Raw genomic sequence first — 115,343 nt, forward strand, 5'->3', positions numbered from 1 at the left:
TCACTCTAATCCGCATACCCAGAAAAACTAACTGACCATGCTAAAACCGCAGGGATGACTGTTCGCTCAGAAGTAACTAAGCACTTAAACATTCTTTGTTACGGATACAATGCGGGCCAAAAGAAGCTAGATAAGGCTCGCACCCAAGGCGCGATCATCATCAATGAGCCTGACTTCCTAACTCTTCTTGAAACAGGCGAAATACCTGAAGACAGTCACCATGCCTAAACATCAATGTTTTTGATACAAAAAAGCCTCGCTTTTAACGAGGCTTTTGCTTTCACCCTATGATGAAGTCTTAGTGCATCTTTGCTGTCATCAGCAAGAGCAGGAACAAAAACAAAATAAACTTAATCAGTGTTTAACTCAAATTTATTGTGCAGCTTATGCGGGAATAGTTGGGTGTACACCTGCCAAAGAATGTTTAAGTTTCTATGGCCTGTAACTTGGGCCACTTCTTCTATCGAATACCCTTTCTCAAACAAACGGCTTGCGCCTTCTCTTCGCAAATCGTGGTACCGCAAATCCTGAATCCCTAAATCATTGCGCACGCGCTGAAACCCTGCGGTTACGCTTCGGCTGTTATAGGGGAAGATGAGATCACCCTGCCTCTCTTGGCGCATGGCAATATCAAACGAACCTGCAAGAAGCGGGACAATCATGTGGTTGCCTTCTTTCTTGCGCGGGTCTTTTCTGTCTCGCACCACAATGGTTTTATGGTTTTCGTTCAGGTCTTCCCAGCGTAGGGCGCACACTTCACCGATTCGCATACACGTTAGAATGCTGAAATCAAGAATGTCAGTGAACGGAATGCGGGTAGGGCCGTTGGGGCGGAAGTTCTCTCTTTCGATCAATCCCGCTTTGAGCTTTTCGATTTCGTTCTCGGTTGGCCGTCGCGTTCGCTTCTGGCTTTTGCCTACCAGTTTCATGTCAATCAAGATCGGCACGGCTTCATCGAACACGGCGTAATTTGCGTCAATGTTCCAAACGGGCTTGGCCTTTTTCATGACGGCGCGAAGGTAAGCAACATCATGGTAAATGGTGGCAGGGCCAGCACCCGCGCTGCGGCGTGTTTTGCAGTGGGCGATCAGGTCACTGGTTTTCAGTTCGTCACTTTTTACGAGTGCGATATCGCAATCACGCAGCATTTGAATGACGTAACGTTTGGTGCGGCCTGTGTTGTTCCACAAATCCGCCTCTAACATGTACCTGTCGAGCAGTTCCCCGAGGGAAACCGCTTTGCTACTGTTTACGCCATTTTCTTCCAATTCATTCACGCGCTTTTTGCCGAAGGTGTGCGCCAGCGCTTTTTTTCTGAATGTTTTGGATTCTCGGTGTATAATTTTTCCGCTTTTTTTTACGATAACTGTTGCTTTGAACCGCAGTTCACCACTCGTTAATTTACGAGTTTCGACCGAAAAAGACGCCATTTGTCCTACCCGCTTGAGGGAAACTATAGGGGTACTCTATAGCGAAATTAGCGGCATTTCAAAGCAATTACAGGCAATTTGAATTTATGACTAAACCACTGTACACGCAGGCCACGCCTGACTTAGCCCCGAATTTCCCTACCGCACGCTTTTCAATCGCGCCGATGCTGGATTGGACCGACCGCCATTGCCGCTATTTCCACCGTATTTTGTCGAAGAACGCATTGCTGTATACCGAGATGGTGACAACCGGCGCGATCATTCATGGCAAAGGCGATTTTCTTCAGTTCAATGAAGAAGAACACCCCGTTTCACTCCAGTTGGGTGGCTCTAACCCCGTTGATTTGGCGACGTGTGCCAAGTTGGCGGTTGAGCGTGGTTATGATGAGATTAACCTGAATGTAGGTTGCCCATCTGACCGTGTTCAAAATGGCCGTTTTGGTGCGTGCTTAATGGGTGAAGCTGAGTTGGTGGCGCAATGCGTGTCAGCAATGAAAGACGTGGTTGATATTCCTGTCACGGTGAAAACCCGCATAGGTATCGATGACCAAGACAGCTACGAGTTCTTGGTGGACTTCGTACGTACAGTTAACGAGAAATCGGGTTGTGACAACTTCACCATTCATGCGCGTAAAGCATGGCTGTCAGGTTTGAGCCCGAAAGAGAACCGTGAAATTCCGCCGTTGGATTACCCACGCGTTTATCAATTGAAGAAAGATTTCCCACACCTGACCATGGCAATTAACGGTGGCATCAAATCCCTTGAAGAAGCGGAAGAGCACCTAAAGTTTATGGACGGCGTGATGATTGGCCGTGAAGCTTACCAAAGCCCGTATATGCTGGCTGAAGTCGATAACCGTTTGTTTGGCGGCAATGCACCGATCATCAAGCGCAGCGACGCGGTGAAAGCGATGTTCCCGTATATCGAAGCGCAGTTGAGTAACGGTTCTTACCTCAACCACATCAGCCGTCACATGCTGGGCATGTTCCAGAACATGCCGGGTGCGCGCCAATGGCGTCGCTACATCAGCGAGAATGCACACAAGCCAGGTTCTGGTATTGAAGTGCTTGAAGCTGCACTCGCGAAAATTCCTGCGGAATTGGATGTATAACAGCATCAACACAGACTTAACCTGATGTGGTTAAAAATGCCGCGTTAGTTGGTGTGATTTACCATGTTTTTGAAGGCGTTATCCGTTATGGGTAACGCCTTTTGTTTATGTTATTGATAGTAAACAAATAAAAAAGTTGGCAAGGTTCGTGCAATCTATTCACCAAAGGAAAAGTCACTGAGTACCTTAGGAGGGTCTGATGATTGAGTTTCTATTCTTGGTTGGTTTTGCGGTTGCTTTGTTAGCAACAGGGTTGAGCTTCATTGGTATCATTGCTGCGGTGGCAGTGGGATTCATCGTGATGGCGCTGGCTGGCATGATTGGACTGATGTTCAAAATGCTGCCTTGGATTATCTTGATTGCCGTTGTTGTATGGTTACTGAAAGGTCGAGATAAGCATGCAACCCAGTACCGCGAATATTGTTCAAAACGCACGCGTCGTTACCAACGTGCCCGCCGATACTAGTCTATTATCTACTGATAATTAGGCGATAAATATGAATCATTCCGCATAAAAACTGGGCAGTTTTGTGCGGAATGTTTGCCTCGTTTTTGCTATAGTGCTCGCAAACATAATCCAATAGAAAGTTAGGCGGAGCCCTTTCAATGAAAAAACTGAACCTTTCTCTTGCTGCGTTAGCAGTGGCTGGTGCATTTGCAATGCCTGCGCAAGCAGCGGTGCTTCTAGGGGCCAAAGTGGGTGCAGACGCGTGGTATGCGGATGCGAAAATCAACGATGTGCGCGCAGATGATGCCAACATCCAAGGTTCTTACTACGCGGCGTTTGAGCATTTCATTCCTTTGGTTCCTAACGCAAAAATTCGTTACACCGGCGTGGAATCAAATAAGTTCGATACTGATTTCACTCAGTACGACTTCATTGCGTACTACGAAATTTTGGATAACGACCTGATCTCTTTCGACATCGGTCTGAACCTGCAAAAATTCGAAGGTCGCTTCCAGAGCCAAAACTTCGATGAGTGGCAGCCAAACGTATACAGTGACGTTCGCCTAGGCATTCCTGCAACCCCTGTGTCTTTGTTCGGTAGCTTCAGCTTTGGTAGCTACGATGAAACCAGCACCGTTGATGGTGAAGCGGGGATTCTATTCACGCTGGGCTTGGTTGCAGCAGACTTGAACTTTAAAGCGGGTTACCGCGTTCAAGATTACGACTTCAACTACTTTGGTGCTAACCAAGGTAAATTCATGAACGATGGCTTCTTTGGCGGCGTTGAATTCAACTTCTAATTGCCCGTTCTGAATAGTGAAAACCGCGCTTTGGCGCGGTTTTTTTGTTTCTGGCGGTGAGAAGTGAGTATTAAGGCGGCCCACCTTTGTTTTTTTCTCGCGTGGGCTGAAAGCCTGCTACTGCGAGTATCACGAAAAGTAACGTACACCCGCCAACGACCAACAATGCCGTGATATTCAATTGCTGGTAGAGGGCAAAACGAATCAACTCAACGCCAAAGGTGAACGGGTTATAGCGGCAAACTTCATATAACCAAACACTGGCTTCTTGCATCTTCCACAATGGATAGAGCGCAGACGAAAGAAAGAACATGGGGAAGATGACAAAATTCATCACGCCTGCGAAATTTTCTAATTGGCGAATGCGCGATGCGATCACGATGCCGAGCGCGCTTAACATCAACGCGGTTAAAAACAGCGCGGGGATAACCATCACATAGCCCATTGGCTCGAGTGGTCTGTCATACAGCGCCGCAATCACCAAAAATGCCCCCACTTGTAAGACGCTCACAATGGCACTGGCGATCTGTTTTGATAGTAAAAGAAACGGACGTGGGAGCGGGCTGGTGAGCAACACTTTAATGCTGCCCATTTCTCGGTCATAGACAATGGATAACGAACTTTGCATACCGTTGAACAGCAATATCATGGCGCAAAGGCCGGGCAGAATGTATTCCTCGTAATTGATGTAGGTGGCGTAAGGCTCCATGATCGCAATGCCAAGAGCGGCACGAAAGCCCGCAGCAAAGACCACCAGCCAGAGCAACGGCCTCACGAGGCTGGCTGCGAAGCGTGCGCGTTGCGAGAAAAAGCGCAGCCATTCACGATAACAAATCCCAACGAAGGCATACCAATACCTCATTGCACGTCCTCATCAGTGAGTTGAGAAAACACCTCAGACAAGCATTCAGCCTGATAAAAAGCGATGAGGTTTCTCGCAGAGTCATGGGCTTTAAGCTGACCTTTGTTTAACACCAACACATCATCCGTTGGGGCAACCTCTTCGATGAGGTGTGTCGCCCATAACACGCATAATGGTTTCTGTTCGCACAAAGATCGCACGGCATCCGACAAGGATGCGCGTGCTTTGGGATCAAGGCCGCTGGTGGGTTCATCCAACAGCAATATGGAGGGGGAATGCATCAAGGCGCGAACCAATTCTGTGCGCCGGCGATGGCCGCCGTTCAAGGTGCGCACTTTGTCTTTGAGCCGATCACTCAGTGAAAAATGGGCGAGTAAAGGGGCGGCATGCTGCTGGGTTTGTGTCGCGCTAAAGCCATGTAATGCGCCGTAGTAGTTGAGGTTTTGTGCGACGGTTAAATCGAGGTCGAGGGTGCTTTGTTGAAACACCACACCTAATTTCGCCATGGTCTGACGATTGGGGGGCTCGCCGAGCAAATGCACATAGCCCGACTGAACGGGCAACAAGCGAGTGAGCAGGGAAAATAAGGTGCTTTTCCCTGCGCCGTTAGGGCCGAGCAACATGTGTAACCCATCGCCCAGCGACAGGTTGATGTCATTCAGCGCTTGTCGCCCCCCGTGAGGCTTCGAAGCGCTTGGTTGGCCGTAAGTATGGCTAAGGGCATAGATGTCGAGCATACGGACTCAGTTGACCTGACGCACCGCGACCCCCCAAGGGTAGCGACCCACTTTAATGGTTTTGATGACCTTGCGGTTGGTGACATCAATCACGGACACATCGCCGCTCACGCCATTGGTGGTCAGCAATCTGTCTTGTGCGGCGTTAAACGCCATTTGCCAGACGCGACGCCCCACCAGCAGGTAATCTTCCACTTCCAGCGTTTTGGCATTCACCACGGCGACGTGGTTGGCAGGACCCAAAGCCACAAAGGCGGTGTTGCCATCTTGGCTGAGCCTCACGCCGACAGGTTGCACTTTGTCTTTGTGCACGCCTTTAGGTGCAAAGCTGATTTTCTTGATGATGGCCTTGCTGTCGGTATCAATCACAGACACGGTGCCGCCAATTTCTGCACTTACCCAGAGTTGTTTTCCATCTGGGCTGAATTCCGCGTAGCGCGGGCGGGCATCGACCAAGGTGTTGTGCACCATGGCATTGGTTTCGGTGTCAATCCAGTGCGCCATGTTGGACGTTTCAGAGGTGATGATGGCCAGCTTTCCGTCTGGGCTAACGGCCACACCTTCGGGTTCAACCCCAACTTCCACTTGCGTGATGACACTGGCATCAGGAATGTTGACGACCGTCATGAGCGCATCGTCTTCATTGGCGATGTACAGGCGTTTTCCATCAGGATGAAGAGCGAACAACTCAGGATCTTCCCCCGACGGAAGCTCGCCCGCTATCTGACCGGAATCGAGATCGAAGACCTGCACCGTGTCTGATTCACTCGCGCAAATATACAGCTGAGTTTGATCTTTACTGATCTCGATGCCGCGAGGGCGATCGCCAACGTCAAAGGTGTTTATCACTGTCAGCGAGTCCATATCAATCACACTGACGGTGTCATCTTTCTCATTGGCGACGTAAGCCAATTCTTTGGCTGACACGTTGGCACTGATCAGTGACAGGCTAAGCAGCGATGCGCCGAACAAGGTGGTAACGGAGAGGGGGATGAAATGAGTGAAACGATTCATGATCCTATGTCCTTAAAAAGTGGGGTAAAGGCGGCACTGACTTTGGGCTTGGTCGACGCCGAGCGTATCGAGCTCGTTACGCGGATGAAGAAAACCCTCGAAGGGCGCGGTGGCGACAAGTGCCTGCGAATAAAACAGGGGAACAGGCTGGCGAAGTTGCCCGTTCCACGTGCGGTAAGTGAGCTTGCGCCCCTTGTAAGCGGCTAATTGGAAACGATCGCTGAGGACAAAGCGTTGAACGTCTTTTACCTCTGCCGTGTTAAGTGCGGTGACGGCTTCATTGAGGGTACGTACCGCCACCCAAGCCGCAAAATCTTTGGCAGTCATGGGGCGTTCGAAGTCTTTTTTGAAGCGATTTTGCAGCTGAATGGCACCCCATTGCTCGATCGCGTAATGCCAGCCGTCGCTTCGCATGCCGTGAGAGCCTATGACGGGGCGGGGGAGCCATGTATTAAAAGGCAGGTGCTGACCGAAAAAATTGCTTTCATCCACCACCCACACCACGTCGTAGTTTTTGGCTTGTGTAAAAAGCGGCAATTCTTGAGAGGCCGTGCGTCGAAGATCGGTGTCAAAATCCCAGACCTTTTCATCGACCACGCGATGATTGAATTTCTTGAGCGTGGCTTTAACCGCAGCAAGAGAAGCTTGGTCAGCCGCGTTAGGCCCCGCGACTAAAAAAACGGTATTGAGCCGGCGTAATCGGAGCCATTGCCCAATGGCATCAGCACGCATCGCATAGCTGACGCCCGTGTGCAGTGTGTTCGGTAAGCAAAGGGATTCGCGAAGCGCATCGTCCGCGTTGCCGTAATTGAGCAGAACAGCATCGTCAGGTAGCGATTGACGAAGCCTCGTTAACTCTGCGGTATTGAGATCGGTGATATAAAAGCGTGTGCCGTGTTGATACCACGATGTCGCCGTAGCAATGAGCGTGTTGATGTCATCGCTGGTTTGGCTGTTAAGCGTATATTTTTGACCGAGAAACTTACCTGTTCCGTTAGCGTCCCCAATGGCGCTCATAGCACCGGCCTCGCCGTCATTGTCTGCGGCGCGTAGGTATTCAGGAACGGCGGTGGTGACCGTGGAAGGCTGACGAAGTAAGCCAATGTTCATCTCGACCTCGGCGTTCACGGACGATGACAATCCCAGCACGATAAACATGCTGAAAAAGACGAAGAGGCTTTTGATAATCAATGTATTGCTGCAATTTTTGTCTTCTGCCATGCGACACACTCCAACGTTATCAACGCCTTCACTGTATGCAGTGGCTCCTTCTTTTTCCAACGACAAGCCGTCGATTTGTTAAAAATCCTCCTAAAGAATGAGGGATTTCCCCGCCTTTGTAGCATGTCGTCAAATCCGGCTCGCCCCTACACTTTTCCAAGCATCGAAAAACGAAGGAGTCTGAGTGACATGGAAAACGTTGAACGCAATATTTGTATTATTACCGCCCTCGCGCTGGTCGCCGTATTGTCATCTCACACCGTGTTCGCACACGGAGATGTCACACCACAATCAATCGACACATCAAGCATTCCTACCCTAGGTGCGGAGTGGACAGAAACGAACCCCTACCGTGATGAGGAAGGGGAGGTGAAAACTGAAATCGAACGCATCGGCGCATCTGCCTACAACCAAAACTGCGCCCGCTGCCACGGCCTTGAAGGGATCTCTGGTGGTATCGCCCCTGATCTTCGCATCCTTTCTCCCGACTACGACGGCGATGAGTGGTACATCTACCGTGTACAAAACGGTGCTGTACGTAATGGCGCGGTCTACATGCCAAAGATGACCGAGCACCTTAATCAAGAAGCGCTGTGGGCAATCCGAACCTGGCTTGAGTCTGTCGCGCCTGAGAACGGCTAGTCAGCATTGTGATAAAAGGAGGTGAGGACATGGCATTGTTTACCCGAACATTCTCCGTGTTTGCCAGACTTTGGCTGATGATCAACGTGACCTGGTTATTGCTCCTCATGGCGTGGTTAGCATGGAGTTCGCCAGTAAGTGCGCGTTCTTATGATGACATTCAGGCCAGTGGCAGCATCAGCATTGCGGTGTACAAAGATTTCCCTCCCTATTCGTTCATCAATGCGCAGGGCGACGCGTCTGGCATCGACGTGGCATTGGCACAGGCCCTTGCTGACGGTTTAGGTGTGTCACTGGATTTACGGTGGATGACACCGGATGAAACCGTCGACGATGACATGCGAAATTACCTGTGGAAAGGCATGAACTTAACCAGTGAAGACGGACGACGGGTGAAAGCCGATGTCATGCTGCGCGTGCCTTACGACCGGGAGTTTGCCTTGCAACGAGACGATTTAGGGTTGCCCGCCCATGAGCTTGTACACATGTTTGCGCCTTACCAAAGAGAGCGCTGGCTGCTGGCGTATGACATGGCAAAACTTGAACGTCCTCAGACCGCAGCGCGGTTTATGTATCACCTTGTTGGCGTGGAAGTCGACACCGTGCCGCAGTTCTTTTTGACCACGGCCTACGGTGGGCGTTTTCGCCAAAATGCCCGCACGTATGCCTCCATAAATGACGCATTTGATGCGTTGAACCTTGGTGACGTTGCCATGGTGATGGGAATGAGTTCGCAGTTGGAATGGCTGAATTCCCCGTCGCACCAAGGTACGTCACAAGACAATCAAACATCACAAGGCAGTCAACACTCCAAGCCTGTGCTCACTGAATTGGCGTTCCCTTTATTGGGGCGCGCGGATTGGGAATTGGGCATGGCGGTACACAACAATTATCGCCAATTGGCGTATGCCCTCGAAGACATCGTGCTTGCACATATTCGCTCTGGCGACTTTTCCCGCTGGGCGACGCAATATGGCGTTGATTTTAAGTTGCCGACAAGGTTTGCAGATATCACGCCGAGCACGGCGTCTGCACGGGATAACAATGAAAAAGGGAAGAAGGTCGAGCCTGTTGCGACGCTCGCACAATCCCCTTGAACATACGTCACGGTTGGTTCTAACCAAAACATCTCAACAAGCGATCGACATATCGCCTTTCAGTAAAACAACACGGTTTGTTCCTCTCTCGCCTGATTCTTCTCGTGGATGCATTTTTTGCCAACCACAGAAAAAGAGGCTAGGCAGCGCTCGGCCTGAATTCAACGAAAAGGGACATCGTGGTTTTACTACCCACAGGATTTATTGATTCTCAATGGACACCTAGTTGCTGAAAAGCAGTTAGCTAACGAAGAGGTATTCCCATGACAGTAACGTCATTTAAACGCGGTGCGCTATTTGCCGCACTCTCGCTCGCGCTGGCATCATCGCCACTTTATGCGGGCGTCACGGATGAAGATATCCTCGCCGATCAGGCCACCACGGACGATGTGGTGAGCTACGGCCTCGGCCTTAGAGGACAGCGTTTTAGTCCACTGGACGCGATAAACAGAGAGACAGTGGAAGAGATCCGCCCCGTGTGGGCGTTCTCCCTCGGCGGTGAGAAACAGCGTGGCCAAGAAAGCCAGCCGATGATCAAAGATGGCGTGATGTATGTGACCGGTTCTTACTCGCGGGTGTACGCCATTGATGCCAGAACCGGCGATGAATTATGGCAATACGATGCACGTTTGCCTGATGGCATCATGCCGTGCTGTGACGTGATCAACCGTGGGGTCGCACTGTATGGCGACTTGGTGATATTTGGCACCTTGGATGCCAAGCTCGTCGCGCTTGATGCGAAAACGGGCAAGGTACGTTGGAAAAAGACCGTCGATAATTACCAAGACGGTTATTCCATTACCGCTGCACCGATCATTGTGAAAGGCAACGTCATCACAGGGGTATCGGGCGGTGAATTTGGGATTGTCGGGAGAGTGCGCGCGTATGATGCGAAGACAGGTAAGCTGGTGTGGGAGCGCCCAACCGTTGAAGGCCACATGGGCTACGTCTACAAAGATGGCAAGAAAATCGAAAACGGCATCTCAGGTGGCGCACCAGGAAAAACATGGCCAGCCGACCTCTGGAAAAGTGGCGGTGCCGCGCCGTGGTTAGGCGGGACGTATGACCCCGATACTGACTTATTGTTCTTTGGTACGGGTAACCCTGCCCCGTGGAATTCACACATGCGTCCGGGCGATAATCTTTTCTCTTCATCACGCCTTGCGATCGACCCTGATGACGGAAAAATTGTGTGGCACTTCCAAACCACGCCGCACGATGGTTGGGACTTCGATGGTGTAAACGAGCTGATTTCATTTGATTACCAAGAAGACGGTAAAACGGTGAAAGCGGCAGCAACGGCGGACAGAAATGGCTTTTTCTACGTCTTAAACCGCACCAATGGTGACTTCATTCGTGGCTTCCCGTTTGTCGACAGAATCAGCTGGGCGAAAGGCCTCGATGACAAAGGGCGTCCTTTGTATGTTGATGAAAACCGCCCTGGCGATCCAAGTGAAGTGAAAGACGGCAAGCAGGGTAAAACCGTGATTGCCGCCCCTTCTTTCCTCGGCGGTAAAAACTGGATGCCGATGGCCTACAGCCAAAACTCGGGGTTGTTTTATGTGCCTGCAAATGAATGGCACATGGATATCTGGAACGAGCCTGTGTCCTACAAACGCGGTGCAGCCTACTTAGGGGCAGGCTTTACTATTCGCTCGAACAACGATGATTACATCGGTGTGCTCCGGGCGTATGACCCGAAAACCGGTGAGAAGGTGTGGGAGTTCAAAAACTATGCGCCACTGTGGGGCGGTGTGCTTACCACTGCAGGCGGTTTGGCGTTCACCGGTAACCCTGAGGGCTACTTGATGGCCTTTGACGACAAAACGGGCGAGCTGCTTTATAAGTTCAATACCGGTTCTGGCATCGTGGGCAGCCCTGTGACATGGAAAATGGACGGCGAGCAATATGTCTCAGTCTTATCCGGCTGGGGTGGTGCAGTACCGCTATGGGGCGGAGACGTCGCCAAGCGTGTGAAGAACTTTAACCAAGGTGGCACGGTATGGACCTTTAAGCTGCCGAAAAGCTAACAGGTTTTAAGATCTGCACCTCAATGCCGAGCCCTGTGCTCGGCATTGTTCTCTTTTCTCTTTTCTCTTTTCTCTTTTCTCTTTTATCTCTTCTTGTTCTGGCTCTTTCTCGTATCTCGTATCTCGTATCTCGTATCTCCTATCTCACCCCTCATATCTCCTCTCGCCCCCCGCTTTCCCCCATTATTGAAATCGGGACATGCACCTTATGTCACAGCGTAAATACTCACTACTGACGATTCCGCAGTGCGCCGAGGCCGTAAAAAGTCGCTGGAACGTCTCATCCAACGAGCGCCAAACACGTTCGTGCGTGATGAAACACACAGGTAAATCATGGTGGGTCATGATGTACTTTCTGACGTGGGTTAGCGCGAAAAAACAAAAAGAAAATGGCGATACACACAAGCGTGTTCTCCTCCTTCTTTCCGCCTACCCGTCGAAAGTATGAGATTTTGCCAACCAAGGGGTGATGGTGAGATCCCACCTCCTTTCCATACTCTAAGTACAACGCCTGACATGACCTCCAAAGGGAGCGTCAGGGAAGACGAAGGCGATATCGCCAACGAATTATGATGAGGTGGACAATGATTTACGCAAAACCAAATACCGACGGAGCCGTCGTTAATTTTAAGGCGCGTTATGGCAACTACATTGGCGGTAACTGGGTTGAGCCGGTTAAAGGACAATACTTCACTGATACATCGCCTTGCTCAGGCGAGTCGATCGCAGAAATTCCTCGCTCCAGTGCAGAAGACATTGAATTGGCACTCGACGCCGCGCATCAAGCGAAAGCTGCGTGGGGAGCAGCATCCGCCACCGAGCGCTCTAACATCCTCCTCAAGATCGCTGATCGCATCGAAGCCAACATCGAATATTTGGCCGTTGCAGAAACGTGGGAAAATGGCAAAGCCGTGCGCGAAACCCTCGCCGCTGACCTCCCGCTTTGTGTCGATCACTTCCGCTACTTCGCCGGGGCGATTAGGTCCCAAGAGGGGTCTGCGGCTGAGATCGATGCCAATACCGTGGCCTACCATATTCACGAACCTTTAGGGGTTGTCGGACAGATCATTCCTTGGAACTTCCCACTGCTGATGGCGGCATGGAAAATTGCGCCTGCGCTTGCTGCGGGGAACTGCATCGTTTTAAAACCTGCCGAGCAAACGCCAACGACCATCCTATTGTTGATGGAGCTGGTGGGTGACTTACTGCCACCGGGCGTGTTGAACGTGGTTAATGGCATGGGGCCAGAAGCTGGCCAAGCGCTCGCGACATCTAACCGTATCGCCAAGATTGCTTTCACAGGTTCTACCGCGATTGGTAATCATGTGCTTCGCTGCGCGGCAGATAACTTGATCCCATCAACTGTTGAATTGGGTGGTAAATCGCCAAATATCTACTTTGAAGATGTGATGCAGCAGGAAGACGAGTTCATCAGCAAAGCCGTTGAAGGGTGCGTGTTGGCCTTCTTCAACCAAGGCGAAGTGTGTACGTGTCCATCGCGTGTGTTGGTACAAGAGAGCATCTTCGATGCGTTCATGGCGAAAGTGGTTGAACGCACCAAAGCGATCAAGCACGGCAACCCGCTCGACACCGAAACACAAGTGGGCGCACAAGCCTCTAATGAGCAATACGAGAAGATTTTGAGCTACATGGACATTGGTCGTGAAGAAGGCGCTGAGCTGCTGATGGGCGGCGAGTCGGCAGACTTCGGCGGCGGTTACTACGTGAAACCGACCATTTTCAAAGGCGACAACACCATGCGTGTGTTCCAAGAAGAGATCTTCGGCCCTGTTATTGCGGTCACGACCTTCAAAGATGAAGCCGAAGCGTTGGCGATTGCTAATGACACGGAATATGGCCTAGGTGCAGGGCTTTGGACGCGAGATGTTAATCGTGCGTACCGCATGGGACGTGCCATTCAAGCAGGCCGTGTATGGACGAACTGTTACCACCTTTACCCTGCGCACGCAGCATTTGGTGGCTACAAAAAATCCGGTATTGGCCGTGAAACCCACAAGATGATGCTGAATCACTACCAGCAAACCAAAAACCTGCTGGTGAGTTACGACATCAACCCGCTCGGTTTCTTCTAACCCCTTTCAGCAACCTGACGGCAGCGTTCCCAGTGCTGCCTGACGGATACGCGATGCGGAGTTCGTACTCCGCTTTTTTAACGGGTATTTCCATGCCAGAGCAGTGTATGTATTGGCGTCGTTGGCTTTGCCTCAGCTTCTTTTTGATTCTCTTTACACCGTCACTTTTTGCCCAAGATTGGCTTGAAGTGAGTGATGAAGCGCAAGCCCTCTTTCCCAGCGCCACCCGCATGAAAGCATCGCAAGATGCCATGCCTATCACCGATATTTATCAACTCGATCAAACCATCGGCTATCTGTTTGAAACCGATGATTTAACCGATTTTCCGGGCTTTTCAGGCGACAGCATTAATTTGCGTGTTGGGCTCGATGTGCAAGGGCGCATCGTTGGTTTGGTGTTGGTACGCCACCATGAGCCGATTTTCCTGCACGGGCTGGGTGAAGCGCCCTTGTATGAATTCATTGCCCAATACCAAGGGTTATCGTTGAAACAGCAGGTGTTGGTGGGGAGTGACCAAGCGCGGATTGCCAGTGATGATTTGGCGTATTTTGATGGCGTTACCAAGGCGACAGTTTCGGTGATGGTGGTGCATGACACCATTTTGGCGGCGGCGCGAAAAGTCGCGCAGGCGAGGCTCAGTGGATTTAGTTCTTCCGCCAAAGCAACGCTGAACATGCAACAGTTCACACCGCGATCCTTTGACGTATTACGCAATGAACGGGCGCTTTTCCGATGGCAACTTAGCGACGATGAGGCCGCGGAACAATTGTCGGTGAATACGGGGAGGTTGCTTGCCGCAAGGGATACCGGAGACGAAAACACGCCTTTTATCGATCTCTCGATCGCGCTACTGAACCCGCCAAGCGTGGGGAAAAACCTGCTGGGTGACGCGGAATATCAACGCATCATGCAATCTCTTGCGCCTGGGGAAGTTGCACTCCTTGTTGGCTCTCGTGGTGGCTATTCGTTTGTGGCGGACGACTTTGTCGCTGGCACAACGCCTGCGAGGTTTTCTCTTCGCCAACAAGGTAGCCCTCTGGCGCTTCGGGATGCCGATTTGTATCACGCACAATCGCCCGTGTTTGCAGAGCAGATTGCCGTGTTAATGCCTGCATTTGATGACGTGAAAATTCTCACGTTCTCCGATCAAAGTGGGTTTGATCCGTCGTTGCCCTTGTCGTTTGGTATGACAGTCCAGTTGAAGAAAAACTTCCTGGAATCAGAGCATGTGCTGATCGACACCGAATATCGTCTGCCCGACAACGTGTTGATCCCTGTTGAACCACCCAAGCCGCCTATCCCTTTGTGGCAGCGAATCTGGAATGATCGGCTTGTCGAGATCGCGATCCTTTCTGTGTATCTCGCCCTACTGACCGGCGTGTTTGTGTTTCAGCATCGCTTGGCTCGATTTGGCCGCTATTTAACGCCAGTGCGACTCACTGCTTTGTTATTCGTGATCGGGTTTATCGGTTTTTATGCCCAAGGGCAGCTCTCTGTCGTCAACATCTACACCTTGCTTTTGTCGCTTTGGAAGGGCTTCGATATCACGGTCTTTTTGCTCGATCCCATTTTGTTTGTGCTGTGGAGTTATGTCTTCATTAGCCTGTTCTTGTGGGGAAGAGGCCTGTATTGCGGCTGGCTGTGTCCGTTTGGCGCCATGCAGGAGTTGGTGGCTGCCGTGGCGGAAAAGTATCGTTTACGGCAATGGAAAATCAGTGACGGTCTGCATCAAACACTCATCACCGTCAAATATGGTGTGCTGATGGTGTTGGTGAGCATGGCGTTCTATCAACTCTCTCTCGCGGAAACCCTCGCTGAAATCGAGCCGTTCAAAACGGCGGTGACCTTAGTGTTCGACAGGGCATGGCCTTTCGTGTTGTACGCTGTGTTGCTACTGGCGCTGAGTGCTCGCGTTCACAAAGCCTATTGTCGGTATATGTGCCCCTTGGGTGCGGGCTTGGCTGTGTTAGGGCGACTGCGGCGTTTTAGTTGGCTCACGCGGCGTGAAGAATGTGGTCAGCCCTGTCGGTTGTGTGAAAAACATTGCGGTATTAATGCCATTCAAAAAACCGGGCAGATTGATTACAACGAGTGTGTGCAGTGCTTGGCGTGTTTGGCCATTGTGAGTGATGAGCACCGCTGTGTGGCGAACAAATACGGCAAGAAACGAAAATCGAGACGTGCAACAAACACACTTGATGACGGCGTGGTAGTCACTGTTTCACCTCGTGATTTTTCGAAAACATAACCTTGGATTCAGGGTTATGTCAGTTTTAGCAAAACTCATTTGCGTCTCGGACGAGAGAAATCATCACAAAGTAGGATTGGTAGTTTCTCGCCTTGTATTTAGGCTAGTAACGGTGGCGATAATTTTGTCACATTCGTATCAGGCACAAGGAGCAATCACGATGTGGAAAAAACCTAGCTTTACGGAACTGCGACTCGGATTTGAAGTTACCCTTTACATCAGCAATCGTTGAGAGAGTCGTGATGGGATGCCGCCTTCGGGATGCATCCCTTTTTTTATTCTTTTTCCCCAAGCTCAGCCCTGACTTTTCATTTATCCCTGATGTTTAGATGACGTGAAAGGGCTCGCTGATATCTCAGCGACAGCGGAATGAATGGCCAAGGAGCGCGCGAATGCAGATTGTGGTGTTAGGCTCTGCCGCAGGTGGCGGGTTCCCGCAATGGAACTGTCATTGCCGTATGTGTTCTTCAGTTCGAAATGGCACCAGCCGTGCTGAACCAAGAACACAGTCTTCGATTGCTGTCAGTGATGACGGTGAACATTGGGTGATCATTAACGCCTCACCTGACATTCGCCAGCAAATCAATGCGTCGCCTCAGCTTGCTCACGCCAATGGTGCTCGCGGATCAGGCGTTCGATCTGTGATTGTCACGGACGCGCAAATCGATCACACCACCGGGTTGCTGATCCTCCGTGAAGGCTTACCGCTCGATTTATATTGCACAGCAGAAGTCGCGGAAGAGCTGTCCACCAGCTATCCCATTCTTTCCATGATGAAACATTGGGAAGGGGGGTATCGCACACACACTGTCGATCCAACGTCTGACGAGGGCTGGCAAATTCCTTCAGTGCCTGCACTGCGCTTTCACCCCATCGTGTTGGCATCCAATGCGCCGCCGTTTTCTCCTTATCGCAATAAACCTCGCCCTGGCGACAACATTGGTCTGCGTATTGTGGATACGCGCTCGGGCGCCACCTTGTTTTACGCGCCAGGTTTAGGTGCACCAGACGGTGCCGTTCTGTCTGCCATGGCAAGCGCGGATTGCGTGATGATGGATGGCACCTTGTGGACAGACGATGAAATGATCCGCGAAGGGCTAGGCACACGTTTAGGCTGCGAAATGGGGCACCTTTCTGTGTCGGGTGATGACGGCATGTTGGCCTTGTTGGATCAGTTCGACAAGCCGAGAAAAGTGCTGATCCACATTAATAACACCAACCCGATACTCGATCCCGATGCGTCTGAGCACAAGGCTGTGCTGGATGCGGGCGTTGAGATTGCGTTTGATGGCATGAACATTGAGATCTAGGAGGGATGATGAAAGACGCGATGAGCCGAGAGACGTTTCAAGCTGCTTTGCTTGCGAAAGGGCAGTATTACCACATCCATCATCCTTTCCATAAAGCGATGTACAGCGGCAAATGTACCAAGGCGCAAATTCGTGGCTGGGTCGCTAACCGCTTTTATTATCAAACCGCTATCCCCATCAAAGATGCTGCCATCATGGCCAATTGTCGCGACCAAAAGGTACGTCAGCAATGGGTGCAACGCATTCTTGATCATGATGGCCATGAAAGCTTGGATTGTGAATGGGGCGGCATTGAGGCGTGGCTTCGTTTGGCGGAATCCGTGGGGTTAGATCGCCAAGAGGTGCTCGATGAAAAATGGGTGCTGCCGGGCGTGCGTTTCGCGGTGGATGCGTATGTGAATTTTGCCCGTAGAGCCACATGGCAAGAGGCCGCGTGTTCTTCATTAACCGAGTTGTTTGCCCCTGAAATTCACCAATCTCGCCTCGATAGCTGGCCGACCCATTACCCCTGGATTGATCAAAGCGGCTTAACGTATTTTCGCCAGCGCTTGAGCCAAGCCCGTCGTGATGTCGAGCAAGGCATAGCGATCACCCTCGATCATTTTCAAACTGCGGATCAACAGGAAAGGGCGCTCAATATCCTGCAATTTAAGCTCGATATTTTGTGGTCCTTGTTGGATGCGCTCAGCATGGCGTATGAGTTTGATCGTCCGCCGTTTGTTGGGGTGACGGATGCGCCGGTTTGGCATCATGCGATTGATCGGTAATAGAGACGGACAGCGTCGAGTGGAGAAATTTGAGTAACGAGATCAGCGCCTAGAAAAGCAAAAGCAAACGGTAGGGAGTGGGCATGAGTGATGAAGTGGTTTACCAACGCAATGCGATGTTTCGAATGCAGTTCGAAAAGGCCCAAGAGAGCTACGTGTTGCTGTTCCCTGAAGGCATGGTGAAACTCAGCGAAAGTGCGGCTGAAATCTTGCTGCAATTTGAACAGCCGAGCCCTGTGTCGGCGGTGATTTCTCGGTTGGAAACCAAATTTCCCGGTGTGGATTTGGCACAAGATGTCGCGGAATTTGTGGAGGTAGCGTGTGATAAGAAATGGCTCGAAAGCTGTTAGCCCGCCGCTGTGGTTGCTGGCTGAACTGACATATCGCTGTCCGCTGCATTGTGCGTACTGTTCAAACCCGATCAATCTGGGCGATCCGGCAGATGAATTGACGACGGAAGAATGGTGTCGCGCACTAGAGCAAGGGCGTGAGTTGGGTGCTGTGCAGCTCGGCTTCTCGGGGGGCGAACCGTTACTTCGCCAAGATCTCGAAGAGATTGTGGCCCATGCTCACCAATTGGGTTACTACACCAATTTGATCACCTCTGCGGTTGGGCTAACAGAAAAGCGGATCATCAAACTGAAAGCGGCTGGCTTGGATCATATTCAGATCAGTTTCCAATCTGCCGATCCGGATCTTAACGACGCGATCGCGGGAAAACGCCACGCGTTCTCGCACAAAAAGGCCATGTTCAACGCCGTTAAGGCCAATGGGTTTCCCATGGTGATGAACGTGGTGATCACACGGCAAAACATTGAATCCATCGAAGCCATCATGGCGTTGGCGATTGAACTTGATGCGGATTATGTCGAACTGGCCACCTCTCAATACTACGGATGGGCGCTGCACAACCGAGATGCTTTGTTGCCGTCCCATGAGCAAATCGAGCGTGCTGAAGCGCGCGTGAATGCACTGCGGAATAAGCAGGAAGGCAAAGGGCCTAAGTTTTTGTTCGTCACGCCGGATTATCACGAACAGCGCCCGAAGCCTTGCATGAGTGGCTGGGGAAACATTTTCCTCAATATCGCACCGGATGGAAAAGCCCTGCCGTGCCACAGTGCTGCCTTGCTCGATCTGCCTCACCCAAACGTGAAAGATCAGGCACTTTCAGACATTTGGTACCACTCTGAAAGCTTTAATCGCTTCCGCGGATTTGACTGGATGCCCGAACCTTGCCGAAGCTGTAATGAGAAGGAAACGGATTTTGGTGGTTGTCGGTGTCAGGCATTGTTGCTGACAGGCGATGCCGCCAATGCGGATCCTGTTTGCAGTAAATCCCCGCATCACAAGGTGATCGAGGAGGCGGTGGCGAAGGCCAATCAAGGCTGTCATAGCGAAGCATTGGCAAGGAACGTGAAAAATAGCCACCTGATCATGTCCACAAAACCATGATGTATTTCATGAGGAGAGGCTATGGCGACACCACATCCTGCCGCGCCAGATTGGTTTTTACTTCCTCCTGCTGAGCAGCAGTTGGCGTCAGGATGGGTGGGATACCGCCACGTCACGGGCGTGATGCATTGGCACCATGCCGCCTCAGACGAAGACAGACTCAGCGTTGCCCTTGTGATACCCACACCCTCAGACGATGACAGTGGCATTGCGCATGCGCTGGAGCACATGGTGCTTCGCGGCTCAACACGTTACCCCGAACCTGAAACCTTTCTGGCCCTTCGCGCCGAACTGACCCTGCTTGAATTTAATGCCACCACCCAAAAAGAGAGCACCCGCTTTCACCTTTCAGGTTACGACCCAGCCTCGGTGCTTCGTGGTATCGGATTTATGTCTGATTGCGTGTTTTCCCCCTTACTGAACAGCGATGACTTTGACGAGGAAATTATTCGTCATACGGTGCGCGCGGATGGCTTAGGGTTGGATGGCACCTTATATCGAGAATTGACGGAATATCAGCGTAACGCACGATTCAATGAATCGGTCGACATGGCGGTGAACAGTGAGCCGAGAGCGCCACTTTACGGCGGCATGACAGACACATTGCAAGCCTTGGATATCGTCAAGCTGCGTCGTTACCACAATACGTATTATCGGCCGGAGAACGCGGTACTTATATCGTCGGGATCATGGCCGATGATTGGGTTGTGGCGTCAAGTGTCGAAAGCGTTATCCCATGTCGGTAAGGCACTTTCAACACCGGATGACGATGACAAGGTACGTCATGAACGCCCTGTTTCCTCGCCGGCCGCATTGCCCGAGCTACGCATCGAAACCCTACACTTTTCGCCGTACTGGGCGAGCGTGCTGCACCCTGCTTTGCGGGCACTGCGTTGCCAGAAGAAGCTTGCCGAAATGGGGGCGATCTTGCTGCCGTTAAATTCGGATTTTCAGCCTAAACCCACCTTGCGGTTTCGCGTGACGCAACATACTGATATCGCGGCACTGTCGCGATGGCTTGAGCATGTTCAACATGATTTATCAGCACGTCGTATCGCGTGGCACTCACAGTATTTTGCGCTGGAACAAGGGCGGCTCATGGCGAATCGCTGGGGCGATGGCTTGCAGCGTTTGTTTCATGATTTCGCCATTTCACCGTTCGCGTCGCCTTATCTAAAAGCCATGCCAAACACGGAAACGTTACCCCATGAATCCGAGAGGTTACTTGCTGAACCTCAAGGCGAATGGCTATCACCTTGCCAACCACTGAGACGTTTATCCATTTTGTGCCGCTGCCAGGCGCGCGATCAGGCAACCCGTGCAGCCATTGAACGATGGTTAGCCTTGTGTCAGCAACGTACGTTGCGATGGGCGTGGATGAAAGGAAGCCCGATACTTTGCGATATTCGTCAGTGGGACTGTGCGAACGCCGTCATCATCGGGTATACCGTTGATTTGCCCGTCAGTGAGGTTGAAGCCCTGCGCCAGTTTTGGCATCACACGTTGCGAATGAATGAGATTGAGGCGATACCGGGAACGTGGCAGCGCACTGAAGATGGCATGGTGTTCCTGGGTAGAGGCAGTGCGCCTGTGTATCGCACGGGAAGTGTCATGGCGAGCCATAAAGATGAAGACTCGGCCATGCATGTTACCTTGTCATTTCCACACACGGTGGAAGCAGGAGACATTGCCTTATTGGGGCAAGCCGTGATGGCCACGAGTATGATCCAAAAGCGCCGCCTTGGTGGGCGTTGCTATGCCGTGAGTGTCGGGATCGACCTCATGCATTATGAATTAACCTTCGATACCGTTGCCGATGGCGACCCAAGCGTGAGCTTTATTGCCTTGCTCAACGCATTTGAGGTGCTCAGTAAGCCCTTGGATGACCCGATGTTCGAAAAAGCCTGTCATGGCGGTTTGGGGCTGGTGTCGGCGAAGTACAATAAATCGCAGGGACGTTTTCATCGCGCTTTATTGGGGATGGTGGGGCAGACCTCGGCCATTGATGTTTCAAAAACCACGCCGGATTCATTGGTAAATTTGGTGACGCGAGTATTAGCCGCCTTGAAGCAGCCTACCCTGCATTGATGGCACGCAGATCAGCGCTTGAGGTAACGGTCGAAATCGATATTGGTGACGCCAACCACGGCTTGAATACGATTGTGAACCCCAAGCTTTTTCAAGATGGCAGACACGTGTGACTTGACGGTGGTTTCTGAAATGTTCAGGTCGTACGCGATCTGCTTGTTTGCCGCCCCTTGCGCCATGGATTCCAGCACCAACAGTTGTCTTCGCGTGAGTGTATGCAACATTTCTGGCGAAAAATGGGGCTCATCTTGGCGGCGATGCGACGAATCTGGATCCCCTTCTGCGCGGATAATATCGGCAGGCAAATACACATGCCCATCAAGGATCTGCTCGAAGGCTTCACGCATCTTTTCTCTCGGCGCACTTTTCGCAATAAACCCTACGGCACCATAAGCGATGGTTTGAAGAATGATTTGTTTGTTGGTTTCTGCGGAAATGATCGCCACCGGAATGGTTGGGCTTTGGTTTCTTAGTTCTAACAAGCCTTTTAAGCCGGCCATGCCGGGCATATTGAGATCCAGCAAAATTAAATCAAGGTCGGTGTGTGTGGCGGCAAGGTCTAACGCATGTGTAATGTCTTCTGATTGCAGGATTTCACACTCTTCATAGCGGGACCGAATGACGGCGATCAGTGCATCTCGAAACAGTGGATGATCATCGGCAACAAGAAATTTGTACATGGCTTAGTCCCTTTCACTACGTAAGTTAAACGCCCGCCATCGTCCTGATGACCCCTGATATTGCTGTGATTTTACGGGTGGAAATACACCTAAATGGTGCCCAAAACATTGCGTTCTTCATTCTTTTCAGTGTAGTGACCCTGATTCCATTTGCGGCCCTTGAGGTGTCCCAATCTTGAAACTTTCATCATGAGGGGTTTGCAAAAACATAAAAATCATCCTTTAGGAGGAAGCGCGAAGAATTGTGCACTGCTTACACTTACGTCATATGAGTACCGATTAGTGAAACGCCGAAAAGTTTCAGGAGACAGGGCATGACAGCACAGCAATCGTCGTTGCAGCGGCAAGCCGTTTACAGCGCAGCAACCTACCAACTCGACGTGGTGAAAGCCGCGCGAGAACTGGCGTTACAGCTTGATAGCGATGACATTGGCTTCGTGTTGTTTTTCTGCTCATCAGCCTATGATTTACACGCCCTGAGCAAAGAAATGTCGTCGGCATTTTTGCATTGTGAGGTCATGGGCTGCACATCTGCCGGGGAAGTAACGCCTTATGGTTACTCGAAAAGTAGCATCAGTGCTCTGGGGTTTTCCCATAAAGATTTTAAGGTTTCTGGCATGCGTGTGCCGTTGGAAGATTTTACACTTCAGTCGGCACAGCTTTGTGTCAGTACGTTAATTGAAGCCTGCCAAACGGATCTTAAAGCGCCAATCAACGGCAATACCTTTGTGCTTACCTTGATTGATGGGTTGTCGCCCATTGAAGAACGTTTTCTGGTGACCTTAGATACCGCGTTAGGACGCTTACCACACTTTGGTGGTTCCGCTGGGGATGACATCAATCTTGCCAATACCCATGTGTATTGTGACGGCGAGTTTTACACCAATTCCGCGATCGTGGTGATGTTCAATACCCATTGTCCGTTTGAAGTGTTTACGACGCATCACATAGAGAGCCTTGATAGCAAGCTGGTGGTGACGCAAGCCGATTGCACGTCGCGCAAAGTGTATGAGTTCAACGCAGAGCCTGCGGCACAAGTGTATGCGCGGGAAGTGGGTATTCATCTCAATGATCTTCGCCCGGAGATCTACGCGCTTCACCCTTTGGCGGTGTTGATTGGTGATCAGTATTACGTCCGTTCGATCCAAAAAGTGAATGAAGATCTGAGCTTGGATTTTTACTGTGCGGTGGACGATGGGATCGTCGTGACAGCGATGCGACCTGGGGATCTCTTTGCTAATACTAAGGAAACGCTCTCGGCGATGGAGGCGCGCATTGGGGAACTGGAAGTGACCTTGGCGTGTGATTGCTTCTTGAGGCGTTTGGAAGTGGAGCAAACCATGAAACAAGACCAAGCGAAAGCCATGATTTCCCGCTTTCGTTTGGTGGGGTTCAACACCTATGGTGAGCAGCTTAATGGTATCCATATGAACCAAACGCTCACCGGTGTGATGATTGGAAAGCCTCCTAGGGATGGCGCAGTGCCAAGGGATGCTAACACGGCGCAAGAAGCCACAGAGATGTCGCCGTATTTGGCGCAAAAGGCAGGGTGAATTGAGTCAAAACGAGAAGGAACTCAAACAACGTATTGCCGCGTTAGAAGAAGAAAATGCGCGTCAGAAAAAGATGATTGAAGCCTTAGTGCATCGCGTTGAGCAAGGGGGAAGCCCACAAGTGGATGCATGGGGCGCTTTCCAGCATTCCGTGGTGCTGGCCGATCAAGTGCGCGATAAAACCGAAGAACTCAACCATGCACTTCAATCGCTCGAATCCACCAACCGTCAGCTGTCTCAAGCCAAATCGCAAGCAGAACAAGCCCATCAGCGTTTTATCGATGCCATTGAGTCCATTTCTGATGGCTTTGCGCTCTACGATCCGAACCGTGAACTGGTGTACTCCAACAGCCGCTTTCAGCGTTACTGGAAAGATAACGCGGTCTCGTTAGATACCACGTCGCTGACACCAGAGAAGATCCGCGAACTCGCTCATGAGCGTGGGTTGATCGTGAGTGAGCCAGAAACCACCAACAACGGCCACACTTTAAAACTGAATGACAATCGCTGGCTTCAAATCAAAGAGCGTCTTACCAGTGATGGCGGCATGGTGATGGTGTATTCCGACATCACCCAGCTTAAACAAGCAGAAACGGCACGCTTTGAAGCGGCCATGGCGGAAAAAAGCCGTTTGCTTCAAGACATGGTAGACAACCTTTCTCAAGGGGTGCTGTTGGTCAGCAAAGAAGGAAATATTCAGGTTTTCAATCAACGCTTTGTGGTGATTTCAGGGCTGACACAGGAACACCTTTCAGGCGCAGGATTGGATGATATCCGTGAAGGATGCCCTATCACCTTAGAGCGTATCGGGCGCGGTGGTGCGCATCCGCCAGAAGGTATTCGGGTTCAGACGTTACCGGACGGTCGCGTGATTGAAGTGCGCAGCCATGCCATGGAAGAAGAAGGCTACGTCAACACGTACACCGACATCACGCAGCGTTATTTGGATGCAAAAGAACTGAGAGAAACAGAACAATGGCTGCGTTTGATCACTGATAATGTGCCCGCCTTGATCGCCTATGTGGGTGATGATCTTCACTATCAATTCACGAACCGTGCTTACGATGAATGGTATGGCTATCCGCGTGGTGAGTTGATCGGTAAACACATCTCGATCATGCGCAGCCAATCGAAATTCTCGGCACTGAAACCCTACCTCGATCGCGCCTTATCGGGTGAGTCGGTGATGTTCGAAATCGAAGAGAACAATGCCAGCGGCAACACACGATATGTGGTGAAAAGCTATGTACCGAATCTCTCTTCCGCCGGCAATATCACCGGGCTTTTCGTGCTCAATTGGGACATCACTGAGCGCAGGCGCAGTGCTGAGGCGTTAGAACAAGCCTATCAAACCATGGAGCTGAGGGTGCAAGAGCGCACGGCACAGCTGCAAACCTTGAACGATCAACTGCAAGGCGAAGTGGAAGAAAGGCGCGTCATGCAAGAACGGCTACTTGAAACCAAAAAAGACGCCGAGTATGCCAATTTATCCAAAACTAAATTCCTCGCAGCGATCAGTCACGATCTTTTGCAGCCGCTCAATGCCGCGCAGCTTTACTTAGGGTCGTTACTCAGCCATCGCATGTCCCCAGCGGCGAGAAAGCTGGTGGATTCTCTCACCCATTCGCTTCAAGACGTGGAGTCATTGATCACGACCTTGGTCGAGATATCCAAGCTGGATGCTGGCGTGGTCAGGGCCGACAAGCAGTCTTTCCCCATCAGCGACTTGCTCGACAACATTGCCGATGATTTCTCCCACGCCGCAGAAGGCAGCATTGTTGAAGTGCGATACGTGCCTTGCTCCGCGTACGTGTATACCGACTCACAATTGCTGGCTCGGATCATTCGTAACCTGATGACGAACGCCCTGCGCTACACGGTATCGGGGAAGATCTTGCTGGGCTGCCGTCGCTGCACAGATGGACTTCGCATTGAAGTGCTCGACACCGGCGTTGGGATCCCGGAAGACAAAAAGAAAGAGATCTTCCAAGAGTTCAAACGCCTCACTGCGGATCAAGAACTTCACCATACACAACTGGGTTTGGGGCTTGCGATCGTTGATAAGATCGCGGGTGTGCTAGGGCATGGTGTGTCGGTGGATTCTATCCCTAGCCGTGGATCGCGTTTTTCCGTGTTTGTGCCGTATGGAAACCGAAGTACTTACAGCCCTCGTAGCATTGAAGCTTTGGTCCCTGATGCGGGTGTCGTACTGCAGGGGGCAAGGGTGTGGGTGATTGATAACGATCCCAATATTTGTCATGCCATGGAAGAACTGCTGCAACGCTGGGGTTGCGAGGTGATGACGGCGTGCTCGTTGCAGGAGCTTCAAATCAGTTGCGATACGGTGCAGGCTCCCGTGGAACTCTTGATTGTGGACTACCACCTCGATACTGAAATGACGGGCTTGTCCTTGGCACAATACATTAATGCGCAGCGATTACAGCCCGTACCAACCGTGATAGTGACAGCCAACCGCAGTGAAGCGTTGCAGCAACAAGCGCGGGATTTTGGGTATTTGGTGCAGCACAAACCGGTGTCGCCAATGCGCTTAAAAATCACCTTGGTGCATTTGCTCAATGGCGAAAAAGGCGAGGGCACAGGACAATTGCATCCCCCGTTTCTGTCTCACAAACGATAGTGCTCGCCGTGGCACATCGCCGTGCTGACGACTATGCTTTTACCAGACGATGCATGTGGTTAATCGCGTAACCCTAAGCATTGAAAAAAGCAGGAAGAGCCAATGACAAAATCAGAACTACGTTCCCTCTACAGTCAAGAAATGCTGGTGGAAGCCATGATCGAACCGTCGCTGTCGAGCGATGGCTGGATTGTCGAATTTCGCCATGCCCGCGGTGGGCTTGTGCCATTAACCGATGGAAATGGCGTAGAACAATGCTTCGGCGACGTTGATATGGCGACAGAAAATGCCTTGGAAGTGGGCTTTCATCAGGTACGTATCGTCGACATGTGATCCGGTCTATGCCAGTTGGTCAGCCTCTTTTGTCTTTCCGTTTTGAACGCTGAAACACTGCCTTAGACCTTCAATGTAACCATAACTGCAGTCTTTACTCTGGCTGTGGTTTTTCTCACCTTAAAACCTCACGCGTTTCTCTCAAGCGCCATCCTTTTTAGGTCGGTTCACATACTCTATGTCACAGTTTCTGACCGAATTTGCAGGATATTCAAACCCAAAGTTATAAAACATGCATTTCTATTATTTTTAGTTATTACGGCGAATGGCTAATCTATGCTCACGAAATAAAAAAGGAATGTCGTGACATGTTACTCAAGGAACTTTCTGCACTGGCAAGCCCGCTTAATGACCAACAGATCGGTCAGCTTCAGCAGGCCGTGGCAGAGCTATCGCCACAACAGATGGCGTGGATCAGCGGTTACTTCTGGGGTTTGAGCCAGACACCAGCCGCTGCGGCAAGCAACCCTCAACCTCTTGCACAAGCGGTAGCGACTGCAGCGAAACCTGCGGGTAAGCTAACGATCATTTATGCCTCTCAAACAGGTAACGCCAAAGGCGTTGCTGAAGCGTTGGAAACGCAAGCGAAAGCAGACGGTGTGACGGTTTCTCTTTTCTCGGCGGACGACTACAAGCCGCGTGATATCGCAAAAGAAACCCACTTGATCATTGTCGCGTCGACCAATGGTGAAGGCGAGCCGCCTGATAATGCCATTTCGCTGCATGAATTCCTTCAGTCTAAGAAAGCCCCGAAGCTGGATAACCTGCAATACGCGGTGCTTGGTTTGGGTGACTCAAGCTACGAGTTTTTCTGCCAAACCGGTAAAGACTTTGATGCTTTCCTGTCTAAGCAGGGCGCGAAAGCGATCGTTCCTCGCCTTGATTGTGATGTGGATTACGATGCCGAAGCGGCAAGCTGGAGCACTGACATCCTGGGCAAGGTAAAAGAAGCACTGAGCAGCGATGCTCACGAAGTGGTTGTGCCTATCCACGGTGTTGAATCTGCAGCCGCTGTGTCTGCTTACAACAAGCAAAACCCGTATGCTGCGGAAGTTGTGGCAAACCAAAAAATCACGGGCCGTGATTCAGGCAAAGACGTTCGCCACATCGAGATTGACTTGGGCGAATCCGGTCTGACATACCAGCCGGGTGACGCGTTGGGCGTTTACTACAGCAACGGTGCAGAGCTTGTTGATGAGATCTTGGCGAAAGTCGCTCTGACGGGTGATGAAGCGGTGGATGTTGCTGGTGAGTCATTGTCGCTTCGTAAAGCTTTGACAGATAAGTTTGAAATTACGTCAGCGAACCCACAACAAGTGGCAGCATACGCTGAGCTTTCTGGCAGCAAGAAGCTTCAAAAACTGGCAGAAGACAAAGACAAGCTTCGCCAGTATGCCAACAACACCCAAGTGGTTGATGTGTTTGGCGAGAAAAAAACCAAGCTGACTGCTGAGCAGTTAGTCGGTCTGCTGCGTAAGCTGACGCCGCGTTTGTATTCTATTGCATCAAGCCAAGAAGATGTGGGTGAAGAAGTTCACTTGACGGTCGGTTTGGTGGAATTCCAAAACGGTGATAACACCCGCTTTGGCGGTGCATCAAGCTTCCTTGCACACCGTGCGGAAGAAGCAGAATCGGTAAAAGTGTTCATCGAGCACAACAATAACTTCAAGTTGCCAGCCGATGACAATGCGCCACTTATCATGGTTGGCCCAGGCACGGGTATCGCACCATTCCGTGCTTTCATGCAAGAGCGTGATGCGCGTGGCGCGGAAGGGAAAAACTGGTTGTTCTTTGGCGACCGTACCTTCACGCAAGATTTCCTCTACCAAGTAGAGTGGCAGAAATTCCTAAAAGACGGTTTGTTGACCAATATCGACCTTGCCTTTAGCCGAGATCAAGCTGAGAAAGAGTACGTTCAGCATAAAATCCTTGAGCAAGCTTCAGCGGTTTGGCAGTGGCTACAAGAAGGTGCATACCTTTACATCTGTGGCGACGCGACCCACATGGCGAAGGATGTCCATGAAGCATTGATTACGGTTGTTGAGCAACAAGGCGGCAAAAGCCGAGAAGACGCAGAAAGCTACTTGAATGAACTGCGTAAGGCCAAGCGCTATCAAAAGGATGTGTATTAATGAGTGACAAGAAAGTTGAGTTGGGTACAGAGCTTGGCCCACTAGCGGACAATGAGCGCCTTAAAAGAGAAAGTAATTTCCTGCGCGGTACGATTGAGAAAGATCTGAAAGACCGTGTGACGGGTGGATTCACAGCAGACAATTTCCAGCTGATCCGTTTCCATGGCATGTACCAGCAAGATGATCGTGATATTCGTGCTGAGCGTCAAAAGCAAAAGCTTGAGCCGCTGCAAAACGTCATGCTGCGTGCACGTATGCCCGGTGGCATCATCTCGCCAGAGCAATGGTTGGCGATTGATAAGTTTGCGACTGACCACACCATGTACGGCAGTATTCGTCTGACGACGCGCCAAACATTTCAGTTCCACGGCGTGTTGAAGCCGAACATCAAATTGATGCACCAAACGTTGAACAAAATTGGTATTGATTCGATTGCAACCGCTGGTGACGTGAACCGTAACGTGTTGTGTACCACTAACCCGGTTGAGTCTGAATTGCACCAAGAAGCCTACGAGTGGGCGAAGAAAATCAGTGAACACCTGCTACCAAAAACACGTGCTTATGCGGAAATTTGGTTAGACGGTGAGAAGGTAGAAGGTCATCAAGACGAAGAGCCGATTCTGGGTTCTAACTACCTGCCACGTAAATTTAAAACCACGGTGGTTATTCCGCCGCAAAACGACGTTGATGTTCACGCGAACGATTTGAACTTCGTCGCGATTGCCGATAACGGCAAGCTGGTAGGCTTTAACGTATTGGTCGGTGGTGGCCTCGCAATGACCCACGGCGATACGGCAACCTACCCGCGTAAAGCCGATGATTTGGGCTTTGTTGCACTCGATAAAACCTTGGACGTTGCTGCAGCGGTTGTGACCACACAACGCGATTGGGGTAATCGTTCAAACCGTAAGAATGCGAAGACCAAGTACACCCTTGATCGCGTCGGCACTGACGTGTTCAAAGCGGAAGTGGAAAAACGCGCAGGCATTACGTTTGAAGCGGTTCGCCCATATGAATTTACTGACCGTGGCGATCGCATCGGTTGGGTGGAAGGCATTGATGGCAAGCACCACTTGGCGCTGTTCATCGAAAACGGTCGTCTTTTGGACTACCCTGGTAAGCCTCTGAAAAGCGGTGTGGCTGAAATTGCGAAGATCCACAAAGGTGACTTCCGCATGACAGCAAACCAAAACTTGATCGTCGCTGGCGTATCGAAATCCAACAAAGCGAAGATCGAAAAGATCGCACGCGAGTACGGATTGATTGACGATGGCGTGAGTGAGCAACGCAAAAACTCTATGGCGTGTGTGGCTTTCCCAACGTGTCCTCTGGCCATGGCGGAAGCTGAGCGTTTCTTGCCACAGTTTGTGACAGACGTTGAAGACATTTTGGAAAAACACGACTTGGAAGATGAGCACATCATCTTGCGTGTTACGGGCTGTCCGAATGGCTGTGGCCGCGCGATGCTGGCGGAAATCGGTTTGGTGGGTAAAGCCCCAGGTCGCTATAACTTACACTTAGGTGGCAACCGTGAAGGAACGCGCGTGCCTAAGATGTTTAAAGAGAACATCACCGATGCGCAAATCCTCGAAGAGATCGACACATTAGTCGGTCGTTGGGCGACAGAGCGTAACGACGGTGAGGGCTTCGGTGATTTCGTCATTCGTGTTGGCGTGATTGCAGAAGTGATTGTCTCCAAGAGGGATTTCTATGCCTAAATTTCAATTGTCCGATTTGCTAGGCCTGAACAAGGCGCAGCAAATCCTAGAGCTAGCACCCATCAACGCTGAACTGGAAAGCCTGTCAGCACAGGAGCGAGTTCAGTGGGCATTGGAGAATTTGGAGGGCGAATTCGCCCTCTCATCTAGCTTTGGTATTCAGGCAGCCGTCATGCTGCATTTGGTGACTCAAGCGAAACCCGACACTCCCATTATTCTGACGGACACGGGTTACTTGTTTCCTGAAACCTATCAATTTATTGATGATTTGACGAAGCAGTTGTCATTGGATTTACGTGTGTACCGTGCAGAGCAGAGCTCGGCATGGCAGGAAGCACAATATGGCAAATTGTGGGAGCAAGGTGTTGAAGGCATTCAACAATATAACCGTCTAAACAAAGTTGAGCCGATGCGTCGCGCATTGGATGAATTGAACGTGAGCACGTGGTTCTCTGGCCTGCGCCGAGACCAAGCAAGCTCTCGCCAAACCTTGCCAATTCTTGGTATTCAAAATGGTGTGTTCAAGTTCTTACCAGTGATCGACTGGACCAACAAAGACGTGCATTACTACCTGAAAGAGCATGGCTTGCCATACCACCCATTGTGGGATCAAGGCTATGTGTCGGTGGGCGATGTCCACACCACGCGTAAACTTGAAGAAGGCATGACAGAAGAAGAAACGCGTTTCTTCGGCCTCAAGCGTGAATGTGGCTTGCACGAAGATGTGAGTGACGGCGGCGGTATCTAATATCAGTTAGTCCCGCTTCATTGAATACAAGAATGACACCTTCGGGTGTCATTTTTTATGTCTGATGGCACATGAAATGGCCTGCTTTTAATAGTTCTCAAACGTTTTTTCGACGTCTCGATAGCACTGGTCTCGATCTGCGTTATTGCGAATTTTACTGCAATCTTGCTCTGCCATTTCACGGCCAATATCCGCGCTACAAGCCATTAAACTCATGGCGGCAAACAAACCGATAAATAGTGTGCGTATGATTTTTTTCATGAAAAAGCCAACCCGTGTTGAGATCCTTGTTATTCACTCTATCAACTAATCGTATGGAGATCTTGCCGCGTTGCTGTTTGTTTTGTGTTTACCTTGTCAGATTCATCTGTGATTGGATGCGCTGAGCCAGCTTGTTAATTCCCCGCTGACTAATGCGATCTTGCTGGCCTTTGATCTCAATAATGATCTCTGGCATTGGCTCCGCCGTCGGAACATGAACAACGCGACTAATAAGATACGCAAACAGGTGGCTTGGTTTGTGAAGGCGGCTTACGATGATCCATTCCGCGTTAAGTTTCTTCCCTAACTTTGCGGCCGCCTGTGGGCGTTCAAAAAGATAGCCAATCCCTTTTTGTGCTTCGAGATACAAATGTGGCGAAACAGGCGTGATCATAGGGTTGTCGCTTTGCGCGAGTGCGTCTTTCAGCAAAGGAGCAAGCGTGGCTGTTCGGTTGATTTCTTTGATGTTAATAGGGGAGTCGCTTGAGCGTGATGTCTGATTTTGTGGTGGGGAAAGCGTCATGTCTTTCAGTTCAAAATCCAATACTGCAACTTGCGCAAAACCAATGGGGATCCAGCCCAATAATAGTGCAATGAGCGCCATGATGAGGAAAGGTTTGATGCCACTTACCGTCTTTTTCACGACAAATGGCATCTCATTGTGCTTATTTCTACGCACGTTTAATCATCATCATCGCCACCTAGAGGGGCTGACGATGCTTCAACAACAGGGACGCCATAATCGTTGAGGATCATCGCGATTTCTGGGGCGTTGGCTTCCATGGCCATTTCGACCGTTTTCTTCCAAGGCCGCTCGCCGTATCTCACGCCCATAGAAATAGGGAAATCAAAGACATTGCCGCCTTCTGATGTCATGGAGATCACCGCAAGATCGGGGTTGGATTTAGCAAAGTACCCTGCAATCGGCCCCCAGATCACTAACATGTCAAATTCACCGTCTGCAACACGGTTTACCATCTTCCCTGGGTAATCTTCTGCATCGCCGTTCATGATGCGGAAAAATGATGTGTTTCCTTTAAAGCCGTTGTCTCTGAGCCAGGTGACGGCGGGAGAAGGTGCGAAAGCCGCGACATTCAGCGACTGCTTCACGCTATCAGGCAATGTGGCAACATCGTGTTGTGTTGCCGCCGCGCCCAGTGGGCCGTCTTTTTTAAAGATGATCGAATAGGAGGATCGATAATACGGTTTGGTTGTGGCTGCGATATCGAATTGTGTTGGTACGCCAATCACAAGATCGCAAGCGAAACGCCCCGATTCATCGGAGTAATTCTTCAACGTATTGCGAATGAACCCCATCCGTTGTGGAAACCAGACATATTCCACATCGAGGTGAAAATACTGCGCAAGTTGCTCTGCGATTTTATTCTCAAACCCTTGTTGATCTTTGTTGGAGTAGGGTAGGTTGTTGGGATCGGCGCAGACCCTCAACTTATCGGGAAGGGGGGAAGGGAAGGCGGGTTCGCCAGCCCATGATACCGAAGATACCAGCAGCATAATCGCGGAAAAAAGAGACAATAAACGTGTCATGCGAGCCCCCTACTGGTTCAAGGTGATTTGCTGTGTCACGAAGCATTGCTGCATCGCGTCATCGCGTAATGTGGTGAGTTCTTTTCTGGCGGAACGGCTGTCTTTCGAGGAGCGAAAATACCCGCCACGTTCTCCTCGCATGTTACGTAAACGTGCAAATGCATCAGCATGAACGAAGTCGTCGTAACTCATTTGTGCGGCGATTTTGTCGAGTACGCAACTGCATCCGTACATGTTGACGTAAGTCGGTCCGCCATTGAGTGACATGCATTCCTGCACATATTTCACACGCTCAAGCGTTGGGAAATCATTGGCGCTGGCTGACGGCGATAAGCCGAAAAGCGCGAGAATGAACATAATGCTGATTGATGGAGTAAAACGTGTCATATGTTGCCTCCTGATCGTCTTGGCGTTATATGACTCCCTGCTTTTGGAGATGCTTTTTGAATTTCTTCAGCAGTCCTTTTGCAGGCAGTAGAGACTTATCTTTTTGAATTTCTGCGAGGTAAGCATCGATCGTTCCTTCGATATCGCTTGGATTACCGACCAGCATGACGCCACCCATGCGTGCTCCCCAATGCGGTGTGCACTTGTAAACGTAAATTCCTTCAAGATCGAACGTGAAATTCACATCAACGCCCAACTCCGTCATGATTTTTTCCGTGCCCTCAGGCACCATCGCATCAATGGTCTCAATCATATGAGCAGGCATGTTGACCCAGGAAACGTTGTCGCCGGGCTCGATAATGATGAACATGGGAGCGAATTTCACACCCACTGCGCGAACTTCATGTTCTGCGGCTTGACTGACGGAGACGAATCCCCAAAACAAAATTACCCAAAAAAGTCGTTTAGCCATGCGGATTCCTTTTGGTTATGCCTTAGTCGCGGGTTGTGGACGCTTTTTCGAATCTCGAGACGAAAAGTGAAAAGCGAAAAGCGAAAAGCGAAAAGGGGAGTATTCACTCCCCTTTTTCTTTTTAGCTTTCAGGTAAAGCAAAGACAGTTAATACGCCACCTAACTGGGTGTAGTCAGACAATTGGCGATATGCGCCTACTGCACCGAGCCCATCGGTGTCGCCTTCAAGACCTGCAGCCATACCAATACCGGCCCAACCCCCTACGCCTGAGAGTACGGCGAGGTATTGTTTACCGTTGTGCATGTAGGTATTGACGTTGCCGATGATGCCGGACGGCGTTTTAAAGCGGTAAAGCTCTTTGCCTGTCTTTTCATCGACGGCTTTGAGGTAGCCTTCCAGTGTGCCGTAGAACACGACGCCGCCACCCGTTGCAAGCGCCCCACTCCATACAGAAAATCGCTCAGGGATAGACCAGACAATTTCACCTTTTTCAGCGTCCCATGCGATGAAGTTACCCAAACCGCCATGGCTGTTTGGTGCAGGGAACATGGAAAGGGTGGCCCCCACATAAGGCTGACCGGCGGTGTAGGAAACTTCGAACGGTTCATAGTTCATGCAAACGTGGTTGGTTGGCACGTAGAACAAGCCCGTGCGTTCACTGTAGGTAGCAGGCTGTTGGTCTTTTGAACCCAATGCGGCAGGACAAATCCCTTCAGTATCGACATCTTCACCGTTTTGACCCGTAGAGTATTTGGCGACAACTTGAGGGCGTCCGGTTTCCATGTCCACATGGGTTGCCCAGTTCACGGCAGGGTCAAACTTCTCTGCCACCAATAGCTCACCTGTCACACGATCGAGCGTGTAACCAAAGCCATTTCGGTCAAAGTGAACGAGGAGTTTTCGGTCTTTGCCTTTGAATTTTTTATCAACAAGGATCATCTCGTTGACGCCGTCATAATCCCACTCATCGTGCGGTGTCATTTGGTATAGCCATTTCGCCATACCCGTGTCGGCATCACGCGCCATGATGGTCATGGAGTACTTGTTGTCACCGGGCCGTTGAGAAGGGTTCCACGTACTTGGGTTACCCGTTCCGTAGTAAATCAGATTGAGCTCTGGATCGTAAGTAAACCAGCCCCATGTGGTACCGCCACCAATTTTCCATTGGTCGCCTTCCCATGATTCTAGGCTTGAGTCTTTGCCTATGGGTTTGAGCATGGCGGTGGTTTTTTCAGGGTCGACCAGCATTTCGTCGTCAGGGCCTGTGCTGTATGCACGCCACGCCACGCTGCCATCTTTCACCTTGTAGGCGGTGAGATACCCGCGCACACCAAATTCACCACCACTGATCCCTGTGATGATGGTGTCTTTCACAATCAATGGTGCATTGGTATTGGTCGCACCCAGCTTTGGATCGCCATTCACGACTTTCCAAACCACGTCGCCTGTTTTTTCATCTAACGCGACCAGGGTGGTATCTGCTTGTTGCAGGAAAATTTTTCCGTCTGAATAAGCGAGACCGCGGTTAACCGTGTCACAACACATGACGGCGATAACGGATGAGTCTTGCTTCGGTTCATACGACCAACGAAGCGCTTGCTTATCCATGTCAATCGCAAACACTTTGTTCGGGAATGGCGTGTGGATATACATGGTGTTACCAATCACCAATGGGCCACCTTCATGCCCCCGCAGAACCCCTGTTGAAAAGGTCCATGCTACCTGTAGGTCTTTGGCATTTTTTGCGTTGATTTGATCGAGCGAGCTGTAACGTGTACCTGCGTAATTCGCACCCCACATCACCCATTGGTTGGGATCATCTTGAAGCTTGAGTAGCTCATCATTTGCCTGCGATGTTGCTGAAAACAGCATGGGCAGGGAGAGTGCCGCTATCGCTAACCCGCGACTAAACGACCGTTGTGCACCTTTCATAGTAACTTCCTCCGCGACAGCGTGTGAGTTCAACGCACCAAATCTTTGGATGTCTTTTCACTTGTCGGCCTTGTTTTGAATGTAGGGACATCGCAATCCGCGGGTTGTGGGGCGCTCTTTTTTGACTTGCCGCGTCTTCTATTTGCTTCAAGGGGAAAGCGTTGAAAGAAGCGTTAGGCGGTCTACAACGATGCGGGTTCGCGTTTCAGCATTGCACCTTAATGCCATTCGGTTCCGACTAAACAGACAGGCGAGTGTTGAAACGCCCTGCTTCATTTGCGTCGGTGATTAGAGTTTATGGCAGCATTTGAGGTTGTGTGAGGGGCAAAGATGCACAACACTTTTGTTCTCGAGCAACAATGTCCGCATGACGAGAAAGGGTATTTAACCATCAGATAAATAGCGGTATTTTTCTTTGTCACTGTGTGTTGCCAATTGAGAGGGTGCGCAACTTTCAAGACCCAAAGACCACCTTCACGGACGATCCTTGTGTAATGAAAATTGCGCGGTGGTGCGGATGTCAGTAACGCCGCTAAATATCCCACTCACTCGAAAACGATCGCCCTGTTGAGTCTTTTACGTCAGCTTTCAGTTTGCCCTTCTTTCCTTCGTCGACATGAAAGGTAAAGGTTGGATTCTCGCTAATGGAAATACCGCCGTTGAAGCGCAATACAGGCTCGCCCTCTAACGTGATGTTCACGTCGCTGACATAATCTGATGGGATCCAGTGCCGCGTGAGTTGGTCCATTTGCAACCCGCTGTAGTTTGGGTGACTGATCAACAATTGCAGTGCCCGTGAACCGTCCTGCCCTAAGTCTTTCAGTTTCATTTTGCCCATACGTTGGCGGGCCAACATGTCATCAGCCCCCGCAGGCGCGGAGCATCCCCCAGACGCTTTTACAAAGTTTGCTGCCATGTGTAGCGAACCATCCGCGGTTCGCGCAATGACTCTGACAGGGCTGTAAGCATTGACGCGAACACGCGTCGACAAATTGGCAATGCCGCTGTTGGGGGTCATGTCAAAGATGCCCACAATCGGCGATGGGTTGTTATCGACCACAAGAAAGATCTTCTCAATCGGGTTGGGGTCATCTTGCTGAACGTTCACTTTGATGCTCAATGGCACGATAGCGGCATCTTGCGCGCGAGCGGGGGTTTCGAGCGTGATTAAGGCATCTTGTGCAATCGCAGTGTCGGGGAACAGGCTGTCACGAATGGTGAGCCAATTGGGGCTATCTTCCACGCTTTTGGCTGTTGCGTTGACCGTGAATGGCAGCAAGGCCAACAAACCTGCTATCGCAATGTATTTGAAATTTACACGTTGCTTCGACGTGTTAGGTTGGCGTGCGATGATTGATTTCATGGTGTGCTTCTCCTGTTACTCCCATTCCAACTCCTTGTAGGCTTGAATGACGTTTCTCGGATGGAAAGCATCGAACAACGCCCATTGCTTCGCGTGATCTTTCATTAAGGTGTTGCTGGCAGTATTGATATCAATGTGTTGATGAATGGCGCCTCGAACCGACGCGGTGAGAGATTCAAGGTAGTGACGTTGATGAGCAAAGGCACTTCGCTCTGAAAAGGTGGTTCTTAGTTGTACTGCGCCATGGCCGGGAACGACGCGTTGATAGGGCAGTTGATCGAGTTCATCCATCACTTTCAGCCACCCGATCAGGTTGCCGTCTAACGTTGGAATGTGCTCAACAAATAGCAGATCGCCGGCGATCAATGTTTGTGTTTGTTCGTCGAACACGGAGAGATCGTGGCGTGTATGGGCGCGATCGTGTGGCGTGAGTGTGATGCGTCGATTACCAAGATCGAATTGCGTGCTTGTGTCGATCAACAAGGTTGCCGCAACGGGCGTTGTGCCTTCAAACCACGGTGTGTTGAGGCGTTGAAGGTAATAAGCTGTTTTTGCTGCGAAATCGCCGGGGTAACGGAAATGGGCGACAAATTCGGGTTTCTCAGACAGAAAGGCCTGATTGCCGAAGTTGTGATCGGGGTGAACATGGGTATTGATGACATAACGAATAGGTAGCGACGTCACGGCTCGGATCGCCGTATATATCATCTCTCCTGCACGTCGGCTTCCGCCTGAATCAATCAGGGCGACGGACGTTTCTCCCACAATAAATGTCACGTTGGCGACAGGGCCAAATGGCGTCGTGAAAAGGTCGTCGATTCTTCCTTGATGCACATGCACGCCCGGTGCGATTTCGTCAAAAACCAGTGTTGTCGGCGCATTGGCCAGTACGCCAAAAGGAAAGCTTAGCAGGGCGAGCAGAGCGGTGATGCGCGTGAACGTGTTCATTCGTGATGTGTTCATGGATGACGCATTGACGGACGAATGGGTTCAATGGTTTCTAGCGGATAGCCCGCATCTTTCCAACCTTTGACGCCTGCGCGATACCAATAGACATGGATTGCTCCCAATTCAAGCGCGCGTTTACTGGCATTCCACGAGTGCCAGCAGCTTGGTTCGCAGAAAATCACAATGGGCGTGTCGTCTATTGGTAGGTGGGCTTTTAGCAGCGCCACCAGATCATCCGGGACGATACCGTGACCGACATTCGCCAACCAGTAGGTGTTGGGTAAGGTGTCGCGGGTGGGCTCAATCCACAGGGTGTTTTTGACCAATCCTTCGGGTTTATTTGGCGCGGGGTAGACATCAATCAGGCGCGGCGTTTTTCGTTCGATAAAGGCATGAAGTTCATCGGGCGCATTAATGACCGATGCGCCGAGCAAAGTGGTCGGCACGGGGGCGCGATAGTGCTCGGTTCGGTAATCATTGGGTTCTATGACGGGCGATGAGTTTGTCTCTGCACTGATATTCATGGCGCAAAAACAAAGCAATATCGCGCAGTCGGAGCAAAATGCTCGACACTTTCCACGATGCTTCATACTACTTTCATCCAATAAGTCTCCTACCTTAGTAGGAACGTGGCAGAGAGCTATCCAATTTGGATTAACATTAGGATAACAATCAGACCGTCACTGGGCGGACTTTATTGTTGCAGCCACAAGTAAACTTTTTTTCAGTGGGGCAAAGATGAACCGTTGGAGCGGTGTTGAAGAATTTGTTGAGGTCGTCAACAGTGGTAGTTTTACAGCCGCAGCGCGCAAGTTGGGTGTGTCCACGTCGCACGTCAGTCGTCGAATTGATGCGTTGGAAAGCCGGCTAAGCACGCGATTGCTTTATCGCACTACCCGTCAAATCACCTTAACCGAGGTAGGCAAAGTCTACTTCGAGCATTGTAATTCCTTGATCGAGGAGTTTTGCGATGCAGAAGCCTTGGTGACGCAAATGCAGACCGAGCCACTTGGCTTGCTCAAAATCACGGCACCTTCTATTTTCGGCGAAAAGTACATAGCGCCGCTGGCGAACGAGTTTATCCAAGCGCACCCTAAGCTCAGTGTCGAATTGCATTTTTCCAATGACATTGTCGACATGGTGCATGACGGTTATGACCTCGCGATTCGTACTGGCATGCTCAAAGACAGCACCTTAATGGCAAGGCGATTAGCGCCGCGACAACTGTATGTGTGCGCGTCACCGGATTACATCAAGGAGTTTGGTGAGCCTAAAGTGTTGGCGGATTTGGCCAATCATAATTGCTTGGTTGGGTCTGCAGAGGCGTGGAGTTTTCAGGATAAGGGTGAAGCAACCCAATTGAAGGTGAAAGGGCGCTGGCATGGCAACAGTGGCAGTGCGGTGTTGGATGCCGCTTTACGCGGGATGGGGTTGGCACAGTTGCCTGATTATTATGTGCGACCGAAAATCCAACTGGGCGAGTTGGTAGAAGTGCTGGCGGATTACAAAGGCCCTGATTCCGCGGTATGGGCTGTGTATCCGTTTAACCGAAACCTGTCGGCCAAGGTGAGACTGTTTGTGGATTTCTTGTCCGATCACTTCTCCGATCATCTGCCGTGGGACGATGAAATCATGCTTGAAGAATTGAATCGCAGACAGGCATCGAATGATCTCTAGCGTTGATTTGGCCTAAACAAAAAAAGCCAGCGAGAGCGCTGGCTTTTTGTCTTCTACACACCTGTGAATTACAGGATGTCTAGTAGCTCTACTTCGAATACTAGAGCAGCAAACGGAGGGATAGCAGCACCTGCGCCGCGCTCGCCGTATGCTAGGTCTTGTGGAATAGACAGTTTCCACTTAGAACCAACAGGCATCATTTGAAGTGCTTCAACCCAACCTTGGATTACGCCAGTCACTGGGAATTCAGCTGGTTGACCGCGCTCTACAGAGCTGTCGAACACAGTGCCGTCAGTCAGCATACCGTGGTAGTGAACACGTACTTGCTTGTCGCTGGTAGGGATTTCGCCAGTACCTTCAACAAGCACTTCGAACTGAAGACCTGAATCAGTCACAGTCACTTCGTCACGCTTCGCGTTTTCTGCTAGGAAAGCTTCGCCGTCTGCCGCTGCTGCTTTCGACGCTTCTAGGCGTACCGCTTCTGCTTGAGTGTGCAGTTCACGCAGTGCGTTGTTGATGTCGTCGATTTCGATTTCTGGCATGTCACCCGCTAGAGCGGTTGCGATACCTTTCGCGATTGCGTCAACGTTTAGACCTTCAAGGCCGCTACCTGCTAGTTGTTGACCCATTTGTAGGCCGATGCCGTAGCTTGCTTTTTGCTCTACGGTCTCCAATTTTACATCAGACATGTCATTTCTCTTTCGTTTGTGGGTTTATACCCAAACTACATCTGAATGTAGTTTGGGTATAAAGTGTTGGAAGGATACAGGAGCAGGTTGGATCGGACAAATTTAGCTTTAGGTTGATTCCTCATTAAAGATGCTGGAAAGTACAAATGTTAGCCAATCGACACGGATGATGCGCGAAGCTTTTAGCGGCTGACATTTCGCTGACATACCCACGCTAGTTTATGCGGCTCGGGTAAGACGCATTCATAATGAATCATTGATAGATAAACAGATTCCTTCATTACCCGATGGGAAGATTGGGAGAGGTTATGACCCTGAAAGGAAAACGCGAAAAGGGACAAGCAGCAACACCGCCTATGGGTGACGCTGTCAAGGCGGCCATTGAAAAAGCAATGGCGACAATTAAACCTTATTTTGCCCGTGTAACGCCCTATTGGGATGCGTTGCCAAAACCACACCGCATTGGCGTGTCTGCGCTTGCAGGGCTCCTTGTGGTGCTTTTACTGTGGCCATCCAGTGATGATACCGCTGTGGTGCCAGAAACCACGGCGAATGGTGAGCGTGTTGCGTTACCGCTGACGTTTGAAAACCAAGACCCTGCTGAAGATGACGGGTTTAACCAAAATGGTTCAGAGGTGGTGTCAACCCAAACGGTGTCACAGCGAAATGCCAATACACCACAAAACGTGAATACGGATTGGGTGAATTACGAAGTGGCGCGGGGTGATACCTTGTCGAATATATTCAGACAGCAAGACCTGCCTTTGCCTGACCTCTACGCAATCTCTTCGATTGAAGGGGATGACAAACCGTTGAGCCGCATTCAGCCTGGGCAGTTGCTGCGCTTTAAGCGTGATAGCCAAGGTGAATTAGACATGATCCAGATTGAGGTCTCGAAAGACACGTCGGTGATCTTCTTTCGATTGTCTGATGGTAGTTTTGCGCGTCGTAAATAGCGGGCAAGTCGCAACAGCTCACATGGGACGCGAAGAAAATCAGGGCATGAAAATCTTCATGCCCTGATGTTTGTCGGTGAATGCGTTGCGTTCAAGCGCTAAGGGCTGCGCGGCTGATCTTATGCTGGGGTGGTAATGCCTACTCTGCGCATATCAATGTGTGGAATGCCGTCTTCCAAATACTCTTCCGAAATTTCTTCAAAGCCGTGTTGACGGTAAAACTTACGTAAATGGTATTGCGCCCCGATGGTTATTGGCGCATTCGGCCACACCTCTTGTGCTTGGCGTAGTGCGTGTTTCACCAGTTCGCTGCCACAGCCATTTCCGCGTTCTGTATGCGCCGTTACAATGCGCCCTATGCTCATTTCAGGGTAGGTGAGACCTGCCGGTAAGAGGCGGGCGTAGGCGGTCATCTTGTCATCTCGATACCCGAGCACATGTCGGGTTTCAGGATGCAGGTCGTGGCCGTCGAGCTCGGGGTATGCACAGTTTTGTTCAACCACGAACACATTGGTACGTAATCGAAGTAAATCGTACAGCTGCCGCGTAGACAACTGACGAAAGGTCAAGGTTATCCATTGCATGGTTTTATTTTCCTACTAATTATTAAAAATCTTGGGCGATAACGCGCTTACCTTTTTTGTTTATAGAGCGCCGTGGTTGTGTATGGAACGTCATGGTTGTCTAGGAAACGTCATGCTCGGGTAAACAAGAAAGGTAAACACGCCTTTATCTTTATTCGTCTATGTCACCAAAAATTAGTCCATTTCACCCAAAACTGCTTGATAAGATAATAAAAAACCGCGGCGTAGGCCGCGGTTTTTTTGTACTAAATTCAACAATTTTCACTAATGAAACATTGAATTAACAGGCTGTTAATTATTTCTTTAAATCAATGCGGTATTGGGCAAAGCCAACATCATCATTGCCGACTTTTTCCATCGGATAATGCCCTTTGGCTTTGATGAACTGTGCCGCTTTGTCGCTTGGCGAGGTTTCAAAAACGACATCGAGTTTGGCGTCAGTTTTAATCGGCGCGAAGGTCCAGTTGTTGTCGGCCGTTGGTGTGACTTCCCCTTTTTTCTTGGTCACGCTGCTGATGTAGTTTGCTACCACAGTGCGGTTTTCATCTGGCGAGGCAAAGGCAATGAAATCGTTGCCTGTTCCTGGGAATTTGCCCAAGTATGCGCGGTAGTTGTTCGCCGCCACCAAGAAGGGTTGGCTGGTTTGTACAGGCTTGCCGTTAAAGGTCAGCTGTTTGATGCGCTCTGCCTCTGGGTTAACCAGATTACAATCGCTGTCGTAGCGAGCAGGTTGGGTGACATCGATCTGGTAGTTTACGCCGTCAATGACATCAAAGTTATACGTGCGGAAACCGTCCCAGTTGATCAGCGATTGCTGCGCCGTAGATGAAGGGTCGATTTGGTTGAATTGCCCGGCGCTGCACTCCAGCCATTCTTTCACTTCTTTACCGGTCACTTTGAGTGTGACCAAGGTGTTCGGGTAAAGATAAAGGTCTGCGGCGTTACGGAAAGTGAGCTCGCCGGCTTCAACTTCGGTGTAGTTACCGGGATCGTTTTTACGGCCACCGGCTTTAAACGGGGCTGCGGCAGAAAGAACAGGAATGCCTTCAAGATCCGGATCGCCCTGAATGAAGCGCTCAACGTAATCTTTCTGTGCAAGGTTAACGATCTGAACCGTTGGATCATCCTGTACGAGCGACAAGAAGCTGTACATTACGTCATTGGCTTGGCCAATTGGCTGGTTGACGAACTCACGGGTGGCATTGTGATCGTGTTCTAGCGCCTTACGCATTGCAGGATCGGCTTGTGCGATTGATTCGCCATCAAAGATCGGGCGAGATTCAGTTTGTACTGGCGTGACTGCCCAATCATCGCCTTGCTTATCGAGCTGAAGATCCATGATGCCGACATGGCTACCCCAACGGCCCGGCATGACGGCCGCGACGCCTTTGATGGTGCCTTTTTTGTTGTCGACGCCTTGAATGTCATCAAAGCCTTTGCCCGGGAAAACGGCATGAGAGTGACCGAATGCAATGGCATCAATACCTTCAACGTCGGCGAGGTAGTAGACCGAGTTTTCTGCCATGGCTTTATATTCGTCTTGCGACAAGCCTGAGTGCGGGATGGCAACAATCACGTCTGCGCCCTTGGCTTTCATCTCAGGCACCAGCTTGTCTGCGGTGGCTTTGATGTCTTTCGCAATCACTTTACCGTCTAGGTTTTTCTTATCCCACACCATGATTTGTGGTGGCACGAAACCGATATAACCCACTTTCACCAGATGCGCTTTGCCATCGGTGTCTGTCATGGTGTGTTCTTTGATGATGTAAGGCGTGAAGTAGGATTTGCCCGTATTGGCATCGAAGACATTTGCCGACACGTACGGGAAGTTTGCGCCCTCAAGGGTACGGTCGAGGAAGTCGAGGCCGTAGTTGAATTCATGGTTGCCAATGTTGCCCACGTCGTAGTTAAGCTGATTCATGGCTTTGTAAACAGGGTGAATGTCACCTTTTTCCATGCCTTTAGCGGCCATGTAATCGCCCATTGGGCTGCCTTGAATCAGATCTCCGTTATCCACGAGGACACTGTTTTTCACTTCGTTTTGCGCTTTTTTCACCAAGGTGGCAGTGCGGACCAACCCGATTTTCTCACTTGGCTTGTCTTTGTAGTAATCGTAATCCATCACATTGGTGTGAATGTCGGTGGTTTCGATGATGCGCAGCTTGATGGTCTCTGCCATCGCTGGGCTTGCCATCACTAGCAGGCCAGATAGAACAGCTATCGAGAGTGGTCGAGGTGAAAGTGTCATGTGTGTCTCCTGAGGATCTACGACAAAGGGGCATTACCTACTTTTTTATGCAAAAAGTGGATGTGGTCATATTGTGCATAGTAGGCACCGCGATAGGTTACATTTCATCGATTAGTGTGATCTCGATTTTCAATTAATCTCAATGCTGCTCACGCTTTGCGCACTGCGAAGCGTGAAATTTGTGATCTCATCACATGCCCTGTTTTAGGCTTGAGAAAGGTGTCAAATAACCAAAATGTTATAAAAAATGAAATTTTAGAATTTCAAGTAATATCAGCAACTCTTTATAGTGACGTCTAAAGGATTGAAAGGACGCTCACTATGGATTACTTGCCGATTTTTGCGAAGCTGGAAGGCCGACCGTGTTTAGTGGTTGGTGGCGGCGAAGTCGCATGGCGCAAAACGCGCATGCTGATGAAAACCGGCGCAGCGGTTACCGTTGTCTCTCCCGACGCTGATCCTGAAGTGGTCGAAGCGGCAAAACGTGGTGAGTTGGTTTGGGTGCAAGAAGGCTTCTCGCCTGAGCATTTAAAATCCATGTTCTTGGTGATTGCAGCGACTGATAATCCACTCGTGAATGAACTGGTGTCGCAAGCGGCAAATGCGCGAAACATTCTTGCCAATGTGGTGGATGACACGCCGAAATGCAGTTTCATTGTTCCTTCTATTGTTGATCGCAGCCCGATTGTGATTGCGATTTCTTCTGCGGGTAAATCCCCTGTCTTAGCGCGTTTGTTACGCGAAAAACTTGAAACCCTTATTCCTTCTCATGTTGGTCGCATGGCAAAGCTTGCCGGCGAGTTTCGTGACACCTTGAAAAAGAAAGTCACCACCCTGAACGGACGCAGAAAGTTCTGGGAAATGGCGTTTGATGGTCGCTTTAGCTCGCTAGTGGCGGCAGGTGACGAAGACGGTGCCAAAGCCGAGCTGGAAAAACTGACGACGGGTGTGTCGCTACAAGGCGAAGTGGCACTGATTGGTGCAGGCCCTGGTGACCCAGGCTTGTTGACACTGCGCGCCCTGCAATTGATGCAGCAAGCGGACGTGGTGCTTTATGACTACTTGGTGTCTGACGAAATCATGGAGCTTTGCCGTCGTGATGCTGAGCTTATTTGTGTCGGCAAACGTGCAAGCTATCACAGTGTGTCTCAGGAAGAGACCAATGACATGTTGGTGAAGTATGCCCAAAAGGGACATCGCGTGGTGCGTTTGAAAGGCGGCGATCCTTTCATGTTTGGTCGTGGTGGTGAAGAACTTCAAGTGCTTCAAGAAGCGGGTGTGCCATTTCAAGTGGTGCCCGGCATTACCGCCGCTGCAGGCGCAACGGCGTATGCCGGCATTCCTCTTACACATCGCGATCATGCTCAAACGGCGATGTTCATTACAGGTCACCTTAAAAAAGAAGACGACAGCTTCCGCTGGTCAACACTGGCGCGTGGTCGTCAAACCTTGGTGATTTATATGGGTTTGATGAAAAGCGCTCATATTCAAGAGCAATTAATTCAACATGGGCGTGACCCTCAGACGCCCGTTGCAATCATAGAGAACGGAACACGTACCAATCAAAAAATCTATACAGGTACATTGGGCGAGTTGTCGACGTTGGCCGAAGGTGTGGGATCTCCTGCATTGATTGTTGTCGGCGAAGTTGTACAGCTTGCTGATCAGTTGAACTGGTTTGGAAAGCAATCCTTCAATACGGCGGGTGATATTCACGCTCCAGCCGTGGTTAATTTAGGCTAAGGAAATATCAAAGAATGGAAGCCAAGACCCTTACCCACCTCAAGCAGCTTGAGGCAGAAAGTATCCATATCATTCGTGAAGTGGCGGCGGAATTTGATAATCCCGTGATGATGTATTCCATCGGGAAAGACAGCTCCGTGATGCTTCACCTTGCGCGCAAGGCGTTTTATCCGGGCAAAATTCCGTTCCCATTGCTTCACGTTGACACGGATTGGAAATTCAAAGAAATGATTGAGTTTCGTGATCGTGCCGCGAAAGAACATGGTTTTGAACTGCTGGTTCACCAAAACCCTGAAGGCATCGCAATGGGTTGTAGCCCGTTCGTGCATGGTTCTTCAAAGCACACTGACATCATGAAAACCCAAGGTCTGAAGCAAGCGCTCGACAAATATGGGTTTGATGCAGCATTCGGCGGTGCACGTCGTGACGAAGAAAAGAGCCGTGCAAAAGAGCGCGTTTATAGCTTCCGCGATAAGAACCACCGTTGGGATCCGAAAAACCAACGTCCTGAACTTTGGCACACCTACAACGGCCAAGTGAACAAAGGCGAAAGCATCCGTGTTTTCCCTCTGTCGAACTGGACCGAGCTTGATATCTGGCAATACATCTACCTAGAAGGCATCGACATTGTGCCGCTGTATTTGTCAGAAATTCGCCCAGTGGTCGAGCGTGACGGCATGCTGATCATGGTCGATGACGACCGCATGGAATTGCGCGAAGGCGAGAAAGTTGAATACAAGAGTGTGCGTTTTAGAACACTTGGCTGTTATCCACTGACGGGTGCGGTTGAATCCACGGCAGATACCTTGCCGGGCATCATTGAAGAAATGCTGGTGGCGACCTCAAGTGAGCGCCAAGGCCGCGCCATTGACCACGACCAGTCCGGCTCAATGGAATTGAAGAAACGTCAGGGATATTTCTAAGGGATTAAGCATGAACAGCGTAATTGAACAACAAGTTGCCGAGCTAGGCATTGAAGCGTATCTGGATCAGCATCAGCATAAATCCCTGTTGCGTTTCCTAACCTGTGGTTCGGTGGATGATGGTAAAAGTACCCTTATCGGCCGCTTGCTCCACGATTCACACCAGATTTATGAAGATCAACTTGCGGCAATCCATTCCGACAGTCAAAAAGTCGGTACGACGGGCGAGAAACCCGATCTGGCATTGCTGGTTGATGGCCTGCAAGCAGAGCGCGAGCAAGGGATCACGATCGACGTTGCGTATCGTTACTTCTCAACGCGTCCACGTAAATTCATTATTGCTGATACCCCAGGGCATGAGCAGTACACCCGTAACATGGCAACCGGTGCATCGACCTGTGATCTGGCGGTGATCTTGATTGATGCGCGTAAAGGCGTGTTGGATCAGACCCGTCGTCATTCCTACATCGCGAGCCAACTGGGTATTCGCCAGTTCATTGTTGCGGTGAACAAAATGGATTTGGTGGGCTTTGAAGAGTCACGCTTTGAAGAAATCAAAGCGGAGTACTTGGAGTTTGCTAAGAAGCTGAACCGTAACATCAATATTCAGCTTGTGCCTTTGTCTGCCCTTGAAGGCGACAACGTGGTTGAGCGCAGCGCGCAATCTCCATGGTATGAAGGCGATACGCTTCTGACCATGTTGGAAACCGTGGACGTAAGCAGCGACAAAGATAAAGGTCCGTTCCGTCTGCCTGTGCAGTATGTGAACCGTCCAAACCTCGATTTCCGTGGCTTCTCAGGCACGATTGCTGGTGGTTCTATTCGTCCTGGTGATGAAGTGAAAGTATTGCCATCAGGCAAAACCTCAACGGTTGATCGCATCGTTACTTTCGATGGTGACCTTGAATTTGCCCATGCAGGTCAAGCGGTGACCATCACATTGAAAGATGAGATTGATTGCAGCCGCGGCGATTTGATTGTCCCTGTTGCTGAAACGCACAAAGCGACCAGCAAACTGGCGGCAAGCATTGTGTGGATGGATGAATCTCCGTTAGAAATTGGTCGTCAATATGACATCAAAGTGGCGGGCAAGAAAACCGTGGGTTCGGTGAGCAAAATCCGCCACCAAGTCGACATCAATTCGCTGGATACTTTTAACACTGACAGCCTTGCCCTTAACGGCATTGCAGAGTGTGAAGTGGAACTGACGGAGTCTGTGTCACTCGATCTGTATCAAGAGTGCGCGGATACTGGTGGCTTCATCGTGATCGATCGTCTGACGAACGTTACTGTGGGCGCGGGCATGATCAGTGAGCTACTTGATGATCAAGCATCGGCTGTTCAAGGTACTGACATCTCGGCGTTTGAAGTTGAGTTCAATGCGCTGGTTCGTAAGCATTTCCCACATTGGAATGCGCGCGATATCAGTAAGTTGTTGGGGTAATTCCCATGAGCTGGGATCAGTCTCTGGTATCAGGTCTGTTGCTGGCTATTGTGGCAGGGTTGGTGTTTACCAAAATCAAACCTGCCATTTTATTCGCTGGTGCAGCATTCATTGCGTTTCAATCTGGACTGGTGAAAATCGAGGCATTAGCAGGGAACTTCACCAACAGCTCCCTGCTGACCTTGGTATTGCTTATTCTTTCTTCCGCCGCGCTTGAGAAAACGCGCCTCGTGAGTTGGGTGAGTGGACAACTTGCCAGTGGTCGACTGGGCACTGTTGTGGCTAAGCTTGGGCTTTCTACGGCAGTACTGAGCTCTTTTACCAACAATACGGCGGTTGTCGTGTCCTTGATTGGCGCTGTAAAACGAAATCGTCGCCATGCGCCGTCGCGTCTTCTTATCCCCCTGTCGTACGCGGCGATTCTTGGCGGCACCCTTACGCTTATCGGTACCTCTACCAACCTCATCATCAATAGCTTTGTGGAAAGCGCAGGGCTACCTAGTCTCGGTTTCTTTGCACCTTCCGCCATTGGCCTTGCCGTTCTCGCGGGCGGCTTGCTCGTGCTTATCCCATTTTGTTATCTATTGCCTGACTATGATGACCAAAGTGAAGATGATTTGCCGTATGTGTTGGAAGCGGCGATAGAACCTGGCTCGCCACTTGCTGGTCGAACCGTATCAGACAATGACCTTCGTGCACTGCGTCGTTTGTATTTGGCGGAAGTGGTACGCGATGGTGAATTGATTGCGCCAGTTTGCCCAGACATGGTGCTAAAAGAAGGCGATAAACTGCAGTTTTGTGGTGACGTAGAAAGTGTCGCGACCTTGCAAGAAATTGAAGGGTTGGCGCTCTTTGGTCAGCACCACATCAATGGACAGAATCTGTTGGAAGTGGTGGTTAGCCACAGTGCTTCGATTTTAGGAAAAACCCTTAAAGAAGCAAAATTCCGTGAAAATTTTGATGCTGTGGTGGTCGCAATTCGCCGCGGACATGAGAAGCTTGAAGGTGGGCTAGGCAACATCACATTGCTTGCTGGTGACACCTTGGTGATTGTGCCAGGTAAAGGTTTTGTGGCTCAGAAAAAACAACTCGAACGTGAATTCGTGTTGGTGAATGGCCTTGATTCAAGTGCGCGCCTTGATGGTGCCATGAGTGCTTGGGTGCTAGCAGGCTTTGCCACTGTCATCGGTTCTGCGCTGTTGGAATGGGTACCTTTGCTTAATGGACTTGCGGCATACTTGATGGTGTTACTGCTCACGGGTGTGGTCAATTTAGGCGAGGTACAACGCCGTTTTCCTGCTGAAATTGTCGTGATTGTTGGCAGTGCCTTGAGTTTGGCGCAGTTGATGATTGAAACAGGTATGTCAGCCCGAATGGGCGATTTGTTTATCTATTTATTTAATGGTTGGGGTGTCTATGGCGCATTAATTGCGACCTATCTCCTCACCTTAGTGCTGACGGAACTTGTTACCAATAACGCCGCCGCAGCACTGGCATTTCCGATCGGTTATAGCTTGGCATTAGGCTATGGCGTGGATCCGATGCCTTTTATCATGGCGGTATTATTTGGTGCGAGCGCGAGCTTTATTTCGCCATATGGTTACCAAACGAATCTTCTGGTCTACAGTGTGGGTAATTATCAACTGACTGATTACCTTCGCATTGGCTTGCCGTTGTCGTTGGTGTATTCCGCGTTGGTGCTGGGATTGATCCCCGTCTTTTTTCCATTTTGATTTACAAGGATTGAGTTATGAGTGCAGCGGATACGCCGCATCCGGATGAGAACGTGGTTTGGCACAAGCATGCCGTTGACAAGCAGTTCCGTTCTGAACAGAAAAAACAAAAGCCAGCTTTGCTGTGGTTTACAGGGTTGTCGGGTTCTGGCAAGTCGACCGTTGCGGGTGCGCTAGAGAACAAACTCGCTGAGTTAGGTCATCATACGTATTTGCTTGATGGTGACAATGTTCGCCATGGTCTTTGTCGCGATCTGGGGTTTTCTGACCAAGACCGTCGTGAAAATATTCGCCGTGTGGGCGAAGTGGCAAAGTTGATGAGCGACGCGGGATTGATCGTCCTGTCTGCTTTCATTTCACCGTTTCGTGAAGAGCGCCAATTGGTGCGTGAACTTCTGCCTGACGGTGAGTTTTTCGAAGTGTATGTGGATACACCGCTTGAGGTGTGTGAATCTCGCGATCCTAAAGGGCTATACAAGAAAGCCCGTGCAGGAGAGATCAAGGCGTTCACTGGGATCAGCTCTGCCTATGAAGCGCCAGAGCAACCCGAGATCCACTTGCACACCGATCAGCACAGCGTTGATGCGTTGGTTGATCAGTGTGTGGAGCAACTGCGCAAAGCGGGTGTGATCGGCTGATCACGCCTTCGCGTTAACCGTCGATCCTATGTCGCTGTTAACGTCGAACGCGTGTGACAGCAGTGCCATTAGGGCATCAAGGTATTCAGGGTGGGTCTTTTGACCCACCAGTTTCGCCAACTCATTGCCTGTTGGGCTGAAACGGTAATAGTAAATACGTGTTCCCTTCCTAAACGGTGTCAGCATGAAGGTTTTCCCTTGACCTGATAACGCCAGATCGGCGGATGGATCCATCGCGCCAGATTCCAATTCTGTTCTCAAAATCAGCCCCAGATCCATCAGCAGCATCAGATCCGTAAACGGCAGCTTGTAATTTCCCAGCGCAAGGCGCTCGGCCAAGTCTGGTTTAAACCAGCGTTTCACGCCTTGTTCGGGTTGCCTAAAGCCTGTGATGAGCTTATTTGCGCCATCACTGCCAAAGGTACAGGCGAGGGTGCATGCGCGTTGCAGTGCTTGCGCTTCGCGTTGTGTCATGGTTTCGAGCAGCGACAGTGCTTTCAAAGAAGTGCTGCCGGGTTTGATCATTTCCTGCTTTAAAATACGCGCCCACAAGTTTTGCATGGCATCGCCATAGATGGTTTTAGCCATTTCAAAGAAGCGGTAAAGCCAATCAGGATCCGGTGAGTTTGCGGCCTCGTCGCGGCAAAGATCGTGGGTTAACTTGATGATCTTTTCGAGGTTAGCTTGTTGCTGTTGCTTCAGCTGTAACTGTCGATATGCCGCGCGGGTTGTCAGGCTGTCATGTTCAACCTCGTGCAACATTGCATCAATATGGTGAAGATCGGCGATTGCCTCGAGTCGATGTTGACTCGATTTGATGTGGTTTTCTTGGCGGTGATGGGCGTTTTCAGCCTCTTTCTTTGGTTCAGAAGCCGCTTTTTCATTGACGTCAATCAGTACGGGGTTGCGTTGTTCAGCCATGATCTCATCCATTTCACAACGTTAAGGTAATGTTTTCGCGACGATTTAGAGAAGGTTGTATTTAATCTGCTATGTTAAAATTAAATTAAATTTGTTAACATTTGGCATCGATTGGTTTTGACAGGGAGGTAACGCTACGATGAAGAAATTCAAAGTAAACACAGTGAATATCCTGCTTGTCGTCTTTTATGTCGCCACCTTGCTCTACCTTTCTCAGTTTATCGGCTGATCGAGACAAAACATTAAAAAACCCGCCAATTGGCGGGTTTTTGTTTTGATGAGTGAGAAAGATCACTGAATCAGTTTGTTAACAAGATCAATCACTTGTTTGATTTCAACTTCATTGAGGGCGCCTTCTTTAACAAAGCGAACAACGCCTTCTTGGTCGACAACAACGATGGCTGAATTTTCCTTTCTTAGGTTCCATGCCCCTGCAACCGCACCGCTTTCATCCAGAACAATAGAAGACCAACTAAATTCGCGTTTGCTGTCTTCCGCTGAAGATTTTACAAAGCCACCCGTACCCCAAATCGCATCATCTTGGTTGATGATGGTGGTGGTTTGGTAGGTATCGTTTGAGAAATCTGCCGCTTTAATTGCTTCTACAAGTGGTGCATTCATCTCTTTCGAGCTGCTGCGCCCTGCGATGGCTTGAATGATACGTGCTTTACCGGTGAGTTCTGCGCTGCTCCACGTTTTGAAGCCGACATCATCGCCGTTAAGTGTGAGTTCACCGTATTTTTCAACCGACACTGATGGCAGAGCTTGGCCGTTATTGATGTTGTGTGCCTGAGCAAAAGTGGAGATGAGAGCGGTTGCCAAGGCAAGCATTTTGAGTTGACGCATAGAGGTTTATTCCCCATTTATTAGAGTGTTGTAAGAATATAGCCGAAACCGAAAGCCTGACCGTATCAATAACAGATCCAACCACTCAAAAACGACATTCGGTTTACCACTAATTGAATCTTATTTGAGACTGTGTGTCGTATGTTTACCACGTGTTATTTTTTGACTACGCTTTGAGGGTTGTTGTAGAAAACAGTGGGAACGATATGTCGACACGTTGTCCAAATATTCAGTACCCACACAATGTGAAGTGAGCCCCAGTAGTTGGCATTTAGATTGCATCAAACAAATGTCTGCCATAAATGAAACCTATGGCGTGTGATGCAGGTCTTTTATCTTAAGACATGGAGGAGTTCATCAATGTTACGAATTTTTCATCAATACCGTCCCCGTCAGGTTGCGCGTTATGTGAAAGGCTTCTTCCGCGGTCGTGTATACATCGACGGCGTTGGCGCATTTGAGTTTGATTGCGGCAAGTTGTTACCGCCATCTCGAAAGGATAAACGGGCGTTGGCCGTCATGAATGAAGTGAACAGTGAAATTCGCGCCATGGCGGTTGCTGCATAACACGACGCACAATCCGTTAGTTGTATTCTAAAGAAAACGCCCAGCACTGCTGGGCTTTTTTGATCCATGCGTTACCAAATGAACGCATCTTAGGTTTCGGCTTTCAATAGGGTATTAGGCCCTACTTGTCCCTTTCCCAAGGGGGAAGGCAAACCCCCGTTCCACCTATGCCACAGTAACCTCGAGGGTTCTTCTCTAAGTACTGCTGATGATAGGTTTCTGCAAAATAGTAAGGGCCTGCTTCGGCGACTTCAGTGGTGATCTCTGACGATTTACCTGCATCAACCAGCGCTGCCTGGTAAGCGGCTTTGCTTGCTAACGCTGCGTCTTTTTGCGCGTCATTATAGTAATAAATCGCAGAACGATACTGAGTACCCACGTCATTTCCTTGGCGCATCCCTTGCGTGGGATCATGGCTCTGCCAAAAAGTAGTCAGTATGGTTTCCAGCTGAATTTTCGCTGGATCGTAGACCACTTGTACAACCTCTGTATGACCAGTTTGCGCCGTACACACATCGCGGTAACTTGGATTTACAGTGAAGCCGCCACTGTATCCGACCGACGTTGAGGTCACGCCATCGAGTTGCCAAAATAGGCGCTCAGCCCCCCAGAAACAGCCCATCCCCACAAGGATCTGTTCCTGATTATCTGGCGTTTCGGCGCGCAGTACCGATCCATTGACGGCATGAGGCTCAGTCGGAATTATTTGTTCCATTCTATCTGGAAGCGCCTCTTGAGCGGTTATAGTATGTTGTTTACTTGTTATCATACTTCGACTCCTTGTCGTCTGGTTTCTCTCGACCCTGTATACTCTCAGTCATTCTAAGAGGCGGGCTCTTAGCGCTAAACGGATTTTAGGTCGGGTTGAGCATTTTTATCGTGCTTTGATGCACTTTTGCAACAGAACAGCCCCACCGTTAAGCGGTCATACTGTTAAGTATTTTGTTTTCATTGTGACTCTCAAGGTGAGAGAAAGACGTACGGTTAATGATAGATAAACGATTAATACCTTGGCTTGTTAGTGGAATGATGTTGATGCCTGGGGTGGCTTTTGCGGACATTGACTTCGACATCGACGGGCTAAAAAAGCCTTTGGAAGAAAATGTCAGGGTTTATCTCGATGCGATTCCTGAGAATGAACGACGTCTAAATTTCCGTTTTCAATCTCGTGTAACAGATGAAGTGAGCAGAGCACTTCAAGCCCTTGGGTACTATGATCCGACAGTGACATTTACTGTTGAAGATAAAGCGTCCAGTGATGACGCCACCGTGGTGCTCAATATAGACCCGGGTCCACCGATTTTAATTGCAGACATGGATGTAAAACTTGAAGGCGAAGCGGAAAATGACCCCGCTTTCAAAGCGTTGCTTGAATCTGCACCTAAAGTGGGCGATGTGTTAAACCAAGGGCAATACGATTCACTCAAATCATCCATTCAAAGCCTTGGCATACGACGCGGTTATTTTGACGGCGAGTACATCCTTTCTCGACTAGAAGTTGCCCCTGGCCTTCAAAAAGCGTATTTCCGATTGCATTACAAAAGTGGTATTCGTTATCACTTTGGCCAGATCGTGTTTCACGATAGCCAAATCAATGAAGAACGCCTCGAAAGCATGTTGACCTTTACTGAGGGCGACCCTTATCTGGTCACGGATTTAGGTGCGTATAACCAAGCGCTATCGAATACAGGGTGGTTTTCGTCGGTATTGGTGGAAGCCGGGCTTGATGACATGCGTGATGATCGCGTACCTATCTCTGTGTCACTTGCGCCAGCACCACGAAATCAATTTGAAACGGGTGTGGGTTACTCCACGGACACCGGCCCTCGTGTAAAAATTGGTTGGAAGAAGCCTTGGTTTAACAGCCGTGGGCATAGCCTGAATACCGACCTTTATGTTTCCTCACCCAAACAGACGCTTGAATCGACCTATAAGATCCCACTTGAAGATGTTCAGCGCGAATACTATCAAGTGCAAGTCGGTGCCGAGAACCTCGACAACAACGACACGAAAAGCTTGGAATTGACATCATCTGTGTCACGCCATTGGAAATTTGACACGGGTTGGCAGCGGTCGGTGTTCCTTCGTTGGCTCTATTCGGATTACACCCAAGGGACGGATTCTGATATCTCAAACCTCATTTTACCGGGGATTAACTTTTCCCGTGTTCGAAGCCGAGGTGGCGCAATGCCATATTGGGGTGACAAGCAATCCATTACCTTTGAAATGGCAGATCCTATTTGGGGTGCAGACATCAATCTCTATCGCGTGATTGGGCAAACTGCGTGGATCCGTAGCTTGAATGAAAACAATCGCGGTATCGTTCGAGTTAACGGCGGCGGCGTGTTCACCGATGAATTTGAGCGTGTGCCACCGTCGTTGCGTTTCTTTGCGGGTGGTGACAACAGCATTCGTGGTTATAGCTATGAATCGATTTCTCCCAGGGATGAAAAAGGTAATTTGCTCGGTGGTAGCTACATGGCGACGGGCAGCTTGGAGTACAACTACCGTGTGACAGGAAACTGGTGGGCGGCATTGTTTGTTGATGCCGGTGATGCATGGACAACGAGCAGCCCTTCGTGGAAAACGTCGGTAGGTGTTGGTGTGCGTTGGGAATCTCCGGTTGGTCCTGTGCGCTTCGATATCGCCCACGGCTTTGAAAATGAAAGCGATGACTTTCAGCTCCACTTCAGTTTGGGGCCAGAACTATGATGCGCTGGATTAAGCGATTGCTTGTCACCGTTTTCTTCTTGATGGTGTTTGTTTTCGTCGTGGTAGGGGCGTTCTTAATTACCCCTGGCGGCGTTAAATTTGCGGTGTGGGGGGCTCAAGAAGCCTTACCTGAATTGAGCATTGAGGATCAAGAAGGCGCAGTATTGAATGGCTTCACCTTGAAAGGGGTGTCTTACCAATCGCCGGCGTTTTCATTGACCAGTGACTCCTTGTTCTTGGATATCAATGCAAAGTGTTTGCTGACGCCTGTGTTGTGTATTGATGGTCTAACCGCTGACGGTCTTGTCGTGACGGTGGGTGAAACAGCCCCTTCGCCAGAAGACGAAACGCCTTCAGAGCCTGTGACGGAGATATCGACGCCTGTTCCGCTCTTTTTAAGCGGCGTAGCACTGAGTGATATCACGTTGGATATTCTCGGCACAAAAGTGCATTGGGACTCCTTGACTACCGCCGCGCAAATGCAGCGCAGCACACTGACATTAAAGCCAACAACGTGGCAGGGCATCTCTGTCGTACTGCCGCCAGCGAGCAATGACACGTCAGCCAACACCTCGACATCTGCGCCACAAGCGCAAAAGCAAGCACTGGCCTTACCTGAAGTAAACATCCCACTGAATGTCGTTATCGAGCGTTTTGAACTGAAAGATGCCGATTTACGTTTGCCCGCAAAACAGACGATCCATCAGTTCTTGCTGGAAGGCTCGGCAGGTGGAAATGACATTGCGATCAAACAATTAGTCTTGGATGCCGAACAAGGGAAAGTGTCACTCAATGGTGATGTATCACTAAAAGGTGAGTACCCACTGACATTGGATGCGCTGGCCAAGGTGCGTATGGCACCGCTTGGTGGGCATTCGCTGAAACTTGATGCGAAGGGTGATCTCAAGGCCTTGGAGCTGGATGCCGCGTTGAAAGGTGTGTTGGCTGCAACCTTGTCAGGCAAGCTGAATGTGATTGACCCTGATATTCCTTTTTCCCTGTTACTCACGAGCCGTAATCTGCAATGGCCTATTGATAAGCCTGCGGAATACCGTCTGTCATCAACGGCACTACGCGCCAATGGCAGCTTGGCGGATTATCGCGCTACGCTAAAAACCAGCGCCACTGGGGATGTCATTCCTGACATGACGCTCAGCACGAATCTCTCGGGCAGTTTGTCGAAGATCGCGTTAAGCAACTTTAAACTCGATACCTTGGGCGGCAACATTGCAGGCTCTGCAAACGCGGATTGGGCAAAACAGGTGAACTGGCAGACAGCACTCAGTTTCAATGATATTCAGCCGGGGCTGAAATGGCCTGAAGCTGAAGGGCGGTTGTCTGGCACCTTCACGAATAAAGGGCGCTTAACGTCGCAAGGTGGCTGGCTAGTCGAAGTCCCAGAGCTTGATATTCAGGGCACTATCCGTGAGCAAGCACTCACATTGATAGGGCAAGTTGATGCGTCTGACGTGAAAGGCAAAGGCGATTTGTTGGTGGAAACCCAAGGGTTGTCATTGCGCCATGGGCCAAACCGCGTTGATGTCTCAGGGCAAATAGACAAAGCACTCGATCTCGATGTGTTGCTGGATTTACCGTCTCTTTCTGCGTCGCTACCACAGGCGAAAGGCAGTGTTAAAGGGGAGGTCGCGTTATCTGGCACCTTGGACGCGCCAACGGCGTCTGTGAACCTCAATGCGTCTACTTTGGCGTGGGAAGAATTGGTGTCGGTACAGAGCGTCAAAATGCGCGGCTCCGTGTCTCCATTGCCTATTGTAAGTGGCGGTCTTGTGGTTGATGTTGCTGGAGTGAAAGCGGAAGGCGTGGATGTTTCAACGCTGTCGTTACGCGCTTCTGGCGATGAAAGCGACCAAACTGTGTCGCTCAACGTTGATGGCACTCCTGTGGGCGTCGAACTGGCTCTGCAAGGGCAGTTAGATCGTAAAACGGGTTGGAAAGGAAAATTATACGCATCCAAACTGACCACACCGGTTGGCCCTTGGACATTGGAAAACGACGTGCCGTTGGCGGTGGATTTTAAAACATCGTCGGTGGATGTTGGCGCGTTTTGTTGGACGCAGCACCAAAGCCGCGTTTGCTTAGACAAACCTGCCAAGGTTGCGGATAGCGGCGAGGCAAGTGTGTCTATCGTTGATTTCAATTTGGATATTTTACAGGCCTACTTACCAGTGACCACCATGATCCAAGGTGAACTTGATGCGAAAGCCGATGTGGGTTGGACACCAAATGCATTGCCGACAGTGAATGCATTAGTGTCTCTCTCTAAAGGCCAGGTTGTCGAACAAATGGATCTGCCTTTAACGTTCGGTTGGGACAAACTCGATCTGAATGCGGTATTGGCTAACGAAAAATTGAATGCGGATTTCGACCTGGATTTAACCAACAACGGCTCGGTGACACTGAACGCTGAAATGACCAAACTCTCGAGTGAGAATCGCGCGTTGAAAAGTGCTTTCTTGCTAGAGGGCGTGAACCTTGATTTCCTCTCTGCTGCGCTCGGTGAAGATTCCATCTTGAAAGGAGAGCTAAACGGTAACGTTGTGCTCAATGGTGCACTTGATGCCCCCAGTGCCACCGGTAACATTGATCTTACTGGGTTGAAGTTACAAAGCTTGGCGGCACCTGTTGAGATCACTCAGGGTCAAATTGGTATCGACCTAAAAGGTTATAAAGGCCAGTTAGACGGTGGCATTAAAACCCCTGATGGTGATCTTACGCTGTCAGGTACTGCCGATTGGACGAAATTAGATGCGTGGCTTGCCTCTCTGAATGTCGCGGGTGAGCGACTAAAAGTGGTGGTGCCGCCAATGGTGGCGCTGGAAGTTAGCCCCAACATGACGTTGAAAGCGAACCCGAAACGAATTGATGTGACCGGAAAAGTCTCAGTGCCTTGGGGACGCATCATTGTTGAAACCCTGCCAGAATCTGCGGTGCAAGTTTCTAGCGACGTAGTGCTTTTGAATGATGAACTTCAGCCGATTAGCAAAGAGGAAGCATCGCCCATCACGATCAACGCCGCGATCAACGTCAATATAGGCGACGATGTGCGATTAGAAGCCTTTGGTTTGAAAACCTTGCTGGTGGGTGATCTGAATGTGGCGAGTAATCGCAAAGGGCCGTCGGTGTCGGGTGATATCAACCTAGAAGAAGGGACATACCGCTCCTTTGGGCAGGATTTGACCATCAAAAAGGGGCAGATCTTGTTTAATGGGCCGCCAGAACAGCCCTATTTGCAGATTGAAGCGATCCGAAACCCGAACGCGATTGAAGATAACGTCGAAGCGGGCATTCGTGTCACGGGCCCAGCTGATGCACCAGAGGTGTCGGTGTTCTCCGATCCTGCAATGCCACAGGCAAATGCATTGTCTTATTTGGTGCGAGGTCGAAATCTCGATAGCGAATCTGATGGCAATGGCATGACATCCATGTTGATCGGCCTTGGCCTATCGCAAAGCGGTAAGCTGGTTGGGCAGCTTGGTGAGGCCTTTGGTGTTCAAGATTTGTCGGTGGATACATCAGGCAGCGGTGATGATGAAAAAGTGGAAGTCTCTGGCTATATTTTACCTGGCTTACAGGTGAAATACGGTGTGGGGATCTTCACGAGTTTGCCGGAGTTTACGGTGCGGTATCGCTTGCTGACAGATCTGTATCTGGAAGCGGTATCGGGTGCTGACAATGCTGTGGATTTGCTCTATCAGTTCAGCATTAAGTAGCGACCAACTCGAACAGTAGTGTCAGTTTTGCACATAAGAAAAAGCCCGCAGTTGCGGGCTTTTTTGTGTCTTATTCTTGGTCAGGGCTGTCCCTTAAAAACGCTTCCACTTTGTCTACCATATGCGTAGATCCAACAAAGTAGGGCACGCGCTGATGGAGTTCTGTCGGTTTGATATCAAGGATGCGCTGCTTACCGTCGGAGGCTTTGCCGCCGGCTTGCTCCATGATGAACGACATTGGGTTGCACTCATACAGTAAGCGCAGCTTGCCGCTTGGGTAGGCCGCTGTACTTGGGTAGAGGTAGATGCCGCCTTTCAGCATATTTCGGTGGAAATCCGAAACCAAAGAACCGATGTAGCGCGATGTGTATGGGCGATTATCTTCCGGTTCATTTTCTTGGCAGTATTTGAGGTACTTCTTCACACCCTGTGGGAATTTGATGTAGTTACCTTCGTTGATCGAGTAGATCGTGCCTTCTTCTGGGATGCGCATGTTTTCATGCGACAAACAGAACACACCGATTGATGGATCGTACGTAAAACCATGTACACCGTTCCCCGTGGTGTAAACCAACATGGTGGAAGAACCATAAATGATATAGCCCGCAGCCACTTGTTTGTTGCCAGGTTGAAGGAAGTCGTCAAGATTGGCGGGTTGGCCGAGAGGGGAGATACGGCGGTAGATGGAGAAAATCGTACCGACAGAGACGTTCACATCAATGTTTGATGAACCATCGAGAGGATCCATCAAAATGACGTATTTGGCATTCAGTCCATGGGCTTCGTCAAAGATGACAACATCGTCTTCTTCTTCACTGCCGACGCCACACACTTGGTCGCGAGCAGCCATGGCGGCTTTGAATTTTTCATTGGCATAGACGTCGAGTTTTTGTTGTTGTTCGCCTTGCACATTTTCACTGCCGAACCCACCGGTAATATCAACCAAGCCTGCTTTGTTGATTTCACGGTGAACGATTTTTGCGGCTAAACGGATGGAAGACAGCAACGAGCTCAATTCGCCACTGGCAGTTGGGTATTCATGTTGCTTTTCAACGATGAACTCGCCAAGTGTTCGCATATCGGACATTTCAGATCCTTTTGATGTCTGGAATCGGATTCTTGGGTAAGATGATTGAAAACAAGAAGGTGCATTTAGCAAGCGACAAACAAAAATCGCACCAGTGTTCTCCCGTTGATTTATTCTTTTCAATGTAGACATAAGACGGGTGGCAAAGAGAAAAGCCCCCAAGAATTGCGCAACATCTGAACAATAAATCAACTTGTTACCGAGTTTAAAGTGTAGAACTTTTTATTAGTAACGAAGTAATTTGAACGAGCTTGGAACTGTGATCGCAGCGCGGTACACGCCAAGATAAAGTGACTTTCAAGGCTGACGAAACGTTATGCATATACATATTTTAGGGATTTGTGGCACCTTCATGGGTGGCGCAGCCATCTTAGCCCGACAACTGGGCCATAAAGTCACAGGCTGTGACGCCAACGTGTACCCGCCAATGAGCACATTGCTTGAATCTCAAGGGATCGAGATCATTCAAGGTTACGATCCTGTCCAGCTTGATCCCGCGCCCGATCTTGTTGTTGTCGGTAATGCGATGAGCCGCGGTAATCCATGTGTCGAATATGTCCTCGATAAGAATCTGAATTACACGTCGGGTCCGCAGTGGCTGCTTGAATTTTTGCTTAAAGATCGTTGGGTGCTTGCCGTTGCGGGAACGCACGGCAAAACCACCACAGCGAGCATGTTAGCGTGGGTGCTGGAAGATTGCGGCTACCAGCCAGGTTTTTTGATTGGCGGTGTACCCGGTAATTTCGGTGTGTCAGCACGCTTGGGTGAAAGCATGTTCTTCGTGGTGGAAGCGGACGAGTATGACAGTGCCTTTTTCGATAAACGATCGAAGTTCGTTCACTACCACCCACGCACCTTGATTTTGAATAACTTAGAATTCGATCATGCTGACATTTTTGACGATCTTGCTGCGATAAAACGTCAATTCCACCATTTGGTGCGTACCGTTCCAAGTCTTGGTCGCATCATTGCCCCTGCAGAAGATGTGAACGTAAAAGACACCTTGGACATGGGATGCTGGAGCGAGCTTGAATTTGCCGGTGACGATGGCTTATGGAAAGCCGAGAAGCGTGTTGCTGATGGCAGTGAGTTTGATGTGTGGTTTGACGGCGAACGTGTTGGTACGGTCAAGTGGGACTTGATTGGCGATCATAACGTGAGCAACGCGCTAATGACCATTGCCGCCGCGCGACATGTGGGTGTCACGCCAGATTTGGCTTGTGAATCGCTCGGATCTTTCATCAACACCAAACGCCGTCTTGAGCACAAAGGTGATTTCGCGGGCGTGACTGTGTATGACGATTTTGCGCATCACCCAACCGCCATCAAAACCACATTGGAAGGCTTGCGAGCGAAAGTGGGTGAGCGACGTATTCATGCGATCCTAGAACCAAGATCCAACACCATGAAGCTTGGCGTACATAAAGATGATATTGCCCCGTCTTTGGACAGTGCTGACACTGTGACGTTGTTCCAACCTGACCACATCAAATGGTCGGTGAAAGAGGTTGCTGATGCGTGTAAAGCGCCGTCTGAGTGCTTTGATGACATTGATGCTCTCGTCGCTTCCATTGCGACAAATGTGAATAGCGACGACGTGGTATTGGTCATGAGTAACGGTGGTTTTGGCGGTATCCATGACAAACTTAAAGCAGCGTTAGAAAACAGAACTTCAAACCGTGACACGTTGGAGGCGCATGGTTAATTCGGCGAAAAACGACAAACGCATCACGCTGGCGTGGAGCGGAGCATCCGGCGCGCCTTACGGTATTCGCTTGTTGGAATGTTTGTTGGCAGCAGACTACGAGGTCTATCTGCTGATTTCATCTGCGGCGCGTGTCGTACTAGCAACGGAGCATGGTTTAAAGCTGCCATCAGGCCCTGATGCCGCAAAGGAGGCGCTGACAAAGCACCTTACGGTATCGACGGATAAGTTGAATGTGTGTGGCAAGGAGGATTGGTTTTCTCCTGTCGCGTCTGGCTCGGCTGCGCCAAAGCAGATGGTTGTGTGTCCATGCTCTGCGGGCTCACTTGCTGCGATTGCTCATGGTATGTCGGATAACTTGGCTGAACGTGCTGCGGATGTGGTGCTAAAAGAGCGAGGCCAATTGTTATTGGTTGTCCGTGAAACACCGTTTTCGACCTTGCATTTAGAAAACATGCTTAAGCTGTCAAAGATGGGTGTCACCATCATGCCGGCTGCGCCAGGGTTTTATCATCAACCTCAGACGATCGAAGATTTGGTCGATTTCATGGTTGCACGTATTTTGGATCATCTCGGTGTAGAGCAAGGCTTAGTGCCGCGCTGGGGATATGATCAACGGTCATGAGAGTGATTGATCGTTTTCCAAATAAAAAGGGACGGTAGATACCGTCCCTTTTTTCATGCTAGTGATACCAAAGTCATCAGTTTTGCTGAGGCTTCAAAATCAATACGTTGACTTTAGATTGCTCAAGCACTTTGGTGGCAACAGAGCCGATAAGTAGCTTGTTGGCACGAGAGCGCTTGTGGCTTGGCATGACAATCAAATCACAGCCAAGACGCTCTGCTGATTTCACGATCACTTTATAAGGCTTGCCTTCTGATACAGAGTAATCGTAGGCAATGCCTTCAGGGATCATACGCTTGGCAAATGCTTTAAGGCTGGATTGAACATCTTGCTTCATTTTGAGCGCAGCATCTTCGGGAAAGTATGATGCGACCATGGAGTTATGAATACCGGGCAATGCGGTCAGTAAGTGCAAGGTTGCCCCTGTTTGTCCTGCTAACCAAACGGCATGCTCAACGGCTTTGTCACCGAAGTGCTCATCATTCAAATCGACCGGGACCAGAATGTGCTTATACATGGATTACACTCTCTTCGTTAAAGTAATCCGGCGGGGCGCAAGGCCCCGACCGTTGTTATGCCGTTTGCTTCAGGCGGCGACGTTGATTCCACGCCAAACCAGCCAGTAGCAATAAAGTTGGTACAAATACCCATTCTTTCATCGGACGTTCAGCCGGTGTGCTGACTTGAACCACTTCCCAATCAAAATCGATACCTGCTTTCTCTGCAGGGCTACCGAACTGAATCATGTCGATGTACTTGCCGCCGTCCTCGTCACGTAGCTCTAAACCCGTCGACAAGACGCGCGCCAAGCCTTCTGCTTTTGCGGTATCAACAGGTAGGTGCACGTGCTTAGTGACGATGTTGCCGTCGATATTCTCGCCCTTCACTTGAATGTTCAGGGTTTGGCCATCGGGCAATGTTTCCGCCACTTTGATGATTTCTGTGCCCGCGTAGTCGTTGGTTGGTGCGTAAAGCTCATCCCAGAAGAACCCTGGACGGAACAGTGCGAACGTGATCAACAGCATGGCGACGGTTTCATACCATTTGTTCTTCGTCAGCCACCAACCTTGTGTGGCAGCAGAGAACACCAACATGGCGACGACCGCCGAGAATATGGTAAGGAACAAGTGCAACGGCCCATCAAGATCCATCAACAACAGCTGTGTATTGAAGATGAACATGAATGGCAAAATCGCGGTTCGAATATCGTAGGTGAAGCCTTGGATACCCGTCTTTATGGGGTCTGATTTCGCGATCGCTGCGGCTGCAAATGCGGCCAAACCAACGGGCGGTGTGTCATCCGCGAGGATACCGAAGTAGAACACGAACAAGTGAACCGCAATCAATGGAATGATCAGGCCTTCTTGCGCACCCAAGGTCACGATAACGGGCGCCATCAGGGTCGATACCACGATGTAGTTTGCCGTGGTCGGCAAGCCCATACCCAAGATCAAGCTGATAACCGCCGTAAATAACAGCATCAGAATGATGTTACCGCCAGAGATGAACTCAACGAAGTCGGTCATGACTAAGCCGATACCTGTTAGCGTGACCACGCCGACAACGATACCTGCTGCAGCCGTTGCTACACCGATACCGATCATGTTGCGCGCACCTGCGACAAAACCTTCTGCTAAGTCGACAAAGCCTGCTTTTATCGCTGCGGCAAATTCACCTTCTTTGCGGAAGAAAGCCATCAATGGGCGCTGGGTAACAACAATGAACATCATGAACAAGGTTGCCCAGAATGCAGACAGACCTGGGGAGAAGCGCTCTACCATCAAGCACCACACCAACACGACAATCGGTAGCAGATAGTAAAGACCTGAGCGAACAGTCGGGCCTGGATCGGGCACTTCTGAAAGGTCTGTGGCGGCAGGGTCTTCAACCGCTTCTTTTTTGAATTGTGAAGAGTAGCGTACGAGTGCGACGTAAGCGGCAAATATCAACACGCCAATGATTGGACTTGCTGCTGCACCGAATACATCTTTCGTCCAACCGATACCGTAGTAAACCGCGAAGCTCAGTACGCAGATACCGATAACGATAACCACGATGTTCTGAAGGGTTTGTAGGAATGTCGACGTATGGCGACGTGGCAAACCTGTCATGCCCGCCTTACACGCTTCAAGGTGAACGATATAAATCAGTGCGATGTAAGAAATGATGGCTGGCAAGATCGCCGCTTTAATGACTTCGATATACGGAATACCCACGTATTCCACCATCAAAAACGCCGCTGCCCCCATGATAGGTGGCGTAAGCTGACCGTTCGTTGACGCCGCAACCTCGACTGCACCTGCTTTCGTGCCAGGGAAGCCAACACGTTTCATCAACGGAATGGTAAAGGTACCTGTGGTTACAACGTTGGCGATAGAAGAGCCTGAAATCAGGCCTGATAGACCCGATGCAACAACCGCTGCTTTTGCTGGGCCGCCACGCATGTGGCCAAGCAAAGAGAACGCGACTTTGATGAAGTAGCCACCTGCGCCTGCACGATCAAGTAATGCGCCGAACAAAACAAACAGGAATACAAACGAGGTCGACACGCCAAGGGCAACACCGAAGACACCTTCGGTTGTTAGCCACATGTGTGACATGGTTTTGTTGAGGCTTGCACCTTTGTGCGCGATCACATCTGGCATGTGTGGACCCGCAAAGGTGTATACCAAGAAGACAGCAGCAACCACCATCAACGGTGGTCCAAGTGCTCGGCGCGTGGCTTCTAAGAGCAGAACCATACCTGTGACGGCAACAACAATATCAGTCGATGTTGGTGCCCCTGCGCGCGTAGCGAGATCGGAGTAGAAAAGGAAAAGATACGCGGCTGAAAAACTGCCTGCGAGAGCAAAGATCCAATCTTGGAGTGGAATGCGATCTCGTGGCGAACTTCTTAGAGCTGGGTAAGCGGTAAATGCGAGAAAAATAGCAAACGCAAGGTGGATAGAGCGCGCTTCTGTATCGTTTAGCGCAACAGTAAAGGGTGATGCGTACCAGAGCTGGAATATGGACCAGCACAATGGAACGAACCACAGGATACGTCCTGGGATCCCTGAAGGTGATCGGGCACCAGTGTCCGCTTGCGCGACGATGTCCTGTGCGTCGAGCGGTGTCTCGGTCGTCTTCGTCATGCCATTGTCCCTTATCGGCAAATGAAAGTGTAAAATTTACTGACACAAGATGAGGAGAACCCGCCAGTTTGGCGGGTCGACTCTACAACGTGTTCACACAAATTTGTTATGGCTTCCCTTGTCACAACTGGTGGCAAGGATTCCGGCTAACACTCAGTTTATTTTGCTCTATTCGAGTTTCATTGTTGGGAATGATAACAAACTTGTATCCAAAATTTAAAACTAGGGAAATATTTTGTCATGGCATTTCACAATGATTTGTGGACTAACCGTAGATAAATGCATCACATGCTCAATAGTGAGACACTTAATGATAGTGCAGGGAAGGGTAGAACGAAGAATTAGGCAGAAAATGTAGGTGTTATTTTCTGCCTAGTAGATGTGTTTAAAAAACAAGGGCTGTTTTTTTAGCGAGAGTAATCGAATAAATCACACACTGCTTCAAACAAAGCAACGGTGGTTGTCGCTCTGGTTGGAGTAATGAAGATGGTGTCGTCACCCGCGACCACACCAAGGATGCCTTCCGCTTTCCCCAGTGAATCTAAAAGACGCGCAATTAATTGTGCTGCGCCAGGGCCTGTGTGAATCACAACCAATGCATCGTTGTAATCAATGTCCATCACCAACTCTTTGAGCGGACTGCTGGTGGTTGGTACGCCGAGTTCTACTGGCAGGCAGTAAACCATTTCCATTTTCGCATTTCGCGTACGGACGGCACCAAACTTAGTCAGCATGCGAGACACTTTAGATTGGTTGATGTTCTCAAAGCCTTGCGCTTTTAACGCATCAACAATTTCGCCCTGGGAGCTGAATTTTTCCTCTTTTAGGATCGCTTTAAACGCTTTCACTAATAGGTCTTGTTTATCTGAATTACGCATTTTTTTTCTTTCCCAGTGTCAGAATGGCGCATTTTTGCATAGTGATTCAGTCATGGGCAATAAAATCCGCAGTAAAGTGACGCACTAATCACCTTTCAACAGACTCTGGTCATTGCTTTTCGCCTGTAAAAAAGAAAATTGAGAAGCGGGGCTTATCCTCACAGTCGTAGGCTTGTCGCTGAAGGTAATAGGCACGTATGATGCTTGTGAATTCATTTTTTGTGTCATTTCCTGTGAGTATCGTGCCGCTGTCGGCATCGCAATGGAATGCCACCAAAGGTCTGAAATATAAAAATCGTAAATAAGGAGAACGAGATGAAAGTTGCTGTGATTGGCGCCGCTGGCGGCATTGGTCAGGCGTTAGCCCTGCTTCTGAAAAACAACCTGCCTGCGGGTTCAGATCTGGCACTGTATGACATTGCCCCTGTAACACCAGGTGTTGCGGTTGACCTTAGCCACATCCCTACACCCGTTTCAATTAAAGGTTTCTGCGGTGAAGATCCAACACCAGCGCTTGAAGGTGCAGATGTCGTTTTGATTTCTGCAGGTGTTGCTCGTAAACCTGGTATGGATCGTTCTGACCTGTTCAACGTGAACGCTGGCATTGTGCGTTCTCTAAGTGAAAAAATTGCTGACGTATGTCCAAAAGCACTTATCGGTATTATCACTAACCCGGTAAACACCACTGTTGCGATTGCTGCAGAAGTGCTTAAAGCGAAGGGTGTTTACGACAAGAAACGCCTCTTCGGTATCACTACGCTGGATATCATCCGTTCAGAAACGTTTGTTGCTGAACTGAAAGGTAAAAACCCAAGCGAAATCAGTGTTCCTGTTATTGGCGGCCACTCTGGTGTGACGATTCTTCCTCTACTTTCACAAGTTGAAGGTGTTGAGTTCACTGAAGAAGAAGTGGCAGCATTGACACCTCGTATCCAGAACGCGGGTACTGAAGTGGTTGAAGCAAAAGCAGGCGGTGGCTCAGCAACGCTGTCTATGGGCCAAGCAGCTTGCCGTTTTGGTTTGGCATTGGTTCGCGCAGCACAAGGCGAGAAAGACGTTATTGAATGTGCATACGTTGAGGGTGACGGTAAGTACGCTCGCTTCTTCGCACAACCAGTACGTTTGGGTAAAGATGGCGTAGAAGAAATTCTTGACCACGGCCCATTGAGTGCATTTGAGCAAAATGCGCTTGATAGCATGCTAGATACGCTACGTGGTGATATCACCATGGGCGAAGAGTTTGTTAAGTAACTGACGAACTTAATCAATTAGAACGTAAGGAAAAAAGCGGCTAAAAGCCGCTTTTTTTTGTCTTTCAGCGCCAATGTTCTGTATGGAACAGGACGGTCTGAGTCATCACTATTCCTGCTCGAAATTCCCGTCTAAGGCTTTACCAAGTCGTTCTACCCACCAGTTAATGGCGTCTTTGGCGTCATCCAGTGAATCGATCATTGTCGCAAGATCTTTGTTGCCGGTCTCACGATCAATGACAGCGAAAAGAGGCCTGTCTGTTTTTGCGTCACTGACCAGTAACTCGACGGTGGCACCGCCAACGTTCGTGTGTTCACCTGTGGTGATTTTAGAGATCGTTGAAATGCCTAACCCTACAGGTAATAGGCTACTTGTTACCGCTAAGATAGGGTTTGGTGTTTCTACATTGCTGAGTGCAAAGCTTAGACGCAGGCTGTTCTCTCCTGGGGTGTCGACAATGGGCTTATACGCTGTGATTTTTTCTTTGAGTCGAGCAATAAAATAGGCGGTTAGTTCATTAATCTGATCATCATCTAACGCATTGTCTTCGCTGGTTAACACATAAATACGATCGATGACGACTGAATCATATTGGGCGAGCTTTTTCTTTAATCGCGCTTCGGTGCGCAGACCTACTCTCGCCCAAACGAGGTCAACGCCGCCCTCTGGGCCTGCTCTAAAATCTTCATAAGTGGTGAAGGATGTAGCTGGAATGCGATTGCCTGACGCACAGCCAAGTAGGAGTACGCTGGTAAGCGCGGCGAATGCAATTTTAGAAAGTGAAGACGTCAACATGTGTTCCTTGTCATGAAGAATGTGAGGATGGGAGTAATGTAGATAGAAAAACGCACTCAAGGAGAGTGCGTTTAGGGTAAATTTATTTTTTGCGGTTGACTGCAAGATGCGCGAGGGCTTTCAGCGCTTCTTTATAGGGCGACTCAGGAATAGGCGCGAGGGCAAGAATCGCTTTCTCTGCTTCTTCTTCTGCACGTTGCTGCGTGTATTCCAGTGAGCCGTGTTGCTTCATGCAGGCAAGGATCTGTTCGAGCTTATCAAGGCCATTGGCTTTCTCGATCGCTTCGCGGATCATTGCAATTTGATCTTGATCTCCGTGCGCCATGGCGTGAAGCAATGGCAGGGTTGGTTTACCCTCCGCAAGATCATCGCCCGTATTTTTACCCATCTCGTCGCCTTGAGAGGTGTAATCCATGACATCGTCGATCAATTGGAATGCAGTGCCAAGGTAGCGCCCGTAATCTTGCATTGCTTTTTCGATGTCTTCTGGCGCATCAGCCAAAATGGCACCGATTTGCGTCGCGGCTTCAAACAAACGTGCAGTTTTTGAGTAGATAACCTGCATGTAGCTTTCTTCGGTGGTATCAGGATCGTTGCAGTTCATTAGCTGCAAAACTTCACCTTCAGCAATCACATTGGTCGCATGGCTCATTAGATCGAGGATCTTCAAGGATCGAAGTTCCGTCATCATCTGGAAAGAGCGCGTATAAATGTAATCACCAACCAAAACGCTGGCAGCATTACCAAACATGGCGTTGGCTGTTGCTTTGCCTCGACGAAGATCTGACTCATCGACAACATCATCATGAAGCAAAGTGGCGGTGTGAATGAACTCAATGAAAGCGGCTGCCGTGCAGTGACCCTCTCCTTGATAGTCAAGCGCGCGGGCAGAAAGAACTGCCAACATTGGGCGCAGGCGTTTCCCGCCACCACTGACGATATAAAAACCAAGTTGGTTAATCAGTGCGACATCAGAATTCAGTTGCGCGAGTATTTTTTTATCCACTTTTGCCATGTCATCGGCAGTAAGTGCTTGGATGGTGTTAAAATCCATTGATGCGTCCGGTCCAAGGTAGAATGCAGTACGCTGCTGTCATTTTTGCGATGATATTACACTAAATTTAGCCCCTCGACACAGGGTCTGTTGCGATAAAGAACAAAGGAATAATCACTGAGCAGGTTTTCACCAATTTTCTTTCATTCCCCCCTTGCCAGTTAGCGAATCTTGCCGTAGAATTCGCGCCCTATTGATGAATTAAATGCACCCCTCGCTGCACAATTTTTAAACGCAGTAGGCTGTGCGGAAATGCGGAGAAAACCATGTACGCAGTTTTCCAAAGTGGTGGTAAACAACACCGTGTAAGTGAAGGTCAAACCCTTCGCTTGGAAAAGCTAGACATCGAGACTGGCTCAACTGTTGAATTTGACACTGTTCTGCTGGTAGCTAATGGCGAAGAAATCGCTGTTGGTGCACCATTCGTAGCAGGCGGTAAAGTAACTGCTGAAGTAGTTACTCACGGTCGTGGCGACAAAGTTAAAATCGTTAAGTTCCGTCGTCGTAAGCATTCTCGTAAGCAAATGGGCCACCGTCAGTGGTTCACTGAAGTCAAAATCACTGGCATCAGCGCTTAATTTAGGAGAAGAGATAAATGGCACATAAGAAAGCTGGCGGTTCTACTCGTAACGGCCGTGACTCAGAAAGTAAACGCCTTGGTGTTAAGCGCTTTGGTGGCGAATCTGTACTAGCAGGTAACATCATCGTTCGTCAACGTGGTACTAAGTTCCACGCAGGCACTAACGTTGGTTGCGGTAAAGACCACACTCTTTTTGCTCTGTCTGATGGCAAAGTAAAATTTGAAGTTAAAGGTCCTAAGAACCGTAAATTCGTTAGCATCGAAGCTGAATAATAGCACTCGATTCTAATTTAGAAGCCCTGCCTTTAGGCGGGGCTTTTTGTTGTGTACCCAAGTGACTTTAACCTGCTGAATTTTCAGCTTAAAGTCACTTGGGTATATCGCCCTTAAAGGCGATAGCGCAGCTGTTTTCGTGAAAACGTGAACATGTTTACGTGAGGATTAACCGTCACGTATGCGTCAGTAATGCCACGACTGTTTAAGTCTGTGAACTATTCATGGCGTAAAAGATCGCTTAACGGTTTTTGATCCTAAGATCATAAGGATCATTAACCCAAAGTTGCTCTATCAGGGTTGCTGCTATATCGCCAACGTTAACCCTTGAGGCGTGTTTTACCTGAGCATGTCTGGGTGACGTAGGGTATGGAGAATTAAGATGAAATTTGTAGATGAAGCGGTGATCCGCGTAGAAGCGGGAGACGGTGGTAACGGTACCATCAGTTTCCGTCGCGAAAAGTACGTGCCAAAAGGCGGTCCTGACGGTGGTGATGGTGGTGACGGCGGCGATGTATATTTGCTGGCTGATGAAAACCTGAACACCCTGATTGACTATCGCTTTGAGCGTTTTCATGCCGCGGTTCGTGGCGAAAACGGCCGAGGTGGTAACTGTACAGGTAAGCGTGGTGACGACTTGGTACTAAGCGTGCCTGTTGGAACACGTGCTGTAGACGAAGACACCGGTGAAGTGATTGCCGACCTGACTCAACATGGTATGAAGATCATGGTGGCAAAAGGCGGTTGGCATGGATTGGGTAACACCCGATTCAAATCTTCTGTAAACCGCGCGCCTCGTCAAAAGTCTATGGGTACAAAAGGCGAATTGCGCCACTTACGCCTTGAACTTTTGCTTCTTGCGGACGTTGGTATGCTTGGTCTGCCTAATGCGGGTAAATCGACCTTCATTCGCGCGGTCTCTGCAGCAAAACCAAAAGTGGCGGATTACCCGTTCACAACATTGGTGCCAAGCCTAGGTGTGGTGCGTGTTGCAGACAACAAGAGCTTTGTTGTTGCTGACATTCCTGGCCTTATTGAAGGTGCGGCTGAAGGTGCGGGTCTCGGTATTCGATTCTTGAAACACCTTGAGCGTTGTCGTGTGCTGTTGCACATGATTGATCTGATGCCAGTTGACGAATCAGATCCTGTCGACAATGCGTTTACTATTATTGAAGAACTTCAACGCTATAGCGAAAAGCTCGCTGATAAGCCTCGTTGGATTGTCTTTAATAAAATGGACTTGATGTCTGAAGAAGACGCGCAAGCTCAGGTAGAACGTGTGCTGGAAGCATTAGGTTGGGATGAACCTTACTATATGATTTCAGCGATCAATCGTAACAATACACAGCAACTTACCTTTGACTTGATGGAACTTATCGACTCAATGCCATCTCAGTTGGTTGAAGAAACCCAAGAGGAAGGTAAGGTTGAGTTCAAGTGGGACGATTACCACGAAGAGCAGCTTAAGAAGCAAAATGCTGAGTCTAGTGACGACGATGACGACGATTGGGATGATTGGAACGAAGATGACTACGATGTAGAAATCATCTACCGCCCATAATCATACCCCAATAAGAAACCGCCCTAAGAGGCGGTTTTTTTTCGCCCAAATCAAAGTAAACCGAACAGAATTCACGTAAAACCGAAGTTCATCACATTGTGGTTAATATCTACGAGGGAGTGACCATGGCGCAAGGAACAAGTGGAATGGATGAAGAGGCGCAGCGGAACGTTTCCCGCTTGGTGAGCCAAGCTGGCCAAATGTTGCTTCAACACGGTGCGGAAAGCCGTTTGGTGAGCGACATTTGTTGTCGCTTGGGTGAGGCGCTGGGATTGGACAGTGTTGAAATATCGTTGTCGGCCAGTTCGATGGTGATCACCACGATACACGATGATCACTGTATTACGACGGCACGCCGTTGCCCTGATCGTGGGATCAACATGCGGGTGATCACGGAGATCCAGCGTATTTTGATCATGACGGAAAAACACCTACTTGATAAAGATGGTGTAAAGACGCGCTTAAATCGTATTTCCCCTCAGCGTTATAACCGCTGGCTTGTGGCCGTTGTCATCGGCTTTTCATGTGCGAGTTTCAGCCGCTTATCTGGTGGTGATTGGTCGGTGTTTTCCCTAACATTTGTTGCTTCGTTCATCGGCATGGTTGTGCGTCAGGAAATTGGTCATCGTCAATTCAACCCTTTGCTAAATTTTGGTGTCACGGCCTTTGTGACAACGCTCATATCGAGCATTGGCGCCATGATGAGCATCGGCAATCAGCCTTACCTTGCCATGGCATCGTCAGTACTGATGTTGGTACCCGGCTTCCCACTGATTAACGCGGTGTCTGACATGGTAAAAGGGTACGTCAATATGGGCATTGCCCGTTGGGTGATGGCGAGCTTGTTAACCCTCGCCACAAGCCTTGGCATTGTCGGTGCGATGAATGTGACAGGCATTTGGGGATGGCTATGACACTGCTACTTGGTCTCCTTCATGACATGTTGTTTGCAGCGGTTCCCGCTGTTGGATTTGCCTTGGTGTTTAATGTGCCTGTGAAGGCCCTGAAATATTGCGCGATTGGTGGTGCGCTTGGGCACGGTAGTCGATATCTTTTGATGCACTACGGTGTGCCGATTGAATGGGCGACATTATGTGCAGCAACCCTAGTGGGTATGGTGGGGGTGTATTGGTCTCAACGTTTTATGGCGCACCCTAAAGTGTTTACGGTTGCTGCCATTATCCCGATGGTTCCGGGGGTGTTTGCGTTCAAAGCCATGATTGCATTAGTGGAAATTAATAGCTTGGGATTCAGTGATGCACTCTGGGCGAGCATGATGAATAATGGCATTAAGGCACTGTTTATTATCGCGGCGTTAGCGATCGGTCTAGCAATGCCAGGACTCTTGTTTTACCGCAGAAAATCCGTGGTGTAGCATAGTGATCTCTGAATAAAATACGACGCTCAATGACAAAGGAAATCCGTTCACGATGAAAATCAGCATGATCGCAGCGATGGCAAAAAATAGAATCATTGGTAAAGACAACACGATGCCATGGCACCTGCCTGCCGACTTTGGGTGGTTCAAACGCAACACCTTGGGAAAGCCTGTGATCATGGGGCGAAAAACGTATGAATCTATCGGTAGACCGCTACCAGGACGTCGGAATATCATCATTAGCCGTAACAGTGAATGGATGGCGGAAGGCGTTGAAAGCGTGACCAGCATCGAGCAAGCACTGACCTTGGTTAAAGGTGTGGAAGAGGCTGTGATCATCGGGGGTGGGACGATTTATGATGCGTCACTTCCTAAGGCTGATCGCCTGTATTTGACGTTTATCGATGCGGATATTGAGGGCGATACCTGTTTTCCTGCTTGGGGAGAGGAATGGAAAGTCAGTCACTCTGAGCATTACGCTGCGGATGAGAAGAACAAGTACAACATGGAATTTGTTGTACTCGATAGATAAGTCGATCTTTGGTTTAGATTTTAGTGAGCATGTATTGGGCAAGGAAGAGTAAATCTTTGCCCATCTTCCCAACGCACCATCGTCAGCGAACCGCCCCAGACACACCCCGTATCTAGCCCTAAGACATTCTCTTGAAACACACCATTCAATGCTGCCCAATGACCAAACACCATCGTCTCTTTCATGGGTTTATTGCGTTCAACATCAAACCAAGGCATGAGTGAGTTGTCTTGTATCTTGTCGGGTGGGAGTTTACACGCCATGTCCAAGCCGCCTTCTGGGGTGAGAAAGCGCATGCGGGTAAATGCATTAATGGTGTAGCGAAGTCGTTCGATACCTTCTAAGGATTTAGACCATACAGAGGGCTCATTCGCATACATGTTTTGTAAAAGCCATAGATAGCGATCGCTGCGTAAAACGGCCTCCACGTCTTGGGCGTGCTTTTTTGCTTTGGCGAGATCCCAAACGGGCGGCACGCCAGCGTGTGTCATGACAAAGCCTGGTGCAGTGCCATTATCTAACGCTTTGTGGATTAGCAGAGGTTGCTGACGCAGCCATGTAAGCAGTATGTTGCTATCAGGCGCTTCGAGTATGGGCAGTGTTTTGTCTTTTGCTTTGACCTTCATGATCCCTTCTGAAACAGCAAGAAGGTGTAGATCATGATTTCCTAAAACGGCGTGTCCGTGTTCGCCAAGGCCGTGAACAAAACGAAGTACTGCAAGTGAATCAGGGCCTCGCGCGACAAGATCGCCGGCGATGTAAAGATGATCGATGTTAGGATCAAATTTGGCGATATCAAGTAGGTTGCGAAAATCGGAATAGCAACCTTGAATATCGCCAACAAGATAGGTAGCCAAGAAAACTCCTAGTGAAGGATATTTGGCAGGGCTAGACGGAAAGGTGCGATGTCGATGGTGAACGGTGTCTCATCATCGTCAAACTGCATGGAGTAATGACCTTGCATTACACCAACAGGAGTTTCAATGACAGTGCCGCTGGTATAAGTGTATTGATCACCCGCGACAATCACAGGTTGCTCGCCAACAACACCTTCCCCTTCAATCACCAATTTCTTCTCATTCGCGTCTGTGACTAACCATTTACGACGTAAAAGCTGCGCATCACGGCCACCATTGTTTTCAATCGTGACCGTGTATGAGAACACATAACGTTTATTATCCGGTTCAGATTGCTCTTCAACATAGTGCGTGAGCACGCGAACCGTGAAATTGTTATTTACCATCCCTGTAATGTGTCCTTTTTATTATTGTTGGTGGTTTGCGTCCAACCAGTTCGCCATGGCAACAAACTGAGCCAGAGTGAGGTTCTCTGGGCGCGTTGTTGGGTCAATGCCTAATGCCACGAGCGTATCGACGTCCATCAAAGCCTTAAAGCAGTTACGAACTGTTTTACGGCGTTGGTTGAAGCCTTCACGACATACTCGTTCTAACCATTTTAAATTGGTTGCTGGATGCGGAAGTTCTTTATGCGGCATCAGTCGAACGACGGCTGAATCCACTTTAGGGGCAGGTGTAAATGCCTCTGGTGGAACTTCTAACACCGGAACAACTTTGCAGTAGTATTGTGCCATCACGGTCAAACGACCATATGCTTTACTACCTGGACCCGCCGCCAGACGGTTAACCACTTCTTTTTGCAGCATAAAGTGCATGTCTTTCACAGCGCCTGCGAAAGTGAAAAGGTGGAACATCAATGGCGTTGATACGTTGTACGGCAGGTTGCCGAAAATACGCAGTGGGTTTTCTGGTGAAGACAGCGCTGTGAAGTCGAACTTCATGGCATCACCCTCATAAATCGTCAATTTCTTTGACAACACAGGGTGGTGGCGCAGACGTTCGGCCAGATCGCGATCAAGCTCAACCACGCTGAGTTTGTCGACTTCTTTCGCAACAGGCTCAGTCAGTGCACCGAGGCCGGGACCGATTTCTACCAAGTTTTCACCTGGCTGAGGGTTGATGGCTGATACGATGCCGTCAATGATGTACGGGTCGTTTAGGAAGTTCTGGCCGAAGCGCTTACGGGCGCGGTGACCTAAGTGGACGTTATCGCTCATGCTTTCTTATCTACTAATTCAAGGGCGTGGGAGAGCGCTGTCCGCAGGCTTCCAGTATCCGCCGTTCCGGTACCCGCTAAATCCAATGCGGTACCATGATCTACAGAAGTTCGGATAAAAGGCAGTCCAAGTGTAATGTTGACTGACTTACCAAATCCTTTAAATTTTAACACAGGCAGGCCCTGATCGTGATACATCGCTAACACGGCATCCGCTTCTTTCAGGTACTTGTCTTGGAAAAGGGTATCCGCGGGCAATGGACCTACCAGGTTCATCCCTTGTTCTCGTAACTTTTCGAGAGCAGGTTCAATCACTTCGATCTCTTCTCTGCCCAAACAACCGTCTTCACCAGCGTGTGGATTTAAACCACACACATAGATTTTCGGCTCTTCAATACCGAACTTAGATTTCAAATCATCATGCAATATGTGGATGACTTGAAAAAGGCGCTCTTCGGTAATGGCTTTTGACACATATGCAAGAGGGATATGCGTTGTTACCAGCGCAACACGCAATCCTTCTGTGGCAAGCATCATCACTACTTGCGGCACATTGGCTTGGTGTTGGAAAAATTCCGTGTGCCCGCTGAACGAAACCCCAGAGCGATTAATCACGCCCTTGTGGACAGGGCCAGTCACCACGGCAGCAAACTCGCCTTGCATATTGCCTTCAGCCGCACGGCTTAATGTGTTTAGCACATACTTTCCGTTCGCTTCATTGAGCTGGCCTGCAATAACCTCTGCATCCAATGGCTCATCGCACACAACGAGCGTGCCCGGCGTGTGTGCTTTCGGTGCAGCATCTGGGTTGTAGTCCACCAAAGTGACGTCGAGACCCAATAGCTTGGCACGCTGAGCAAGCATGTCTTTGTTTCCGCAAATGACTAACTCATGCGCCCATTCGTCATGTGCAAGTGCCAACACCAAATCTGGACCAATGCCTGCAGGTTCTCCCGGCGTGATGGCAATACGTTGTGGATTAGCTGTCGTCATTTTCATCACCCACCTGTTCAACATAAGCACCGGCGCGAAGCTCTTGGAGCCATGCTTGTGCTTCTTCATTGAACTTACGATTTAGGAGCATACGGTATGCGCGGTTTTGCATTGCAGCATCTGTTCGATCGGCTTGGCGACGGTCAAGAACTTCAACAATGTGCCAACCATGAACGGTTTTAAACGGTTCGCTGATGACGCCTTCAGAGAGCGTATCAACGGTATCTTTAAACTCAGGGACATAAATCTCAGTGGTTTGCCAACCTAAGTCGCCACCTTTTACCGCTGAGCCTGAATCTGCGCTGTATTGCTCTGCAAGTTCTTCGAACGTTTTGTCACCGTCATTGATCTGCTGGGTGAGCAATTTCAATTGGCGCTGCGCACCTTCATCACTCAATACAATCGATGGTTTAATCAGAATATGACGCGCTTTTACTTCAGTAACAGCCACCGATTCTAGGCCTTTTACATCCGTAATTTTGAGGACGTGGTAACCCGCACCGCTTCGGAAAGGACCGATGATGGCCCCTTTGCCATTGTTACCGATGTGGTCAGCAAAAATGGTGGGCATTTCTTCCAAGCGCATCCATCCCCAATCACCACCGTCTAGGGCTTTAGGGCCTTTTGAGTTGGCGAGGGCAAGGGCGGCAAAGTCACGGCCTGTTTTTAGCTCTGTCACGATCTCATCAGCGTTGTCAGAGACGCTATCGCGTTCTGCTTTATCTGCGTCCTCATCGAGACGAAGTTGGATATGGCTGAGGCGGTACTCGACTTTCTCAAGGTTCTTGGCGTTGAGTTGCGTCGCCAACGATTCCACTTCTTGCGGCAAGATGCTGATGCGACGACGAACCTGTGCATTTCGCGCTTCGCTGATGGTCATCTCACGACGAATTTGGTCGCGATACTGCGCCCAAGAAATGCCGTTGGCTTTTAGTTCGCTACGAAGCTGTTTTACCGAGGTGTTTTTGTCTTTTGCGATGCCATCAATGGCTTGCTCTAAACGAGAATCGTCAATGCGAATACCAAGGCGTTTTGCTTCTTGAAGCTGGAGTTCTTCCAAAATCAGTTGGTCAAGGATCTGCTGTTCGAGCACATCTTCTGGCGGTAAATTTTCTGCTTTCGCGTTTAGGGATACTGTTTTCTTTAGCGTATCAATGTCGCTAGAAAGAATAACCCCTTCGTTGACCACGGTAATGACGCGATCAAGTTCCGCCGGAGCAGCCGACACAGATAACGAACTGGCAGAGATAGCAACGGCCAGTAAAGCTTTCGTCCATTTTTTCATTTGCTTTTCCAAAGATGTCGTCATTAATTTTTCAATCCGAACGGGCTGCGATATCCCAATGCATTGCCGCTTGCGGTACGGTAGCCAAAGCTAGCGCCGTCGCCCAAACCAAGGAGACTGAATGACAGAGCAATACTGTTGTCATATCTCGCATCGTTGTTGATATTACTGCGTGACAGCAGGTATTCGTTGTAGCTCAGGCCTATCACCCAACAATCGGAGCGGTAAGTAAAACCAAATTGGTTTTCAAGCATGATATTTTGCGTCAGGTCTTGGAAGTATTGACCTCTAAAGCTCACCCCTTTTCCGAGGGGAAAGCCAGTCACAATACCGGCTTGAGAAATACCGTCTTCTGTAATCAAGTCTAAATTTCCAGAGCCGATGGTGCTGGAAATATAGTCTTTTGAGACATAGCGATAGCTGGTTTGAGCGAAGAAGCCCCCTCCACGATATTCCACGGTTGCATTACCAAACTGCAAGCTTTCGATATTGCTGTCATATTCCACAGAACCGCGAACAAACCACTTATCATCAACGTTAAGCTCGGTCTCCACCGCCCATGCTGAGTAGTTGATAGAATTATCAGTCTCGCTATTTTTTCTATCAAGGTAGTAAATTTGGCCAAAGGCAATGTTGAAACGCTCTTTGTACCTATCATCAAAGAAGCGAGAGGCAGCACCAATAGTAAATTGGTTCGCAGGGTTGATGTAATCCACACTGCTGAACTGATTCGCGCGAAATAGGCCGTAGTAGTCCGTTTGCAGTCGGGCCGTGTCATAGCCACCCCCCGAATAATTTACTGGGTTGTAGATACCACTTTGATCAACGTCTTTGATGTAAAGGTATTGGACTTGAGGCTCCAACGTTTGGGTGTAATCACTTCCCAAAATAGAAGTATCACGCTCTAAGGTCACTACGCTGTGCAATCTTGCCATCGGCACCACGCGAGACACCGTTGATTCCAGCGTTTCGCCATTTACCCCTTGTACACCATCAATGTTGGTTTGATCGTAATAGGTATAAAACACCTTACCTTCGGCGGTTGCTGTTAGCCATGGCAAGGTGTAAGGCAGAGTCAGTGTTGGCTCTACGTTAATACGTGTCGAATCGGGTTTGCTGTCATCGTCTGTAGCAAACTTGCTTATTTGGCTGGGCATAGAAAAATCTAAACCATAACCCATCTCAGGACGGTAGTAGTTAAAAACGAGCTGGGGCAGCAGGCGGTATACCGAGGCGTTGTCACTCAGCGCCTGGAAGTTTCGAACATTCAGCGTGCTGTTCCAGTTCTCTTCACGGTAAGACACACTGCCGGTTTGTAGCAAGGTGTTATCTTCACGGTTACCAACACGAGAATCGGTATGGCGCGTAAAATAATTGATGTCGCTGACCTTGCTGTAATCAACGTCATACTTCCAATGATTTTGAATACCCGCATGTTGCCAGTTAAATCCCCAGCTTTTTGAGTAATCGGTATAGAGATCATCTTGGCCCATGTACTCAATGACCATTGAGCCTTTGCCGACTTCTGTTAGGTAGCGCGGCTCAATCGTTAAAAAGGTGCCACGATTTGACATGTATTTTGGCGTAATAACCATGTCCGTTTGTGGGTGAATGTTCCAATAAAATGGCGTTGAAAGTTCAACCCCATCATTATCATTCCAAGTAATTGATGGATATAAAAAGCCGGTCAGTCGACCATCTTCCACCGGTACGCGAAGGTACGGAAGATAGAAAACAGGCGTATCGAGCACTTCGAAACGCGCATGGTAGAGGTCGGCAAAGATATCACCGTCTTCTTTTTCTATTTTGCCCGCACTGAAACGCCAGCTGTCATCGTTATCAGGGCACGTGGTGTAGGTTCCGTCTTCGAGTTCATAAAACGTGGTGCCATTTTTAAAAACGCGTTTCGCTTGCCCGCGTCCCGGCTCACACATCATTTGGTATTCAGCATCGAGCAGCGTGGTGTCTTCGGTATCTAAGTTACTTTGCAGCGACTTGCCAGAGACTGCCATTTCACCATCGTGAAAATAGACATTGCCTTCGGCCGTCACAATATTTTCAGGTTGGCGCAAGGTGGCTGTGTCAGACTTCATGGTGCGATGACCTTGAGTCACGACAACATCCCCGCTATAAATCGCCTTGTCATTTGCTTTCGCTTCTGCGCGATCGGCAACAATGGTGACAGGTTCGTTGTTAACGTCTTCGACTTGCTCTTTTTTATTAAGGCAGCGGTATTCTGGCGCGAGACAGGTATCCGTAGGGATTACCAGTGGTGCTTGGCCGTCCTGTGCGGCAGGATTCTCTTCCGCCATGGCTTGTCCATAGAGGGCAAAGCAGATCATGGTGGACAAAAAACTTCTTGCTGTCAGTGACATTAAAAACTCAATCCTGTTGTTGGCGTACAGCACTGGTATACTCTTGCGCTGCGTCCTAGCAATTTTTGCTGAAAAATGTGGGTCATGATAATGCAAATTGCGTCTAACAGCACCTGCTAGGTTCCAGATGTCTGGCGCAAATAAGATAAATCAACCAATAGAGAAAGATTGATGATGGTTTGGGGGAAAGTGCTGGGGGCATTCTTTGGCTTCCTGCTGGGGAACATTCCGGGCTTATTGTTAGGCCTCTTCTTAGGTCATAAGTTCGATAAAGCGAAACAAAATGTCGCCTTTGGTGGTGGATTTCGTGGGGCGAGTCAACAACAGCGCCAGCAAGCGTATTTTCATGGCGCCTTTGCTGTCATGGGACATGTGGCTAAAGCCAAAGGACAGGTCACTGAAAATGAGATCCGTTTAGCGTCAGAAATCATGGATCGCATGGGGCTGCAAGGCGAATCCCGCCGACAAGCACAAGATGCCTTTCGTGAAGGGAAAGACAGCGGCTTTCCGTTGGATGAGGTGCTGGATGACGTTCGCCGTAACTGCGGAGGGCGTTTTGATCTCCTTCAATTTTTCCTCGAATTGCAAATTCAGGCAGCCTACGCCGATGGGTCGATGCACCCGAGTGAGCGACAGATTCTGTTTACTGTTGCGTCAGCACTGGGTTTTTCCCGCCAGCAGTTGGAGCAGCGTCTAGCCATGCAAGAAGCATCGTTTAAGTTTTATCGTCAAGGCGGTGGCAGCCAGCAACATTGGCAACCTGAGCATGCTGCCAACCGGGTACAAGATGCGTATAAAATCCTTGGTGTGGATGAAAATTCTACCGGACAAGACATTAAACGTGCTCACCGCAAGCTGATGAATGAACATCACCCAGACAAACTGGTGGCGAAGGGCTTACCCCCTGAAATGATGGAAATGGCGAAACAAAAAGCCCAAGAAATCCAAGCGGCTTACGATCTCATCAAAAAGGAAAAGGGCTTCAAATAAGCCCTTACTCACCTTTTCAAAAGACGCTCAGAAGGTTATCGCCTTGAGCGTTTTTTCTTCACACGTCATCCTGAACGCGCTGCATCAAACCAGGTTTTGAGGTGCTCCTGCGATAAACGCATCGAGGTTCTCAATCAATATGTTGGCCAGTGTTTGGAGACTGGAATCTGAACCCCAAGCGACATGGGGGGTTAAAATGAGATTCGGCATACCCGCATGGGCAAGTAATGGATTGCTGAGCGATGCGGGCTCTTGCGTGAACACGTCTACTCCCGCACCTGCAATGTCGCCTTTTTTCAGCGCTTCAACGAGTGCGAATTCGTCGACTAGCCCGCCACGTCCGGTATTGATCAATATGGCTGAAGGTTTCATGCGTTCAAGCTCTTCTCGACCAATGAGGTTGGATGTCGAGGTATCGAGAGGGCAATGCAAAGTGACGATGTCCGCGTGCTCTAACAGGGTATTAAACGAGACATAGCCGTCACGGATGGCGATGGCACCTTTGCGTTCTGCTTTGAGGACCGTCATGCCAACGGCGTTTGCTAACGCTTCAACCCCTTGTCCTAAACTGCCTGATCCCACAATACCAATCGTTGAGCCTGCAATGTCACCGATCGGGTGCGTGAAAAAGCAAAACTGGTTTTTTTGTTGCCAAACGCCGTCTTCAATATCGCGATGATACGCCGTGAGGTTGCGGCGAAGGGCAAAGCATAATGCCATCACATGTTCGGGAACAGAACGCGTCGCATAGCCGCGTATGTTGCACACAGGCAGCTTGTGCTCGTGACACCACGTCAGATCAATATTGTTGTAACCCGTCGCTGAAACAGCAATGAGCTTAAGGTGAGGGAGTTGACTTAGCGTATTTGCATCTAAAACGACTTTGTTGACGATCACCATGGTGGCATCAGTAAGACGTTCAATAACCTGATGGGGTGCTGTTTCTTGGTAGCTTATCCATTGATGATCAAACGACGGTGTCGGGATGTGGATATGAGCAGGGATAGTGGCACTGTCGAGAAAGACGATCTTTTCCATGGCGGACTTCCTTTTTCCGCCACTGTAAAAGGTCGTCACCGTTATTTCAATAAGCTCGGGTCAGCTTCGATACCGCGTGTGACCAAAGTATCGCTCGGTGCATTTTTGTAAAATTCACAAGGCGCAGACAGATGCATGGGCTCGCCAGATCCTGGGTGCAAAAATGCGAGTTCAGCGGCATGAAGTTGAAGTCTTGGCGAATACCTCAGTACGTGAGGGGGGGCATAAAAATCATCGCCCACAATAGGGTGATCGAGAGAAAGCATGTGTACGCGAAGCTGGTGTGATCGGCCAGTGATCGGCAGCAAACGCAACAAGGTGGTTTTCTTCTCACGTTTAATCACTTCGTAGTCGGTCACAGACGGTTTGCCGTGTTCGAAGCAGACCTTTTGTAACGGACGGTTTGGCCAATCGCAGATCAACGGCAGATCGATACGATCCGCATCTTGCTCAACCATACCCCAAACACGTGCGTAGTATAGTTTGTGTGTCACGCGCTCACGAAATTGGGCTTTTAGGTGGCGCTCAGCATCTTTGTGTTTGCCAAACACGATCAAGCCTGACGTCGACATATCGAGACGATGTACTAATTCGGCATCTGGGTATTCCGTTTTAATGCGAGACCAAGCACTGTCGTAATGCGCCGGATCGCGGCCAGGGTTCGTCAGCAAACCGCTTGGTTTGTTGATGGCAATGATGTCGTCATCCTGATAAATAACATCTAGCCAAGGCTCCGTTGGCGGATTGTAGATAAAATCGCTCATGTTTTCGCTCGATATTTGGACGGCCGGAAGTGTAGCACGACAGGCTTGAAAGAGAAGAGAGACAAAGGGGCACAGAGAAAAAAGAAGGCACAGCCGAAGCCGTGCCTTTTGAGTTTCCGGGTTACACGTTAGCGCTGATTATTGATGGCTAACCACAATGACACGCAGCGCGTCGAGGCGAACTTGTGCTTGGTTTATGTAGCCACGCAAATCGCCCATTTGTGATTCCAAACTTTCCAACTCATCGTCACGAATGTTTGGGTTTACCGCTTTTAGGGCTTGAAGGCGATCAAGCTCTGCACGCAATTTCTGTGTCATTTCCACTTCCGCATTCTCTTTCACGGTCGCGAGCTGCTTTTGCGCCATTGGGTCGGCCAGTTCAATCAAGCCATGGATTTGGGTTTGAATGGATGACACCAGTTTGCTCGCCAAATGACGGTTAACAGGGCTTAGCTGACGGTGGAAGCCTTCAAACTCCACTTTCTCCGCCAAATTGTTGCCGCTTGCATCCAATAGAACGCGAATCGGTGTTGCGGGTAGGAATTGATGGATACCTGAACTTTTCGGTGCTTGCGCATCGGCAACAAACAGCATTTCCAAAAACAGTGTACCTACCGGTAGCGCTTTGTTTTTCAACAATGAAACCGCGGTTGTCCCTACATCTTCTGACAGTATCAAGTCGATACCGCCTTGGATCATTGGGTGTTCCCAGCTCATGAAGCGCATGTCTTCGCGAGACAGTGCCGTTTCACGATCGAAGGTTATGGTGCAGCCTTCGTCTGACAGTCCTGGGTAGCTAGAAACCAGCATGTGCTCAGAGGGGGTAACCACAATGGCGTTCTCGCCTTTGTCGTCTTGGTTCAAACCTACGGTATCGAACAGACCCAATGCGAACGTCACTAAGTTTGTATCGCCATCAAAAGAGGCAATCTTCTCAGCCAATGCTTTCGCTTCATCGCCGCCGTTAGAGTGCATTTCCAATAAACGGTCACGGCCTTTCTCTAGTGAGGCTTTCAAGCGGTGGTGCATTTCGGCACTGGTTTCAATCAAAGTGTCCAGTGATTCATCAATGCTGCCTTTGGCTAGCAGTGTCAAAAGGTCACTTTGAACATGTTCAAACACGGCGCGACCCGTCGGACAGGTTTCTTCAAACGCATTCAGGCCTTCGTTGTACCAACGCGCCAGCAAGGCTTGCGATGTGCCTTCCATGAAAGGCACGTGAATTTCAATATCACGTTGCTGACCAATACGGTCAAGACGGCCGATACGTTGTTCCAACAAGTCAGGGTTCATCGGTAAATCGAACATGACCAATTGGTTTGCGAACTGGAAGTTACGGCCTTCTGAGCCAATCTCTGAACAGATCAGTACTTGCGCACCGCTCTCTTCTTGTGCGAAGTAGGCTGCCGCTTTGTCGCGCTCTAGAATAGACATGCCTTCGTGGAATACCGTGCCACGGATGCCTTCACGTTCACGCAACGCTTGTTCAAGAGACAGCGCCGTTTGCGCACGAGAACAAATCACCAGTACTTTTTCGTTGCGGTTCGATTTAAGTAAATCTAGTAACCAATCGATACGCGGGTCGAAGCCCCACCAGCTGGCATTTTCGCCTTCGAATTGTTGGTAGATATCTTCTGGGTACAACCATTGCACGGCTTTTTGTTCAATGCTTTGGCTGCCGCCCATCATGCCTGCTACGCGCATTGCAGTTTGGTATTGGCTTGGTAATGCCAATGGGTACACGTTCAAATGGCGTTCAGGGAAACCTTGGATCGCAGCACGGGTGTTACGGAACAAAACGCGTCCGGTACCGTGACGGTCCATGAGGTTGTCAATCAATTCGTTACGGGCATCGCGGCGTTGTTGGTCTTCCACATCGCCGGCTTCAATGATGCGCAGCAAGGGTTCAACATCTTGTTCAGACAGCAATTCAGTGATGCTGTTTTTCGCGTCATTGCTCAAGGCATCAGTAGACAACAATTGGCTTACCGCATCCGCAACAGGCGCATATTGGCGCTCTTCGTCGACGAACGCTTGGTAATCGTAAAAGCGATCAGGGTCGAGTAGGCGAAGACGTGCAAAGTGGCTTTCATGGCCCAATTGTTCAGGCGTTGCAGTAAGCAGCAGTACGCCAGGCGTGTTTTCAGCAATGCCTTCGATCACTTGGTATTCGCGGCTTGGTTTTGCTTCGCTCCACTCAAGGTGATGCGCTTCATCAACCACTAACAGATCCCATTCACCTTCTGCGGCTTGTTCAGCGCGTTTACGGCTCTTGCGAAGGAAATCTAATGAGCACAGCACCAATTGCGCGGTATCAAATGGGTTGTCAGCGTCGGCAAAGGCTTCAATACAGCGCTCTTCGTCAAACACAGAAAAATGTAGGTTGAAGCGACGAAGCATTTCAACCAACCATTGGTGCTGCAATGTTTCAGGCACAACCACCAGAATACGAGAAGCTCGACCTGACAACACTTGCTGGTGGATGATCATGCCCGCTTCGATGGTTTTACCTAGGCCTACTTCATCGGCAAGTAAAACGCGCGGTGCGTGACGACGACCCACTTCATGTGCAATGAAAAGCTGGTGCGGTATCAAGCCTGCACGCATACCACACAGGCCACGCATTGGGCTCTTGTGTTGCTCATATTGGTTTTTCAATGCGCGATAGCGAAGTGCAAAGCGATCCATCCGGTCTATTTGACCAGCGAACAGTTTATCTTGAGGTTTATTAAATCGGATGTGGTGATTGAGCAGAATTTCGCGCAGTTGCACGTTTTCTTCACCGGTGTCAGTACGGGTACCGATATACGTAAGTACACCTTGTTGCTCAGTGACCTGTTCAACGTTTAGCGACCAACCTTCGTGGCTTTCAATGGCGTCACCCACATTGAACATCACACGGGTAATGGGTGCATCACTGCTGGCGTATAAGCGGTTTTCTTCGCTGGCCGGAAACATGAGGGTCACGGTGCGTGCGTCAATGGCGACGACAGTACCTAGACCAAGATCACTTTCAGTATCGCTGATCCAACGTTGTCCGATGGCGTATGACATAGGGAGAGAAACCTCTGGTTAAAGCTGACTTAATTCGAAACTACAGGCCCCAGATGAGAACTACAGTGTAGGCCATGATTCGCATGGCGAAAATGGCCGACAATGGTACTTGAAGTTGTGAGCATGGTCACGGTCAAAGTAGGAATTTCGGGCTGAGTAACAGATAAGTAACATTTTAATGAAAATGTGCAGTAGTCGACGTGTAATACGCCGAATTTGTCTTACGATTAAGATAATACCCAATTGACCTACGCTACACGGTAAAAACGGGTAGTGGTGAGTTGGGGAAGATGTGGGGTAACCCACGTGCCTGTACTACCAAGGAGGTGCCTATGGGCGATGCCGATCGGAAATTCTTTGTGCTAGATACCAATATCTTGCTTCATGAACCTTTCGCCATCTATTCGTTCCAAGAACACGATGTGGTCATTCCGATGACCGTCCTAGAAGAACTCGACCGAATCAAAGACAGTAAACGTGACATCGCCCGCGATGCACGTGTTGCGATTCGAGCGCTCGAAGACATCTTCAAGGATGCAACGCCCGATCAAATTACCGAAGGTATTGTGGTCGGTAAGGAAGGCGGTACCGGTACTGTCTCCATTGTTGCAGACTTTGAAATCAAAGAAACGGTACAAGCCTTCGCGGACAAAGCGGGTGATAACCGAATCCTGAATGCCGTGTTATTCCTCCAAGCCAAACGTGCTCCTCGAAAAGTGGTTCTCGTCACCAAAGACATTAACATGCGACTACGCGCCAAAGGGGCGGGTGTGTTGTATGTAGAGGATTACCGTACCGACCAATTGATTGATGATGTGAAGTTACTGACCAAAGGTTTCCAAATCGTTGAAGGTAACTTCTGGGACAAAGTGGGTCAGGTTGAAACGCAAAACAGCGGCCGTACCACGTTGCATACTGTGCCTCGTGAGTTGGTTGAAAATACCTATGTAAACCAGTATCTACTGGATGAAAGTGAAGACTTTGCAGGACGTGTGGTTGCACTTAGCGACCAAGAAATGCAATTGAAAGACATCAGTCGCGAACGCTTAATGCACCGAGAGGCATGGGGCGTGCGGCCGAAGAACATTTATCAGGGAATGGCGGTAGACGCCTTGCTCGATCCTCATGTTGACCTTGTTATTCTCACCGGCCCTGCTGGGTGTGGTAAAACCATTCTTGCGATGGCTGCTGCGCTTGAACAAGTGGTTGAGAAGGGCATGTATGACAAAATTATCGTGACGCGAAACACACCAGAAATTGCGGAATCGATAGGCTTCTTACCGGGCACGGAAGAAGAAAAAATGATGCCTTGGTTAGGGGCGGTTACCGATACGCTTGAGGCGTTGCACAAGAACGACGAGTGCACTGAAGGCTCAATGCGTTACATCATGGATAAAGCGAATCTTCAATTTAAGTCGATTAACTTTATGCGCGGGCGCTCTATTCAAAATGCGTTTGTGATCCTTGATGAGTGTCAGAACCTGACGGCATCACAGCTAAAAACCATCATCACACGTTGTGGTGAAGGCACGAAGATCGTCTGCTCCGGTAACTTGGCGCAGATTGATAGTCCATACCTCACCCCAGTAACATCGGGGCTCACTTACATTGTAGAGCGCTTCAAAAACTTTGAAGGCAGTGCATGCGTCTATCTCAACGGTGTTGTGCGTAGTCGCTTGGCAGAGTTTGCAGAAGAGAATTTGTAATCCTGATTTAGGACAGGCCAAATGTAAGAAAAAAGCTGCCAATCGGCAGCTTTTTTATATTTGGTGATAGGGGAAGCCTTCTCGACACTACGCCCAGTGGCGTTTTAGCCCCGATTCTCTTACGTCGCTTTCACTATCAGAGGCAAAACCATAATTCGGTTTATTGGCGCGCATACGTGACGTTGCGATACGCACGAGTGACTCACCGTCTTCACTGTCATAAGGGTAGCAAGCAACACCGGCACTGACTTTCACCGGAACAACAAGTTGGTCGATGTGCAAAGGGCTCAATTGCAGCGCATTTTGTAGCTGCTGAATCTTTCGTGTGGCTTGGCTGGTATCACTTAAATCAAACAAGACCGCAAACTGCCCACCACCAAGGCGTGCATACAAAGCGCGGCTCGACATTTGAAGGCGAAGTTGCATCGACAGGTGCTTGAGTGCCATGTCGCCAATGTCTTGCCCGTAACTTTCATTGATATGCTTGAGCATGTCGATATCGACCACTGCCACCACGTAAGGGGTCGGAGAAAAGCGTTTGTCCGCCAACTGCGTGAAGAACTGATGGCGTGTTTTTGCGCCCGTAAGCGTGTCATTTTGTACTGCGCTTTCAAGGCGTTCATTGGAATCTTTGAGTGCTTCCACCATGGTTTTTAACTGCTCAGTGCGATTGTTCAGCAACCTGCGATAGAAAACTAAACCTGTAATGAGCAACAGCATGGCAGAGGCAAAAATGAGGTGTTGAGAGTGTTTGTCCAACCATGGCAATGTAAGATGCATTTTATTAGGGGGCATCCACTTGTCATAAATTTGCTGAACATCTTGCTCATTAATACGGTGTAAACCGTGCTCGATCAGCGCAATGTCTTCTTGTGCACTTTTACTGACAGCAAAATGCAATGGAAAGGAATACAACTTACCACGAGGTGTGAACAAACCTGTATTTCCCGTATGGCGCATGTCATAGAGGGCGGTGTTTAAATCATCAATAAAAACATCAACTTCACCGCGGTATGCTGCTTCGTTGAGGGCGCCAAACGTGGAAAATATTTTGATGTTTTCTTCAGGGATGCGAGCACTTAAGAAGGCATGCTTGGTGCTTTGATTGACTGAGCCGACAATCACAGAATCCAGCACATTCAGATCATCAAAAGGCAGATCCTTCTGAACGAATAGATTGACGTTATAACGTTTTAAAGGGAGTTCGCGTGAAAATGCGAGCACATCTGCGCGCTCGCCAGTGTATCCCAAGCCACCGTGTACAACGCCAGGATGCGTTGCGGCATAGGTGAGAGACTCACTCCAAGGTAACAATTTGAACTCGATATCCACGTCATTGATCGCGCCATATAACCGCCAATAGTCGATCATAATGCCGTCGGGTTTGCCTTCTCGATTAATGTACGAGAATGGCTGCCATGTGGAAGAGCCTGTAATGATCAGTTGTTTCGGCGCAGCCAAAGAAAGTGGAGACGCGAACAAAAAGAGCAATGTCAGTGAAATAGCTACAAACTGGCGAATGCCGGACATAAAAACCAACTCTAAAAACAACCCTGTCTAGATTCCCTGACGCTGATTATACGCAACTACACACGGGGATGAAATGACTAAATCAAACTATTGTCAATCCTTCACCGCTGTTTAAATTGCAAGCAACTTCTCAAAAAGAAACCGCCAATAGAGGCGGTTTCTTCAAATATGCGCGACTGAACCTAGAAAAGTTCGACGTCGTCTTCAGGGACCAGCGATTTTAGCTCTCCACTTGCAATCAAGTCTTCGTAAAACGCGACCTGATTACGTCCATTTTGTTTGGCTTTGTAGAGTGCTTGGTCTGCGAAGCCTAACACGGTAATCGCGTTGAGCTCTTGGTCGTTGATTGAGGCGGCACCCATCGAAATCGACACGTTTTTGGCTTGTCCATAATCGCGATTATTGACGGCATCGAAGAAGTTTCTGACCGTTGCCTCCATGTCCTCGCGAGATTGAGGGTGCATGATGGCAACAAATTCATCGCCGCCATAACGGAATAAGATGTCCTCATCATCAAAGTTTTGCTTCATCATTGCCGTAATGAGCAAGATAACTTCATCGCCAAACACATGACCGAGTGTGTCATTGATCTGCTTAAAGTGGTCGATGTCGAAAATACAGACCCAATGATGATGCGTTGGATCATCCGTAATGCTTGACCCTTGAATAAGAAAACGATCGAGGAGAAGGTCGATTTTTGTCGTCAGTACTTTTCGGTTGTAAAGGCCGGTTAACCCATCACGCTCGCTGGCGGAAATGATCTTTTGATAGTTTTCATAGATCTTTGCTAGCCCTTCGATGAGCTGTACTTCATCGCCTTTCACCTGATCACACTTGCAGAAAACCACCGCGTGAATGTCGTCTTTTTCACCAAAACGAATCGGCACGGCGAGCAAAGATTGGTTATCTGTTTTGCTGTATTCGACAACGTTGTCGCCAATGGCGACGCAGCTACGAAGGACGCGTTCAATGGCGTCTTTTTCTTCTTCAAAGAGAAAGATATCCGAGCATGCGACGACCATGAAGTCAGGATTTGTGTCAGGATTGTAGTCGAGAACCAAAACCTGATTGGCTGGCGTTAACTGCAAGATGGTCGTGATGAGGCTTTCGGAAATGGTATCTGACTCTGTCTGTGCTGTGATATCAACCACCGAGTCCAGCACATCAATACTGGTAACAGTCACAATCGCATCTCTCTTATGGGTTAAGTGTCTTAAAAATAAGTATAGATGCGGTTGTTTGATGCGCAATGTTTGTCAGGCAACCTCGTAAGATTATCAGTAAAGATAGGTTTTTATCTGGTCGGTAGGGTTGTCAAGTTCAGCAATATCAACGTGATAAGCGACAGTGCCTTTATCTATAAATAACACGTTATCCGCTATCGCTTTTGCATCTTCAGGATGATGCGTCACCATCAAAATTGTTGTGCCAAATTGCTTTGCCAGCACCTTCACTTGTTCGAGCATGTCACGTCGCAAAGACGGGTCTAATGCCGAGAATGGTTCATCCAAAAGCAGTAAAGGTCGATTGCGAACTAGGCATCGCGCTAACGCTATTCGTTGTTTTTGACCGCCGGACAATTGCCCCGGAAGACGCTCAAGGTAGCTTTCCAATCCGACGTTGCAGGCAGCCTGTTGAACGTGCTGTTTTTGTTCAGGACTCAGGTTTAAGCGCGGATCGATGCCTAAAGCGATGTTGTCGAATGCACTTAAATGCCCGAACAAATTGTGTTCCTGAAACAAGATCGACAATGGCCGTTCGTGGGCGGGCAGTTGCGTAAAGTTGAGATCATTAAACGCAACGTTCCCTCCACTTGGCGGCAGAAGGCCACAAAGCAAAGAAAGTAACGTACTTTTTCCTGCGCCGCTTGGGCCTAAAATCGCGGTAATAGAGCCAGGCTCAAGATCAAACGTAAACGACAACGATTCTGCCTGATAGTGATAAGACAGTGCGTTAACCTTGAGCATGGGCGTTCCTCGTGATGACTTTTTCAATGAGCGCGTAACTGCCAAGACTCACTGCAAATAAAATAAGTGATGCTGCTGCCGCTGCATCCATTTGATAGCTGCCCATCAAACGAAAGAGATATAAAGGTAAGGTCTCGAACCCTTGTCCACCCACCAACGCGACCGCACCAAGATCACCTGTTGATAAAACAAAGCTGATCGCCAGGGCCCGTGCAATAGGTGCTTTCAACGCTCGCCATTCAATCAAGCGCAAGCGGTTGATGCCTTTGATGCCGAGACTGCTGCACAAACCATGGTATTGCTGTGCAAGTTGGTAAGCAGGTTGGCTGAGCACTTTGACTACGTAGGGCAGTGCCATCAAGGTGTTCACCGCCAACACAAGCCAATACGCAGAACTGAACACATCGACATGTTCTCTGAGCATTAAAAAAAGCCCCGTGCTGAGTACAACGCTTGGTACAACGAGCACCAAAGAGGCTGTCATTTCAATGCCGTCCGCTTGAGAGCGCTTCCCGAAGAGTCGCCAATATCGGCTCGTCAACACGATGGTGGCACCGAGTGCAAAGGCACTGAGGGCTGAACTGCTGGCCAATAACAGGGAGTTTGCGGTGGCATGCCAAATCGCGGATTCCGTCAATATGGCAAGGGCGCTGGGATTTAACCCACTCAAGATAACCATTAACAAGGGCGGGATAACGAGTAACACGGCGGCGCAAATCCACACACCATCCCATACTTTCTCCGCGATGCTGTCTAAACGAGGAGGAAGAGAGATGTTGCTGTCTTTACCTTGTTGCGCGATAGGCTTCGTGAGTCTTTGAATGAGGATGTGGAAGAAACCACAAAGCAAAAGCTGCCACAGCGCCAATAACGCGCCTGTTTGTAAATCAAAATCAAAACGAATGGCCTGATAGATCGCCAGTTCAATCGTGGTTGCGCTTGGACCGCCACCTAACGCCATGACAGTCGCGAAGCTGGTGAAACACAGCATAAACACCAAGCCAATAGCGTGGGGGAGTTGCTGGCGCAAGTATGGCCATTCAAGCAAGGTGAATTGAGACCATCCACGCATTCCCAATTGCTGGGCAAGACGACGCTGATCGCTGGGAATTTGATCGAGTGCTTGAACCAGAAGTTGCACGGAAAAAGGCAGGTTGAAAAAAACGTGTGCCAGCAAAATGCCGGACAAACCGTAAATGTTGATGTCCCACGTCATGCCGATTGCAGGGAGTGCGTTGGCAAGCCATCCACTTTTCCCATAAATTGCAAGAATGCCAAACACGCCGACCAGCACGGGTAACACCAGTGTCATGGAGAACAGCTTTAACAGCAGCGTTTTACCAACGAAAGTGCGTCTCGATAACGCATGTGCGATGGGGATGGCGAGACCGACCGACAGCAAGGTAGAGAAGAATGCCTGCTTGAGACTAAACACGGTGACATGCTGCAAATACGGATCTTGCCACAGCGAGGCGATATTTAAGCTCGGTGCTTGAGACAGCAAAGAAAACAACGCGGCGCTAATGAGCACCGCGATTAACGATGCCGAGACAAGGCCCGGCCACGTTCTTGAAGGGGTTAGCACAGAATTACTTCACCAATGCGGATTGCCATTCACGGATCCAAGTGCGGCGGTTATCCGCGACGATCTCTGGCGTGAATTGCAGATTCTTTTGAGGAACAGACAGTGTATCGAAACCGTCTGGTAGGGCAACATTGGTCACTGGATACATCCAGTTGCCAGTAGGGATGGTGTTTTGGAAGCCATCACTTAAGACAAACTGCATGAACTCATCGGCGAGTGCTTGGTTTTCAGAGGCTTTTACTTTTGCCGCCACTTCAACCTGCATGTAGTGGCCTTCTTCAAAATTTGCGCTCGTAAAGTTTGGGTTTTCTTCCGCAATCAGGTGATAAGCCGGGGAGGTGGTGTATGAAAGCACCATGTCAGACTCGCCTTTCAGGAACATGTTGTACGCTTCTGACCAACCTTTGGTGACAGTCACTGTTTTCGTTGCCAGTTGCTGCCATGCATTGGAAACATCATCGCCATACACAGTTTTCATCCAAAACATCAAACCTTGTCCTGGCGTTGATGTGCGCGGATCTTGGTAAATCACAGAGATGTCATCGCGTGATTCCACCAATTCTTTTAGGCTCTTAGGCGGGTTCTTCAGCTTGGTTTTATCGTAAACAAAGGCGAAGTAGCCATAATCATAAGGAATAAAGGTGCTGTTGCCCCAGCCATCTGGTAATGATATCGCTTTGGTGTCAACGCTGTGAGGAGCCAGTAATCCGGTTTTCTCAGCTTCTGTCATCAAGTTAGTGTCTAACCCGAGTACAACATCGGCTTTGCTGTTTTTCCCTTCTAAACGCAAGCGGTTAAGAATGGTCACGCCATCATCCAATGCCACGAGATTCAAGGTGCAATCACATTGCGCTTCAAACGCTTTTTTGACGGAAGGACCAGGGCCCCAATCCGCAGCAAAAGAGTCGTAGGTGTATACGGTTAGGGTATCAGAAGGGTCTGCTAACACAGGACCTGCCATGGCCATAGTTAACATCATTGCAGAAACGCGAATTTTCATGGTTGCCTCACTTCATGTTCGGCGAGGCTTGAGGTGGGTTGATCCGAGTTCGGATCATCTCAATTCCTACGCCAGCATTATCTGGATCAGGTCTATGGGTTTAGCTTTCGCAATCTCAGCCAGTGCGAATTGCACATGCTCCCCACGAGATGTCAGACATTGTAAACCATGAAGATAGCGAGAGATACCCGCACCCGTCTAAGGTGCGGGATCTGTGGTTGATCATTGTGTTTCAACACATGAACAATCTAAAACCTAAGGCTGATTGAGAGACCAATCGTATTCGTATTTGATTTTTCCTGACCAACCTTCCAGCTTTTCACCGTCTCGGTACTTGTCAATCTCACGCAAGATCGCTTGCTCATCATCGCCAAAGTCTGAGCCATACCAATCGTAGATAGAGGAGAGTGTGAGCGTGCTTCCCTCTATACGCGCGCCTTTTTCACTGTTAGTAAAATGCGAGGCGGCACTGTCGAGCAGCACTTCTTTGTTTGTTGATGTGAACGCCTCTGAAGCGAGGTTAGGGCAACCAAAGCTGGCACAGTTTACGGCGTAATGAATGCGTGAATCATTCCAAATTGGCCTGAGTATTCGGTGTTCAATATCATTGAGCGTCAGTTTTTTCCCCGCGACGGTTGTAATGTCGTCATCCCAAGGGCCAAAGCTTAAAAAGCCACCAAGCTTAGTGATGGACTTAACGGGGTACTCATCAAGGATTAATTGAACGGTTAGCGCATTGTAAAGGTTCACCCAATATGCGAACTGCTCATCCAATGAATAGCTGCGGGGATCTTGCGATGTGATCGTTGCAATGTATTGATCAAGCACCGCTTTATCTGCTGTCGAGACGGCACTGTAATTGAACAGGTTGTGCTGGCCTTTTTCAACAAGGTAAGTGTCGAGAGTTTGCTGCCATGCTGTGTGCTCAATGGCATTGCTATTGTTTTGATCACTCTTGTCCCAGAATGACCAAAGTTCACTTTTTGGCGCGGCTACTGCCTGACTTGTGGCTAGAAGTAACGCCAGAATAATGGGCGCTTTGATTGGCCGTGGCTTATTCATATGATTCCCCAAAAATGCGTCTATTCATTAAGACCTTGTTTGATGGATTTTTATTTCTCTCCAGAATAGGAATGTATAATTCGAGACCAATTGCGTCGCTTTGCTTCGTATTCGTAAACGCAAAACGTATCTCTGTCCATGTCACGTAATTCATCGTTGAGGAGATCTGCGTATTTCTCTGGATTGCTGCCGTAAATGAGACAAAGTGAAGCTGCGTATCGTTGAGCATCAAGGCTGTGCTCACCCCAGAAATGGCTTTCAGTGAAAGCATCTGTATCTAGGTCTTCTAGAGCAAATAAGTCAGCTGCAACAAAGGCGGCATGATCATTATCGAATTCATCGAGCAGAATAATCGTTGCGAAGTTATCGACAGCATCTTCCTCTTTTCCAACAATGGGAATGTCCCAGCTGAAAATGTAGGCATGGCCATATTCATGCAGCAAGGTATGAAGTAAAGCGAATTGTGTTGCTTCATCAGCAGAGACATCCTCTAAAACGGGTTCTGCATTGCTATATCTTTGATGGATTTCTTCTAGAAAGAAGTAGGGAATCTGGATGGTGAGTGTTTGAGGGTCAAACAGTGGTCCATCATTACCTCCAAGTTGAAGCGTTAACTCATCATTGATCGGCAATGAGGTATTCGCAAAATCAACCAATTCTTTGGCCACCTCTTTTGATAGCGCTTGCCAATACTCGTCACCGGGCTCCTGTGGTGCGAGTACCTCGATTTCTGTGCGTGCCGAAAGGTTCTGAGACGTAAATAATATCAAGATAAAGATAAATAAGCGCATAGTTGGCCTTTAAGGAAATTGATCGGACAACGAGATAAGAATAGAAAAAAACCGGCGATGAGCGCCGGTTTTGAATTTGTTTCTGTTGATACGAGAGCGACTGTCGCGCTTACGCCAAGAAAGATGGAATCTTCGCTTCGTATTCGGCGATCTTATCGCTGTGTTGCAGCGTCAGGCCAATGCTGTCCAAGCCCTCTAGCAAGCAATGGCGGCGGAATGCATCGATTTCAAACGAGTACGATTTGTCGCCAGCAGTGACTGTTTGTGCTTCAAGATCGAGTGAGATCTCCGCGCCTTCGTTGTTTGCGACAAACGCGAACAGCTCATCCACTTCCGCTTCTGTTAGCTGAACAGGCACCATCTGGTTGTTGATGGAGTTACCGTAAAAGATGTCAGCAAAGCTCGGTGCGATCATCACTTGGAAACCAAAGTCTGCCAATGCCCACGGTGCGTGTTCACGGGAAGAGCCACAGCCAAAGTTTTCGCGAGCAAGCAGCACGCTTGCGCCTTTGTAGCGTGGTTGGTTTAGCACGAACTCAGGGTTATCCTGCTGTCCTGCTTCGTCCAGAAAACGCCAATCGTGGAAAAGGTGCTTACCAAATCCGGTGCGATTTACTTTCTGCAAAAATTGCTTCGGGATGATGGCATCAGTATCGACGTTTGCTGCGTCCAGCGGTGCCACCAAACCGGTATGTTGTTTAATTCCTGACATGGTGATTCCTTATAAGCTGTTAACGTCAACAAAGTGGCCAGCAACTGCGGCTGCCGCAGCCATTGCAGGGCTCACCAAGTGCGTACGACCTTCACGGCCCTGACGGCCTTCGAAGTTACGGTTACTGGTTGATGCGCAGCGTTCTTTTGGACCTAAGCGGTCGTTGTTCATTGCCAAGCACATAGAACAACCCGGCAGACGCCATTCAAAGCCTGCGTCAACGAAGATCTTATCCAGACCTTCTGCTTCTGCTTGTGCTTTTACTTGCTCAGAGCCCGGTACGACCAAGGCTTGAACGCCTGCTGCCACTTTACGGCCTTTTGCGATGGCCGCCGCAGCACGCATGTCTTCAATGCGTGAGTTGGTGCAAGAACCAATAAAGACTTTGTCGATGTTGATGTCAGTGATTTTCTGGCCTGCTTCAATGCCCATGTATTTCAGCGCACGCTCAGCAGAGTGACGCTCGATCGGATCACTGAAGCTTTCAGGGGCTGGAACTACACCGTTAATGCCAACAACCTGACCTGGGTTTGTGCCCCAAGTGACTTGGTTGCTGATGTCAGCCGCTTCTAGCGTCACGATCGCATCAAATGTTGCGTCGTCATCGGTTTTCAGTGTTTTCCAGTAAGCGACGGCGGCATCCCAATCCGCACCAGTTGGCGAGAATTTACGGCCTTGCAGGTAATCGAAGGTGGTCTGGTCTGGTGCAACCAAGCCCGCTTTCGCACCCAGTTCGATAGCCATGTTACACACCGTCATGCGGCCTTCCATGGTCAAATCTTCAATCGCTTGACCGCAGAATTCCACCACATAGCCCGTACCGCCGGCGTGACCCACTTTACCAATGATGGCAAGCACGATGTCTTTTGCTGTCACGCCTTCCGCGACGTTGCCTTTGACCTCGATTTTCATGGTCTTGGCAGTGCCTTGCTTCAGGGTTTGCGTCGCAAGAACGTGCTCAACTTCAGACGTACCAATGCCGAACGCCAATGCACCAAATGCGCCGTGAGTGGCGGTGTGTGAATCACCACAAACAATCGTGTTACCTGGCAAGGTAATGCCCAGTTCAGGGCCCATGACGTGAACGATACCTTGGTATGGGTGGTTCAAATCGTAAAGGGTAACGCCAAACTCTTCACAGTTCTTCGCCAGCGTTTCCATTTGGATTTTTGCCATCTCGCCAGACGCGTTGATGTCTTTGGTTTGCGTGGAAACGTTGTGATCCATGGTCGCGAAGGTTTTCGATACCTGACGTACAGGACGCCCTTTTTCGCGTAAGCCATCAAAGGCTTGAGGAGAGGTCACTTCGTGCACCAAGTGGCGATCGATATACAACAAAGGCGTTTCGCCTTCTGCTGCTACCACCACATGGGCGTCGTAGACTTTTTCGTATAATGTTTTTGCCGACATTGCCTAATCCTTTTTCTCGTCGCCAATCGAATTCACACGGCGTTGGTTCTCTTAGGGCCTAGCTGTGAATCCGATGACGTAGAGCTATCATGATCCGTATAATTTTTTATGCTTCGCTGACATAGGCGGCGATCTTATCACCCATTTCTGACGTGGTCAGTGGGGTGCTGTCACCTGCAAGGTCTGCGGTTAGCTCGCCTGCTTCGAGTGCTTTGCTTACTGCATCTTCGATAGCACGCGCCGCATCTTCTTCGCCCAAGCTATAACGAAGCATCAGTGCGGCAGACAAGATCTGCGCCACTGGGTTAGCAATGTTTTTACCTGCGATATCTGGCGCTGAACCACCTGCAGGTTCATACATACCGAACTTGCTGTCGTTCAGGCTGGCAGAAGGCAGCATGCCCATTGAGCCTGTGATCATCGCGCACTCATCAGAAATGATGTCGCCGAAGATGTTTGAACACAGCATGACGTCAAACTGCGAAGGGTCTTTGATCAGCTGCATGGTCGCGTTATCGATGTAGATGTGTGAAAGCTCAACATCGGCATAATCTTTGGCGACTTCCTCTACCACTTCACGCCACAAGATAGAGCTTTGAAGAACGTTCGCTTTATCGACAGACATGACTTTCTTGCGGCGAAGGCGCGCAGATTCAAACGCGATACGTGCAATACGTTCGATTTCGTAACGGTGGTAAACCTCGGTATCAAACGCTCTCTCTTCAGGGCCAGAGCCTTCACGGCCTTTTGGTTGACCGAAGTAAATGCCGCCGGTGAGTTCGCGTACAACGACGATGTCGAAGCCGCGCTCAGAAATGTCAGCACGCAATGGTGAGAACGCTTCAAGACCTGCATGAATTTGGGCAGGGCGAAGGTTACAAAATAGCTGGAAGTGCTTACGCAAAGGCAGCAGTGCGCCGCGCTCTGGTTGCTCGTTCGGCGGCAGGTTTTCCCATTTTGGGCCGCCTACTGAACCAAACAGCACCGCATCAGAATTTTCACAGCCTTTTAAGGTTGCATCTGGTAGTGATGAGCCATGGTTATCAATGGCAATGCCGCCCACATCGAACTCTTCTTTTTCGAATTGGATATCGAATTTTTTAGAAACCGCATCCAGCACCTTGTGTGCTTGCTGCATGACTTCAGGGCCAATTCCGTCGCCTGGTAGAACGGCAATTTTGTACGTACCTGCCATGGTTACACTGTCTCCGTTTTTAACGTTGCTTGTTCTTTGATTTGAGCGATGCGGTTAGCGCGATAAATGCTGTTGATGACGTGTAGCAACGCTTGTCCCGACGCTTCAATGATATCTGTCGACACGCCAGTACCGTGGTACTTGCGGCCTTTGTAGTTTGCGATGATGTCAGCTTGACCCAGACCATCTTCCCCTTCGCCTTTTGCGGTTAGGTCGAATTTGTCCAGCACGATGTCATAACCTGTTATGCGGTAAATGGCTTGATACAAAGAATCAACGGGGCCATTACCAATGGCGGCATCACTGACTTCTTCATCGCCACACTGCAAGCTGATGGTGGCGGTCGCTTTCACACTGCCGCTTTGTACGCTTAGGTACTTCAACTTATAGAAGTCATCTTCTTCTTGCAGGTTATTGAAGAACATCAAGGCTTCCAAGTCATAATCGAAAACTTGGCCTTTTCGGTCGGCCAACTTCAAAAATGATTGGTACAGGCTGTCCAAATCATAATCTGTGTCGCTGTAGCCCATGGTGTCCATGTGGTTCTTCACCGCAGCACGGCCAGAGCGGCTGGTTAGGTTCAAGGCTTTTTGACCAAGACCTATCGACTGGGGTGTCATGATTTCATAGGTGTTCTTGTTTTTGATCATGCCATCTTGGTGAATACCAGAGCTGTGGCTGAATGCATTCGTGCCCACAATCGCTTTGTTCGATTGAATTGGCATGTTGCAAAGCTGGCTGACCATTTTGCTGGTGCGGCTGATTTCGGAATGATTAATGCCAGTATCCACACCCAGCAACTCGCTGCGGGTTTTGATGATCATGGCAATTTCTTCCAGCGCACAGTTACCCGCACGCTCACCAATACCGTTAATGGTGCCTTCGATTTGACGCGCACCGGCTTGCACGGCTGCAATGGAGTTAGCAACTGACATACCTAAGTCATCGTGACAGTGAACCGAAATCACGGCTTTATCGATGTTAGGAACACGGTTGAACAGGGTTTCGATGATACCGCCAAACTCACCCGGTACGGTGTAGCCTACAGTGTCAGGGATATTCACCGTGGTTGCGCCCGCTTTAATGGCTTCTTCAACCATGCGGCACAAGTTATCGATGGGCGTTCGGCCAGCATCTTCACACGAGAATTCCACGTCATCGGTATAACGACGCGCACGCTTCACTGCGTTAACACCCATTTCAACCACTTGGTCGTAGCTGCGGCGTAATTTGTCTTGAACGTGAATGGTCGATGTCGACAGGAAGGTATGGATACGGAAAGCTTCTGCCACCTTCAATGACTCAGCGGCAACATCAATGTCTTTATTGACGGCGCGAGACAAACCACAAATGCGGCTGTTCTTGACGGTTTTCGCGATGGTTTGAACAGATTCAAAATCACCTGGGCTTGAAACCGGAAAACCCGCTTCAATCACGTCCACACCCAAACGCTCGAGTGCGAGTGCAATCTGCAGCTTCTCTTTCACAGTAAGGCTGGCAGACAGCGCTTGTTCGCCGTCACGTAAGGTGGTGTCAAATATGATGACTCGGTCTTTCATGGTCGTTCCCTCTCTTGCCCGTTTTTGGGTTAATACTCCGCACCGCTGCAGGCCAAACGAAAAAACCCGCGCTCTCGGCGCGGGTTTCGTAAGTCTTGGTGAATGCTATTTTCAGTCCATGACTACCCGCGCGAAAAATTCACGAGAAGGAGTAGGTCTAGGAGGAAAATGCGTTTCATCATTTTTACAGTTCTCTAAAAGGCTCTGCACAAACAAATACCAAACTGTTTACTATTACGTCAATATTAAATTAGAAAATAACAAGAAAGCGTTATTCATTGTGTTAACTGTGGTGCAAAACACTGCTTTTTGTGTTGAGAGTTGGTTTTATTCACTAACTAGAGTTTTGGGCGAATGTTGAACTTTCTCAGCACTGAAAGCGGATTAACGGTATGTAGCTGCTATGACTAACAAAGAAGAGCGCATGACTTACAAAGAAGTGAACGTGATGTCGTGAAGTATCAGGAGCATTGTTCAGTTCGGCTTGTCACAATTTGATTATCTAGGAATGCAATGTTTTGTAAATTGAGAGAAAAGGTGGATGTTCCAACGTAGTATTTGTCATTAAATACACTTTTCGTGCCTAAAGCATGAGCGGTTATGCGTTCAACGGCATAAAACACCTTGTTAGATATGGAGGTCTCCCACGATGACACTGCGCCGAAAGCTGCTTTTCTTCCCTGTTCTTGCGATTGGCATTCTGGTGTTGGTGGTGGCGATTAAAACCCGCCCAGACATTCCTGTGAAACCTGCGCAATCAAAAGCGCGACCGGTTGACGTTCTCACCTTGTCGCAGCAAACCATTTCTCCTGTGGTGACTGGGTTTGGGCGGGTGACGCCAAAACTCACCTGGCAAGCCATTGCGGAAGTGAATGGCAAGGTGATTTACCGTAACCCTGCACTAGAAAAAGGCAGCATTTTGCCTGCGGGCACCGAGTTGCTTCGCATCGATCCGACCGATTATCAACTCGCCGTCGCCCAAGCGCAGGCCGATGTGAGCGCCAAACAAGCGCGATTAGCCAAGTTGGATTTGGACAGTAGCAACCTAAAAACCACGCTGAACATTGAAAAACGTCGTTTAGCCTTGAGCAAAGACGAGTTAACACGAAAGAAAAATCTTCGCCAAAAAGGCCTTACATCGCAATCGGATTTAGACACCGAACAGCAAGCGTACTTGTCGCAACAAACCCGCGTACAAGATTTAGAAAGCCAACTGAAAGTGCTGCCCGACGAGCGCCTGATTACCGAAGCAGAGTTGGATGCAAGCCAATTGGCACTCACGCAAGCGGAGCGCGATCTGGAAAAAACCCATGTCGTGTTGCCTGTTAACAGCCGCATTGCTGAAGTGAACATAGAAAAAGATCAGTTTGTCACGCCGCAGCAAATCATGTTGGTAGCGCACGGGTTGGAAGCCGTAGAAGTTGATGCACAAGTGTCGATTCATGACATGCAAACTCTGTTTGATTCTCTCAATGCGGCTTCAAGCCAAAGCCAAAGTGGCAATCAAAGTGACGCGCAATCCGCAGCGAATGGGCACTTGGCGAGATTGACCGCCAATGTTGCCCTGTCCAGTGGTAGCTTCAATCAAACATGGTCAGCCAACGTGGCACGATTGAGTGATACGGTGAACTTGAACCAGGCAACGGTCGGCGTGATCCTCGAAATTCCTCTTAACCTTTCATCGTCACAATCCGATGTTGCAACGCCAAACCCATTGGCCGCACTGCCCTCGTTAGTGAATGGCATGTTTGTTCAAGCCACGATCGAAGGGCAGCCGGTGGCGCATTGGGTGATCCCAGAGCAAGCGCTGCGTGGCGACAAGGTGTATTTGATGGAAGAAGGCGTGCTGACCGTTGAGCCTGTCGATGTGTTATTCCGTCACGACGATTTGGTCGCGATCGCGGGTGATCTCAAAGACGGTCAGCAATTGGTAGTGAACGATCTGCTGCCTGCTGTGCCGGGCATGGCTTTACGCACCTTTACGCTTGATGGGGAGCGCGTGGTCGCTGACGATGATCAAGCTACCAATGACAGTGCCGAAAGCGAAAACGCAGCGAATGAGGACGCATCATGATCCGCTATTTCGCGCGGCATCCCACCGCGGCCAATCTGCTGATGCTTGCGTTGATCTTAATTGGCTTAACCTCATTGCCTAAGCTCAAGCGCGAAACCTTCCCCGAGTTTGCTCCACCCTTTATTCTCGCCAATGTCGTTTATCCCGGCGCGAGCCCTGAGCAAGTAGAACAAAACATTTGCTTGCTGATGGAAGAAGCCGTTGATGGTCTGTCGAATATCGAAGAAACACGCTGTGAAGCCCTAGAAGGTTCAGCCTCTTTGGTGGTGAAACTCGATAAAACCGCCGATATTTCTCGCATGCTGGTGGACATTCAAACGCAGATCAATGCCGTGAACAATTTCCCTAGCGACATTGAACCGCCAGTTGTCCGTGAGCTTGATTGGAATGAACCTGTTGTGGATGTCGCGATTGCTGCAGACACCGACTGGGTGGGATTAAAAGCCTACGCAGAGTCACTCAAACAGACTTTAAAGCAAGACTATGACGTGCCCTTGGTCAGCGTCGCAGGCTTTTCTGATCGTCAAATCCGCGTAGAAGTAAAAGAAAGTGCCGTGCGTCAGCTTGGTTTGAGCGTGTCAGACATTGCTGAGCAAATCAGCGCCCAAAACATCAACTTGCCGAGTGGGAACGTTGAACTTGCTGACAAAAGCTTGCTGATTCGTTTTGATGAAAGGCGCATTACCGCGGGCACCTTAGGGCGCGTGGTGGTGGCGGCAGATAGCCAAGGTGGTGTGATCCGATTGCAGGACATCGCCACGCTGACTGAACGCTTTGAGTTAGATGAGCAACAAGTGTGGTTTGATGGAAAACCGTCTGCGCTGCTCAAAATCAGCAAAAACAAAGCCGACGATGCCCTGCGGATCAAAGCGCGGGTCGAGCAGTTTGTTAACGATCAGCAAGCCATTGCACCAAACGGCGTCACCTTAAACCTCACCAATGATTTTTCGTCACTGCTTTGGGATCGCCTCACCATGATGGTACGCAATGCCTGGCAGGGCGTACTGTTGGTGTTCGGTGTCATGTGGATGTTTTTCTCATTCAGATACTCCTTCTGGGTTGCAGCGGGTTTACCCGTGGCTTTCTTGGGCGGTTTCTTCTTGATGGCGCAGTTGGGCTTATCGATAAACATCATGTCGCTGGTGGGGCTGTTGATGGCCATCGGTATCATGATGGATGATGCCATTGTGATATCGGAATCCATCGCCGCACACATCGATCGGGGACAGAAGCTTGAAGATGCCGTGGTCAATGGCGTGAAGAAAGTGATGCCCGGGGTGGTTTCTTCCTACCTCACCACCGTATGTATTTTCGGTAGCTTGATCTTCCTTCAAGGGGAGATGGGGGCCGTGCTTCGCGTCGTGCCCATGGTGCTTATCTTGGTGCTGACCTTGAGCTTGGTAGAAGCCTTCCTGATATTGCCGCATCACCTTCAGCATTCGTTATCCAATGCTGGCAATCCAAAACCCGATTTGGCGTTTAAGCGTCGCTTCTTGGCGGCATTTGAACGCTTTCGTGCCGGCACGCTCGCCACGTTAGTCACACGTGTTGTTGAATGGCGGTATGCCTTCGTTGGTGGCGTGATGGCGATGTTGTTGATCTCGTTTGCGCTTCTTGCGTCAGGTTCTGTCCGGTTTGTGGGTTTCCCTGAGCTGGATGGCGACATCGTGGAAGCGCGCATCATTTTGCCGCCGGGCTCGTCACTGTCGCAGACCGAAAAGGTGGTCGACTCCTTAGTGGCCTCCGCGGTGCGCGTTGGCGATAGTATGAGTGAAGACAACGGCGAGAGTGAGCCTTTGATTTCGCACATTACGCAGCAATTTAATGCCAATGCCGATGCGGACGAAAGTGGGCCGCATATCGCGACCGTGCGATTGGATTTGCTGAGTGCTGAAATTCGAAACACCTTGATTGATGACTTTGCCATTGCGTGGGAACAAGACATTGGCGTGTTGACCGAGCCGATTTCCTTGGTGATCAAACAGCCAGCCATGGGGCCGGGTGGACGAGACTTCGATATTCGATTGCAACACGACAACTTGGATGAACTGAAGCAAGCGTCTGTTGAGATCCAGCAATTCATCGCCCAGTTTGAAGGCGTGTCCGGCGTGCTTGATGACATGCGCCCCGGCAAAGAAGAAGTCAAAATTACATTGCGTCCTGGCGCAGAAGCCTTTGGCATTAATGGCCAAATGATCGCGCGACAGCTTCGCTCTGCGTATTTCGGACAAACCGCCGATGAAATTCAGGTTGGCCCAGAAAGCATCGAAATTGATGTCAGACTGGATAAAGGAGATGCGAGTAGCCTGCAAGGCCTGGCGAATTTCCCGATAGTGCTGGGGGATGGTAGCCAAGTGCCACTATCGACCGTGGCTGAACTGAACTATCAACGTAACTATGTGCGCATTCAACGCATTGATGGCCTGCGCACATTGAGTGTGTATGGCGATGTCATACAAAGTCAGGTCAGCATTGGCGATGTACTTGCACAGTTAAAAGTGGATGTAGTGCCTGAACTTGAAAAGCAGTACCCAGGGCTGAGAGTGCTGTTTGAGGGGCAAAGCCAAGACACGGCAGAAACGCAGCAATCGATGGCAGTAGGGTTTGCGATGGGGCTGTTCGGGATCTTCGTGATTTTGAGCTACCAATTCCGCAGCTACTTAGAGCCATTTGTTGTTTTGCTGGCGATCCCACTGGCGCTGATCGGCGTGATCTGGGGGCATTGGATCCTTGGTCACCCATTGAGTATGCCAAGCATGCTCGGTTTTGTGTCGCTCGCGGGCATCGTGGTCAATGATTCCATCTTGCTGGTGCAATACATTCGCCATCACCTTGATGAAGGCGAAGACATTTACGATGCGGTGGTTCGTGCCAGTCAGGAACGTTTCCGCGCCGTGTTCTTAACCTCGCTGACTACTGCAGCTGGTCTGTTACCGCTGATGTTGGAAACCAGCCTCCAAGCCCAAGTGGTTAAACCGTTGGTGATTTCCATCGTGTTCGGTATTTTCGCCTCTACCATGCTCGTGCTGTTTATGATCCCCGCCGCTTACGCGATCTTGGCGGATTTCGGCAAAGTGAAACGACACGCGCGCTTGGTTTAGAAAGCCTGGGTGAGGTTAGAGGGGCGAGAGGCGAGATTTGAGTCTCGAGTTTCGAGAATAGAGATAAGAGCTAGGCTTTTTTCTCTTTTCTCTTTTCTCTTTTCTCTTTTCTCTTTTCTCTATTCTCGCACCTCGTCTCTCGATCTTAAATTTCATCAAGACGTCTGCAAAGCGTCACAGGACTGTCATTCCTCCCTTCTACGCTGACTTTGTAACATCAATAAATGTGGAGTTGATGCATGCGAAGTCTTGGCACGATTCAACGGGTTGATCAGGCAGTATCAACCCTATGTTTAAGTCACCGATTCAGCCCATCAGTGGCCCGCGTATCGCGTTGGGTCTCAAAGAGTGGGGATGGACATTTCTATCTCGCGATTGGTCTCTTACTCGCCTGCAGTGGCGGCGAGAACGGCCTTACCTTTTTACTCTGTGGGTTGTTGGCGTTTGCCATCGAGTTACCCATCTATATCTCTTTGAAGCGTTGTTTTCGCCGAGCGAGACCCACGCACCTGCCTGCCTTTGTTACCCCTTCTGATCTCTACAGCATGCCCTCTGGGCACACCGCAGCAGCCTTTCTTATGGCGATGCTGCTGAGCCATTTCTACCCTGAGATGGAAACACTTTATTGGAGTTGGGCGGCAGCGATCGGTTTGTCGCGTGTGTTGTTAGGTGTGCACTTCATTACTGATGTATTGGCTGGTGCAGCACTCGGTATTGGGGTGGCGAGTTACGCGCTGACCTTTTCGTTTCCACTTTGAATGCAACAAAAGAGAGTGAATAAATGAAGATCCTTTATGGTGTTCAAGGCACGGGTAATGGACATATATCTCGTGCGCGTGCGATGGCAGCCGCGTTTGCAAAAATCCCCAATGTGAAGGTGCAGTATTTGTTTTCAGGTCGGCCTGAAGCGAATTACTTCGACATGGCGGTGTTTGGTGATTACCTCGCCAGGCGTGGGCTGACCTTTGTAAGCCATGAGGGAAAAGTGGATTTGCTCAAAACGGCACAGAGCAACAACGTCTGGCAGTTTTTGCTCGATGTGCGACAACTTGATGTGTCGGCCTACGATCTCGTGATCTCTGATTTTGAGCCGGTTTCCGCCCATGCTGCAAAACGCCAAGGCGTGCCGTCTTTGTCGATCAGTCATCAGTCTGCATTTACCTACGATGTGCCAATCTACGGGCAAGGTCTGTTCGATAAGTTTGTCATGCGCCATTTCGCGCCAACAGAGCGTAAAATCGGTTTGCACTGGTATCACTTCAATCAGCCGATCCTACCGCCGATCATTGACTTACCTGATGTCGAATCGTCCCATTCAGGCCCGATTTTGACGTATTTACCGTTTGAAAAATTAGAGAACGTGGTTGCTACGCTGCAACATTTCTCCCACTCCTTTATCTGTTTCCACCCTGAGTGCAAATCGGCAAACCGACAAGGTAACGTGGATGTTCGGCCATTGAGTAAATACGAATTTCATGAGGCATTGATGCAGTGTGATGGTGTGATTGCTAATGGTGGTTTTGAACTGCCGTCAGAAGTGTTGTCACTGGGTAAAAAATTACTATTAAAGCCGCTAAGCGGGCAGTTCGAGCAGCAAAGTAACGTTGCCACCTTGGATATGCTTGGCTTAGCCAGTGCGATGAATACCTTGGATATTGATGTGATTCGCCGATGGCTAACGAAAACAGACAGCAGTAACGTCGTGTATCCCGATGTGGCGAGCGCGTTAGCAAAATGGCTTGCTGAAGGTGATATGGAAACATTGCCCGCACTTAGAGAACACCTTTGGTCTCAAGTCATCTTTCCTGAACATGTCACCGATTTATTGTCAGATTTTTGGCCAAGTCAGCAACGAAAACGCGCCATGTTCAGTCTGCAACTGTCTGCGATTGCAAATAAAAAAGCACGGCAATATTGATTAAACGAATAGATGTGCAACATGTCATTATGGCTCATTTTTTAGATCTAACCATTTGTTATTGAATGTTTTTGTGTGGGTGTTTTTAGGTTTTTTAGTGGGTCATATACACAAGGTTTTATAACGATTTACTGGGGTCGTATCATCAACGTATGTTACTAAATTGGAGTCTTGGTCAACTGTTGTTCAGTTTGCGAATTTATACTGCACGTTCATCAAGGTAACGAGTGATTGACGTTTATTTGAAGCACTGTCTTGCCGCGACATTGAACACAACTTCTTCGGCAAGAAGTTGCACGCAAACGAACGGATAGAACGTTTTACACTTTGCTACTCCTCAAGGTTTAGATATGACACAAAAAGAGTTGGTAAACACTTCGGACAACCGTACAGATACAACACTGCGTAGTGTGGATCTGAATCTCATCACTGTGTTTGACGCTGTGATGCAAGAGCAAAACATTACTCGCGCAGCACAAAATTTAGGTATGTCACAGCCAGCGGTAAGTAACGCGGTATCACGTCTTAAAGTGATGTTTAACGATGAACTTTTCGTGCGAAATGGCCGTGGTATCAAACCAACACAACGTGCACGCCAACTGTTCGGTCCTATTCGCCAAGCGATTCAATTGATCAAAAACGAATTGCCGACGTCCGTATTTTTACCTGAGACAAGTGTACGCACCTTCAAGCTGGCCATTTGCAGCCCGTCAGACATGCGTTTTGCACCACAAATCTTGAACACCATCAGCGCAATTGCGCCGAACGTGCAAGTGCAAGTTGAAACTGAATTTGATCGTGATGTGGCGCGTAAGCTGCGTTATCAAGAAATCGACTTCGTGATTGATTACATGCACTTTGGCGAAGCGGGCTTCAGCAGTACTGAAATGTTCAATGATGAGCTGGTGGTGGTGGCAAACCAATCCCACCCTCGCTTGGGCGGTACGATTACCTCGAAAGAGCTGCAAAGTGAATCTCACGCTGTGTTGAAGCGTAACGGTGAGATGCAAGGGTATGCCGAAGCGTTATACCGCGACGGTCGTTACCGCGAAGCTTACCAAGGCGTAAGCTTGAGCAACATTCTTTACGTTGTGAGCCAATCAGAATTGATTGCGGTCGCACCACGTTGGATGATCGAAACCGGTCACCATCGCGATAACCTTAAAATGTTGCCGCTGCCACAAGACAATAATCGCATCAGCGGTTACTTAAGCTGGCATGCATCTGCTGAAAAAGACAAAGGCCACCTCTGGATGCGTGACCAATTGTTGTCGATTTGTGGCAACTCTTTAGCGTAACGTTTACGCACGTATTAAAAAGCCAGCACACGCTGGCTTTTTTTGTATCTGGCGTTTTTTACAGATATAGATTGTTACACTTTTCCATGATTTGAGAGAACAGGTGTACTCTGAAATGAACGCTGTTCAGCAGAACAATCGTTCGCTTTTTAGGCATTATTAAGCGGCTTTTGCTTGTATTTACGAGGTGAAGCATTACACTGCCTGAAAGTTTGAGCTAACACTTGTAAGCTCATTTTAAGCGAACCCCCACTTTGCATTCTTGGGGCGATTGATGTGCTGAGAGAGAATTGAATGGCGCTGAAGTTTCATATCGTGAACCGTATCCGTGAGCAAGTTATCGCTCAAGGTGAAAAGACCGCACTCCGTTTCCAGACCGAAAAGGGCTGGGGCGACATTAGCTGGCGTCAGTTTGGCGTAGATATTGATGCGATCTCCCGTGCTCTGCTTGTATCAGGGCTAGCGGTTCAGGACAGAGTGGGTATCTTTGCGAATAACTGTGCAGAGTGGACCATTGCAGATATGGGTGCACTACAAATCCGTTGTGTACCTGTGCCTATTTACCCGACAAACACCCCAGGCCAAACCGCTTACATCCTAAAAGATGCAGGCGCGCGTATTTTGTTTGTGGGCGACCAAACCCATGCTGACGCGGCAATGTCGATTGCAGAACAATGCCCTGCGCTTGAGCACATCATTAGCTTCAACGAGAACGTTGATTTTGCAGGTCACCCAATGGGAATGAACTGGAAAGCGTTCATCGCCTTGGGCAATGACAATGTTGAGCAGGAAATGCAGACTCGCATTTCTGATGCGTCAATGGATGATCTAACGACCTTAATTTACACCTCTGGCACCACGGGCGAGCCAAAGGGCGTAATGTTGGATTACGCAAACTTTGCCGCGCAGCTTGAAAGTCACGATCAAGTGCTTTCTATTAGCGAAAACGAAGTGTCATTGGCGTTTTTGCCACTGTCACACGTGTTTGAACGCTGCTGGACGCTGTTTGTACTGCACAACGGTGCGACCAACTGTTACTTATCGAACACCCATGCGGTGCGTGAAGCGCTGCAAGAAGTGAAGCCTACCGTCATGTGTGCGGTTCCACGTTTCTACGAGAAAATTTACAGCGCCGTACACGAGAAAGTGGCGTCGGCGAGTCCTGTAAAAAAAGGCATGTTCCGCGCCGCAGTGGCGATCGGCAACAAGATGTCTGAAACCTTACAGCAAGGCAAAAAGCCATCAGCCATGCTTCAAGCAAGCTACAAAATGGCGGACAAACTGGTATTGAGCAAACTGCGTCAATTACTGGGTGGCCAGATTAAAATGATGCCGTGTGGCGGTGCGAAACTTGAGCCTGCAATTGGCCGTTTCTTCCATGCCATCGGTATTAACGTCAAACTGGGTTACGGTATGACCGAAACCACCGCGACCGTATCGTGCTGGGACAGCGCAACGTTCGACCCAGATTCAATCGGTCTTGCGATGCCAAGTGCACAGGTAAAGATTGGTCAAAATAACGAAATTCTTGTGCGTGGCCCAATGGTAATGCGCGGCTATTTCAACAAGCCAAAAGAAACGGAAGAAACCTTCACCGAAGACGGCTTCCTAAAAACTGGCGATGCGGGACACATTGATGCAGCAGGTAACCTGTTCATTACCGACCGTATTAAAGAACTGATGAAAACCTCTGGCGGTAAATACATCGCACCACAGGTTATCGAAGGTAAGCTAGGTAAAGATCACTTCATTGAGCAAATTGCCGTGGTTGCAGATGCACGCCACTTCGTGTCTGCCTTGGTAGTGCCTTGCTTCGAATCGTTGGAAGGTTGGGCGAAAGAGCTAAACATCAAATATCACGACCGTATGGAATTGATAAAACACAGTGACGTGGTCGAGATGTTTGAAGCGCGCATTGCCGAGCTACAAAAAGAGTTAGCGAAATTTGAACAAGTGAAAAAATTCACCTTGTTGCCGAGCGAGTTCTCCATGGCGCATGGCGAGCTAACGCCAACGCTGAAATTACGCCGTAAAGTGATTCTGGAACGCTATAAAAAGCAAATTGAATCAATGTATAAGAAGCATTCTTGACCGATATTACGACGCTGATTTCAGCAACGTACACAACAGAACGCAGAGGTTTTTACCTCTGCGTTTTTTTATGTTTTGGGTTTGATGAAACATAAATTAACGCGTGGCATGAAGTGATATCAGCAGGCTGTTTGTGAGGTTTCTTATGTGTCTCAAAGATGATATCCAAATCTAGAAATTTCACTTTCCTCCCAATCTAGCCAGATTTTCGTCCCAACACAGCAAAAAAAGCCCTTTCAGTACGCTGTATTTTCACTTCTGATAAACAGTAAATCTCGCTTAGCTTTTCTTTTGTAGTTTTTGATTCTGCACTGGCGGGGCTTTGTAGAGTCTTTGGTGACGAAAACGTAATCAGATAGAGTTTTCATGTAAATATTGGTTATCCAATAGACAGATTTGCTAACAAAGCGTTAAAGTTGGGGTTGCTTGGATGGCCTCAAAACACCGCTTTTGGGCGAGTTTTATTAGAGGATTCAAGCAGTGCTGTTTTGATTCTTGTTACGACCGGAATCAAAGGCATAGCTGGCATGGATGGCAGCAGTTAAGACGTCACGTTGGCATCCATCACTAGGCTACAAATAAGTCCTAATACTATGCATACATGGAGGCATATAGTGGAAATGTTATCAGGAGCCGACATGGTCGTTCGTTCAATGATCGATCAGGGCGTAAAACATATATTTGGGTATCCGGGCGGTTCAGTGTTGGATATCTATGATGCACTGCATGAGAAAAGTGATATCGAGCACGTGCTCGTTCGTCATGAGCAAGCAGCGGTTCACATGGCAGATGGTTATGCCCGTGCGACCGGCGAAGTGGGCGTGGTACTGGTGACATCAGGGCCAGGCGCAACCAACGCCATTACAGGTATTGCTACCGCGTATTATGATTCCGTTCCTATGGTGGTGCTGTCTGGTCAGGTGATGAGTAACCTGATTGGTAACGATGCATTCCAAGAATGTGACATGGTGGGTGTTTCACGTCCTATCGTCAAACACAGCTATTTAGTGAAAAACGCGGAAGACATTCCGAAAATCATCAAAAAAGCCTTTTATCTCGCATCGACAGGCCGTCCAGGTCCTGTGGTTGTTGACCTGCCAAAAGACATGCTGAATCCAGCCAATCTTTTCCCGTATGAGTACCCAGATAGCATATCTATGCGTTCTTATAACCCAACAACCACGGGTCACAAAGGACAAATCAAGCGTGGCTTAAAAGCCCTGCTTGAGGCGAAGAAACCGGTACTTTATGTGGGTGGTGGTGCCATCATCTCTGAGTGTGGCGAGCAAATTAAAACGCTGGCAGACACCTTAAATATTCCTGTTATCAGTACATTGATGGGCTTAGGCGCTTATCCGAGTACGGGTGACAAATCGCTGGGTATGCTTGGCATGCACGGCACGTACGAAGCCAACATGACAATGCACAATTCCGACCTTATCTTTGGTATCGGTGTGCGTTTTGATGACCGAACCACCAATAACGTCGAAAAATACTGTCCGAATGCCAAGATCATGCATATCGACATTGATCCATCCAGTATTTCGAAAACCGTCTCGGTGGACATCCCGATCGTTGGCTCTGCAGACGCAGTACTTAACACCATGCTGAAGATCCTTGTTGAGCAAGGTGGCACGAACGATGCTGCAGCGCTTGAAGCATGGTGGAGCAACATCAACGTGTGGCGTGATCGCAAGTGCCTGTCGTACGAAACCAATAACGAGCGTATTAAACCGCAACAGGCTGTTGAAGCCGTCTACAAGCTGACTAATGGTGATGCCTACGTGGCATCCGATGTGGGTCAGCACCAGATGTTTGCAGCGCTGTATTACCCGTTTGACAAGCCACGTCGCTGGATCAACTCCGGTGGCCTTGGCACCATGGGCTTCGGCTTACCAGCAGCCATGGGGGTGAAATTCGCACTGCCGGATGCTGAAGTGATTTGTGTCACCGGTGATGGCAGTATCCAGATGAACATTCAGGAGCTGTCGACCGCATTGCAATACGACATTCCCGTTAAAATTATCAACCTCAATAACCGTTTCCTCGGTATGGTGAAGCAGTGGCAAGACATGATTTATCAAGGTCGTCACTCACAATCGTACATGGATTCAGTGCCTGATTTCGCTGCGATTGCAGAAGCCTATGGTCACGTGGGCATTCGCATCAATGACCCTGCTGAGCTTGAAAGTGAGCTGGCACGTGGTTTGGCGATGAAAGACAAATTGGTCTTCTTTGATATCAGCGTTGATGAAACCGAGCATGTATATCCAATGCTGGTTCGAGGCGGTGCGATGAACGAAATGTGGTTGAGTAAGACGGAGAGAACATAATGCGCAGTATTTTATCGGTTTTAATGGAGAACGAACCAGGCGCATTGTCCCGTGTTGTGGGTTTGTTTTCTCAGCGCGGTTATAACATCGAATCACTGACGGTATCGCCGACAGATGATCCAACGCTGTCTCGCCTTAATATCACCACGACCGTGGTAAGAGATTCTGAGCGTGAGCAAATTGAAAAGCACCTTCATAAGCTGATCGACGTATTGAAAGTCAGCAATGTGTCGGAGTCAGACCACATTGAACGTGAGCTGGCGATGGTCAAAGTGAAGGCGTCTGGTTTTGCACGTGCAGAGGTGAAGCGTACTGCTGATATCTTCCGTGGACAGATCGTCGATGTCACCAACTCGCTGTATACCGTTCAGTTAGCGGGCACGAGTGAAAAGATTGATGCCTTCATCTCTGCGATGAAAGACGTCACAGACATCATTGAAGTCGCACGAAGCGGTGTTGTGGGTATTGCTCGTGGTGAACGTGCCTTACGTCAGTAAGCGTATCGTCACTGCTTGATACGACAAGCAGCTTGAACAAGAAAAACCGATGGCGGAAACGCTGTCGGTTTTTTTTGGAGCAGAAAAGCAGGAAGAGCAGTTTCGAGGGGCGAGAAGGAGCAGGAAGAGCAGAGAGAGCAGAAGGAGCAGAGAGAGCAGAAGGAGCAGAGAGCGAGAAAGGGCTGGCTTTTTTAAGGAGAGACAAATTTAAAAACGTACTTGCATCTCAGATGAAGAGGACCAGAATCTTCCTGCACTTCCTGCACTTCCTGCACTTCCTACTCTTTCGCGGGCATAAAAAAAGGAGCCAATCGGCTCCTTTTTTTTACTTCAGTAAACGTCTATTACAGAACGTGTACAGAAGACGTGTTAGTAGTGCCTGACGTTACAAGTGCGCCAGAAACCATAACAACGATGTCGCCTTTAGCACCAAGACCAGACTCTAGCGCGATTTCTTTACCGCGACGGTAGAATTCGTCAGTGCTTGAGAATTGGTCAACAACAACGGTCGTTACGCCTTTAGATAGGCATAGTTGCGCTGCAGTTTTCTCGTTAGTGGTGACTGCGATGATGTTTGCAGTTGGGAAGTATTTACGTACTGAACGTGCAGACTT

General features: G+C 49.4%; 98 protein-coding genes and 1 riboswitch (1 of these 99 running past the window's edge). Of the genes, 50 read left to right on the plus strand and 48 right to left on the minus strand.

What is annotated here, in order from left to right; genetic code table 11:
- Positions 1-54 precede the first annotated feature (54 nt).
- Entirely contained in the window at positions 55-228 is a 174-nt protein-coding gene (locus tag BCT27_RS25700; RefSeq protein ID WP_198597588.1) for a BRCT domain-containing protein, read from the plus strand.
- 122 nt (positions 229-350) lie between these two features.
- On the opposite strand, the gene BCT27_RS18555 is transcribed toward BCT27_RS25700, so the two are convergent.
- Positions 351-1,430 carry a tyrosine-type recombinase/integrase gene (locus BCT27_RS18555; protein ID WP_102396440.1) on the minus strand — a complete coding sequence of 360 codons (1,080 nt, stop codon included), beginning with the start codon at positions 1,428-1,430 and terminating at the stop codon, positions 351-353.
- 86 nt (positions 1,431-1,516) lie between these two features.
- Here BCT27_RS18555 and dusA point away from each other — a divergent pair, with 86 nt between their 5' ends.
- From dusA to BCT27_RS18570, 3 genes are all read left to right on the plus strand, one after another.
- Positions 1,517-2,542 (plus strand): tRNA dihydrouridine(20/20a) synthase DusA, encoded by a 1,026-nt coding sequence (gene dusA / locus BCT27_RS18560; RefSeq protein ID WP_102396441.1) that lies wholly within the window; start codon positions 1,517-1,519, stop codon positions 2,540-2,542.
- 199 nt (positions 2,543-2,741) lie between these two features.
- Positions 2,742-3,008, plus strand: a complete 267-nt coding sequence (pspG, locus tag BCT27_RS18565; RefSeq protein WP_017011244.1) for an envelope stress response protein PspG — start codon at positions 2,742-2,744, stop codon at positions 3,006-3,008.
- Between the two features lie 140 nt (positions 3,009-3,148).
- Entirely contained in the window at positions 3,149-3,790 is a 642-nt protein-coding gene (locus tag BCT27_RS18570) for a TIGR04219 family outer membrane beta-barrel protein (protein ID WP_102396442.1), read from the plus strand.
- Positions 3,791-3,860: 70 nt separating this feature from the next.
- Here the strand turns inward: BCT27_RS18570 and BCT27_RS18575 are convergent, their stop codons facing one another.
- Genes BCT27_RS18575 through BCT27_RS18590 form a run of 4 tightly spaced genes read right to left on the minus strand, consistent with a single transcriptional unit; the run spans position 3,861 to position 7,624 of the window.
- Entirely contained in the window at positions 3,861-4,652 is a 792-nt protein-coding gene (locus tag BCT27_RS18575; protein ID WP_102396443.1) for an ABC transporter permease, read from the minus strand.
- A complete protein-coding gene (locus BCT27_RS18580; RefSeq protein ID WP_102396444.1) occupies positions 4,649-5,389 on the minus strand; it encodes an ATP-binding cassette domain-containing protein in 741 nt (246 codons plus the stop codon). The genes BCT27_RS18575 and BCT27_RS18580 overlap by 4 nt, the downstream gene beginning before the upstream one ends.
- 6 nt (positions 5,390-5,395) lie before the next feature.
- Positions 5,396-6,403: a YVTN family beta-propeller repeat protein gene (locus BCT27_RS18585; RefSeq protein WP_102396445.1), complete on the minus strand. Its 1,008-nt coding sequence runs from the start codon at positions 6,401-6,403 to the stop codon at positions 5,396-5,398.
- 12 nt (positions 6,404-6,415) lie between these two features.
- A complete protein-coding gene (locus BCT27_RS18590; RefSeq protein ID WP_241908600.1) occupies positions 6,416-7,624 on the minus strand; it encodes an ABC transporter substrate-binding protein in 1,209 nt (402 codons plus the stop codon).
- A gap of 189 nt (positions 7,625-7,813) precedes the next feature.
- Here BCT27_RS18590 and pedF point away from each other — a divergent pair, with 189 nt between their 5' ends.
- From pedF to BCT27_RS18650, 11 genes are all read left to right on the plus strand, one after another.
- Entirely contained in the window at positions 7,814-8,266 is a 453-nt protein-coding gene (gene pedF, locus BCT27_RS18595; RefSeq protein WP_102396447.1) for a cytochrome c-550 PedF, read from the plus strand.
- A gap of 29 nt (positions 8,267-8,295) precedes the next feature.
- On the plus strand, positions 8,296-9,363 hold the full coding sequence (locus BCT27_RS18600; RefSeq protein WP_102396448.1) for a substrate-binding periplasmic protein: 1,068 nt from the start codon (positions 8,296-8,298) through the stop codon (positions 9,361-9,363).
- 263 nt (positions 9,364-9,626) lie between these two features.
- Positions 9,627-11,393 carry a PQQ-dependent methanol/ethanol family dehydrogenase gene (locus BCT27_RS18605; protein WP_102396449.1) on the plus strand — a complete coding sequence of 589 codons (1,767 nt, stop codon included), beginning with the start codon at positions 9,627-9,629 and terminating at the stop codon, positions 11,391-11,393.
- 584 nt (positions 11,394-11,977) lie between these two features.
- The gene (gene exaC, locus BCT27_RS18615) at positions 11,978-13,486 is read left to right on the plus strand and encodes an acetaldehyde dehydrogenase ExaC (RefSeq protein ID WP_102316327.1); all 1,509 of its coding nucleotides are present in this window, start codon (positions 11,978-11,980) and stop codon (positions 13,484-13,486) included.
- 107 nt (positions 13,487-13,593) lie between these two features.
- Positions 13,594-15,735: a 4Fe-4S binding protein gene (locus BCT27_RS18620; protein WP_198597592.1), complete on the plus strand. Its 2,142-nt coding sequence runs from the start codon at positions 13,594-13,596 to the stop codon at positions 15,733-15,735.
- Between the two features lie 160 nt (positions 15,736-15,895).
- Positions 15,896-15,967 (plus strand): pyrroloquinoline quinone precursor peptide PqqA, encoded by a 72-nt coding sequence (pqqA, locus tag BCT27_RS18625; protein WP_102259777.1) that lies wholly within the window; start codon positions 15,896-15,898, stop codon positions 15,965-15,967.
- Positions 15,968-16,127: 160 nt separating this feature from the next.
- A complete protein-coding gene (pqqB, locus tag BCT27_RS18630; protein ID WP_102396452.1) occupies positions 16,128-17,045 on the plus strand; it encodes a pyrroloquinoline quinone biosynthesis protein PqqB in 918 nt (305 codons plus the stop codon).
- A gap of 8 nt (positions 17,046-17,053) precedes the next feature.
- Positions 17,054-17,812, plus strand: a complete 759-nt coding sequence (gene pqqC / locus BCT27_RS18635; RefSeq protein ID WP_102396453.1) for a pyrroloquinoline-quinone synthase PqqC — start codon at positions 17,054-17,056, stop codon at positions 17,810-17,812.
- An 83-nt stretch (positions 17,813-17,895) separates the two neighbouring features.
- A complete protein-coding gene (pqqD, locus tag BCT27_RS18640; RefSeq protein WP_102396454.1) occupies positions 17,896-18,162 on the plus strand; it encodes a pyrroloquinoline quinone biosynthesis peptide chaperone PqqD in 267 nt (88 codons plus the stop codon).
- Positions 18,134-19,264: a pyrroloquinoline quinone biosynthesis protein PqqE gene (gene pqqE, locus BCT27_RS18645; RefSeq protein WP_102396455.1), complete on the plus strand. Its 1,131-nt coding sequence runs from the start codon at positions 18,134-18,136 to the stop codon at positions 19,262-19,264. The genes pqqD and pqqE overlap by 29 nt, the downstream gene beginning before the upstream one ends.
- A gap of 21 nt (positions 19,265-19,285) precedes the next feature.
- Positions 19,286-21,352 (plus strand): insulinase family protein, encoded by a 2,067-nt coding sequence (locus BCT27_RS18650; RefSeq protein ID WP_102396456.1) that lies wholly within the window; start codon positions 19,286-19,288, stop codon positions 21,350-21,352.
- An 11-nt stretch (positions 21,353-21,363) separates the two neighbouring features.
- Here the strand turns inward: BCT27_RS18650 and BCT27_RS18655 are convergent, their stop codons facing one another.
- Positions 21,364-22,032 (minus strand): response regulator, encoded by a 669-nt coding sequence (locus BCT27_RS18655; protein ID WP_102316320.1) that lies wholly within the window; start codon positions 22,030-22,032, stop codon positions 21,364-21,366.
- 314 nt (positions 22,033-22,346) lie between these two features.
- Here BCT27_RS18655 and nosP point away from each other — a divergent pair, with 314 nt between their 5' ends.
- From nosP to BCT27_RS18685, 6 genes are all read left to right on the plus strand, one after another.
- Entirely contained in the window at positions 22,347-23,585 is a 1,239-nt protein-coding gene (nosP, locus tag BCT27_RS18660; protein ID WP_102396457.1) for a nitric oxide-sensing protein NosP, read from the plus strand.
- A 1-nt stretch (position 23,586) separates the two neighbouring features.
- A complete protein-coding gene (locus tag BCT27_RS18665) occupies positions 23,587-26,223 on the plus strand; it encodes a hybrid sensor histidine kinase/response regulator (RefSeq protein WP_102396458.1) in 2,637 nt (878 codons plus the stop codon).
- Between the two features lie 102 nt (positions 26,224-26,325).
- A complete protein-coding gene (locus BCT27_RS18670; protein ID WP_102316317.1) occupies positions 26,326-26,556 on the plus strand; it encodes a thymidylate kinase in 231 nt (76 codons plus the stop codon).
- A 308-nt stretch (positions 26,557-26,864) separates the two neighbouring features.
- Positions 26,865-28,688: an assimilatory sulfite reductase (NADPH) flavoprotein subunit gene (locus BCT27_RS18675; RefSeq protein ID WP_102396459.1), complete on the plus strand. Its 1,824-nt coding sequence runs from the start codon at positions 26,865-26,867 to the stop codon at positions 28,686-28,688.
- Positions 28,688-30,406, plus strand: coding sequence for an assimilatory sulfite reductase (NADPH) hemoprotein subunit (cysI, locus tag BCT27_RS18680; RefSeq protein WP_017011223.1), 1,719 nt, complete (start codon positions 28,688-28,690; stop codon positions 30,404-30,406). The genes BCT27_RS18675 and cysI overlap by 1 nt, the downstream gene beginning before the upstream one ends.
- On the plus strand, positions 30,399-31,154 hold the full coding sequence (locus BCT27_RS18685; protein WP_017011222.1) for a phosphoadenylyl-sulfate reductase: 756 nt from the start codon (positions 30,399-30,401) through the stop codon (positions 31,152-31,154). The genes cysI and BCT27_RS18685 overlap by 8 nt, the downstream gene beginning before the upstream one ends.
- A gap of 87 nt (positions 31,155-31,241) precedes the next feature.
- Here the strand turns inward: BCT27_RS18685 and BCT27_RS25705 are convergent, their stop codons facing one another.
- From BCT27_RS25705 to BCT27_RS18725, 9 genes are all read right to left on the minus strand, one after another.
- Positions 31,242-31,415 (minus strand): hypothetical protein, encoded by a 174-nt coding sequence (locus BCT27_RS25705; RefSeq protein WP_198597589.1) that lies wholly within the window; start codon positions 31,413-31,415, stop codon positions 31,242-31,244.
- An 88-nt stretch (positions 31,416-31,503) separates the two neighbouring features.
- Positions 31,504-32,058, minus strand: coding sequence for a DUF2380 domain-containing protein (locus BCT27_RS18690; protein ID WP_241908601.1), 555 nt, complete (start codon positions 32,056-32,058; stop codon positions 31,504-31,506).
- Between the two features lie 38 nt (positions 32,059-32,096).
- Positions 32,097-32,963, minus strand: a complete 867-nt coding sequence (locus BCT27_RS18695; protein ID WP_102396461.1) for a quinoprotein dehydrogenase-associated putative ABC transporter substrate-binding protein — start codon at positions 32,961-32,963, stop codon at positions 32,097-32,099.
- 9 nt (positions 32,964-32,972) lie between these two features.
- Positions 32,973-33,350, minus strand: coding sequence for a hypothetical protein (locus BCT27_RS18700; RefSeq protein WP_102316313.1), 378 nt, complete (start codon positions 33,348-33,350; stop codon positions 32,973-32,975).
- Between the two features lie 25 nt (positions 33,351-33,375).
- Entirely contained in the window at positions 33,376-33,822 is a 447-nt protein-coding gene (locus BCT27_RS18705; protein WP_102396462.1) for a plastocyanin/azurin family copper-binding protein, read from the minus strand.
- Between the two features lie 121 nt (positions 33,823-33,943).
- Positions 33,944-35,755 (minus strand): methanol/ethanol family PQQ-dependent dehydrogenase, encoded by a 1,812-nt coding sequence (locus tag BCT27_RS18710; protein WP_102396463.1) that lies wholly within the window; start codon positions 35,753-35,755, stop codon positions 33,944-33,946.
- Positions 35,756-36,287: 532 nt separating this feature from the next.
- Positions 36,288-37,118, minus strand: a complete 831-nt coding sequence (locus tag BCT27_RS18715; protein ID WP_102396464.1) for a quinoprotein dehydrogenase-associated SoxYZ-like carrier — start codon at positions 37,116-37,118, stop codon at positions 36,288-36,290.
- A gap of 15 nt (positions 37,119-37,133) precedes the next feature.
- A complete protein-coding gene (locus tag BCT27_RS18720; RefSeq protein WP_102396501.1) occupies positions 37,134-38,066 on the minus strand; it encodes a quinoprotein relay system zinc metallohydrolase 2 in 933 nt (310 codons plus the stop codon).
- Positions 38,067-38,077: 11 nt separating this feature from the next.
- The gene (locus tag BCT27_RS18725) at positions 38,078-38,590 is read right to left on the minus strand and encodes a rhodanese-like domain-containing protein (protein ID WP_102316309.1); all 513 of its coding nucleotides are present in this window, start codon (positions 38,588-38,590) and stop codon (positions 38,078-38,080) included.
- A gap of 214 nt (positions 38,591-38,804) precedes the next feature.
- On the opposite strand from BCT27_RS18725, the gene BCT27_RS18730 reads away from it, so the two are divergent.
- Positions 38,805-39,743 (plus strand): LysR family transcriptional regulator, encoded by a 939-nt coding sequence (locus BCT27_RS18730; protein ID WP_102396465.1) that lies wholly within the window; start codon positions 38,805-38,807, stop codon positions 39,741-39,743.
- Positions 39,744-39,811: 68 nt separating this feature from the next.
- On the opposite strand, the gene BCT27_RS18735 is transcribed toward BCT27_RS18730, so the two are convergent.
- Entirely contained in the window at positions 39,812-40,432 is a 621-nt protein-coding gene (locus BCT27_RS18735) for a BamJ family beta-barrel-assembly machinery protein (protein WP_017011211.1), read from the minus strand.
- Between the two features lie 308 nt (positions 40,433-40,740).
- On the opposite strand from BCT27_RS18735, the gene BCT27_RS18740 reads away from it, so the two are divergent.
- Entirely contained in the window at positions 40,741-41,388 is a 648-nt protein-coding gene (locus BCT27_RS18740; protein ID WP_102390497.1) for a LysM-like peptidoglycan-binding domain-containing protein, read from the plus strand.
- Positions 41,389-41,507: 119 nt separating this feature from the next.
- Here the strand turns inward: BCT27_RS18740 and BCT27_RS18745 are convergent, their stop codons facing one another.
- Positions 41,508-41,972 carry a GNAT family N-acetyltransferase gene (locus tag BCT27_RS18745; RefSeq protein WP_102396466.1) on the minus strand — a complete coding sequence of 155 codons (465 nt, stop codon included), beginning with the start codon at positions 41,970-41,972 and terminating at the stop codon, positions 41,508-41,510.
- A gap of 295 nt (positions 41,973-42,267) precedes the next feature.
- Entirely contained in the window at positions 42,268-44,220 is a 1,953-nt protein-coding gene (gene cpdB, locus BCT27_RS18750) for a 2',3'-cyclic-nucleotide 2'-phosphodiesterase (RefSeq protein ID WP_102396467.1), read from the minus strand.
- 321 nt (positions 44,221-44,541) lie between these two features.
- Here cpdB and cysG point away from each other — a divergent pair, with 321 nt between their 5' ends.
- Genes cysG through cysC form a run of 5 tightly spaced genes read left to right on the plus strand, consistent with a single transcriptional unit; the run spans position 44,542 to position 50,701 of the window.
- Positions 44,542-45,963: a siroheme synthase CysG gene (gene cysG, locus BCT27_RS18755; RefSeq protein ID WP_102396468.1), complete on the plus strand. Its 1,422-nt coding sequence runs from the start codon at positions 44,542-44,544 to the stop codon at positions 45,961-45,963.
- 14 nt (positions 45,964-45,977) lie between these two features.
- On the plus strand, positions 45,978-46,886 hold the full coding sequence (gene cysD, locus BCT27_RS18760; RefSeq protein WP_017011206.1) for a sulfate adenylyltransferase subunit CysD: 909 nt from the start codon (positions 45,978-45,980) through the stop codon (positions 46,884-46,886).
- 10 nt (positions 46,887-46,896) lie between these two features.
- The gene (cysN, locus tag BCT27_RS18765) at positions 46,897-48,330 is read left to right on the plus strand and encodes a sulfate adenylyltransferase subunit CysN (RefSeq protein ID WP_102396469.1); all 1,434 of its coding nucleotides are present in this window, start codon (positions 46,897-46,899) and stop codon (positions 48,328-48,330) included.
- 5 nt (positions 48,331-48,335) lie between these two features.
- Positions 48,336-50,063 (plus strand): SLC13 family permease, encoded by a 1,728-nt coding sequence (locus BCT27_RS18770; protein ID WP_102316305.1) that lies wholly within the window; start codon positions 48,336-48,338, stop codon positions 50,061-50,063.
- 17 nt (positions 50,064-50,080) lie between these two features.
- Entirely contained in the window at positions 50,081-50,701 is a 621-nt protein-coding gene (cysC, locus tag BCT27_RS18775) for an adenylyl-sulfate kinase (protein ID WP_102316304.1), read from the plus strand.
- On the opposite strand, the gene BCT27_RS18780 is transcribed toward cysC, so the two are convergent.
- Together BCT27_RS18780 and BCT27_RS18785 are read right to left on the minus strand one after the other, a co-directional pair.
- Positions 50,702-51,622, minus strand: a complete 921-nt coding sequence (locus tag BCT27_RS18780; protein WP_102396470.1) for a TIGR03899 family protein — start codon at positions 51,620-51,622, stop codon at positions 50,702-50,704.
- A gap of 291 nt (positions 51,623-51,913) precedes the next feature.
- Positions 51,914-52,468 (minus strand): YtfJ family protein, encoded by a 555-nt coding sequence (locus BCT27_RS18785; RefSeq protein WP_102396471.1) that lies wholly within the window; start codon positions 52,466-52,468, stop codon positions 51,914-51,916.
- A gap of 360 nt (positions 52,469-52,828) precedes the next feature.
- Between BCT27_RS18785 and BCT27_RS18790 the strand changes: the two genes are divergently transcribed.
- Positions 52,829-53,035, plus strand: a complete 207-nt coding sequence (locus tag BCT27_RS18790) for a DUF1107 domain-containing protein (protein ID WP_102259749.1) — start codon at positions 52,829-52,831, stop codon at positions 53,033-53,035.
- 121 nt (positions 53,036-53,156) lie between these two features.
- On the opposite strand, the gene msrA is transcribed toward BCT27_RS18790, so the two are convergent.
- Positions 53,157-53,804 (minus strand): peptide-methionine (S)-S-oxide reductase MsrA, encoded by a 648-nt coding sequence (gene msrA, locus BCT27_RS18795; protein WP_102316301.1) that lies wholly within the window; start codon positions 53,802-53,804, stop codon positions 53,157-53,159.
- A gap of 221 nt (positions 53,805-54,025) precedes the next feature.
- On the opposite strand from msrA, the gene tamA reads away from it, so the two are divergent.
- Positions 54,026-55,747 carry an autotransporter assembly complex protein TamA gene (gene tamA / locus BCT27_RS18800; protein WP_371978774.1) on the plus strand — a complete coding sequence of 574 codons (1,722 nt, stop codon included), beginning with the start codon at positions 54,026-54,028 and terminating at the stop codon, positions 55,745-55,747.
- Positions 55,744-59,478: an autotransporter assembly complex protein TamB gene (gene tamB, locus BCT27_RS18805; protein ID WP_102396472.1), complete on the plus strand. Its 3,735-nt coding sequence runs from the start codon at positions 55,744-55,746 to the stop codon at positions 59,476-59,478. Before tamA ends, tamB begins: the two co-directional genes overlap by 4 nt.
- Positions 59,479-59,548: 70 nt before the next feature.
- Here the strand turns inward: tamB and fbp are convergent, their stop codons facing one another.
- On the minus strand, positions 59,549-60,565 hold the full coding sequence (gene fbp, locus BCT27_RS18810) for a class 1 fructose-bisphosphatase (RefSeq protein WP_017012173.1): 1,017 nt from the start codon (positions 60,563-60,565) through the stop codon (positions 59,549-59,551).
- A 316-nt stretch (positions 60,566-60,881) separates the two neighbouring features.
- Here fbp and mpl point away from each other — a divergent pair, with 316 nt between their 5' ends.
- Together mpl and BCT27_RS18820 are read left to right on the plus strand one after the other, a co-directional pair.
- Positions 60,882-62,270: a UDP-N-acetylmuramate:L-alanyl-gamma-D-glutamyl-meso-diaminopimelate ligase gene (mpl, locus tag BCT27_RS18815; protein ID WP_102396473.1), complete on the plus strand. Its 1,389-nt coding sequence runs from the start codon at positions 60,882-60,884 to the stop codon at positions 62,268-62,270.
- Positions 62,263-62,895 (plus strand): flavin prenyltransferase UbiX, encoded by a 633-nt coding sequence (locus BCT27_RS18820; RefSeq protein ID WP_102396474.1) that lies wholly within the window; start codon positions 62,263-62,265, stop codon positions 62,893-62,895. The genes mpl and BCT27_RS18820 overlap by 8 nt, the downstream gene beginning before the upstream one ends.
- Before the next feature lie 76 nt (positions 62,896-62,971).
- On the opposite strand, the gene BCT27_RS18825 is transcribed toward BCT27_RS18820, so the two are convergent.
- The 3 genes from BCT27_RS18825 to argR form a co-directional block, all read right to left on the minus strand.
- Positions 62,972-63,412 (minus strand): universal stress protein, encoded by a 441-nt coding sequence (locus tag BCT27_RS18825; protein ID WP_017012170.1) that lies wholly within the window; start codon positions 63,410-63,412, stop codon positions 62,972-62,974.
- A 55-nt stretch (positions 63,413-63,467) separates the two neighbouring features.
- On the minus strand, positions 63,468-66,026 hold the full coding sequence (locus BCT27_RS18830; protein WP_102396475.1) for a TRAP transporter permease: 2,559 nt from the start codon (positions 66,024-66,026) through the stop codon (positions 63,468-63,470).
- Positions 66,027-66,433: 407 nt separating this feature from the next.
- A complete protein-coding gene (argR, locus tag BCT27_RS18835) occupies positions 66,434-66,904 on the minus strand; it encodes a transcriptional regulator ArgR (RefSeq protein WP_017012168.1) in 471 nt (156 codons plus the stop codon).
- A 315-nt stretch (positions 66,905-67,219) separates the two neighbouring features.
- Here argR and mdh point away from each other — a divergent pair, with 315 nt between their 5' ends.
- The gene (gene mdh / locus BCT27_RS18840) at positions 67,220-68,155 is read left to right on the plus strand and encodes a malate dehydrogenase (RefSeq protein WP_102316296.1); all 936 of its coding nucleotides are present in this window, start codon (positions 67,220-67,222) and stop codon (positions 68,153-68,155) included.
- A gap of 108 nt (positions 68,156-68,263) precedes the next feature.
- Here mdh and BCT27_RS18845 read toward each other — a convergent pair whose 3' ends face one another.
- Both BCT27_RS18845 and ispB read right to left on the minus strand, forming a co-directional pair.
- The gene (locus BCT27_RS18845) at positions 68,264-68,950 is read right to left on the minus strand and encodes a DUF3313 domain-containing protein (RefSeq protein WP_102316295.1); all 687 of its coding nucleotides are present in this window, start codon (positions 68,948-68,950) and stop codon (positions 68,264-68,266) included.
- Positions 68,951-69,032: 82 nt separating this feature from the next.
- Positions 69,033-70,004 carry an octaprenyl diphosphate synthase gene (gene ispB, locus BCT27_RS18850; protein WP_102316294.1) on the minus strand — a complete coding sequence of 324 codons (972 nt, stop codon included), beginning with the start codon at positions 70,002-70,004 and terminating at the stop codon, positions 69,033-69,035.
- Between the two features lie 266 nt (positions 70,005-70,270).
- On the opposite strand from ispB, the gene rplU reads away from it, so the two are divergent.
- The 6 genes from rplU to folA all read left to right on the plus strand — a co-directional run bounded on the left by rplU (position 70,271) and on the right by folA (position 74,328).
- The gene (gene rplU, locus BCT27_RS18855; RefSeq protein WP_017012163.1) at positions 70,271-70,582 is read left to right on the plus strand and encodes a 50S ribosomal protein L21; all 312 of its coding nucleotides are present in this window, start codon (positions 70,271-70,273) and stop codon (positions 70,580-70,582) included.
- A gap of 17 nt (positions 70,583-70,599) precedes the next feature.
- Complete coding sequence (gene rpmA / locus BCT27_RS18860) at positions 70,600-70,857, plus strand: 50S ribosomal protein L27 (protein ID WP_002536479.1); 258 nt, start codon at positions 70,600-70,602, stop codon at positions 70,855-70,857.
- A gap of 382 nt (positions 70,858-71,239) precedes the next feature.
- Positions 71,240-72,418 (plus strand): Obg family GTPase CgtA, encoded by a 1,179-nt coding sequence (cgtA, locus tag BCT27_RS18865; protein ID WP_017012162.1) that lies wholly within the window; start codon positions 71,240-71,242, stop codon positions 72,416-72,418.
- A gap of 146 nt (positions 72,419-72,564) precedes the next feature.
- On the plus strand, positions 72,565-73,332 hold the full coding sequence (locus BCT27_RS18870; RefSeq protein WP_017013369.1) for a threonine/serine exporter family protein: 768 nt from the start codon (positions 72,565-72,567) through the stop codon (positions 73,330-73,332).
- Positions 73,329-73,793, plus strand: coding sequence for a threonine/serine exporter family protein (locus tag BCT27_RS18875; protein WP_102316292.1), 465 nt, complete (start codon positions 73,329-73,331; stop codon positions 73,791-73,793). The genes BCT27_RS18870 and BCT27_RS18875 overlap by 4 nt, the downstream gene beginning before the upstream one ends.
- A gap of 55 nt (positions 73,794-73,848) precedes the next feature.
- Positions 73,849-74,328: a type 3 dihydrofolate reductase gene (folA, locus tag BCT27_RS18880; RefSeq protein WP_102396476.1), complete on the plus strand. Its 480-nt coding sequence runs from the start codon at positions 73,849-73,851 to the stop codon at positions 74,326-74,328.
- A gap of 20 nt (positions 74,329-74,348) precedes the next feature.
- Here the strand turns inward: folA and BCT27_RS18885 are convergent, their stop codons facing one another.
- Genes BCT27_RS18885 through lptD form a run of 6 tightly spaced genes read right to left on the minus strand, consistent with a single transcriptional unit; the run spans position 74,349 to position 81,054 of the window.
- Positions 74,349-75,185 carry a symmetrical bis(5'-nucleosyl)-tetraphosphatase gene (locus tag BCT27_RS18885; protein ID WP_102396477.1) on the minus strand — a complete coding sequence of 279 codons (837 nt, stop codon included), beginning with the start codon at positions 75,183-75,185 and terminating at the stop codon, positions 74,349-74,351.
- 8 nt (positions 75,186-75,193) lie between these two features.
- Entirely contained in the window at positions 75,194-75,571 is a 378-nt protein-coding gene (gene apaG / locus BCT27_RS18890; RefSeq protein WP_017012157.1) for a Co2+/Mg2+ efflux protein ApaG, read from the minus strand.
- 21 nt (positions 75,572-75,592) lie between these two features.
- Complete coding sequence (gene rsmA, locus BCT27_RS18895) at positions 75,593-76,402, minus strand: 16S rRNA (adenine(1518)-N(6)/adenine(1519)-N(6))-dimethyltransferase RsmA (protein ID WP_102396478.1); 810 nt, start codon at positions 76,400-76,402, stop codon at positions 75,593-75,595.
- The gene (gene pdxA / locus BCT27_RS18900) at positions 76,399-77,400 is read right to left on the minus strand and encodes a 4-hydroxythreonine-4-phosphate dehydrogenase PdxA (protein WP_102396479.1); all 1,002 of its coding nucleotides are present in this window, start codon (positions 77,398-77,400) and stop codon (positions 76,399-76,401) included. The genes rsmA and pdxA overlap by 4 nt, the downstream gene beginning before the upstream one ends.
- Positions 77,381-78,679, minus strand: a complete 1,299-nt coding sequence (gene surA, locus BCT27_RS18905; RefSeq protein ID WP_241905095.1) for a peptidylprolyl isomerase SurA — start codon at positions 78,677-78,679, stop codon at positions 77,381-77,383. Before surA ends, pdxA begins: the two co-directional genes overlap by 20 nt.
- A gap of 23 nt (positions 78,680-78,702) precedes the next feature.
- Complete coding sequence (gene lptD, locus BCT27_RS18910; RefSeq protein WP_102396480.1) at positions 78,703-81,054, minus strand: LPS assembly protein LptD; 2,352 nt, start codon at positions 81,052-81,054, stop codon at positions 78,703-78,705.
- A 171-nt stretch (positions 81,055-81,225) separates the two neighbouring features.
- On the opposite strand from lptD, the gene djlA reads away from it, so the two are divergent.
- Positions 81,226-82,044 carry a co-chaperone DjlA gene (gene djlA, locus BCT27_RS18915; RefSeq protein ID WP_102316286.1) on the plus strand — a complete coding sequence of 273 codons (819 nt, stop codon included), beginning with the start codon at positions 81,226-81,228 and terminating at the stop codon, positions 82,042-82,044.
- A gap of 84 nt (positions 82,045-82,128) precedes the next feature.
- Here djlA and BCT27_RS18920 read toward each other — a convergent pair whose 3' ends face one another.
- The 3 genes from BCT27_RS18920 to rapA all read right to left on the minus strand — a co-directional run bounded on the left by BCT27_RS18920 (position 82,129) and on the right by rapA (position 86,900).
- Entirely contained in the window at positions 82,129-83,082 is a 954-nt protein-coding gene (locus BCT27_RS18920) for a D-2-hydroxyacid dehydrogenase (protein ID WP_102396481.1), read from the minus strand.
- A 41-nt stretch (positions 83,083-83,123) separates the two neighbouring features.
- Positions 83,124-83,846, minus strand: coding sequence for a bifunctional tRNA pseudouridine(32) synthase/23S rRNA pseudouridine(746) synthase RluA (rluA, locus tag BCT27_RS18925; protein ID WP_102396482.1), 723 nt, complete (start codon positions 83,844-83,846; stop codon positions 83,124-83,126).
- A gap of 138 nt (positions 83,847-83,984) precedes the next feature.
- Positions 83,985-86,900, minus strand: a complete 2,916-nt coding sequence (rapA, locus tag BCT27_RS18930) for an RNA polymerase-associated protein RapA (protein WP_102316284.1) — start codon at positions 86,898-86,900, stop codon at positions 83,985-83,987.
- Positions 86,901-87,232: 332 nt separating this feature from the next.
- Here rapA and BCT27_RS18935 point away from each other — a divergent pair, with 332 nt between their 5' ends.
- Positions 87,233-88,606: a PhoH family protein gene (locus tag BCT27_RS18935; RefSeq protein WP_102316283.1), complete on the plus strand. Its 1,374-nt coding sequence runs from the start codon at positions 87,233-87,235 to the stop codon at positions 88,604-88,606.
- A gap of 87 nt (positions 88,607-88,693) precedes the next feature.
- Here the strand turns inward: BCT27_RS18935 and BCT27_RS18940 are convergent, their stop codons facing one another.
- The 11 genes from BCT27_RS18940 to leuA all read right to left on the minus strand — a co-directional run bounded on the left by BCT27_RS18940 (position 88,694) and on the right by leuA (position 101,417).
- Complete coding sequence (locus BCT27_RS18940) at positions 88,694-90,136, minus strand: transporter substrate-binding domain-containing diguanylate cyclase (RefSeq protein WP_102396483.1); 1,443 nt, start codon at positions 90,134-90,136, stop codon at positions 88,694-88,696.
- Between the two features lie 182 nt (positions 90,137-90,318).
- On the minus strand, positions 90,319-91,320 hold the full coding sequence (locus tag BCT27_RS18945) for a GGDEF domain-containing protein (protein ID WP_017012146.1): 1,002 nt from the start codon (positions 91,318-91,320) through the stop codon (positions 90,319-90,321).
- A gap of 93 nt (positions 91,321-91,413) precedes the next feature.
- Positions 91,414-92,103, minus strand: coding sequence for a thiamine ABC transporter ATP-binding protein (gene thiQ / locus BCT27_RS18950; protein ID WP_102396484.1), 690 nt, complete (start codon positions 92,101-92,103; stop codon positions 91,414-91,416).
- Positions 92,090-93,688 (minus strand): thiamine/thiamine pyrophosphate ABC transporter permease, encoded by a 1,599-nt coding sequence (thiP, locus tag BCT27_RS18955; RefSeq protein WP_017017733.1) that lies wholly within the window; start codon positions 93,686-93,688, stop codon positions 92,090-92,092. Before thiP ends, thiQ begins: the two co-directional genes overlap by 14 nt.
- Before the next feature lie 4 nt (positions 93,689-93,692).
- Positions 93,693-94,667 (minus strand): thiamine ABC transporter substrate binding subunit, encoded by a 975-nt coding sequence (gene thiB, locus BCT27_RS18960; protein ID WP_241908607.1) that lies wholly within the window; start codon positions 94,665-94,667, stop codon positions 93,693-93,695.
- Between the two features lie 66 nt (positions 94,668-94,733).
- Positions 94,734-94,843: riboswitch (TPP riboswitch) on the minus strand.
- Positions 94,844-94,943: 100 nt separating this feature from the next.
- Positions 94,944-95,750, minus strand: coding sequence for a DUF547 domain-containing protein (locus tag BCT27_RS18965; protein WP_102396486.1), 807 nt, complete (start codon positions 95,748-95,750; stop codon positions 94,944-94,946).
- 50 nt (positions 95,751-95,800) lie between these two features.
- Entirely contained in the window at positions 95,801-96,541 is a 741-nt protein-coding gene (locus tag BCT27_RS18970) for a DUF4344 domain-containing metallopeptidase (protein WP_102396487.1), read from the minus strand.
- A gap of 109 nt (positions 96,542-96,650) precedes the next feature.
- Entirely contained in the window at positions 96,651-97,253 is a 603-nt protein-coding gene (gene leuD / locus BCT27_RS18975; protein ID WP_017012140.1) for a 3-isopropylmalate dehydratase small subunit, read from the minus strand.
- Positions 97,254-97,262: 9 nt separating this feature from the next.
- Positions 97,263-98,663 carry a 3-isopropylmalate dehydratase large subunit gene (gene leuC / locus BCT27_RS18980; RefSeq protein WP_102396488.1) on the minus strand — a complete coding sequence of 467 codons (1,401 nt, stop codon included), beginning with the start codon at positions 98,661-98,663 and terminating at the stop codon, positions 97,263-97,265.
- 106 nt (positions 98,664-98,769) lie between these two features.
- On the minus strand, positions 98,770-99,858 hold the full coding sequence (gene leuB, locus BCT27_RS18985; RefSeq protein ID WP_102396489.1) for a 3-isopropylmalate dehydrogenase: 1,089 nt from the start codon (positions 99,856-99,858) through the stop codon (positions 98,770-98,772).
- A 2-nt stretch (positions 99,859-99,860) separates the two neighbouring features.
- Positions 99,861-101,417: a 2-isopropylmalate synthase gene (leuA, locus tag BCT27_RS18990; RefSeq protein ID WP_017010456.1), complete on the minus strand. Its 1,557-nt coding sequence runs from the start codon at positions 101,415-101,417 to the stop codon at positions 99,861-99,863.
- Positions 101,418-102,066: 649 nt separating this feature from the next.
- Between leuA and BCT27_RS18995 the strand changes: the two genes are divergently transcribed.
- The 8 genes from BCT27_RS18995 (at position 102,067) to ilvN (ending at position 114,729) form a co-directional block, all read left to right on the plus strand.
- Complete coding sequence (locus BCT27_RS18995; RefSeq protein ID WP_102396490.1) at positions 102,067-103,491, plus strand: efflux RND transporter periplasmic adaptor subunit; 1,425 nt, start codon at positions 102,067-102,069, stop codon at positions 103,489-103,491.
- The gene (locus BCT27_RS19000) at positions 103,488-106,592 is read left to right on the plus strand and encodes an efflux RND transporter permease subunit (RefSeq protein ID WP_102316272.1); all 3,105 of its coding nucleotides are present in this window, start codon (positions 103,488-103,490) and stop codon (positions 106,590-106,592) included. The genes BCT27_RS18995 and BCT27_RS19000 overlap by 4 nt, the downstream gene beginning before the upstream one ends.
- A 239-nt stretch (positions 106,593-106,831) precedes the next feature.
- The gene (locus BCT27_RS19005; protein WP_017011288.1) at positions 106,832-107,350 is read left to right on the plus strand and encodes a phosphatase PAP2 family protein; all 519 of its coding nucleotides are present in this window, start codon (positions 106,832-106,834) and stop codon (positions 107,348-107,350) included.
- Between the two features lie 23 nt (positions 107,351-107,373).
- Positions 107,374-108,510: an MJ1255/VC2487 family glycosyltransferase gene (locus tag BCT27_RS19010; protein ID WP_102396491.1), complete on the plus strand. Its 1,137-nt coding sequence runs from the start codon at positions 107,374-107,376 to the stop codon at positions 108,508-108,510.
- Positions 108,511-108,860: 350 nt separating this feature from the next.
- Complete coding sequence (gene leuO / locus BCT27_RS19015; RefSeq protein ID WP_017011286.1) at positions 108,861-109,808, plus strand: transcriptional regulator LeuO; 948 nt, start codon at positions 108,861-108,863, stop codon at positions 109,806-109,808.
- Between the two features lie 294 nt (positions 109,809-110,102).
- Complete coding sequence (locus BCT27_RS19020) at positions 110,103-111,899, plus strand: AMP-dependent synthetase/ligase (protein ID WP_102316268.1); 1,797 nt, start codon at positions 110,103-110,105, stop codon at positions 111,897-111,899.
- 614 nt (positions 111,900-112,513) lie between these two features.
- The gene (locus BCT27_RS19025; RefSeq protein WP_102316267.1) at positions 112,514-114,232 is read left to right on the plus strand and encodes an acetolactate synthase 3 large subunit; all 1,719 of its coding nucleotides are present in this window, start codon (positions 112,514-112,516) and stop codon (positions 114,230-114,232) included.
- A complete protein-coding gene (gene ilvN / locus BCT27_RS19030; RefSeq protein WP_017011283.1) occupies positions 114,232-114,729 on the plus strand; it encodes an acetolactate synthase small subunit in 498 nt (165 codons plus the stop codon). The genes BCT27_RS19025 and ilvN overlap by 1 nt, the downstream gene beginning before the upstream one ends.
- A 344-nt stretch (positions 114,730-115,073) precedes the next feature.
- Here ilvN and pykF read toward each other — a convergent pair whose 3' ends face one another.
- A protein-coding gene (pykF, locus tag BCT27_RS19035) for a pyruvate kinase PykF (protein WP_102316266.1) crosses the window boundary here: on the minus strand, positions 115,074-115,343 show its final stretch. 1,143 nt of this gene lie beyond the right edge of the window; the window shows 270 of its 1,413 coding nt (coding positions 1,144-1,413); the start codon falls outside the window, past its right edge; its stop codon occupies positions 115,074-115,076.

The organism is Enterovibrio norvegicus (genome assembly GCF_002876705.1).
Taxonomy (GTDB): Bacteria; Pseudomonadota; Gammaproteobacteria; order Enterobacterales; family Vibrionaceae; genus Enterovibrio; species Enterovibrio norvegicus_B.

Coding starts and splice junctions, on each gene's coding strand:
- thiQ (WP_102396484.1), bottom strand. CDS start 92,103: ATGCTCAAGGTTAACGCACTGTCTTATCACTATCAGGCAGAATCGTTG.
- BCT27_RS18820 (WP_102396474.1), top strand. CDS start 62,263: ATGGTTAATTCGGCGAAAAACGACAAACGCATCACGCTGGCGTGGAGC.
- cysD (WP_017011206.1), top strand. CDS start 45,978: ATGGAAGCCAAGACCCTTACCCACCTCAAGCAGCTTGAGGCAGAAAGT.
- BCT27_RS18600 (WP_102396448.1), top strand. CDS start 8,296: ATGGCATTGTTTACCCGAACATTCTCCGTGTTTGCCAGACTTTGGCTG.
- BCT27_RS18745 (WP_102396466.1), bottom strand. CDS start 41,972: ATGCAATGGATAACCTTGACCTTTCGTCAGTTGTCTACGCGGCAGCTG.
- BCT27_RS19000 (WP_102316272.1), top strand. CDS start 103,488: ATGATCCGCTATTTCGCGCGGCATCCCACCGCGGCCAATCTGCTGATG.
- BCT27_RS18940 (WP_102396483.1), bottom strand. CDS start 90,136: ATGTCCGGCATTCGCCAGTTTGTAGCTATTTCACTGACATTGCTCTTT.
- thiB (WP_241908607.1), bottom strand. CDS start 94,667: ATGATGTTAACTATGGCCATGGCAGGTCCTGTGTTAGCAGACCCTTCT.
- BCT27_RS18920 (WP_102396481.1), bottom strand. CDS start 83,082: ATGGAAAAGATCGTCTTTCTCGACAGTGCCACTATCCCTGCTCATATC.
- BCT27_RS18555 (WP_102396440.1), bottom strand. CDS start 1,430: ATGGCGTCTTTTTCGGTCGAAACTCGTAAATTAACGAGTGGTGAACTG.
- BCT27_RS18790 (WP_102259749.1), top strand. CDS start 52,829: ATGTTACGAATTTTTCATCAATACCGTCCCCGTCAGGTTGCGCGTTAT.
- BCT27_RS18735 (WP_017011211.1), bottom strand. CDS start 40,432: ATGTCTGATGTAAAATTGGAGACCGTAGAGCAAAAAGCAAGCTACGGC.
- cpdB (WP_102396467.1), bottom strand. CDS start 44,220: ATGACACTTTCACCTCGACCACTCTCGATAGCTGTTCTATCTGGCCTG.
- surA (WP_241905095.1), bottom strand. CDS start 78,679: ATGAAAAAATGGACGAAAGCTTTACTGGCCGTTGCTATCTCTGCCAGT.
- BCT27_RS19005 (WP_017011288.1), top strand. CDS start 106,832: ATGCGAAGTCTTGGCACGATTCAACGGGTTGATCAGGCAGTATCAACC.
- BCT27_RS18995 (WP_102396490.1), top strand. CDS start 102,067: ATGACACTGCGCCGAAAGCTGCTTTTCTTCCCTGTTCTTGCGATTGGC.
- BCT27_RS18705 (WP_102396462.1), bottom strand. CDS start 33,822: ATGGCTAAACGACTTTTTTGGGTAATTTTGTTTTGGGGATTCGTCTCC.
- fbp (WP_017012173.1), bottom strand. CDS start 60,565: ATGTCCGATATGCGAACACTTGGCGAGTTCATCGTTGAAAAGCAACAT.
- ispB (WP_102316294.1), bottom strand. CDS start 70,004: ATGGATTTTAACACCATCCAAGCACTTACTGCCGATGACATGGCAAAA.
- pqqD (WP_102396454.1), top strand. CDS start 17,896: ATGAGTGATGAAGTGGTTTACCAACGCAATGCGATGTTTCGAATGCAG.
- BCT27_RS18780 (WP_102396470.1), bottom strand. CDS start 51,622: ATGGCTGAACAACGCAACCCCGTACTGATTGACGTCAATGAAAAAGCG.
- tamB (WP_102396472.1), top strand. CDS start 55,744: ATGATGCGCTGGATTAAGCGATTGCTTGTCACCGTTTTCTTCTTGATG.
- BCT27_RS18580 (WP_102396444.1), bottom strand. CDS start 5,389: ATGCTCGACATCTATGCCCTTAGCCATACTTACGGCCAACCAAGCGCT.
- BCT27_RS18935 (WP_102316283.1), top strand. CDS start 87,233: ATGGGCGATGCCGATCGGAAATTCTTTGTGCTAGATACCAATATCTTG.
- leuB (WP_102396489.1), bottom strand. CDS start 99,858: ATGGCAGGTACGTACAAAATTGCCGTTCTACCAGGCGACGGAATTGGC.
- BCT27_RS19020 (WP_102316268.1), top strand. CDS start 110,103: ATGGCGCTGAAGTTTCATATCGTGAACCGTATCCGTGAGCAAGTTATC.
- ilvN (WP_017011283.1), top strand. CDS start 114,232: ATGCGCAGTATTTTATCGGTTTTAATGGAGAACGAACCAGGCGCATTG.
- BCT27_RS18570 (WP_102396442.1), top strand. CDS start 3,149: ATGAAAAAACTGAACCTTTCTCTTGCTGCGTTAGCAGTGGCTGGTGCA.
- apaG (WP_017012157.1), bottom strand. CDS start 75,571: ATGGTAAATAACAATTTCACGGTTCGCGTGCTCACGCACTATGTTGAA.
- pedF (WP_102396447.1), top strand. CDS start 7,814: ATGGAAAACGTTGAACGCAATATTTGTATTATTACCGCCCTCGCGCTG.
- cgtA (WP_017012162.1), top strand. CDS start 71,240: ATGAAATTTGTAGATGAAGCGGTGATCCGCGTAGAAGCGGGAGACGGT.
- BCT27_RS18710 (WP_102396463.1), bottom strand. CDS start 35,755: ATGAAAGGTGCACAACGGTCGTTTAGTCGCGGGTTAGCGATAGCGGCA.
- BCT27_RS18970 (WP_102396487.1), bottom strand. CDS start 96,541: ATGCGCTTATTTATCTTTATCTTGATATTATTTACGTCTCAGAACCTT.
- BCT27_RS18730 (WP_102396465.1), top strand. CDS start 38,805: ATGAACCGTTGGAGCGGTGTTGAAGAATTTGTTGAGGTCGTCAACAGT.
- rpmA (WP_002536479.1), top strand. CDS start 70,600: ATGGCACATAAGAAAGCTGGCGGTTCTACTCGTAACGGCCGTGACTCA.
- BCT27_RS18590 (WP_241908600.1), bottom strand. CDS start 7,624: ATGGCAGAAGACAAAAATTGCAGCAATACATTGATTATCAAAAGCCTC.
- BCT27_RS18720 (WP_102396501.1), bottom strand. CDS start 38,066: ATGAACACGTTCACGCGCATCACCGCTCTGCTCGCCCTGCTAAGCTTT.
- BCT27_RS18725 (WP_102316309.1), bottom strand. CDS start 38,590: ATGAATATCAGTGCAGAGACAAACTCATCGCCCGTCATAGAACCCAAT.
- BCT27_RS25700 (WP_198597588.1), top strand. CDS start 55: ATGACTGTTCGCTCAGAAGTAACTAAGCACTTAAACATTCTTTGTTAC.
- BCT27_RS18685 (WP_017011222.1), top strand. CDS start 30,399: ATGCCTAAATTTCAATTGTCCGATTTGCTAGGCCTGAACAAGGCGCAG.
- pdxA (WP_102396479.1), bottom strand. CDS start 77,400: ATGAAAATGACGACAGCTAATCCACAACGTATTGCCATCACGCCGGGA.
- cysI (WP_017011223.1), top strand. CDS start 28,688: ATGAGTGACAAGAAAGTTGAGTTGGGTACAGAGCTTGGCCCACTAGCG.
- BCT27_RS18740 (WP_102390497.1), top strand. CDS start 40,741: ATGACCCTGAAAGGAAAACGCGAAAAGGGACAAGCAGCAACACCGCCT.
- BCT27_RS18605 (WP_102396449.1), top strand. CDS start 9,627: ATGACAGTAACGTCATTTAAACGCGGTGCGCTATTTGCCGCACTCTCG.
- BCT27_RS18715 (WP_102396464.1), bottom strand. CDS start 37,118: ATGAAATCAATCATCGCACGCCAACCTAACACGTCGAAGCAACGTGTA.
- cysN (WP_102396469.1), top strand. CDS start 46,897: ATGAACAGCGTAATTGAACAACAAGTTGCCGAGCTAGGCATTGAAGCG.
- dusA (WP_102396441.1), top strand. CDS start 1,517: ATGACTAAACCACTGTACACGCAGGCCACGCCTGACTTAGCCCCGAAT.
- djlA (WP_102316286.1), top strand. CDS start 81,226: ATGATGGTTTGGGGGAAAGTGCTGGGGGCATTCTTTGGCTTCCTGCTG.
- mdh (WP_102316296.1), top strand. CDS start 67,220: ATGAAAGTTGCTGTGATTGGCGCCGCTGGCGGCATTGGTCAGGCGTTA.
- lptD (WP_102396480.1), bottom strand. CDS start 81,054: ATGTCACTGACAGCAAGAAGTTTTTTGTCCACCATGATCTGCTTTGCC.
- BCT27_RS18655 (WP_102316320.1), bottom strand. CDS start 22,032: ATGTACAAATTTCTTGTTGCCGATGATCATCCACTGTTTCGAGATGCA.
- rsmA (WP_102396478.1), bottom strand. CDS start 76,402: ATGAGCGATAACGTCCACTTAGGTCACCGCGCCCGTAAGCGCTTCGGC.
- BCT27_RS18585 (WP_102396445.1), bottom strand. CDS start 6,403: ATGAATCGTTTCACTCATTTCATCCCCCTCTCCGTTACCACCTTGTTC.
- rluA (WP_102396482.1), bottom strand. CDS start 83,846: ATGAGCGATTTTATCTACAATCCGCCAACGGAGCCTTGGCTAGATGTT.
- leuO (WP_017011286.1), top strand. CDS start 108,861: ATGACACAAAAAGAGTTGGTAAACACTTCGGACAACCGTACAGATACA.
- BCT27_RS18965 (WP_102396486.1), bottom strand. CDS start 95,750: ATGAATAAGCCACGGCCAATCAAAGCGCCCATTATTCTGGCGTTACTT.
- BCT27_RS18870 (WP_017013369.1), top strand. CDS start 72,565: ATGGATGAAGAGGCGCAGCGGAACGTTTCCCGCTTGGTGAGCCAAGCT.
- BCT27_RS18770 (WP_102316305.1), top strand. CDS start 48,336: ATGAGCTGGGATCAGTCTCTGGTATCAGGTCTGTTGCTGGCTATTGTG.
- BCT27_RS18695 (WP_102396461.1), bottom strand. CDS start 32,963: ATGACACGTTTATTGTCTCTTTTTTCCGCGATTATGCTGCTGGTATCT.
- nosP (WP_102396457.1), top strand. CDS start 22,347: ATGACAGCACAGCAATCGTCGTTGCAGCGGCAAGCCGTTTACAGCGCA.
- BCT27_RS18670 (WP_102316317.1), top strand. CDS start 26,326: ATGACAAAATCAGAACTACGTTCCCTCTACAGTCAAGAAATGCTGGTG.
- argR (WP_017012168.1), bottom strand. CDS start 66,904: ATGCGTAATTCAGATAAACAAGACCTATTAGTGAAAGCGTTTAAAGCG.
- leuD (WP_017012140.1), bottom strand. CDS start 97,253: ATGTCAGGAATTAAACAACATACCGGTTTGGTGGCACCGCTGGACGCA.
- cysC (WP_102316304.1), top strand. CDS start 50,081: ATGAGTGCAGCGGATACGCCGCATCCGGATGAGAACGTGGTTTGGCAC.
- BCT27_RS18675 (WP_102396459.1), top strand. CDS start 26,865: ATGTTACTCAAGGAACTTTCTGCACTGGCAAGCCCGCTTAATGACCAA.
- exaC (WP_102316327.1), top strand. CDS start 11,978: ATGATTTACGCAAAACCAAATACCGACGGAGCCGTCGTTAATTTTAAG.
- msrA (WP_102316301.1), bottom strand. CDS start 53,804: ATGATAACAAGTAAACAACATACTATAACCGCTCAAGAGGCGCTTCCA.
- BCT27_RS18825 (WP_017012170.1), bottom strand. CDS start 63,412: ATGTATAAGCACATTCTGGTCCCGGTCGATTTGAATGATGAGCACTTC.
- leuC (WP_102396488.1), bottom strand. CDS start 98,663: ATGTCGGCAAAAACATTATACGAAAAAGTCTACGACGCCCATGTGGTG.
- pqqB (WP_102396452.1), top strand. CDS start 16,128: ATGCAGATTGTGGTGTTAGGCTCTGCCGCAGGTGGCGGGTTCCCGCAA.
- rapA (WP_102316284.1), bottom strand. CDS start 86,900: ATGTCATACGCCATCGGACAACGTTGGATCAGCGATACTGAAAGTGAT.
- BCT27_RS25705 (WP_198597589.1), bottom strand. CDS start 31,415: ATGAAAAAAATCATACGCACACTATTTATCGGTTTGTTTGCCGCCATG.
- cysG (WP_102396468.1), top strand. CDS start 44,542: ATGGATTACTTGCCGATTTTTGCGAAGCTGGAAGGCCGACCGTGTTTA.
- BCT27_RS18875 (WP_102316292.1), top strand. CDS start 73,329: ATGACACTGCTACTTGGTCTCCTTCATGACATGTTGTTTGCAGCGGTT.
- mpl (WP_102396473.1), top strand. CDS start 60,882: ATGCATATACATATTTTAGGGATTTGTGGCACCTTCATGGGTGGCGCA.
- BCT27_RS18845 (WP_102316295.1), bottom strand. CDS start 68,950: ATGTTGACGTCTTCACTTTCTAAAATTGCATTCGCCGCGCTTACCAGC.
- BCT27_RS18700 (WP_102316313.1), bottom strand. CDS start 33,350: ATGACACGTTTTACTCCATCAATCAGCATTATGTTCATTCTCGCGCTT.
- folA (WP_102396476.1), top strand. CDS start 73,849: ATGAAAATCAGCATGATCGCAGCGATGGCAAAAAATAGAATCATTGGT.
- leuA (WP_017010456.1), bottom strand. CDS start 101,417: ATGAAAGACCGAGTCATCATATTTGACACCACCTTACGTGACGGCGAA.
- BCT27_RS18785 (WP_102396471.1), bottom strand. CDS start 52,468: ATGCGTCAACTCAAAATGCTTGCCTTGGCAACCGCTCTCATCTCCACT.
- BCT27_RS18575 (WP_102396443.1), bottom strand. CDS start 4,652: ATGAGGTATTGGTATGCCTTCGTTGGGATTTGTTATCGTGAATGGCTG.
- BCT27_RS18830 (WP_102396475.1), bottom strand. CDS start 66,026: ATGACGAAGACGACCGAGACACCGCTCGACGCACAGGACATCGTCGCG.
- rplU (WP_017012163.1), top strand. CDS start 70,271: ATGTACGCAGTTTTCCAAAGTGGTGGTAAACAACACCGTGTAAGTGAA.
- BCT27_RS18650 (WP_102396456.1), top strand. CDS start 19,286: ATGGCGACACCACATCCTGCCGCGCCAGATTGGTTTTTACTTCCTCCT.
- pqqC (WP_102396453.1), top strand. CDS start 17,054: ATGAAAGACGCGATGAGCCGAGAGACGTTTCAAGCTGCTTTGCTTGCG.
- BCT27_RS19010 (WP_102396491.1), top strand. CDS start 107,374: ATGAAGATCCTTTATGGTGTTCAAGGCACGGGTAATGGACATATATCT.
- BCT27_RS18620 (WP_198597592.1), top strand. CDS start 13,594: ATGTATTGGCGTCGTTGGCTTTGCCTCAGCTTCTTTTTGATTCTCTTT.
- pspG (WP_017011244.1), top strand. CDS start 2,742: ATGATTGAGTTTCTATTCTTGGTTGGTTTTGCGGTTGCTTTGTTAGCA.